Origin of the sequence: Nonomuraea sp. NPDC005650 (assembly GCF_040605375.1) — a bacterium.
Taxonomy (GTDB): Bacteria; Actinomycetota; Actinomycetes; order Streptosporangiales; family Streptosporangiaceae; genus Nonomuraea.
Map to the genome: position 1 here is coordinate 57,672 of NZ_JBEXCR010000015.1, position 107,652 is coordinate 165,323.

General features: G+C 70.5%; 103 protein-coding genes and 1 pseudogene (1 of these 104 cut by a window edge). 61 read left to right on the forward strand and 43 right to left on the reverse strand.

Going from position 1 to position 107,652, the window contains the following annotated elements; all coding sequences use genetic code 11:
* Together ABZS69_RS25780 and ABZS69_RS25785 are read right to left on the reverse strand one after the other, a co-directional pair.
* Positions 1-971 carry the 5' portion of an alpha/beta hydrolase gene (locus tag ABZS69_RS25780; RefSeq protein ID WP_355376974.1) on the reverse strand. Its footprint begins 478 nt before the window's first position, so only the first 971 of its 1,449 coding nucleotides appear in the window; the start codon lies at positions 969-971; its stop codon lies off the left edge, out of view.
* 93 nt (positions 972-1,064) lie between these two features.
* Positions 1,065-1,274 (reverse strand): DUF2530 domain-containing protein, encoded by a 210-nt coding sequence (locus ABZS69_RS25785; RefSeq protein WP_355376976.1) that lies wholly within the window; start codon positions 1,272-1,274, stop codon positions 1,065-1,067.
* An 83-nt stretch (positions 1,275-1,357) separates the two neighbouring features.
* On the opposite strand from ABZS69_RS25785, the gene ABZS69_RS25790 reads away from it, so the two are divergent.
* The 4 genes from ABZS69_RS25790 to thpR all read left to right on the forward strand — a co-directional run bounded on the left by ABZS69_RS25790 (position 1,358) and on the right by thpR (position 5,227).
* A complete protein-coding gene (locus tag ABZS69_RS25790) occupies positions 1,358-2,800 on the forward strand; it encodes an NCS2 family permease (protein ID WP_355376978.1) in 1,443 nt (480 codons plus the stop codon).
* Positions 2,801-2,918: 118 nt separating this feature from the next.
* The gene (locus ABZS69_RS25795; RefSeq protein ID WP_355376980.1) at positions 2,919-3,371 is read left to right on the forward strand and encodes a MarR family transcriptional regulator; all 453 of its coding nucleotides are present in this window, start codon (positions 2,919-2,921) and stop codon (positions 3,369-3,371) included.
* A 23-nt stretch (positions 3,372-3,394) separates the two neighbouring features.
* Entirely contained in the window at positions 3,395-4,618 is a 1,224-nt protein-coding gene (locus ABZS69_RS25800) for an MFS transporter (protein WP_355376982.1), read from the forward strand.
* Between the two features lie 51 nt (positions 4,619-4,669).
* On the forward strand, positions 4,670-5,227 hold the full coding sequence (thpR, locus tag ABZS69_RS25805; RefSeq protein WP_355376983.1) for an RNA 2',3'-cyclic phosphodiesterase: 558 nt from the start codon (positions 4,670-4,672) through the stop codon (positions 5,225-5,227).
* Between the two features lie 95 nt (positions 5,228-5,322).
* Here the strand turns inward: thpR and ABZS69_RS25810 are convergent, their stop codons facing one another.
* Positions 5,323-6,291: an aldo/keto reductase gene (locus tag ABZS69_RS25810; RefSeq protein WP_355376985.1), complete on the reverse strand. Its 969-nt coding sequence runs from the start codon at positions 6,289-6,291 to the stop codon at positions 5,323-5,325.
* 87 nt (positions 6,292-6,378) lie between these two features.
* Here ABZS69_RS25810 and ABZS69_RS25815 point away from each other — a divergent pair, with 87 nt between their 5' ends.
* Positions 6,379-7,647, forward strand: coding sequence for an MATE family efflux transporter (locus ABZS69_RS25815; RefSeq protein WP_355376986.1), 1,269 nt, complete (start codon positions 6,379-6,381; stop codon positions 7,645-7,647).
* Here ABZS69_RS25815 and ABZS69_RS25820 read toward each other — a convergent pair.
* Both ABZS69_RS25820 and ABZS69_RS25825 read right to left on the reverse strand, forming a co-directional pair.
* Positions 7,644-8,795 (reverse strand): hypothetical protein, encoded by a 1,152-nt coding sequence (locus ABZS69_RS25820; protein ID WP_355376988.1) that lies wholly within the window; start codon positions 8,793-8,795, stop codon positions 7,644-7,646. The genes ABZS69_RS25815 and ABZS69_RS25820 overlap by 4 nt on opposite strands.
* The gene (locus ABZS69_RS25825) at positions 8,792-9,316 is read right to left on the reverse strand and encodes a SigE family RNA polymerase sigma factor (RefSeq protein ID WP_355376989.1); all 525 of its coding nucleotides are present in this window, start codon (positions 9,314-9,316) and stop codon (positions 8,792-8,794) included. Before ABZS69_RS25825 ends, ABZS69_RS25820 begins: the two co-directional genes overlap by 4 nt.
* Positions 9,317-9,420: 104 nt before the next feature.
* Here ABZS69_RS25825 and ABZS69_RS25830 point away from each other — a divergent pair, with 104 nt between their 5' ends.
* The 4 genes from ABZS69_RS25830 to ABZS69_RS25845 all read left to right on the forward strand — a co-directional run bounded on the left by ABZS69_RS25830 (position 9,421) and on the right by ABZS69_RS25845 (position 15,049).
* Positions 9,421-10,443 (forward strand): hypothetical protein, encoded by a 1,023-nt coding sequence (locus ABZS69_RS25830; RefSeq protein ID WP_355376991.1) that lies wholly within the window; start codon positions 9,421-9,423, stop codon positions 10,441-10,443.
* A gap of 97 nt (positions 10,444-10,540) precedes the next feature.
* Positions 10,541-11,782, forward strand: coding sequence for an MFS transporter (locus ABZS69_RS25835; RefSeq protein ID WP_355376992.1), 1,242 nt, complete (start codon positions 10,541-10,543; stop codon positions 11,780-11,782).
* 2 nt (positions 11,783-11,784) lie between these two features.
* Complete coding sequence (locus ABZS69_RS25840) at positions 11,785-12,672, forward strand: SDR family oxidoreductase (RefSeq protein WP_355376994.1); 888 nt, start codon at positions 11,785-11,787, stop codon at positions 12,670-12,672.
* A gap of 289 nt (positions 12,673-12,961) precedes the next feature.
* Complete coding sequence (locus tag ABZS69_RS25845; RefSeq protein ID WP_355376996.1) at positions 12,962-15,049, forward strand: MMPL family transporter; 2,088 nt, start codon at positions 12,962-12,964, stop codon at positions 15,047-15,049.
* On the opposite strand, the gene ABZS69_RS25850 is transcribed toward ABZS69_RS25845, so the two are convergent.
* The 3 genes from ABZS69_RS25850 to ABZS69_RS25860 are packed head-to-tail and all read right to left on the reverse strand — an operon-like array spanning position 15,028 to position 18,337.
* Positions 15,028-15,750, reverse strand: coding sequence for a methyltransferase (locus ABZS69_RS25850; RefSeq protein WP_355376998.1), 723 nt, complete (start codon positions 15,748-15,750; stop codon positions 15,028-15,030). The genes ABZS69_RS25845 and ABZS69_RS25850 overlap by 22 nt on opposite strands.
* A 36-nt stretch (positions 15,751-15,786) precedes the next feature.
* Positions 15,787-17,076 carry a cytochrome P450 gene (locus tag ABZS69_RS25855; RefSeq protein ID WP_355376999.1) on the reverse strand — a complete coding sequence of 430 codons (1,290 nt, stop codon included), beginning with the start codon at positions 17,074-17,076 and terminating at the stop codon, positions 15,787-15,789.
* A gap of 34 nt (positions 17,077-17,110) precedes the next feature.
* Entirely contained in the window at positions 17,111-18,337 is a 1,227-nt protein-coding gene (locus ABZS69_RS25860) for an aminotransferase class I/II-fold pyridoxal phosphate-dependent enzyme (protein ID WP_355377001.1), read from the reverse strand.
* Positions 18,338-18,458: 121 nt separating this feature from the next.
* Between ABZS69_RS25860 and ABZS69_RS25865 the strand changes: the two genes are divergently transcribed.
* Genes ABZS69_RS25865 through ABZS69_RS25880 form a run of 4 tightly spaced genes read left to right on the forward strand, consistent with a single transcriptional unit; the run spans position 18,459 to position 22,045 of the window.
* Positions 18,459-18,701, forward strand: a complete 243-nt coding sequence (locus tag ABZS69_RS25865; RefSeq protein ID WP_355377002.1) for a phosphopantetheine-binding protein — start codon at positions 18,459-18,461, stop codon at positions 18,699-18,701.
* Positions 18,698-19,927, forward strand: coding sequence for a beta-ketoacyl-[acyl-carrier-protein] synthase family protein (locus tag ABZS69_RS25870; RefSeq protein WP_355377003.1), 1,230 nt, complete (start codon positions 18,698-18,700; stop codon positions 19,925-19,927). Before ABZS69_RS25865 ends, ABZS69_RS25870 begins: the two co-directional genes overlap by 4 nt.
* 4 nt (positions 19,928-19,931) lie before the next feature.
* A complete protein-coding gene (locus ABZS69_RS25875; protein WP_355377005.1) occupies positions 19,932-21,062 on the forward strand; it encodes a hypothetical protein in 1,131 nt (376 codons plus the stop codon).
* Entirely contained in the window at positions 21,059-22,045 is a 987-nt protein-coding gene (locus ABZS69_RS25880; RefSeq protein ID WP_355377007.1) for an NAD(P)-dependent oxidoreductase, read from the forward strand. Before ABZS69_RS25875 ends, ABZS69_RS25880 begins: the two co-directional genes overlap by 4 nt.
* Before the next feature lie 15 nt (positions 22,046-22,060).
* Here the strand turns inward: ABZS69_RS25880 and ABZS69_RS25885 are convergent.
* Positions 22,061-22,810, reverse strand: a pseudogene (locus tag ABZS69_RS25885) (phosphatase PAP2 family protein); the annotation flags it as partial.
* A gap of 151 nt (positions 22,811-22,961) precedes the next feature.
* On the opposite strand from ABZS69_RS25885, the gene ABZS69_RS25890 reads away from it, so the two are divergent.
* Complete coding sequence (locus ABZS69_RS25890) at positions 22,962-24,143, forward strand: wax ester/triacylglycerol synthase domain-containing protein (protein WP_355377008.1); 1,182 nt, start codon at positions 22,962-22,964, stop codon at positions 24,141-24,143.
* 22 nt (positions 24,144-24,165) lie between these two features.
* Here the strand turns inward: ABZS69_RS25890 and ABZS69_RS25895 are convergent, their stop codons facing one another.
* Positions 24,166-24,540: a hypothetical protein gene (locus ABZS69_RS25895; protein WP_355377009.1), complete on the reverse strand. Its 375-nt coding sequence runs from the start codon at positions 24,538-24,540 to the stop codon at positions 24,166-24,168.
* A 106-nt stretch (positions 24,541-24,646) separates the two neighbouring features.
* Here ABZS69_RS25895 and lhgO point away from each other — a divergent pair, with 106 nt between their 5' ends.
* From lhgO to ABZS69_RS25925, 6 genes are all read left to right on the forward strand, one after another.
* Positions 24,647-25,837 (forward strand): L-2-hydroxyglutarate oxidase, encoded by a 1,191-nt coding sequence (gene lhgO, locus ABZS69_RS25900; protein ID WP_355377011.1) that lies wholly within the window; start codon positions 24,647-24,649, stop codon positions 25,835-25,837.
* 17 nt (positions 25,838-25,854) lie between these two features.
* Positions 25,855-26,547, forward strand: a complete 693-nt coding sequence (locus ABZS69_RS25905; RefSeq protein WP_225963761.1) for a response regulator transcription factor — start codon at positions 25,855-25,857, stop codon at positions 26,545-26,547.
* The gene (locus ABZS69_RS25910; RefSeq protein WP_355377013.1) at positions 26,547-27,959 is read left to right on the forward strand and encodes a HAMP domain-containing sensor histidine kinase; all 1,413 of its coding nucleotides are present in this window, start codon (positions 26,547-26,549) and stop codon (positions 27,957-27,959) included. The genes ABZS69_RS25905 and ABZS69_RS25910 overlap by 1 nt, the downstream gene beginning before the upstream one ends.
* A gap of 65 nt (positions 27,960-28,024) precedes the next feature.
* Positions 28,025-28,681: a response regulator transcription factor gene (locus tag ABZS69_RS25915; RefSeq protein WP_355377331.1), complete on the forward strand. Its 657-nt coding sequence runs from the start codon at positions 28,025-28,027 to the stop codon at positions 28,679-28,681.
* A gap of 60 nt (positions 28,682-28,741) precedes the next feature.
* Positions 28,742-30,475, forward strand: a complete 1,734-nt coding sequence (locus ABZS69_RS25920) for an ABC transporter (RefSeq protein ID WP_355377014.1) — start codon at positions 28,742-28,744, stop codon at positions 30,473-30,475.
* Complete coding sequence (locus ABZS69_RS25925; protein ID WP_355377016.1) at positions 30,472-32,091, forward strand: YfjP family GTPase; 1,620 nt, start codon at positions 30,472-30,474, stop codon at positions 32,089-32,091. The genes ABZS69_RS25920 and ABZS69_RS25925 overlap by 4 nt, the downstream gene beginning before the upstream one ends.
* 17 nt (positions 32,092-32,108) lie before the next feature.
* Here the strand turns inward: ABZS69_RS25925 and ABZS69_RS25930 are convergent, their stop codons facing one another.
* The 5 genes from ABZS69_RS25930 to tdh form a co-directional block, all read right to left on the reverse strand.
* Positions 32,109-32,969 carry a hypothetical protein gene (locus ABZS69_RS25930; RefSeq protein ID WP_355377017.1) on the reverse strand — a complete coding sequence of 287 codons (861 nt, stop codon included), beginning with the start codon at positions 32,967-32,969 and terminating at the stop codon, positions 32,109-32,111.
* A complete protein-coding gene (locus ABZS69_RS25935; protein WP_355377019.1) occupies positions 32,966-33,505 on the reverse strand; it encodes an RNA polymerase sigma factor in 540 nt (179 codons plus the stop codon). The genes ABZS69_RS25930 and ABZS69_RS25935 overlap by 4 nt, the downstream gene beginning before the upstream one ends.
* A 61-nt stretch (positions 33,506-33,566) precedes the next feature.
* Positions 33,567-34,469, reverse strand: coding sequence for a LysR family transcriptional regulator (locus tag ABZS69_RS25940; RefSeq protein WP_355377021.1), 903 nt, complete (start codon positions 34,467-34,469; stop codon positions 33,567-33,569).
* A gap of 98 nt (positions 34,470-34,567) precedes the next feature.
* Positions 34,568-35,737, reverse strand: coding sequence for a glycine C-acetyltransferase (locus tag ABZS69_RS25945; RefSeq protein WP_355377023.1), 1,170 nt, complete (start codon positions 35,735-35,737; stop codon positions 34,568-34,570).
* Complete coding sequence (tdh, locus tag ABZS69_RS25950) at positions 35,737-36,765, reverse strand: L-threonine 3-dehydrogenase (RefSeq protein WP_355377025.1); 1,029 nt, start codon at positions 36,763-36,765, stop codon at positions 35,737-35,739. The genes ABZS69_RS25945 and tdh overlap by 1 nt, the downstream gene beginning before the upstream one ends.
* A gap of 211 nt (positions 36,766-36,976) precedes the next feature.
* Here tdh and ABZS69_RS25955 point away from each other — a divergent pair, with 211 nt between their 5' ends.
* Genes ABZS69_RS25955 through ABZS69_RS25965 form a run of 3 tightly spaced genes read left to right on the forward strand, consistent with a single transcriptional unit; the run spans position 36,977 to position 39,367 of the window.
* Positions 36,977-38,146 (forward strand): Gfo/Idh/MocA family oxidoreductase, encoded by a 1,170-nt coding sequence (locus ABZS69_RS25955; RefSeq protein ID WP_355377027.1) that lies wholly within the window; start codon positions 36,977-36,979, stop codon positions 38,144-38,146.
* A 46-nt stretch (positions 38,147-38,192) separates the two neighbouring features.
* The gene (locus ABZS69_RS25960) at positions 38,193-38,780 is read left to right on the forward strand and encodes an RNA polymerase sigma factor (RefSeq protein ID WP_355377029.1); all 588 of its coding nucleotides are present in this window, start codon (positions 38,193-38,195) and stop codon (positions 38,778-38,780) included.
* Complete coding sequence (locus ABZS69_RS25965) at positions 38,777-39,367, forward strand: hypothetical protein (RefSeq protein ID WP_355377030.1); 591 nt, start codon at positions 38,777-38,779, stop codon at positions 39,365-39,367. Before ABZS69_RS25960 ends, ABZS69_RS25965 begins: the two co-directional genes overlap by 4 nt.
* A gap of 13 nt (positions 39,368-39,380) precedes the next feature.
* On the opposite strand, the gene ABZS69_RS25970 is transcribed toward ABZS69_RS25965, so the two are convergent.
* From ABZS69_RS25970 to ABZS69_RS25980, 3 genes are all read right to left on the reverse strand, one after another.
* A complete protein-coding gene (locus ABZS69_RS25970; protein WP_355377032.1) occupies positions 39,381-40,544 on the reverse strand; it encodes a helix-turn-helix domain-containing protein in 1,164 nt (387 codons plus the stop codon).
* A gap of 63 nt (positions 40,545-40,607) precedes the next feature.
* Positions 40,608-40,808 carry an EF-hand domain-containing protein gene (locus ABZS69_RS25975; protein ID WP_355377033.1) on the reverse strand — a complete coding sequence of 67 codons (201 nt, stop codon included), beginning with the start codon at positions 40,806-40,808 and terminating at the stop codon, positions 40,608-40,610.
* A gap of 34 nt (positions 40,809-40,842) precedes the next feature.
* Positions 40,843-41,721, reverse strand: a complete 879-nt coding sequence (locus tag ABZS69_RS25980) for a LysR substrate-binding domain-containing protein (protein WP_355377034.1) — start codon at positions 41,719-41,721, stop codon at positions 40,843-40,845.
* A 62-nt stretch (positions 41,722-41,783) separates the two neighbouring features.
* Between ABZS69_RS25980 and ABZS69_RS25985 the strand changes: the two genes are divergently transcribed.
* Positions 41,784-42,764: an aldo/keto reductase gene (locus ABZS69_RS25985; protein ID WP_355377036.1), complete on the forward strand. Its 981-nt coding sequence runs from the start codon at positions 41,784-41,786 to the stop codon at positions 42,762-42,764.
* A gap of 95 nt (positions 42,765-42,859) precedes the next feature.
* Here ABZS69_RS25985 and ABZS69_RS25990 read toward each other — a convergent pair whose 3' ends face one another.
* Complete coding sequence (locus ABZS69_RS25990) at positions 42,860-44,155, reverse strand: hypothetical protein (RefSeq protein ID WP_355377038.1); 1,296 nt, start codon at positions 44,153-44,155, stop codon at positions 42,860-42,862.
* 129 nt (positions 44,156-44,284) lie between these two features.
* Positions 44,285-46,549: an MMPL family transporter gene (locus tag ABZS69_RS25995; protein WP_355377040.1), complete on the reverse strand. Its 2,265-nt coding sequence runs from the start codon at positions 46,547-46,549 to the stop codon at positions 44,285-44,287.
* Positions 46,550-46,725: 176 nt separating this feature from the next.
* On the opposite strand from ABZS69_RS25995, the gene ABZS69_RS26000 reads away from it, so the two are divergent.
* Positions 46,726-47,967: an MFS transporter gene (locus ABZS69_RS26000; protein ID WP_355377041.1), complete on the forward strand. Its 1,242-nt coding sequence runs from the start codon at positions 46,726-46,728 to the stop codon at positions 47,965-47,967.
* Here ABZS69_RS26000 and ABZS69_RS26005 read toward each other — a convergent pair.
* Both ABZS69_RS26005 and ABZS69_RS26010 read right to left on the reverse strand, forming a co-directional pair.
* Complete coding sequence (locus tag ABZS69_RS26005) at positions 47,959-48,423, reverse strand: hypothetical protein (RefSeq protein ID WP_355377042.1); 465 nt, start codon at positions 48,421-48,423, stop codon at positions 47,959-47,961. The genes ABZS69_RS26000 and ABZS69_RS26005 overlap by 9 nt on opposite strands.
* 136 nt (positions 48,424-48,559) lie before the next feature.
* Positions 48,560-49,180 carry a hypothetical protein gene (locus tag ABZS69_RS26010; protein WP_355377044.1) on the reverse strand — a complete coding sequence of 207 codons (621 nt, stop codon included), beginning with the start codon at positions 49,178-49,180 and terminating at the stop codon, positions 48,560-48,562.
* Positions 49,181-49,242: 62 nt separating this feature from the next.
* Between ABZS69_RS26010 and ABZS69_RS26015 the strand changes: the two genes are divergently transcribed.
* From ABZS69_RS26015 to ABZS69_RS26045, 7 genes are all read left to right on the forward strand, one after another.
* Complete coding sequence (locus tag ABZS69_RS26015; protein WP_355377046.1) at positions 49,243-49,872, forward strand: helix-turn-helix domain-containing protein; 630 nt, start codon at positions 49,243-49,245, stop codon at positions 49,870-49,872.
* Positions 49,873-49,951: 79 nt separating this feature from the next.
* The gene (locus tag ABZS69_RS26020) at positions 49,952-51,121 is read left to right on the forward strand and encodes a homogentisate 1,2-dioxygenase domain-containing protein (protein WP_355377048.1); all 1,170 of its coding nucleotides are present in this window, start codon (positions 49,952-49,954) and stop codon (positions 51,119-51,121) included.
* A complete protein-coding gene (locus ABZS69_RS26025) occupies positions 51,103-51,876 on the forward strand; it encodes a hypothetical protein (RefSeq protein ID WP_355377050.1) in 774 nt (257 codons plus the stop codon). The genes ABZS69_RS26020 and ABZS69_RS26025 overlap by 19 nt, the downstream gene beginning before the upstream one ends.
* Before the next feature lie 14 nt (positions 51,877-51,890).
* Positions 51,891-52,994 carry a fumarylacetoacetase gene (gene fahA, locus ABZS69_RS26030; RefSeq protein ID WP_355377051.1) on the forward strand — a complete coding sequence of 368 codons (1,104 nt, stop codon included), beginning with the start codon at positions 51,891-51,893 and terminating at the stop codon, positions 52,992-52,994.
* 73 nt (positions 52,995-53,067) lie between these two features.
* Entirely contained in the window at positions 53,068-54,222 is a 1,155-nt protein-coding gene (locus ABZS69_RS26035) for an Ig-like domain-containing protein (protein ID WP_355377052.1), read from the forward strand.
* Between the two features lie 90 nt (positions 54,223-54,312).
* Positions 54,313-54,744 carry an NfeD family protein gene (locus ABZS69_RS26040; RefSeq protein WP_355377053.1) on the forward strand — a complete coding sequence of 144 codons (432 nt, stop codon included), beginning with the start codon at positions 54,313-54,315 and terminating at the stop codon, positions 54,742-54,744.
* Positions 54,745-54,747: 3 nt separating this feature from the next.
* Complete coding sequence (locus ABZS69_RS26045; RefSeq protein ID WP_355377055.1) at positions 54,748-55,824, forward strand: SPFH domain-containing protein; 1,077 nt, start codon at positions 54,748-54,750, stop codon at positions 55,822-55,824.
* Positions 55,825-55,942: 118 nt separating this feature from the next.
* On the opposite strand, the gene ABZS69_RS26050 is transcribed toward ABZS69_RS26045, so the two are convergent.
* Entirely contained in the window at positions 55,943-56,302 is a 360-nt protein-coding gene (locus ABZS69_RS26050) for a hypothetical protein (RefSeq protein ID WP_355377056.1), read from the reverse strand.
* Positions 56,303-56,411: 109 nt separating this feature from the next.
* Positions 56,412-57,005: a TetR/AcrR family transcriptional regulator gene (locus ABZS69_RS26055; RefSeq protein ID WP_355377058.1), complete on the reverse strand. Its 594-nt coding sequence runs from the start codon at positions 57,003-57,005 to the stop codon at positions 56,412-56,414.
* Between the two features lie 69 nt (positions 57,006-57,074).
* On the opposite strand from ABZS69_RS26055, the gene ABZS69_RS26060 reads away from it, so the two are divergent.
* Genes ABZS69_RS26060 through ABZS69_RS26070 form a run of 3 tightly spaced genes read left to right on the forward strand, consistent with a single transcriptional unit; the run spans position 57,075 to position 60,353 of the window.
* Positions 57,075-57,803, forward strand: a complete 729-nt coding sequence (locus tag ABZS69_RS26060) for an SDR family oxidoreductase (RefSeq protein WP_355377060.1) — start codon at positions 57,075-57,077, stop codon at positions 57,801-57,803.
* A 9-nt stretch (positions 57,804-57,812) separates the two neighbouring features.
* A complete protein-coding gene (locus tag ABZS69_RS26065; RefSeq protein ID WP_355377062.1) occupies positions 57,813-58,580 on the forward strand; it encodes an alpha/beta hydrolase in 768 nt (255 codons plus the stop codon).
* A 24-nt stretch (positions 58,581-58,604) separates the two neighbouring features.
* Entirely contained in the window at positions 58,605-60,353 is a 1,749-nt protein-coding gene (locus tag ABZS69_RS26070; RefSeq protein WP_355377064.1) for a 5'-nucleotidase C-terminal domain-containing protein, read from the forward strand.
* 7 nt (positions 60,354-60,360) lie between these two features.
* Here ABZS69_RS26070 and ABZS69_RS26075 read toward each other — a convergent pair whose 3' ends face one another.
* Genes ABZS69_RS26075 through ABZS69_RS26090 form a run of 4 tightly spaced genes read right to left on the reverse strand, consistent with a single transcriptional unit; the run spans position 60,361 to position 64,235 of the window.
* A complete protein-coding gene (locus tag ABZS69_RS26075) occupies positions 60,361-61,098 on the reverse strand; it encodes a cytochrome d ubiquinol oxidase subunit II (RefSeq protein WP_355377065.1) in 738 nt (245 codons plus the stop codon).
* A gap of 9 nt (positions 61,099-61,107) precedes the next feature.
* On the reverse strand, positions 61,108-62,385 hold the full coding sequence (locus ABZS69_RS26080) for a cytochrome ubiquinol oxidase subunit I (RefSeq protein WP_355377067.1): 1,278 nt from the start codon (positions 62,383-62,385) through the stop codon (positions 61,108-61,110).
* A 57-nt stretch (positions 62,386-62,442) separates the two neighbouring features.
* Positions 62,443-63,111, reverse strand: coding sequence for a response regulator transcription factor (locus tag ABZS69_RS26085; RefSeq protein WP_355377333.1), 669 nt, complete (start codon positions 63,109-63,111; stop codon positions 62,443-62,445).
* Positions 63,111-64,235 (reverse strand): sensor histidine kinase, encoded by a 1,125-nt coding sequence (locus tag ABZS69_RS26090; protein ID WP_355377069.1) that lies wholly within the window; start codon positions 64,233-64,235, stop codon positions 63,111-63,113. The genes ABZS69_RS26085 and ABZS69_RS26090 overlap by 1 nt, the downstream gene beginning before the upstream one ends.
* 51 nt (positions 64,236-64,286) lie before the next feature.
* Here ABZS69_RS26090 and ABZS69_RS26095 point away from each other — a divergent pair, with 51 nt between their 5' ends.
* Positions 64,287-64,508 (forward strand): hypothetical protein, encoded by a 222-nt coding sequence (locus ABZS69_RS26095; RefSeq protein WP_355377071.1) that lies wholly within the window; start codon positions 64,287-64,289, stop codon positions 64,506-64,508.
* On the opposite strand, the gene ABZS69_RS26100 is transcribed toward ABZS69_RS26095, so the two are convergent.
* On the reverse strand, positions 64,477-65,403 hold the full coding sequence (locus tag ABZS69_RS26100) for an acyl-CoA desaturase (protein WP_355377073.1): 927 nt from the start codon (positions 65,401-65,403) through the stop codon (positions 64,477-64,479). The two genes, ABZS69_RS26095 and ABZS69_RS26100, sit on opposite strands and share 32 nt — an antisense overlap.
* A 190-nt stretch (positions 65,404-65,593) precedes the next feature.
* Between ABZS69_RS26100 and ABZS69_RS26105 the strand changes: the two genes are divergently transcribed.
* Positions 65,594-66,478 carry a phosphotransferase gene (locus ABZS69_RS26105; protein WP_355377075.1) on the forward strand — a complete coding sequence of 295 codons (885 nt, stop codon included), beginning with the start codon at positions 65,594-65,596 and terminating at the stop codon, positions 66,476-66,478.
* A gap of 69 nt (positions 66,479-66,547) precedes the next feature.
* Complete coding sequence (locus ABZS69_RS26110) at positions 66,548-67,864, forward strand: FAD-dependent monooxygenase (protein WP_355377076.1); 1,317 nt, start codon at positions 66,548-66,550, stop codon at positions 67,862-67,864.
* On the opposite strand, the gene ABZS69_RS26115 is transcribed toward ABZS69_RS26110, so the two are convergent.
* The gene (locus tag ABZS69_RS26115) at positions 67,786-70,632 is read right to left on the reverse strand and encodes a BTAD domain-containing putative transcriptional regulator (RefSeq protein WP_355377078.1); all 2,847 of its coding nucleotides are present in this window, start codon (positions 70,630-70,632) and stop codon (positions 67,786-67,788) included. The two genes, ABZS69_RS26110 and ABZS69_RS26115, sit on opposite strands and share 79 nt — an antisense overlap.
* A 161-nt stretch (positions 70,633-70,793) precedes the next feature.
* The gene (locus ABZS69_RS26120) at positions 70,794-72,047 is read right to left on the reverse strand and encodes an NAD(P)/FAD-dependent oxidoreductase (protein ID WP_355377080.1); all 1,254 of its coding nucleotides are present in this window, start codon (positions 72,045-72,047) and stop codon (positions 70,794-70,796) included.
* A 64-nt stretch (positions 72,048-72,111) separates the two neighbouring features.
* On the opposite strand from ABZS69_RS26120, the gene ABZS69_RS26125 reads away from it, so the two are divergent.
* The 5 genes from ABZS69_RS26125 (at position 72,112) to ABZS69_RS26145 (ending at position 74,989) form a co-directional block, all read left to right on the forward strand.
* Entirely contained in the window at positions 72,112-72,705 is a 594-nt protein-coding gene (locus tag ABZS69_RS26125; protein ID WP_355377082.1) for a TetR family transcriptional regulator, read from the forward strand.
* Positions 72,706-72,740: 35 nt separating this feature from the next.
* A complete protein-coding gene (locus ABZS69_RS26130; RefSeq protein ID WP_355377083.1) occupies positions 72,741-73,010 on the forward strand; it encodes a sulfurtransferase TusA family protein in 270 nt (89 codons plus the stop codon).
* 68 nt (positions 73,011-73,078) lie between these two features.
* Complete coding sequence (locus tag ABZS69_RS26135; protein ID WP_355377085.1) at positions 73,079-74,092, forward strand: LacI family DNA-binding transcriptional regulator; 1,014 nt, start codon at positions 73,079-73,081, stop codon at positions 74,090-74,092.
* Positions 74,093-74,385: 293 nt separating this feature from the next.
* Positions 74,386-74,736, forward strand: a complete 351-nt coding sequence (locus ABZS69_RS26140; RefSeq protein ID WP_355377087.1) for a nuclear transport factor 2 family protein — start codon at positions 74,386-74,388, stop codon at positions 74,734-74,736.
* Positions 74,737-74,773: 37 nt separating this feature from the next.
* Positions 74,774-74,989: a hypothetical protein gene (locus tag ABZS69_RS26145; protein WP_355377089.1), complete on the forward strand. Its 216-nt coding sequence runs from the start codon at positions 74,774-74,776 to the stop codon at positions 74,987-74,989.
* A 90-nt stretch (positions 74,990-75,079) separates the two neighbouring features.
* On the opposite strand, the gene ABZS69_RS26150 is transcribed toward ABZS69_RS26145, so the two are convergent.
* Positions 75,080-75,679, reverse strand: a complete 600-nt coding sequence (locus ABZS69_RS26150) for a TetR/AcrR family transcriptional regulator (protein ID WP_355377091.1) — start codon at positions 75,677-75,679, stop codon at positions 75,080-75,082.
* A gap of 46 nt (positions 75,680-75,725) precedes the next feature.
* Between ABZS69_RS26150 and ABZS69_RS26155 the strand changes: the two genes are divergently transcribed.
* The gene (locus ABZS69_RS26155; protein WP_355377093.1) at positions 75,726-76,664 is read left to right on the forward strand and encodes a beta-ketoacyl-ACP synthase III; all 939 of its coding nucleotides are present in this window, start codon (positions 75,726-75,728) and stop codon (positions 76,662-76,664) included.
* A gap of 10 nt (positions 76,665-76,674) precedes the next feature.
* Here the strand turns inward: ABZS69_RS26155 and ABZS69_RS26160 are convergent, their stop codons facing one another.
* Positions 76,675-77,688 carry a LacI family DNA-binding transcriptional regulator gene (locus ABZS69_RS26160; protein WP_355377095.1) on the reverse strand — a complete coding sequence of 338 codons (1,014 nt, stop codon included), beginning with the start codon at positions 77,686-77,688 and terminating at the stop codon, positions 76,675-76,677.
* Between the two features lie 110 nt (positions 77,689-77,798).
* Between ABZS69_RS26160 and ABZS69_RS26165 the strand changes: the two genes are divergently transcribed.
* From ABZS69_RS26165 to ABZS69_RS26200, 8 genes are all read left to right on the forward strand, one after another.
* On the forward strand, positions 77,799-79,076 hold the full coding sequence (locus tag ABZS69_RS26165) for a sugar ABC transporter substrate-binding protein (protein ID WP_355377097.1): 1,278 nt from the start codon (positions 77,799-77,801) through the stop codon (positions 79,074-79,076).
* An 8-nt stretch (positions 79,077-79,084) separates the two neighbouring features.
* Entirely contained in the window at positions 79,085-79,987 is a 903-nt protein-coding gene (locus ABZS69_RS26170; RefSeq protein WP_355377098.1) for a sugar ABC transporter permease, read from the forward strand.
* Positions 79,984-80,748 (forward strand): carbohydrate ABC transporter permease, encoded by a 765-nt coding sequence (locus ABZS69_RS26175; RefSeq protein ID WP_355377099.1) that lies wholly within the window; start codon positions 79,984-79,986, stop codon positions 80,746-80,748. The genes ABZS69_RS26170 and ABZS69_RS26175 overlap by 4 nt, the downstream gene beginning before the upstream one ends.
* Entirely contained in the window at positions 80,741-82,573 is a 1,833-nt protein-coding gene (locus ABZS69_RS26180) for a beta-L-arabinofuranosidase domain-containing protein (protein ID WP_355377101.1), read from the forward strand. Before ABZS69_RS26175 ends, ABZS69_RS26180 begins: the two co-directional genes overlap by 8 nt.
* 36 nt (positions 82,574-82,609) lie before the next feature.
* A complete protein-coding gene (locus ABZS69_RS26185) occupies positions 82,610-86,584 on the forward strand; it encodes an Ig-like domain-containing protein (RefSeq protein WP_355377103.1) in 3,975 nt (1,324 codons plus the stop codon).
* A gap of 193 nt (positions 86,585-86,777) precedes the next feature.
* On the forward strand, positions 86,778-88,838 hold the full coding sequence (locus ABZS69_RS26190; protein ID WP_355377105.1) for a sensor histidine kinase: 2,061 nt from the start codon (positions 86,778-86,780) through the stop codon (positions 88,836-88,838).
* A gap of 73 nt (positions 88,839-88,911) precedes the next feature.
* Positions 88,912-90,096 carry a site-2 protease family protein gene (locus ABZS69_RS26195; RefSeq protein ID WP_355377107.1) on the forward strand — a complete coding sequence of 395 codons (1,185 nt, stop codon included), beginning with the start codon at positions 88,912-88,914 and terminating at the stop codon, positions 90,094-90,096.
* A 131-nt stretch (positions 90,097-90,227) separates the two neighbouring features.
* Positions 90,228-91,520: an ArsB/NhaD family transporter gene (locus ABZS69_RS26200; protein ID WP_355377109.1), complete on the forward strand. Its 1,293-nt coding sequence runs from the start codon at positions 90,228-90,230 to the stop codon at positions 91,518-91,520.
* Here ABZS69_RS26200 and ABZS69_RS26205 read toward each other — a convergent pair.
* Genes ABZS69_RS26205 through ABZS69_RS26220 form a run of 4 tightly spaced genes read right to left on the reverse strand, consistent with a single transcriptional unit; the run spans position 91,513 to position 95,718 of the window.
* Positions 91,513-91,971, reverse strand: a complete 459-nt coding sequence (locus ABZS69_RS26205; protein WP_355377110.1) for a nuclear transport factor 2 family protein — start codon at positions 91,969-91,971, stop codon at positions 91,513-91,515. The genes ABZS69_RS26200 and ABZS69_RS26205 overlap by 8 nt on opposite strands.
* 21 nt (positions 91,972-91,992) lie before the next feature.
* Positions 91,993-94,227 carry a xanthine dehydrogenase family protein molybdopterin-binding subunit gene (locus tag ABZS69_RS26210; protein ID WP_355377112.1) on the reverse strand — a complete coding sequence of 745 codons (2,235 nt, stop codon included), beginning with the start codon at positions 94,225-94,227 and terminating at the stop codon, positions 91,993-91,995.
* 25 nt (positions 94,228-94,252) lie between these two features.
* Positions 94,253-95,224 carry a xanthine dehydrogenase family protein subunit M gene (locus tag ABZS69_RS26215; protein WP_355377114.1) on the reverse strand — a complete coding sequence of 324 codons (972 nt, stop codon included), beginning with the start codon at positions 95,222-95,224 and terminating at the stop codon, positions 94,253-94,255.
* A complete protein-coding gene (locus ABZS69_RS26220) occupies positions 95,221-95,718 on the reverse strand; it encodes a 2Fe-2S iron-sulfur cluster-binding protein (protein WP_355377335.1) in 498 nt (165 codons plus the stop codon). Before ABZS69_RS26220 ends, ABZS69_RS26215 begins: the two co-directional genes overlap by 4 nt.
* Positions 95,719-95,834: 116 nt before the next feature.
* Between ABZS69_RS26220 and ABZS69_RS26225 the strand changes: the two genes are divergently transcribed.
* Together ABZS69_RS26225 and ABZS69_RS26230 are read left to right on the forward strand one after the other, a co-directional pair.
* A complete protein-coding gene (locus ABZS69_RS26225) occupies positions 95,835-96,572 on the forward strand; it encodes a TetR family transcriptional regulator (protein WP_355377116.1) in 738 nt (245 codons plus the stop codon).
* Positions 96,573-96,580: 8 nt separating this feature from the next.
* The gene (locus ABZS69_RS26230; RefSeq protein WP_355377118.1) at positions 96,581-97,333 is read left to right on the forward strand and encodes a DUF429 domain-containing protein; all 753 of its coding nucleotides are present in this window, start codon (positions 96,581-96,583) and stop codon (positions 97,331-97,333) included.
* A 213-nt stretch (positions 97,334-97,546) separates the two neighbouring features.
* On the opposite strand, the gene ABZS69_RS26235 is transcribed toward ABZS69_RS26230, so the two are convergent.
* Genes ABZS69_RS26235 through ABZS69_RS26245 form a run of 3 tightly spaced genes read right to left on the reverse strand, consistent with a single transcriptional unit; the run spans position 97,547 to position 98,359 of the window.
* Positions 97,547-97,813, reverse strand: coding sequence for a hypothetical protein (locus tag ABZS69_RS26235; protein WP_355377120.1), 267 nt, complete (start codon positions 97,811-97,813; stop codon positions 97,547-97,549).
* A gap of 34 nt (positions 97,814-97,847) precedes the next feature.
* Complete coding sequence (locus ABZS69_RS26240) at positions 97,848-98,141, reverse strand: hypothetical protein (protein WP_355377122.1); 294 nt, start codon at positions 98,139-98,141, stop codon at positions 97,848-97,850.
* Positions 98,138-98,359, reverse strand: coding sequence for a hypothetical protein (locus ABZS69_RS26245; protein WP_355377124.1), 222 nt, complete (start codon positions 98,357-98,359; stop codon positions 98,138-98,140). Before ABZS69_RS26245 ends, ABZS69_RS26240 begins: the two co-directional genes overlap by 4 nt.
* A 97-nt stretch (positions 98,360-98,456) precedes the next feature.
* On the opposite strand from ABZS69_RS26245, the gene ABZS69_RS26250 reads away from it, so the two are divergent.
* The 5 genes from ABZS69_RS26250 (at position 98,457) to ABZS69_RS26270 (ending at position 102,403) form a co-directional block, all read left to right on the forward strand.
* On the forward strand, positions 98,457-98,723 hold the full coding sequence (locus ABZS69_RS26250; protein ID WP_355377126.1) for a GntR family transcriptional regulator: 267 nt from the start codon (positions 98,457-98,459) through the stop codon (positions 98,721-98,723).
* A gap of 177 nt (positions 98,724-98,900) precedes the next feature.
* On the forward strand, positions 98,901-99,245 hold the full coding sequence (locus tag ABZS69_RS26255) for a hypothetical protein (protein ID WP_355377128.1): 345 nt from the start codon (positions 98,901-98,903) through the stop codon (positions 99,243-99,245).
* Between the two features lie 29 nt (positions 99,246-99,274).
* Positions 99,275-100,861, forward strand: coding sequence for a YDG/SRA domain-containing protein (locus ABZS69_RS26260; protein WP_355377130.1), 1,587 nt, complete (start codon positions 99,275-99,277; stop codon positions 100,859-100,861).
* Between the two features lie 120 nt (positions 100,862-100,981).
* Positions 100,982-101,896 (forward strand): HNH endonuclease, encoded by a 915-nt coding sequence (locus ABZS69_RS26265; protein WP_355377131.1) that lies wholly within the window; start codon positions 100,982-100,984, stop codon positions 101,894-101,896.
* 360 nt (positions 101,897-102,256) lie between these two features.
* Positions 102,257-102,403, forward strand: coding sequence for a hypothetical protein (locus ABZS69_RS26270; RefSeq protein WP_355377133.1), 147 nt, complete (start codon positions 102,257-102,259; stop codon positions 102,401-102,403).
* Positions 102,404-102,628: 225 nt separating this feature from the next.
* On the opposite strand, the gene ABZS69_RS26275 is transcribed toward ABZS69_RS26270, so the two are convergent.
* From ABZS69_RS26275 to ABZS69_RS26285, 3 genes are read right to left on the reverse strand one after another with little or no spacing between them, the layout of a single operon-like run.
* Positions 102,629-104,083 carry an ASCH domain-containing protein gene (locus ABZS69_RS26275; protein ID WP_355377135.1) on the reverse strand — a complete coding sequence of 485 codons (1,455 nt, stop codon included), beginning with the start codon at positions 104,081-104,083 and terminating at the stop codon, positions 102,629-102,631.
* A gap of 14 nt (positions 104,084-104,097) precedes the next feature.
* The gene (locus ABZS69_RS26280; protein ID WP_355377137.1) at positions 104,098-104,670 is read right to left on the reverse strand and encodes an ATP-binding protein; all 573 of its coding nucleotides are present in this window, start codon (positions 104,668-104,670) and stop codon (positions 104,098-104,100) included.
* The gene (locus tag ABZS69_RS26285) at positions 104,667-105,590 is read right to left on the reverse strand and encodes a hypothetical protein (RefSeq protein ID WP_355377138.1); all 924 of its coding nucleotides are present in this window, start codon (positions 105,588-105,590) and stop codon (positions 104,667-104,669) included. The genes ABZS69_RS26280 and ABZS69_RS26285 overlap by 4 nt, the downstream gene beginning before the upstream one ends.
* Positions 105,591-105,771: 181 nt before the next feature.
* Between ABZS69_RS26285 and ABZS69_RS26290 the strand changes: the two genes are divergently transcribed.
* The gene (locus ABZS69_RS26290; protein WP_355377140.1) at positions 105,772-106,974 is read left to right on the forward strand and encodes an MFS transporter; all 1,203 of its coding nucleotides are present in this window, start codon (positions 105,772-105,774) and stop codon (positions 106,972-106,974) included.
* Between the two features lie 308 nt (positions 106,975-107,282).
* Positions 107,283-107,540 (forward strand): hypothetical protein, encoded by a 258-nt coding sequence (locus ABZS69_RS26295; protein ID WP_355377141.1) that lies wholly within the window; start codon positions 107,283-107,285, stop codon positions 107,538-107,540.
* Positions 107,541-107,652 lie beyond the last annotated feature (112 nt).

A 107,652-nucleotide genomic window follows, 5' to 3' on the forward strand; every position in this document is an offset into this window, starting at 1 on the left:
CCCTTGATCGCCGCCGCGGCGGCCTGCTCCAGCACCTGCCAGGTCGCCTTGGCGTAGAGCGGGGTGATGACGCCGAGCTGGCCCAGCCCGTACGTGAGCTCCCGGTCTCCCACCTTGAGCGGTTTGTCCCTGAGCCCGTCGAGCAGGCCCAGGACCGCCTTCTCGACGGCGGCGGGATCGGCGCCCAGCTCGCAGCTCTGCGCCACGCAGTCCTTGGCGAACGCCTGGAACGCGTGGCTGAAGCCCTCAGCCTGCGTCACCGCCCGCTGCTCCCACGTGACCGTGGGGTCGAAGGCGCTGTCCAGGACGAAGCGGCCGACGTTCCCGGGGAACCGGGTGGCGTACACGGCGCCGAGGTGCGTGCCGTACGAGAGGCCGAAGTAGTTGAGCTTCCTGTCGCCGAGCGCGGCCCTGAGCAGGTCGAGGTCCTTGGCGGTGTTCACGGTGCCGACGTGGGGCAGGAGCTTGCCGGAGTCCTGACGGCACGCCGCCGCGAACTCCCCGGCCAGCCGGTCGCCGTCGGCCTCGGTCGAGGCCGCGAGGAGCTTGGCGATCTGGCCGCCGCACTTGACGCCGGAGCTGCGCTCGACGCCGCGCGGGTCGAAGCTGACCAGGTCGTAGCGGGTGCCCAGGGTCCCGAACATCCTGGCGGCCTGTGCCAGTGTGTCCACGCCCGAGGCGCCGGGGCCGCCGAAGTTGAAGACCAGCGAGCCGAGGCGGTCGCCGGTGGCCTTGACGCGGATGAGCGCGAGGTCGATCTTCTCGCCGTCCGGCCTGGCGTGGTCGAGCGGGACCTGGAGCTTGCCGCACTCGGTGCCGGGCGCGGGGGGCGCCGGCTTGCCGTCCGGGCCTATGAGGTCGGTGCACGCGCTCCAGGCGACCGTACCCGGCTCCTGGGCGGGCCGGGCGGCCGTGCCGCAACCGGCGAGGACCACCGCGCTCAGGAGGACTGTCCCTATGGCCTTCTTCATGCTGACAAGCATGCTGAAGCCGGGATAAGCCGAGGTAGTGGGTGGAAACACCACATCCGGATGACTTCGGCGAAGTGCCGGGGATGACGAATGTCAGTTCCGGCGCGGGCGGCGGACGAACCACATGCCGAAGAGCCCGAACCCGATCCCGGTCACGCAGGTCCAGATCCACCAGGTGTTCTCGGGGGCGGGACGGAAGATCAACAGAGCGACGAGCGCGACGGCCCACACCGCGGTGCCGACGGCGACGGCGAGCGTGTCGTTGGTCTTGATCGGCTCCGGATCGGGGTGCCACTGCTTCACGTTGTCCAGCCTAGCTTGCAATAGGGTCTCGATCTCATTACCGACTCTTTTACCAGCTCACCGGGACTGTCACTGTTCGCGTCGTGAGCGACACTCGTAACGCTATCGACCGTTTCTTCCAAATCTCCCAACGAGGCTCGACCGTCTCCCGTGAGGTGCGGGGCGGGCTGGCCACGTTCTTCACCATGGCCTACATCGTGGTGCTGAACCCCATCATCATTGCCAACGGCACGGACGTGCAGGACCAGGTCATCGGTGACGGCACGACGCCCAACGTGGCGCTCGTCGCCGCCGGGACGGCCTTCGTGGCGGGCATCCTGACGATCCTCATGGGCGTCGTCGGCCGGGTGCCCTTCGCGATGGCGGCGGGCCTGGGCCTGAACGCCTTCGTCACCTTCAACATCGCCTCGGTGATGACCTGGGAAGAGGCCATGGGCCTGGTCTTCCTCGAAGGCGTCATCATCGCGATCCTGGTGCTGACCGGGCTTCGGACGGCGGTCTTCCACGCCATCCCGGCCCAGCTCAAGACCGCCATCAGCGTGGGCATCGGCCTGTTCATCGCGTTGATCGGCTTCGTGGACGCCGGCTTCGTGCGGCGCGTGCCCGCCGGGCCGCCCCTGGAGATGGGCATCGGGGGCAACCTGACCTCGTGGCCGATCTTCGTGTTCGTGGTCGGCCTGCTCGTCACGGCCGTGATGGTGGCCCGCAAGGTCAAGGGCGCCATCCTGATCGGCATCGTCGGCACCACCGTGCTGGCCATCGTCGTGGAGCTGATCACCAAGTCCGGCCAGTTCTCGGCCAAGAACCCCGGCGGCTGGCAGCTGAACGTCCCGGCGGTCCCCGACCAGATCTTCGGCTTCCACAACCCGCTCACGCTGTTCACGGAGTTCGACCCGTTCGGTGCGTTCAGCCGGATCTCGGTGCTGCTGGCCGTGCTGTTCGTCTTCACCCTGCTCATCACGGACTTCTTCGACACCATGGGCACCATCGTGGGCGTCGGCCGCCAGGCGGGCCTGGTGCAGGAGGACGGCACGCTGCCGCGTACCAGGGAGATCCTGCTCGTCGACTCGATCGGCGCGGCGGTCGGCGGCGCGGGCTCCGTCTCCTCCAACACCACCTACATCGAGTCGGCCGCGGGCGTCGGCGAGGGCGCGCGCACCGGTCTGGCCAGCGTGGTCACCGGGTTGCTGTTCCTCCTGGCGATCTTCTTCGCGCCGCTCGTCACGGTCGTCCCCTATGAGGCCGCCGCGCCCGCGCTGGTCGTGGTCGGCTTCCTGATGATGACCTCGATCCGCGACATCGACTGGGACGACTTCGAGATCGCGATCCCGGCGTTCCTCACCGTCGTGATCATGCCGTTCACGTACTCGATCTCCAACGGCATCGGCGCCGGCTTCATCAGCTACGTGCTGATCAAGGTCGTGCGGGGCAAGGCGCGCGAGATCCACCCGCTGCTGTGGGGGGTCACGATCCTGTTCGTCCTGTACTTCGCGATCGGGCCGATCCGGGTGCTCTTCGGAGTCTGAGCACGCCCCCCGAAGCCGCCCTGCGCGAGCGGGGCGGCTTCGAGGTACCAAGGAGGTACCAGATATTTACTTTCGGAAATTTCTCGACATGCCGTATAGTTAGCAAAGGTAATGACACATGCTAACCAAACCCCAGCCCAAGACGGACCTGCGCAGCGACGCAGGCCTGGCTTCAGCCCTGCGCGTCTCAATGGCAAGGCTGACCAGGCGCCTACGACGACAGGCGGCAGCCCACTCGCTGACTCCCACGCAGTTCGCGACGCTCGCCGCGGTGGAACGGCATTCCGGGATAACCCCCGGCGAATTGGCCGAGCTCGAGAAGGTTCAGCCACCCTCGATGACGCGCGTGATCGCCGCCCTAGAGGAGCGCGGCCTGGTCTCGCGCAGCCCGCATCCGACCGACCGGCGACAGGTGACCGTGACGATCACCGAGGCCGCCGAGAAGCTGCTGAAGGAGGAGCGCCGCCGCAAGGAGGCGTGGCTGACGCAGCGGCTGAAGGAGCTCTCGCCGGAGGAGCGGGCGGTGCTGCGGCAGGCGGCGCCGATTCTGGAGAAGCTCAGCAGGATATAGAGCCTGAAGAACCCAAGACCGGGATGTTCCGGTCGCTCAGGATTCCTAACTACCGCATGTTCGCGGCCGGTGGCATCGTCTCCAACGTCGGCACCTGGCTGCAGCGCACCGCCCAGGACTGGCTGGTGCTCGACCTCACCCACGGCAGCGCGGCGGCGCTCGGAACGGCGACCGCGCTGCAGTTCCTGCCGATGCTGATCTTCGGGATGTTCGGCGGCGTGCTCGCCGACCGCTACCCCAAGCGCCCCATCCTCATCGCCGCCCAGACGCTCATGGCCACGCTGGCGCTGACCATCGGCGTGCTCACCATGACGGGCTCGGCCCAGGTCTGGCACGTGTACGTGATGGCGTTCCTGCTCGGCCTGATCTCCTGCGTCGAGGTGCCCACGCGGCAGGCGTTCGTGGTCGAGATGGTCGGCCGGCAAGACCTGTCCAACGCCATCGCGCTGAACAGCTCCATCTTCAACCTCGCCCGCGTGGTCGGCCCGGCGCTCGCCGGTGTGCTGATCTACGTGCTCGGCGGCACGGGCCCCATCTTCCTGATCAACGCGACGACCTTCGGCGCGGTGATCTCCAGCCTGGTCTTCATGCGCAAGTCCGAGCTGAACCCCGCCGCGCCCGTGCCCAGGGCCAAGGGCCAGCTCCGCGAGGGGCTGCGGTACGTGATCGAGCGCGAAGAGCTGCTCATGCCGGTGCTGCTGATCGGGTTCGTGTCGATGTTCTCGCAGTCGTTCTCGATGTCGATCGCGCTCATGGCCCGCGAGGTGTTCAAGGCCGGGGCGTCCTCGTTCGGGCTGGCCTCCAGCATGTTCGCGGTGGGCGCGCTCGGCGGCGCGCTGCTCGCGGCGCGCCGGGCACGCCTGTCACGCAAGGTCCTGATGGCCGGGGCGCTCGGCTTCGGGCTCTTCCAGATCGCCAGCGGGCTGGCCCCGTTCTACCCCGTCTACCTGCTGCTGCTGATCCCGACCGGGATCGCGCTGATCACCATCAACACGGCCGCGAACGCCAGCGTCCAGATCGCCACGTCGCCGGACATGCGGGGCCGGGTCATGGGGATCTACATGCTGGTCTTCACCGGCGGGGCTCCCGTGGGCGCGCCGCTGATCGGCTGGCTGTCCGAGCTGGGCGGGCCGCGCGCGGGCGTGATCCTGTCCGGCGTGCTGGTGCTGGTCGGCACCGGGCTGGCGCTGCTGGTGACGCGCCTGATCAGCGCCCGCGTCGCGAAGCCCGCGCTCGCCGTCGCCTGAGCCCCACCCTGGGGCTCGGGGCGGCGTGCGGGCAGGGGAGAATCAAGTCGTATGAGGCTGTTCGCGGCGCTGGTGCCGCCCGACGAGGTCCTGGACGAGATCTCGCGCGCCATCGCGCCGCACGTCGGGCAGGTGCCGGGGCTGCGCTGGCCGGATCGCGCCACCTGGCACATCACGCTGGGCTTCTTCGGCGAGGTGCCCGAGCAGGTGCTGCCCGAGATGGAGGAGCGCCTGTCCCGCGCCGTACACCGCTACAGCGTCCTCGACCTCGCCTTCGCCGGCTTCGGCGCCTTCTCCTCCGCCCGCCGGGCCAGGGTCTTCTGGGTGGGCGTCACGGGCGACTCCATGACCAGGCTGGCGGACTCCGTCAAGGCGGGCGCCCGGCGCGCCGGGGCCGTACAGACCGATGAGAAACGGTTCCACCCGCATCTCACGCTCGCCCGCGCGAAGACGGAGACGGACCTGCGCCCGCTGGTCGAGTCGCTGTCCGAGTTCAGCGGCTCGCCGTGGCGGGCGGAGCAGGTCCGTCTCGTCCGCAGTCACACTGGGCCCCAGGTGAGGTACGAGTCACTCGCCGAATGGGCGCTCGCACCCTCCGGGCAGAGCTAGGCTCCAGACCGTGGATCGTCCTCGCAGTTGGCTGCTGCCCATTGTGCTCGGCCTGCTCCTGCTCATCGTCGTCATCGGCGCCCTGGTGAGCTGACCTACCAGGCGTAGTCCTCCGGGGCCGTCTTGTGGCCGGGGAAGATCTCGTCGATGCGGGCCAGCGTGGCCTCGTCGAGGTCGATCTCCAGGGTGCGCAGGCTGCCCTCGAGCTGCTCCAGGGTGCGCGGGCCGATGATCGGCGCGGCGACCGCCCGCTGCTTGAGCAGCCAGGCCAGGGCCACGTACGCCGGGTCCTCGCCCAGCTCGTCGCAGAGCTTCTCGTACTGCTCGATCTTGTCGCGGTGCTTGTCGAGCTGCTTGACCATGTGCTCGGAGGCCGAGCGGCCCTTGTCGATCTTGCGCAGCACGCCGCCGAGCAGGCCGCCGGCCAGCGGGCTCCACGGGATCACGCCGAGCCCGTAGTCCTCGCACGCGGGCAGCACTTCCAGCTCGACCGAGCGGGTGAGCAGGTTGTAGTGGGACTGCTCGCTGATGAGGCCGTTGACGTTACGCCGGGCGGCCGCCTCCTGGGCCTTGGCGATGTGCCAGCCGGCGAAGTTGGACGACCCCACGTAGATGATCTTGCCCTGCTGGCGCAGGACGTCCATCGCCTCCCAGAACTCCTCGTACGGGGTGTCCCGGTCGACGTGGTGCGCCTGGTAGATGTCGATGTAGTCGGTCTGCAGCCGCTTCAGCGAGGCGTCGCAGGCCCTGCGGATGTTCAGGGCGGACAGCTTCTGGTCGTTGGGCCAGTCGCTCATCTTGCCGTTGAGCTTCGTCGCGATGACGGTCTTCTCCCGGCGCCCGCCGCCCTGGGCGAACCACCGGCCGATGATCTGCTCGGTGATGCCCTCGCCCAGCTTCCAGCCGTACACGTTGGCCGTGTCGAAGAAGTTGATCCCCAGCTCCAGGGCCCGGTCCATGATCGCGAAGGAGTCTTCCTCCGAGGTCAGGGGGCCGAAGTTCATGGTGCCGAGGCAGAGCGGACTCACCTGGAGGCCACTGCGTCCGAGGTTGACGTAATCCATGACTCAACCCTAAAGACCTGGAGTGCACTCCAGGCCATACAGTAGGTCCATGATCTCGGATGAAGCGCCGACGGACATCCGCGCTTGATGATCGCTTTACTTCGGGCCGCCGTGCCGCTGTTCCTCGCGATGGTAGCGGGCATGGCCGGCTCCCTGGTGGTCACCTCGGTGCTCGGCAAGCATGACACGGTCACCCTGGCCGCGTTCGCGGTCGTGACCGCCGTGCTCAACCCCGCCAGCGCCGCGGTGCAGGGCGCGCTGCGCGGGCTCGGTCCGTTCGTGGCCCCGTACCGGGACGATCCGGCGGCGGCGGTGCCGATCGTGCGGGACGCGCGCTGGCTCAGCCTGGCCACCGGCCTGGTCGGCGCGTTCGCCGTGGTCTGCGTGCCGCTGATCGCGAGCGCCACCGGGGTGCCCGGCGAGGTGGTGCGCGAGATGGGCCTGCTGCCGTACCTGCTCGCGGTGTCCCTCCTGGTCTTGGCCTCCACGGGCGGTTCGAGCACCATCCTGATCGCGCTCGGGCGCACCCGCAGCGTGCTCTGGCCGACGCTGGTCTCCGGCGTGGTGCTGGGCGGGCTCACCGTCGTATTGGTGCCGCCGCTCGGGCTCACCGGCGTGGGGCTGGCCTGGGTCGTCTCGGGCACGGCGGCGGCGCTCGTGGCGACCTACGGCGTGCGGCGCGCGCTGGGGAGCCCCGTCGGGCGGGCCAGGCCGCGGATCGGCGAGATCGTCGCGCTGGCGAAGGTCAGCATCCCGCTGGCCGGGACCGTGCTCATCAAGTTCGGCGTGCTCGGGGTCGTCACTTTCGCGGCCGGCACCACCAGCACCCGCGACACCGCCGCCCACGCGGTGCTGACCACGCTCACCGGCTTCATCATGATGGCCTCGCTCTCCGTCGCCCAGGCCGCGGTGCCGGAGGTGGCCCGCGCCCCCGACCCGGCGGGCGCGCGGAAGGCCAACCGGACCGCGGCCCTGCTCGCCGTCATGGGGACGCTCACCGGGGCGGGCCTGCTGCTCGCGTTCGGGGAGCAGTTGCTGACGCTGTTCAGCGACGACGCCGCGGTGCGGGCGCGCGTGCTGGGGCTGCTGCCGCTCATGCTGCTGGCGTCGCTGCTGGACGCGGCCCAGGCGGTGCCGGGCTTCGGCCTCACCGCGCTCAAGCGGTCCGCGGCCAGCCTGTCGTACTTCGCGATCGGTTACGGGCTGCTGGTCGCGGCCGCCGTACCCGTGGCCAGGACCTGGGGGATCACCGGCCTGTGGGTGGCCATGGCGGTGGCCAACGGGCTCCTGGTGGTGCTCCAGGGCACCGGCTTCCACCGCCACAGCGCCAGGGTGGGCCGGGTCCTCGTCGGCTAGAAACCCGGGAGGGACAGGTCGCCCGCCCAGGCTTTGTACGTGTACTCGGCGAGCTTGCGGATCCGGCCGGTGTTGACGTCGATCGCGTACGTGACCTCGCCCAGGGTGGGCACGCCGCCCGGCTTGCCCCCCCAGGACCCGGCGCTCGCCGTGTCGCTGATCACCACTTCCGTGGGGCTGTGCCAGCCGCCGATGCGCGGGCTGCGGACGTTCTTCGGGACGTCGGTGAACTCGGCCCTGGAAAGGATCTTGCCAGTGGTGACGTCGAGCGTGACGATCGTGTCGACGGGGCGGGTCACGAAATGGTCCTTGATCTCCTCGCCGTCGAGGTAGGCCACCGTGCGCCCGTCCGCGGACAGCTCGCTGACCTGCCGCGACGTCTTGTTCAACGGCGTCACCTTCCCGTCGTCGAACAGCCCCAGCCGGTCCTTGTCGTCGCTGACCACGACCGGGCTCCCGCCGTTGCCGATCCGCCGCGCGTACCAGCCCTCGGGGATCTCGGTCACCTGGCCCGTCTCCATGTCCACCACGGCGCTCGTCCGGCCCAGCAGGCCGAGGAAGCGCCCGTCGGGGGAGAGCACCAGCACCATCCCGCTCTTGACCATCGTCTCCCGTGTGACGGTCTGCGGGGCCAGCAGGATCCGGCCGTCGGCCAGGTCCCGGACCGCGATCTTCTGGTCCTTCTCGCTGTAGTACGCCACCCGCTTCCCGTCCGAGGAGATCGTCAGGGGGCCGCCGGTGTTCATGTAGTTCTCGGGGGTCTGCTCGGTGTACACGCTGAGCGCCTCGGGCATCCGGAAGCTCCCGCCGGTGCTGGTCACCAGCCGCCACTGGGCGCATTCCTTGCCGAAGCTCTTGGTGTTCTTCCGGTAGTCCCATTTCCTGCCGCAGAAGTCGTAGTACGCGTACGCGGCCGGGTCCACGCCGGAGGCGGGCAGCACGTTCGCGATCTCGCCGCTGGTCATCGAGGCGCCGCCCGGGGCGGAGATCAGGACGGTGGCCGTGAGCGCCGCCGCGACCAGCGACGCCAGCGCCGAGCCGAGCGTCGCCGCCTTCCGCCTGCGCGCCCCCCGCACGACCCGCTCGGCCAGATCGACCTCGGGCGCCTGGGCGGCGATCAGCTGGAGTTCGTCACGGAACCGGGTCATCTGCAGACCTCCTCGGGGTCGACGTCGTGGAGCAGATCGGCCAGCTCGGGGGCCAGGACGCGTAAGCGGCCGAGCGCGTGGCTGGTCTGGCTCTTGACCGTGCCGGGCGAGCAGCCGAGCAGGTCGGCGGTCTCGTCGATGCTGCGGTCCTCGTAGTACCGCAGCACCAGCACGGCCCGTTGCCGCGGCGTCAGCCGCAGGAGGGCCCGCTGCAGCGCCATCCGGTGCAGGCTCTCGTCCCCGGGGGCGGGCCCGGGCTCGGTCTCCGGCGGCAGCGCGGTGAGAGTCTCCGCACGCCTGCGCCGCCGCCAGGAGATGTGCTCGTTGACGAGCGCCCTGCGTACGTACGCCTCCGGATTGCCGTCTTTCGCCAGCTTCCTCCAGTGCCTGGCCGTACGCATCAGAACGGTCTGCAGCAGGTCCTCGGCCTGCGGGGCGTCGCCGGTGAGCAGGTACGCGGTGCGCATCAGCGCGTGCTGGCGACCACGGACGAACTCCTTGAAGCCCTCATATGGGTCCATGCCACTCCTTTCACCCGCTATCAACGCGGACACGAGCGACGGCGTTGGAGGTCAGCCTTGAAGGGCGACTCGTGGGGCATGATGTCGGAGTGGGGGATGGAGTGATGAGGGCGCTGGCCGCCGCAGGGGTCGTGATGATGGCCACCTGCGCGTTGTTCGCTGTTCCCGCCCGTGCGGCGGTGGCGGACGAGGGGATGGAGAAGCTTTTCACCTTCAAGGACCCCAAGATCACGGAGTCCAGCGGGCTGGCCGTCTCGCCGATGCACCAGGGCATCTATTACACGCACAACGACAGCGCCGCCAGCCCCACCTTCTACGCCGTGGACGGCAAGGGGCGCACGCGGGCCACCTTCCAGGTGCGGGGCGCCCAGGCGAGAGACTGGGAGGCGATGGCCGCCACCAAGGACCCGGTCACGGGGCAGGCCACGCTGTGGTTCGCGGACATCGGCGACAACCTGAACGGGGCCTGGCCGGACGTCTCGATCTACCGCGTGGTGGAGCCGCAGACCCTCAAGGACGCCACCCTGCCCGCGACCCGCTACCGCTTCCGCTACGCCGACGGCGGCCGCAACGCGGAAGGCATCATGATCAACCCTCGGACGGGCCGCCTCTACGTGGTGTCCAAGGAGTTCGCGGGATCCGTCTACGCCGCGCCGAAGAAGCTCCGCACCGACAGGACGAACGTCCTGCGCAAGGTGGCCGTCGCCCCTCTCATGGCCACGGACGCCGCCTACGCCCCCGACGGCTCCTCGTACGTCGTCCGCACCTACTTCTCCGCCACCATCTACAGCCCGTCGGGCAAGATGATCACCAGGGTGTCGATGCCGGAGCTGCGGCAGGCGGAGTCGATCGCGTACACGGCGGACGGCAAGTCCCTCCTCACGGGCTCGGAGGGGGCCAAGAGCCCGGTCTACCGCGTCACGATCCCCGCGGCCGCCCGTCCTGCCACCACCCCCAGCCCGGCGTCGGCGGCGCCGCAGACACCCGCACAGGACGCGGGCACGGCCTCCCGGGCGGCCGTCGACACGGACACGACCGGCTTAACGATCAAGGACATCCTGATCTGGGTCGCCGCCGCCGCGACCGCCGTGGGCACCATCACCTTCATCGCCCGCCGCACCCGCTGACCCCATCCCGGATCAATCGTGAAACACGATCGTTCCGATGAAAAACATGCGTTGGACTCATTGATCCCCCATCCCCGAGGCTGTCGGCATGACGGCGATGAGACCTCATGCGGACGGCCGCCTGTCGCGCGGGCTGCTCCTCCTCATGTCAGTGGCGACCGGCCTGGCGGTCGCCGGTAATTACTTCGCGCAACCACTGCTCGACCTGATCGGCCGGGAGCTGGACGTCGGGCCGTCGCAGGCGGCGCTGGTGGTGACGGCCGCACAGGGCGGGTACGCACTGGGGCTGATCCTGCTGGTGCCGCTCGGCGATCTCGTGGAGCGGCGGCGGCTGGCGGTGTCGCTCTATGCGGCGACCGCAGTGTTCCTGCTGGTGTCGGCCACCGCCCCCAACGGCACGGTGCTCCTGGCCGGTGCCGCCCTGACCGCGCTGACCTCGGTGGGAGCGCAGGTCGTGGTGCCGTTCGCGGCCACGCTGGCAGACCCGGCCGAGCGCGGCCGGGTGGTCGGCACCGTGATGACCGGGCTGATGCTGGGGCTGCTGCTGGCGCGCACCGCCTCCGGCGTGCTGTCGGAGCTGGGCGGGTGGCGGACGGTCTACTGGGCGAACGCGGCCCTGATGGCGCTGATGGCCGTGCTGCTGCGCGTCTTCCTGCCCCGGCTCGGCGGGGACGGCGGACGCCTGACCTACCTCGGACTGCTGCGCTCGACCGTGGCGATGTTCCGGCACGAGCCGTTGCTGCGGTGGCGGGCGGGTATCGGCGCGTTGAGCCTGGCCTCGTTCAGCGTGCTGTGGACGGCGCTGACCTTCCTGCTGTCGCGGTCGCCGTACGACTGGCCGGAGTCGGCCATCGGCCTGTTCGGGCTGGTCGGCGTCGTGGGCGCGCTGACCGCCACGGTGGCGGGGCGGCTGGCCGACCGCGGATACGTACAGGTCGTGACCGGCGCGGGGACGGTGCTGCTGGTGGCGTCCTGGCTGGCCCTCGCGGCAGGGGCGCAGTCCCTGATCTGGCTGCTCGCCGGCGTGGTCGTGCTGGACCTGGCGCATCAGGCGGTGCTCAACAGCAGCCAGAACGTCCTCTTCGCGCTGCGGCCCGAGGCCCGCAACCGGATCAACTCCGCCTTCCTGACCGTCTTCTTCGCCGGGGGCGCGGTGGGGTCCGCGCTGGCGTCCGTGGTCTGGGTGCACGGCGGCTGGACCGGCGTGTTCGTCCTGGGCGCCGCCCTTTCTGCCGGGACCGTCGTGCTCTGGGTCCTGGAACGCGTCACCGCCGGCCGGGCGGCGGGCGAGCCCGCCGAGACCGTGCTCCCTACCCCCGTCACCACCAAAGGAGAATGAGCGTGTCACGCACCGTACTGATCACCGGGGCCACCGGGACCGTGTCCACCGCGCTGATCGACGCGCTGAACGGAGCCGAGGTTGACCTCCGTGCTCTCGTCCGCGCCGGGTCCGGAGCGGACGGCCTGGTCGAGCGGGGCGCCGAGGTCTTCGTCGGCGATCTCGACGACGCCCGGTCGCTGCCGCCCGCCTTCGAGGGCGTGCAGGACGTGTGGCTGCTGACCCCGAACGGCCCGCGTGCCCCGGAGCACAGCATGAACGCCGTATGGGCCGCCCGCCAGGCAGGTGTGGAGCGCGTCGTCCGCCTGTCCGTCGTCGGCGCGGCGCACGACGCGCCGAACCGCAGCGGCAGGCTGCACGCGCTGTCCGACCGGGAGCTCGAACGGTGGGGCCTGCGCTGGACGATCCTGCGTCCGCACTGGTTCATGCAGAACCTGCTGAACGAGGCGGGCGACATCGCCGCCACCGGCACGTTCTCGCTGAACCTGGCCTCGGCCCGGATCGGCATGATCGACGTGCGCGACCTCGCCGAGTGCGCCGCCCGCGTGCTCCTCGACGACCCGGAGCGCCACCACGGCCGGACGTACACGCTGACCGGGCCGCGCTCGCTGACGTTCGACGAGGTCGCCGACCAACTGGGGCTGGCTCTCGGCAGGCCCGTCGCGTACCTGCCGGTCGGCGACGACGCCAAGCGCAAGACGCTGCTCGGCTACGGCGTCCCGGACTGGATCGTCGACATGCTGGAGGAGTACGCGCAGGCGTACGCCTCCGGCTGGGGCGACTTCACCACCGACACGGTCGCCGGCCTGCTCGGCCGCCCCCCGCGCGGCATCGCCGACTTCGCCCGCGACCACGCCACGGCGTTCGCCCCGACCGGAGACGACAGATGACCAGATCGATCGGGGCACTTGGCGCGATCCTCGCCGCCGGCGACCGTGGCCGCCTACGGGGCCCGGCTGTATCTCCCGAACGCCCGCTTCGACACGCCGCCGACCCCGGACACGCCGTACGACGCCGTCGCAATCCCCCGCCCTGACCCACGTCAGAGATGATCGCTTTTAGTGCTCGATCGATTACTATCAGTGGTCATTCCGTTGATCGAGCAACCAGGAGGGGCGGCCGCCCGTGTGGCAGCGTGACTTCGTGCCTCAGGGCAGAGGCGGGAGACGCCGCGCCCTGATGACCCGGGCAGGTGTGGCGATCGCCGATCACGGCCGGCTGGTGACGGCGATCTGGCTGGCCGTGGCCGCGCTGTCGCTGCTCCTGCTCCCGCAGTTGCAGCAGCGGCTGAAGCCGCCCGCGTGGGAGATCGAGGGCTCCCCGTCACAGCGGGCCACGGCCATGCTGGCACGCGAATTCCCCGGCCTGGGCGCCGAGCGGCTGGTGCTGGCGTTCGACTCGCCGTGGTGGGCCGCCTCGGACCCGCGCTACCGCCACACGATCGCCGCCGCGACCAGGGCGCTGGCCGCCCGCCCTGAGATCGGCGCCGTCCAGCGGATGCGGCCCCTGCCCGGCCAGGACCCGCGCCACGCGTACGTGACGGCGGGCGTCTCCGGCGACGAGGCCGGCCGCCGTCAACGGCTGGAGGCCCAGCGGGCCGCCGTGCGCGACGCCGTACGGCAGGCGTCCGCGGGCGTCGTCACGGTCACGCCGGTCAGCACGAGCGCGACGTACGAGGAGCTCAACCGCGCCGGGATCGACGACCTGCGCACGGCCGAGATCGTCACCGTCCCCGCGGCCCTGCTGATCCTCGTGCTCGGCCTGGGCGCGGTGGGCGCCGCCGTCGTCCCGCTGCTCGTGGCCGCGGCGGCGATCCTGGCGAGCCTGGCCGTGCTGGCCGGGCTCGCGGCGCTGGCCGGGATCGACTCGACGGTGGTCACCGTCATCTGCACCCTCTGCCTCGGGCTGGGCCTCGACTACACCCTGCTGATCATGTTGCGTTACCGCCAGGCCCGCGCCGCCGGCGACGACCCCCGGACGGCCGTGGGCGGGGCCATGGCCACCGCGGGCTCGACGGTGGCCTGGTGCGCGGTCGCGATCCTGCTCGCGTGCGCGAGCCTGTTCGTCGTCCCCGCGCCCGTCGTACGGACCATAGCCGTGGCGAGCATGCTCGGCACGGCCGTCACGATGACGGCCGCGCTGACGCTCCTGCCGGCGCTGCTGCCGAAACTGGACCGCCTGCTCGGCTGGGGACGCCTGCCCCGGCGGCGCCAGGCTGGGACGACACCGAGGTGGGTGACTTGGGCACGGCACCTGATGCGCCACCCGTGGCGCTACGTGCTCGGCGTGACCTCCGTCATGCTGCTGGCCTCGGCCCCGCTCGCGGGCCTCCGGCTGGGCATGCACTACGAGAGCTCCTCCATCGCGCACTCCGACCTCGGGCGGGCGCTGGCCCGGATGGAGGGCGACGGGCTGGCGAGCACGACGACGCTCGCCCTGCCGCGCCAGGACGGGGCCGCGCCGGTCGAGACGCGCCCGCTGGTGGCCGCGCTGCGCGCGGACCCGCGCGTGGCGCAGGTCACGGTCATGGACAACGGCCGGAACCTGACCGCGCTGTCGGTCGTCGAACGCCACGCGCCCGACAGCGCCCACTCCGCCGCCCTGCAGCAGCACATGCGCGAGCTCGCCGGCCGGCATCTCCCGCCGGACCAGGAGCTGCTGGCAACGGGGGCGGCGGCGCTGCTCGCCGACCTGACGGAGGAGTTCCGCACGTGCCTGTGGCAGGTGCTCGCGCTGGTGCTGGGCAGCTCGTTCGTGCTGCTCATGCTGATGTTCCGCAGCCTGCTGATCCCGGTCAAGGCCATCTGCATGAACCTGCTGTCGATCGGCGCGGCCTTCGGGCTGCTCACCCTGCTGTTCCAGCACGTGGGCGAGGCGGGGACGGTGGACGTGGCCCTGCCGCTGCTCGCCTTCACCCTGGTGTTCGGGCTGTCGCTCGACTACGAGGTCTTCCTCACCCACCGCATCGCCGAGCACCACCGGGCCACCGGCGACAACACTGAGGCGGTGATCGAAGGCATCCGGCACACCGCCCATCCCATCACGCTGGCCGCCGCCGTCATGGCCACCACATTCTTCGGCCTGCTGCTCACCCATCGGGCGGATCACCAGCAGGCCGGGTTCGCCGTCGGCGCGGCCATCATCCTCGACGCGACGCTCGTCCGCATGGTCCTGGTGCCGGCGCTCATGCGGCTGTTCGGCGAGCGCAACTGGTGGCTGCCCCGGCTGTGGGCGCGGCGCGTGCGTCAGGTGGTGGTCGCGGAATAGACGCGCTTGATGAACGGGCGCTCGAAGAGGTAGTAGAAGGCGTAGATGCCGATCTGGTAGAGCGCCGCGCAGACCAGGCCCTCCAGCGAGCGCGACCACAGGGCGAAGCCGTAGGCGTGCAGGTTGCCGACGCTGTACATCGGGTTGCTCAGGTAGCGATAGGGGCCGGAGACGACGAACTGGCCGGGGGCGGCCGTGCCGCGGAACATGTCGTGGCAGTAGTAGGTGTCCAGCCCCGCCACGTACCCGGCCCAGGTCTTGCACGTGAGTCCGGCCGCCATGAGCGCCGCGCCCGCCAGGTAGCTGGCCCAGACCGGCACGGCCGAGGGCAGGCTGTCACCGAAGGCGTAGACGACGACGGCCTGCGCGAAGCCCTGGTTGCAGAACAGCACGCCGAGACCCGTCTCGTAGATCGGCAGGGCCCGCGCCTCGCCGAAGCGGCCGGCGAGCCGGCGCCGCCCCGGGCCGCCGAGCACCAGGCTCAGCCCGCCGTAGTACAGGATCCAGACCGCGACCGCGTACCAGCAGGCCAGGGAGGGTGTGACGGCAGGCAGGACGACGAGGTAGTACAGCAGGAGCATCCCCGCGAACAGGGCGACGCGCGCCACGCGGTGAGAGCCGTCCAGCCGCAGCCCGGACATGCCGAGGCTGACGACCACGAAACGCCGCACCGCCGAGGCGCGGTGGACTGAGACGAGCATGTGACACCCTTCGATGGATCGTCGGGAACGAGAACGTCAGCGGCGGCGCGCGACGACGAGGCAGTCATCACCGGGCGAGTTGGAGATCGCCCTCCACCGGACCGGCTCGTCGGGGGCCTTGGCGGGGGAGAGGTCGAGCGCGCGGGTGAAGACCCGCAGGAACGCCTTCATCTGCATGATGCCCAGGTGGTCTCCCAGACACGTGTGGGAGCCGCCGCCGAACGGCATCCAGCCGTAACCGCCCGGCCGCCTGCCGAGCCAGCGTTCGGGCCGGAAGGCCGTGGCATCGGGATAGAGGACGGGATCGTGATGCAACGACCGCAGATGAACGATGATCGTGGTGCCCGGCGACAGCACGCGTCCGCCCAGCTCGAACGGGCGCCTCACCCCGCGGCCGAAGAACGCCACGGGAGGCCGCACGCGCAGCGCCTCGTACGCCACCGCCCCGGCGTAGACGTCCGCCGCCGCTTCGTCGCTCTCGTCGGTCAGCCGGCGCAGCGCGTCGGGGTGGCGCACCAGGCGCTCGAACGCCCACGCCAGCCCGGTGGCCGTGGTGGTGCGGGCACCGGCGATGATGCTCATCACCTGGTCACGGACCACCCGATCGGTCAGCCGCGCGCCACGCTCGTCGCGGGCGCGCAGCAGTGCTCCCAGCAGGTCGTCGCCCTCGTCGCCGCGTCGCCGCCGCCGGTCGATCTCGTCGTAGATCAGCCGGTCGCAGGCCGCCTTCGCGCGGTGGTACGACCGCCACAGGGCGAGCCCTCCGACCTGCCGCAGGGTGTAGCGCACGGTGATCTCGTAGGAGTCGGCCCGCCGGAACAGCTCCCGCAGCGGCCCCTGCCAGGCGGGAGCGGGACCCACGGTGATCGCCAGGATGGCCTCCATCAGCGCCAGGTGCAGCAGCGGCCGCAGGGCGAACGGCGTGCCGATGGGGCACTCGTCGACGACCCGCTGGGCGAGCTGCTCCGTCGCGGCGCGCAGGCGCACTGACACCTGCTCGCGGACGGCCGGCGCCATGATCGTACGGAGCCGGCGGTGCTCCGAGCCCTCCAGCCGGGCGAGCCCCTGCGCACCGATGACCGGCTCCTGGACGCGGTTGGCCGCCGAGGAGTCGATGACGTCGGCGGGAGCCCGGCACACGTCCCTGACCAGGCCCGGATCGGCCAGCATGACGGCCTTGCCGACACCGGGGATCCAGAGGCCGAACATGCCTCCGGTGCGGCCGAACATCCGGTCGAAGACCCGATCGTCCGCGATCAGGGCAGCGAGCATGACACCGCTGCCGATCCACGGCTCCCACACCGGAACCGCTGCTCGATGGGGCACTGGCCCTCCATGACAGTCGTGGCTCGACGGGGGATCAGCGGCGCACGCCGCCCGGAACGGCATCGGCGGAGGCGGGCGAACCCAGGCCCAGCCGGTCGGAGGCGGCGGCCACGGCCTCCAGGATCCGATCCACCTGAGCGTCGGTATGGGCGGCGGTCACGCTCAGCCGCAGCACCGACCTCCCACCGGGGACGCTCGGCGGGAGCATGGCATTGGCCAGCACCCCCTGGTCGAACAGGTCCTTCCACAGGCGGCAGCACAACACGGCGTCGCCGACCTCCAGCGGAACGGTCGGGGTCGCCGCGGCGGACAAGGGAAACCCGAGCGCGGCCAGCCCGGAGCGCAGGCGCCGGGCCGCGGCCATGACCCGCAGCCGGCGTTCCGGCTCGGCGCGGATGACGTCGAGCGCGGCCAGCGCCGCCGCGGTGCACGACGGCGGCAGGGACGCGGAGAACATCGCCGCCCGGGCGCGATGGCGCAGGTAGTCGATGACCTGCGCCGGCCCCGCCACCGCGCCGCCGACGGTGCCGAAGCACTTGGAGAACGTCAGGGTCTGCACGTCGATCGCCGACTGCCGGCCGAGTAGCTCGGCGGCGCCCCGGCCGCCCGCGCCGAGCAGCCCCACGTCGTGCGCGCTGTCCAGGACGACGCGGGCGCCGTGCCGGATCGCGAGGTCGGAGATGCCGGGCAGGTCGCCCAGGTCCCCGGTGACCGAGAACATGCCCTCGGTGAGGATCAGCAGGCCGTCGGCGGGATCGGCGGCCGCCAGGAGCTCGGCGAGATGCGCCATGTCGTTGTGCCGGTAACGCTGGAGCCGGGCCTGTCCCAGCCGGATGGCCTCGATGAGGGAGGCGTGGACGTGCCGGTCGGCGAGCACCACGTCGCCGCCTCCGAACAGCGGGCTGAGCGCCAGGTTGGCCTGATAGCCGGTGGAGACCACCATCGCCGCCTCGTGCCCGAGGAAGTCCGCGAGCTCGCCTTCCAGCCTCCGGTGCGACTCCAGGGTGCCGTTGAGGACGCGGGAGCCGGAATTGCCGGTGCCCAGGCGCCGCAGGGCCTCGGCGCCGGCCGCCTTCAGGCGGGGATCGTCCGACAGGGCGAGGTAGTCGTTGGAGCCGGCCATGAGCACGCGCCGGCCGTCGATGATCACCTCACCGTCGCCCAGGCGCTCGTGAACCGGCTGGTAGAAGGGATAGATCCCCTCTGCCAGCAGCACCAGCACCTCCTGGGGCGGCCGGCATTTGGCGAAGGCGTCGGTCATGGAGAGTCTCCCGGTGAGCGTGTCCCCGCTCGTCGTCCATCAAGACTAGTAACTTATAGTAATTGAACCTCTCCGCAGAGTAATAATTGCTCGATGCGCCACTGACCGACGAGGAGCACGCATGAGTGACGAGGAAGTCTTCCAGGAGCTGCGTTCGATCTGCGCGAAGATCCTCACGGTCGATCCCGCGCGCCTCTCACGGGACGTGGACCTGCGGGAGGAGCTGGAGGCCGACAGCCTCGACATGGCCGAGATCGCCGCGGCCATGGAGGACCGCTTCAAGCTCACCGTCGACCTCGACACCGCCCAGCAGGCGCGCACGCTCGCCGACGTGGTCGCGCTCCTCCAGGCCGCCGGCGCATGACCGGCTCACGCGTCCGGGTGGCCGTGACCGGCCTGGGCGTCCGCACACCCGCCGGCAACCAGATCAAGGAGTTCTGGGAGACGGTGGTGGCGGGCCGCTCCTGCGCCCGTACGATCACCGCCCCGGGCTTCGGCGGGCTGCCCGTCGACTTCGCCTGCCAGGTCTCCGACCTGTCCACGTCCGCGTACGTGACGCCCAAGCAGGAGCGCCGGATGGACCGCGCCACGCTGCTGGCCGTGTGCGCCGCCGCCGACGCGGTCTCCGACGCCGGCCCGGCGCACGTCCCGCCCGAACGCCGCGCCGTCGTGACCGGGACCGGGCTGGCCGGCAACGAGACCGGCGAGGCCACGCTGCTGGGCCACGACGGCCGCGGCGATCCCAGCGCTCTGTACGTGCCGAAGGTGATGCACAACGCCGCCGCGGCGTTCATCAGCATGCGCCATCGCCTGCTGGGCCCCAGCCTGACGATCTCCACGGCCTGCGCCTCCGGCGGTCATGCCGTCGGAGAGGGGCTGCGCCTGCTCCGCGAGGGCTCCGCCGACATGGTGCTGGCCGGTGGCGCCGAGGCGTGCGTGTCGCCGACCATCCTGCTCGCCTTCCACCGCTGCGGCGCCCTGTCGCAGCGTAAGGCCGAGCCGGAACGCGCCTCGCGGCCGTTCGACACCGACCGCGACGGCTTCGTGCTGGCCGAGGGCGCCGCCTTCGTCGTGCTGGAACGACTGGAGGACGCGGCGCGGCGCGGCGCCCGCGTGTACGCGGAGCTGGCCGGATACGGCCGCACCTCCGACGCGTACCATCTGACGATGCCCGACCCCGACGGGGACGGCGCCGAGCGCTGCATCCGGCAGGCCCTGGCCGACGCCCGCGGTTCGGCGGGGGACGTCGTGCACGTCAACGCGCACGGCAGCGGCACCCCGCTCAACGACGCCACCGAGGCCAAGGTGATCGCCCGGCTGTTCGGGCCCGGCGGGGTGCCGGTGACCTCGACCAAGAGCGTCCTCGGCCACGCCATCGGCGCCGCCGGGGCCATCGAGGCCGTCGTGAGCGTGCTGACGCTGCACGAGCGCCTGGTGCCGCCCACGATCAACCTCGACTCGCAAGATCCCTCGTGCGAGATCGACGTGCCGCGCGAGCCGCGGCCGCTCGTCCCCGGCGCCGTGGTGTCGAACTCGTTCGCCTTCGGAGGGCACAATGCCAGCCTCGTCTTCACCCCGGCTCCTTCCTGACGACGTGAACGGCACGACGGTGACGGAGCCGGTGCGCACCCGCCGCCGGCTGCGGCAGTTCGTCGAGCTGCCCTACCGGCTGCACGGGCGCGAGGCCGCCTTCGTGCCGCCGCTGCGCGAGGACTGCCGGCGGCTGCTCGACCGGCGCCGCAACCCCTTCTTCGCCTACGGTGACGTCGAGTTGTTCACGGTCGCCGCGGCGGGGCGGGTGGTGGGCCGGATCGCCGCCGTGCACAATCCCCGCCACAACGCCGCCCATCAGACCCGTGACGGCTTCTTCGGCCAGTTCGAGTGCGTCGACGACCAGGCGGTCGCCGGGGCGCTGCTGGACGCCGCCGCGCGGTGGGCGGGCGATCGCGGCCTGACCACCCTGCTCGGCCCGGTGAACTTCACCATGAACGACGAGTGCGGCCTGCTGGTGGACGGTTTCGACACCCCGCCGAGCGTGATGATGCCCTACAACCCGCCCTACTACCGGGAGCTGCTGGAGGGCTGCGGCCTGAACAAGGCCAAGGATTTGTGGGCGTGGCATCGCGGCTCCCATCCGCTCGACGATCGGCTCCGCCGCCTGGCCGAGCACGTCCAGCGGCGTCACCGGCTCTCCGTGCGCCCGTTGGACCTGGGCGACTTCGCCGCCGAACTGGGCCGGATCAGGGGTGTCTACAACGAGGTGTGGGAGCACAACTGGGGCTTCACCCCGATGACCGACGCGGAGTTCACCGCCCTGGGGGGCCGATTGCGCCAGGTCATCGATCCGAGTCTCGTCCTGCTCGCCGAGGTCGACGGGAAGGCGGTCGGGGTCGCCGTGGTGCTGCCTGACGTCAACCAGGCGCTGCCGGCCGCCCGCGGGCGGCTGACCCGCTGCGGGCTGCCGATCGGGTTGGCCCGCCTGGCGTGGGCGGCCCGCCGCATCGACCGTACCCGTGCGGTGCTGTTCGGCGTCGTGGAACGGCTGCGCGGACAGGGTGTCGAAGCCCTGCTCTACGCCCGCGCCTTCGAGGCGCTGCGGGCACGCGGGCCCATCGACTGCGAGCTGGGCTGGACGCTGGAGGACAACCGGGCCGTCAACCGGTATCTGATGGCCGACGGCTGCGTGCGGTCCAAGACGTACCGCATCTACCGGCGCGAGCTGTGACCCGCTACCTGCTGACCGGCGCGACCGGCTTCGTCGGCGGCCACCTGACCCGTGCGATCCTGGCCCGCGGTGACGCGGTCACGGCGCTGGCCCGCCCTTCGCCGCGTGCCCTGGCACTGCGCGAGCTGGGCGTGGACGTCGTCGAGGGCGACCTGGTGAGCGGCGACGGCGTCCACGAGGCGCTGCGCGGCGCCGACCGGGTGATCCATCTGGCCGCCGCGGTCAGGGCGCGCACCGCCGCGGAGTTCTGGGCGGCCAACCGGGACGGCACCGCGAACCTCGTCCGGGCCATGGCCGCCCTGCCCCGCCCTCCGCGGCTGGTGGTGTGCTCCTCGCTGGCCGCGGCCGGCCCCTCGCCCCTGTCGCTGTACGGCCGCAGCAAGCGCGCGGGGGAGGACGTGGTGCGCGAGCACGCCCATCGGGTCGAGGCGGTCGTGCTGCGTCCCTGCATCGTCTACGGCCCGGGCGAGCCCGCCCTGGTGCCCGCGCTCCTGCCCCTGATCCGGCTCGGCCTGGTGCCCAAGGCCGGATTCGGCCCTCGCCGGTACGGCCTGATCTACGTCGACGACCTGTGCGCGGCCCTGCTCGCCGCCGCCGAACGCGGCCGGACCCTGAGCCCGGCCGATCCCGTCGCCGGTGTCTACCCCCTGAGCGACGGCATCGGCCACCACTGGCGCGACATCTGCGCCGCCGTCGCCGAGGCCGCGGGCCGCCGCGCCCCCGCCGTCCTACCCGTCCCCGTGTCCCTCCTGGCCGCCGTCGCCGCGCTCGCCGAGGCCGCCGGGCGCCTGCGCAGGGGAGCGGTGCCCGCTCTCAACCTGGACAAGGTACGGGAGATGCGCCGCGCCGACTGGACCTGTGTCCCCGACGACGCCGTACGCGACCTCGGCCTCGCGCCCGCCACGCCGCTCCGTGACGGCCTCAAGGCCACGATTGACGGCATGAGCGGCCAGGGCCACCAGGAATCCGGCCAGCGCGTCTGAGACGTAGTGATACCAGTCGTACACCACGGCGATCGTCAATCCGATCGTCAGCGTCCACAGGACGCGCCGGGCGAGCGTGGAGACGTGCCGCCGCAGGGTCAGCAGGGTGATCCAGGCGCCGGCCACGTGAGGAGAGGGGAAACACGTGCCGGGCGGGTCGAACGCGGCCATGATCGCGTTCTGCAGGTCCGTGATCAGGTATCCCTCGGGGCGGCCGGACAGGAACTCCGCCGGCAACGACACCGCCGGCCCGGCCAGCGGGACGAACATGAAGCCCAGGTAGCACGTCAGCAGTGCCAGCAGCGCGCCGAACAGATAGCGCTCGGCGAGCAGCTCGCGCCCGCGGGCGTACAGGAACAGGGGAATGAGGAAGCCGCCATAAAAGGAGAAATAGCAGAATGTCAGAATCTCGGTGAGCAGCGGGGAGTGGATCGCACCGAGAGAGACATTGGGATGGGCGCCGAAGAATGACTTCTCCCACCCGTTGAGGGTTTCGTCGACGTATCGTCCATGAATGAAGAGCACCGTCTGGGCGGCGGCGGAGTACATGAAGGGAAGCGTGAGCAGCGGACCGGCGAACCGCAGCGCCGGCAGGTGGAACCTGTCGCTGAGACGGGACTCGCCCCAGGCCAGAGCCAGGATCAGGGCACCGAGAAGGCAGCACCCCGCGATCATCTCCGGCCGATCGCCCCGCCCGATGAAAAGAATCCCGGTAATTCCGAAATAACCTAGGACGAGTATCTCGACCGGTCGCAGTCTCGGCATTCTCGTACGCCCCCCAGCAGTAACATGAACGGCCGTGGACAGTAGTACTTCAGGTGCGGCGGCTTGTCCAACTGGGGCGGTGCCGCTGACTTTCGGCGACCATTACCTGTTGTGTCTGGGTGGGATCGCGAAAGATGATTCGCGCCTTCACATGGCGCTCGGCGCGCACCTGCCGGGCCCGCCGCCCGCGCCGGAGGACCTGCACAGGCTCATCGCGGACAAGGTGCGGCAGGCGCCCGTCCTGCGCTACCGCCTGACGGGCTCGGGGCGGCGGGCGTGCTGGGCTCCCGACCCTCGCTTCGACCCCGCCCGGCACGTCGAACACCACCGCCTGCGGTCAGGGCAGGACCTCCACCAGGCGGTCGCCGACGTCCTGGGCGGCCGGCCGTTGTCCCGCGAGCGGCCGCTGTGGAGGCTCGCGGTGCTGCACGGCCATGCCGCCGGCGAGCACGTCCTCCTCTACTACGTCCATCACGCCTTCCAGGACGCTCTGGGGCTCCTCAGCGTCGTCCGCGCCCTGAGCGGCGACGAGACGCTGCCGCTCCCGGCACCCGCGCCCCGCGCGGAGATCTCGATGGCCTCGACGATCCGCAGGGCGCTGCCCGACCTGCTGCGGATGGCCGGCGCACCGCCGCGCTGGCACCCCACGCGGACGGCGAGCGGCACGAACCGCCGGCTGCTCGTCGTCCCCCTCGACATGCAGGCGCTGCACGACATCGCCCGCCGCACGGACGCCACCATCACGCAGATCGGCCTGGCCCTCGTGGCCGGCGCCCTGCGCGCCTGGCGGCCAGAGCTGCGGAGGTCCTCCGTGCGGCGGCGCGGAGCGATCGCGATCAACCTGGCGGTCAGCCTGCGCGGCCGGCGCGATCACGCGGCGCTGGGCAACCGCGTGTGCTTCCTGCCCATCACCCTGCCCTGCGCGGAGCCCTCTCCGCGCGAACGACTGCGGCTGATAGCGGAGCAGAGCACTCTCGCGAAGATCGTCCACCAGCGCCGGACCGCACATGGGCTCTACGAGATCCCGGCTGCGGTGGCCCGGCCGATGTTCAGGATCGTCCTGCCCCTGGCCACCCGGGGCCAGCCCAACCGGCTCGACGTCGGCGTGATCCAGGCCTCCCGGGTGTTCCCCGGCGCCCTGGGCCTGTTCGTCTGTCCTCCGCTGGCCCCGGGGGTCGCCGGGATGCTGACGGTCCTGCACTCCGGCGACACCGCGTCGATCTCGGGCGTCTTCGACACCCACGTGGCCCGCCCGGAGCAGCTGCTCGACCTGGTGCGCGCGGCCGTCGAGGAACTGCGCGCCGATGTCGTCGCCGATCCCGAGGGCCCATGAGGCGGGTGCGCCGCCGCCCGGCTCAGCGGAAGTTGCGCATGGTCGCGGTGAACAGGTCGCCGCGCAGGGCCTGCTCGACGACGGCGACGGCGCGTGCCAGCCGGACCAGCCGCGGCCCCTCCTCGCGATATACGTCGAGCACCGCCTCGACCGCATGAGGAGGCAGCTGGCCTTTGAGATCCACCGCGGCGCTCCGGTAGCCCGCCCTGGCGGCTTCGACCTCCGCGTTCACGTGGTGAACGGCCATCCTGGCCAGGGCGATCGGATGGCGCCGCAAGATCTCGTAGGCGCGGTAGTCGGGGGGCACGGCGTCGAGCAGCCAGGTCACGGCCGAGGTCTCCCAGTCAGGGACGCTGGGTGGCCTGACCTCGGGTGGCCACTCCGGCGGAAGGTACATGCCGCCATCGTACTCATGTTCGACTGGATGTCTTCGGAAGGACCCACCTCAAGTACCGGATCGCCCGGATATGGCGGGGACGGCCGGATAGCCGGAAAATCGTCATGTGACGGAGAAGATCGGAGTCGTGGGAGCGGGCATAGTCGGCCTGGCCGTGGCGCGGGAACTGGCGCGGGCCAGGGGCGCCGAGGTGACCGTGCTGGAGAAGGAGTCGCATGTCGGCGCCCACCAGACCGGCCACAACAGCGGCGTCGTCCACGCGGGCATCTATTACCCGCCGGGCTCGCTCAAGGCCAGGCTGTGCCGCGAGGGCGTGGCGCTGCTCAAGGAGTACTGCACCGCGAACGCGCTGCCGTACGACGAGGTCGGCAAGCTGGTCGTGGCGAGCACCCGGGCGGAGCGGCCGCTGCTGAGCGCGCTGGCCGAGCGGGCGCGCGCCAACGGCGTGCCCGGCATCGCCGAGCTCGACGGGCTGGCGCTGCGCGAGATCGAGCCGCACGCGGTCGGCGTCGGCGCGATCCACTCGCCGCACACCGCGATCTGCGACTTTCCCGCCGTCGCCCGCCGCCTCGCGCTCGACGTGGAGGAGACGGGCGGGTCCGTACGGCTCTCGCATCCGGTCAGGGCGATCAGGGAGCGGTCCGGGGGCGTGGAGGTCATCGCGGCCAAGCGGAAGTTCACCTTCGACCGGCTGGTGGTCTGCGGCGGCCTGGGCACCGACACGGTGGCCGGGCTGGCGGGGCATCCGGGGGACGTTCGGATCGTCCCGTTCAGAGGGGAGTTCTATGCGCTCCAGGGCGAGGCCAAGGACCTCGTCCGCGGGCTGATCTATCCGGTGCCGGATCCGCGCTATCCGTTCCTGGGGGTGCATCTGACGCGCCAGACGGACGGCGGGGTGCTCGTGGGGCCGAACGCGGTGCTCGCCCTGGCCTACGAAGGCTACACCTGGCGAAATATCCGAAATTTCGGTCAAATCCTTGGCTGGCCGGGGACGCTGCGCATGGCCAGAACCCACTGGCGCACGGGGATCAAGGAAGTCTACGGATCCCTCGTCAAAGGCGCGTTCCTCCGGGCCGCCCGCCGCTACGTCCCCGCGCTCACCGCCGCCGACCTCGTACGGGCTCCCGGCGGCGTACGCGCCCAGGCGGTCTCCAGGGACGGCCGCCTGGTCGACGACTTCGTGGTGGACGTGCACGGCAACATCGTCCTGGTACGCAACGCGCCCTCGCCCGCCGCCACCTCCAGCCTGGCAATTGCCCGGCACATTGCCGGAATTGTCCCAGCACTCGTCCGATGAGGGCATCCTTGAACGTGATGGAATCACGCCTGCTGATAGTCGAGGACGACCCCAACATCCTCGAACTCCTCGCCGCGAGCCTGAGGTTCGCGGGTTTCGACGTGACCACCGCGAAGAGCGGCCACGACGCCGTCGCCGCCGTGCAACGGCACCGGCCCGACCTCGTCGTGCTCGACGTCATGCTGCCCGACCTGGATGGATTCGAGATCGTCCGGCGGCTGCGCGGCGGCGGGCTGCACACGCCCGTGGTGTTCCTGACCGCCCGTGACGAGACCGAGGACAAGATCCGCGGGCTCACGATCGGTGGCGACGACTACGTGACCAAGCCGTTCAGCCTGGAGGAGGTGGTCGCCAGGATCCACGCGGTCCTTCGCCGTACGAACGGCGACCTCCCCGCGGCCCCGCCGCGGCTGACGTTCGCCGACATCGAGCTGGACGAGGAGAGCCACGAGGTGTGGCGCGGGGGCAACGCGGTGGCGCTGTCGCCGACCGAGTTCAAGCTGCTGCGCTACTTCATGACGAACGCCGGCCGGGTCCTGTCCAAGCCGCAGATCCTCGACCACGTGTGGGACTACGACTTCAGGGGCGAGGTGGGCATCGTCGAGTCGTACGTGTCCGTGCTCCGCCGGAAGATCGACAACCGCAGCCCCCGGCTCATCCACACCCTGCGCGGTGTCGGATACGTCCTACGCCTGCCACCGAGCCCCTGATGCGCGGCCTGCCGCTCCGGATCAAGCTCATCGCGTCGATGCTGGCCCTGCTGGGGTTCGGCATGACCTTCATCGGCCTGGTGAGCGTCTCGGTGCTGCACGGCTACCTCATCGACCGCGTGGACAGCCAGCTCAGCCTGCTCAACGCCCGCATGCACAAGAAGGTCGTGAGCGACTGGAAGAAGGACCGGGACACCTCGGAGCGGCCGATCATCATCGAGTCCGACGCGGTCGTCCTGGTCAAGGAGCCGGGCGGCAAGTTCGTGCCGATGCTCACCGACCGTGACGTGGACATGAAGCCGATGCCGGTGCTGTCGCCATCGCCGGGCCCGGACCCGTACACGACGCCGGCGCTCAGCGGGGACGGCGAGTGGCGGGTGCTGGAGCGCGTGGTCCAGCGGCAGACGCTCGTGGTCGCGGTGGACCTGGAGGAGGTCGACGCGATCACCCGGCGGCTCGTGCTCATCGAGCTGCTGGGCGGCGGCGGCATCCTGCTCCTCCTGACCGTCGCGGGCATCACGATCGTGCGGCGGAGCATGCGCCCGCTGGGCCAGATCGAGCGCACGGCCGAGGCCATCGCCGGTGGCGAGCTGGGCCGCCGGGTGCCGGACGCCGACCCGCGTACCGAGGTCGGGAGCCTGGCCAATTCGCTGAACGGGATGCTCGCCCAGATCGAGAGCGCCTTCGCGGCGCGCTCGGCGTCGGAGGCGGCGGCCCGCCGCTCCGAGGACCGCATGCGCCAGTTCGTCGGCGACGCCTCCCACGAGCTGCGCACCCCGCTGACCTCCATCCGCGGCTTCGCCGAGTACGCCAGGCAGAACCCCGGCGCCGACCCCGCCGAGCTGATGCAGCGCGTGGAGAAGGCCGCGGGCCGGATGAGCCTGCTGGTGGACGACCTGCTTTTACTGGCCAGGGTGGACCAGCAGCGGCCGCTGAAGATGCGCCCGGTGGACATGCTGGCGCTGGCCGCGGACGCCGTGCAGGACGCCAGGATCCTCGCGCCCGACCGGATCATCAAGCTGGACGTGGTCGGCGGCGCGGCCCTGATCGTCTCGGGCGACGAGGTACGCCTGCGCCAGGTCATCAGCAACCTCGTCACCAACGCGATCATCCACACCGAGCCCGGCTCGCCGATCATCGTGCGCATCGGGGCGGGCTCGGAGACGCTGTTCCTGGAGGTCGTCGACAACGGCCCCGGGCTCACGCCCGAGCAGGTCGAGCACGTCTTCGAACGCTTCTACCGCGCCGACTCCGCCAGGTCGCGCCGCCGTTCGGGCGAGGACCGCGGCAGCGGGCTCGGCCTGGCCATCGTGCAGGCGCTCGTCAAGGCCCACGGCGGCACGGTCACGCTGGACAGCGCGCCGGAGGCCGGCTCCACCTTCCGGGTCGAACTCCCACTCGCCTTGGAGTGAGCCTTCAGCTAACCCTCAGGTCGCTGGGTCACTCTAAGTAGGTGACAAAACCCGAGGCGCTGATCATGGTGGTGGACGACGAGCCCAGCATTCGGGATCTCCTGTCCGCCAGCCTGCGCTTCTCCGGGTTCGAGGTGCTGACCGCCGCCGACGGGCACGAAGCCGTGGAGGTGGCCGACCGGGCCTCGCCCGACCTCGTGGTGCTGGACGTGATGCTGCCCGACCTGGACGGGTTCGAGGTGGCCAAGCGGATCGACGCCCCCGTGCTGTTCCTGACCGCCCGCGGCGACACCGAGGACAAGATCGCGGGGCTCCGCGTGGGCGACGACTACGTGACCAAGCCGTTCAGCCTGGAAGAGGTGCAGGCCAGGATCCGGGCGGTGCTGCGGCGTACGCGCGGGGAGGGCGCGCCGGCGAGCAGGCTCAAGGTGGCCGACCTGGAGCTGGACGAGGACGCCCGCGAGGTGTGGCGGGGCGGCCGGCAGGTGCGGCTGTCGCCGACGGAGTTCAAGCTGCTGCACTACTTCATGGTCAACGCGGGGCGCGTCCTGTCGAAGGCGCAGATCCTCGACCACGTCTGGAACTACGACTTCGGCGGCGACGCCGGTGTCGTCGAGTCGTACGTGTCCTACCTCAGGCGCAAGGTGGACGACGTCGAGCCGCGGCTCATCCACACTCTCCGCAGCGTGGGCTACGTGCTGCGGGAGCCGCCGCCGGGTTAGGACGCGACACCCGCCACCTGCGGTGGACCGCCGAACGCGGATCACCGTAGCGTGGGTGGTATGGATCTGCTGGCCGCGTTGGAGGCGTTGCGCCGGCCGCTGGATCGCGACCTGTTCCCGTTGGCGGTCGGCGAGGCGGCGCAGGATCGGCGTGCCCTGCGCGAGCTGGCCGGGCAGCTCGACGACTACCTGCTGCCCCGGCTGCGCGCGCTCGACGCGCCGCTGCTGGCCGTCGTCGGCGGGTCCACGGGCGCGGGCAAGTCCACGCTGGTCAACTCGCTGGTCGGGGCCGACGTGACCGAGCCGGGCGTGCTGCGGCCCACCACGCTCGTTCCCACGCTGGTGGTCAGCCCCGCCGACCACGCCTGGTTCATGGGCCAGAACGTGCTGCCCGGCCTGTCCCGCGCCACGGGCACCGGTCCCGGCGCGCTGCGGGTGGTCGCCTCCGACGCACTGGGCGCCGGCCTCGCCCTGCTCGACGCGCCCGACATCGACTCGGTGGTGGTCGCGAACCGGGAGCTCGCCGCCCAGTTGCTGGCCGCCGCCGACCTGTGGCTGTTCGTCACGACCGCCGCCCGTTACGCCGACGAGGTGCCGTGGAGCTTCCTGCGCTCCGCCCGCGAACGCAGCACCGCCCTGGCCCTCGTGCTCGACCGGGTGCCCGCCGACGCGGTCGAGCCCGTCTCGCGCGACCTGACCCGACTCCTCGCCGAGAACGGCCTCGACGGCACCCGGCTGTTCACCGTCCCCGAGTCGGCGCTCCCCTCCGAGCGGGCTCGGCTGCCGGAGGAGACGGTACGGCCCATCACCGCCTGGCTCACGGGGCTGGCCGCCGACGCGGCGGAGAGATCCCGCGTCGTACGCCAGACGCTGTCGGGAGCGCTCGACAGCCTGGCCACCCGGGTGCCCGCGCTGGCCGAGGCCGTCGAACGCCAGCGGTCCGCCTTCGACACCCTGCACGCCGTCGTGGCGGGCGCCTACGCGGGCGGCATCGCCGACTTCGACGCGGGCATGCGTGACGGGTCGCTGCTGCGGGGCGAGGTGCTGGCCCGCTGGCAGGACTTCATCGGCACCGGCGACCTCATGCGCACGCTGGAGAGCCGGGTGGGGTGGCTGCGCGACAGGATCGTCGGCTTCTTCACCGGCCGGATGCCGGAGGTCCAGCTCAGGGACGCCCTGGAGAGCGGGGTGGGGGCGCTCATCAGGGGTGCCGCCGACGGGTCCGCCGAGCGCGCCCTGGAAGGCTGGGCGGCCGCGCCCGGCGGTGCCGGCCTGCTGGAGCGGCTCGGCCCCATGGAGTCCGCCCGTCTCGGCCGCGCCTCTCCCGACGTGGGCAAGCGGGCGGAGGCGACGGTGCGGGGGTGGCAGGAGTTCGTCCTGGACCTCGTACGCGAGGAAGGGCGTGAGCGGCGCACGGCCGCCCGCGTGGCCTCGTTCGGGGTGAACGGGGCGGGGCTGCTGCTCATGCTGGGCGTGTTCGCCTCCACGGGAGGGCTGACCGGCATCGAGGTGGGCATCGCGGGCGGCACGAGCCTGCTGTCGCAGAAGCTGCTGGAGGCCGTCTTCGGCGACCAGGCCGTGCGGACGCTGACCGTGCGGGCGCGGGACGACCTGCGGGATCGGGTGCGGCTGCTGCTGGAGGAGGAGTCGTACCGGTTCACGGCCCAGCTGGAGGCCGTGGAACCGCCCACGGGGACGGCCAACGCGCTGCGCGCCGCGGCCGAGCGCATCCAGGCCCACCGCGCGGAGCTCCCGGGCCATCCGGCACCACCAGCCCTGGAGGAGGGGCCGTGAAGCTGCTGCGTCGCAAGGAGGGGCCGTCCCTCGACTCCCGGCTGGCCGCCCTGCTGGAGGCCGCTGCGCTGGCCGAGGGGCGGCTGCCGGAGGAGGCGGTGTCCGGCGCGCGTACGGTCGCCGAACGGACCGGCGTGCGCCGCAGCCTCTCGATCGAGCACACCGTGGCCGCGCTGGCGGGCGCGACGGGCAGCGGCAAGTCCTCCCTCTACAACGCGCTCGCCGGCGCGGACCTGGCGGCGGTGGGCGTCGTCCGGCCCACCACCTCGGCCGCCCAGGCGGCGCTGTGGGACGGAGAGGGCTCGGGCCCCCTGCTGGACTGGCTGGACATCCCCCGGCGCCACCCCGCCGCCCCCGCCTCCGATCTGTCCGGGCTTGTCCTGCTGGACCTTCCCGACCACGACTCCATCCAGGTGTCCCACCGCCTGGAGGTGGACCGGCTGGTGGAGCTGGTGGACCTCCTGGTCTGGGTGGTGGACCCGCAGAAGTACGCCGACGCCGCCCTCCACGACCGCTACCTGCGCCCGCTGGCCGCCCACCGGGCCGTCATGCTGGTCGTGCTCAACCAGGTCGACCGCCTGCCGGAGGCCGCCGTCGACCGCTGCCTCCGAGACCTGCGGCGCCTGCTGGACGAGGACGGCCTGGAAGGCGTACCGGTCCTGGCCGTCTCAGCCCGCACCGGCGCGGGGCTCGCGGAGCTGCGCGCGCTGCTGAACGACCGCGTCGCGGAACGCAGATCCTGGTCCACCCGCCTGGCCGCGGACATCACCACCGCCGCCGCCCGCCTCGGCGCGCCGGAGCAGGCCCCTGGGGGTCAGGTGAGGGATCGGGCGCTCACGGCCGCGCTCTGCGCGGCGGCGGGGGTGCCGCTGGTCGTGGAGGCGGTGGCCAAGGGGCACCGGCACCGCGCCGTCGTCGCCACCGGCTGGCCCGTCACCCGCTGGATCCGCAGGCTCAGGCCCGACCCGCTGCGCAGGTTCCGCATCGGCACCATGGAGCTGCCCGGCGGGTCTTCGGGGCAGCGCCCCGGGGACGAGGTCGTCGGCCGTACCTCCGTCCCGGCGGCCTCGGGCGTGCAGCGGGCCAGGGTCGAGACGGCGATCAGGGACGTCGGCGAGGCGGCGGCGTCGGACCTGCCCGGCCCGTGGGCGGCGGCGGTGCGGCAGGCGGCGCGGTCCCGCTCCGAGGAGCTGGCCGACGCCGTGGACCGGGTGGTGGCCACGACGTCCGCCTTCGCGACGAGACGGCCCAGGTGGTGGCGGGCCGTGAACGTGCTGCAGTGGCTGGTGTTCGCGGCCATGCTGTCCGGCGCCCTGTGGCTGGGCGGGCTGTTCGGGCTGGACTACCTGCGCCTGCCCAGGCCGCCGCTCCCGACCGTGGGCGCGGTGCCGTGGCCGACGGCGCTGCTGGTGGGCGGGGCGCTGGCGGGCGTGCTGATCGCGGCGCTGGCACGGCTGGCCGCCTGGGCGGGCGGCAGGCGAAGGGCCAGGCGCACGGCCAGGGCCCTGCGCACGGCCGTCGGCGGGGTCGGCGACGAGCTCGTCCTGGCCCCCGTACGGGCGGAGCTCGACCAGTACACCCGCTTCACCGACGCGCTCACCCGGGCCCGCGCGTGAGCCTGTGATCCCGCAGGTCAGGACGCCGCGCAGCTTTCGACCTTGTTCCGCCTGTCGATGATCTCCTGCGACAGCGGGGTCGTCTGCGCCATCACGGTGGCCACCCCGGGCTCGCTGAGGAACCCGCCGCGCACCAGCCAGGTGTCCGGCACGGAGGCCCGCTCGCTGACGCCGCCGCTCTTCTCCGCGGTGGGGTCGGGAACGGCGAAGCCGCCGATGCGCACGCCGCGTTCGGTCAGCATGGCCCGCACTTCGGCGACCGTCTTGTTGGCGTAGGGGACGCAGTGCATGGGCTCGCCCTTGGCGTCCCACGCGGTGGTGATGTCGTACTTCTCGCCGGGCCTGGCCTTCCTGCTGACCTCGACCAGGGCCGTGCCCTTGAAACCGACGGGGATCTTGAGCCCGATCGCGCAGGAGTCCGCCACCATGTCGCACGGGCCCGGCGGGTTGATGCCCTGGATCTCGTTCACGACTCTGTTGTCCGGGGTGGTGGGGAACACCTGGCGCTCGAACGCGGCCGTGGCGGGACGTACGACGAGCGAGACGTCGAGCCCGTAGTCGCGCAGCTGCTCCTCGTACATCTTCGGGTTGGCGTAGAGATCCTTGATCTCGATGACGTAGTAGCCGCCCTCCTGCCTGATGTTCAGGGCCGAGGCGGAGGTGCCCGGCTGCAGCCAGGTCAGCGCCACGGCGGCGGCGGTCAGCAGCCCGCCCGCGGGGATCGCCACGCGCGGGCTCAGCCACCTGCGCCTCCTGGCCGGCGCGGCGGCGGGCGATCCGGCCGTGATCTCGCGCATCAGCTCGCGGGCGCCCTCGCTGACCTCCGTCACCGGCGGGGCGGCGAATTGGGCGACGACCTGGTCGATGTTCCGGGTCATGATCGGCCTTTCGCCGGGGCGATTTGTTGGTGGAGGGGATAGCCGGCGTCGAGGTGTGCCAGCTCTCTGGACAGGCGCTTGCGGGCGCGGTGCAGCCGGAGCCGGGCGGCCCCGAGCGAGCAGCCGAGCACTTTCGCGATCTCGGCGCCGCTGAGCCCCTCCCACGCGACCAGTGCGAGCAACTCCCGGTCGTCGTCCGAGAGCCGCTTGAACGCCTCGTACGCGGATTCGGCGCCGACGACGGAGTCCGCCCAGGTCGTGATCTCCTCGCGCAGCCGTACGGCCAGGGCGGCCCGGCGTTCCTCGCCGCGGAAGTGGTTCGCGAGCGTGCGCCTGGCGACGCCGTACAGCCAGAGCCTGGCCCCGTCGCCCTCGGGGACGTCGTTGAGGCGGCGCCAGGCGGTCGTGAACGTCTCGGCGATCACGTCCGCGATGTCGTCGGGCGAGCCGGCGCGCCGCCTGACATATGTGGCGATGGCGGGATAGTGCGCCATGTAGAGCTCCTCAAAGCGTTGTTCGGGCTCGGGTGGCCCCATGTGGTGGTCCTTCCAATCGGCGAACACACCTGAGGAGATGTCCGGATAAAACGGGGTTGTTTCACCCCGAGTCGAGAGAGCGGCCGATCGTGCGCAGCGCCGTCAGGAGCGGGCGCAGGAGAGGGTGGGCGTCGGAGCCCCGGCGTACGGCGGCGAAGACGCGGCGCTCGGGCCCCGGCGTGTGGCGGACCGCCACCCCGGTCAGCGCCATGTCGCGCAGGGCCAGCCGCGGCACCAGGGCCACCCCCGCCCCCGCCCCGACCAGAGCGACGACGGCGCGGAAGTCGTCGGAGCAGTGGGCGAGGTTCGGCGTGAAACCTGCCTGCCGGCAGGCGAACGTGATCACGTCGTGCACCGGGTTGCCCGGATAGGGCCCGATCCAGGTCTCCGAGGCGAGCGAGGTGAGGGTCGCCTCCGCGGCCAAGGGGTGGTCGTGGGGGAGCACCAGGTCGAACGGCTCGGCGTAGAGGGGCAGCCGGGACAGGCGCCGGTCGGCGGCGTCGGGGGCGCCCCGGTACTCGACCGTGATGGCCAGATCGGCCTCGCCGTCCAGCAGCATGGCCAGACTGTGGTCGCCCTCGGCGTCCAGCACGCGTACGTGCAGGCCGGGGGAGGTGGCGCGCAGGGCGGCGATGGCGGGGGAGAGCACGGCGCCGATCGCGGTCGCGAAGCAGGCCACGGTGACCTCGCCCGCCTCGCCCGTGGCGTACGCCGCCACCTCGGCCTTGGCGCGTTCGAGCTGGGCGAGGACCTCGTTCGCGTGGCCCAGCATGATCTTGCCGACGGCGGTGAGCTGGACGCCGCGGCCGTCGCGGGTGAACAGCTTGTGGCCCACCTCGTGCTCCAGCGCGACGAGTTGCTGGGACACCGCGGACGGCGTGAGGTGCAGCGCGGCCGCCGCGGCGGTGACCGTGCCGTGGTCGGCCACCGCCCGCAGCGTGCGCAACCGCCGCGTGTCTATCACCCGTGCTCCTTGGCCTCACTCCCGGAGGCGCGCCTGATCGCCGGCTCTCTGGCAGCGAGAATACTCGCCCGCCGCGACGGCGGAGCCCCGGGCGGCCGTCAGCCGCGGGCCTGGATGAACGCCTGAACCGCGCGGTCGACGTCCTCAGGCGAGTGGGCGGCGGAGAGCTGGACGCGGATCCTGGCCTGGCCGTGCGGCACGACCGGGTACGAGAAGCCGATGACGTAGATGCCCAGGTCGAGCAGGCGATCGGCCATGGCCGCGGCCTCGGCGGCGTCGCCGATCATCACGGGCACGATCGGGTGCTCGCCGGGCAGGATGTCGAACCCGGCTTTGGTCATCTCCCCGCGGAAGCGCGCGGTGTTGGCGTGGAGCCGCTCGCGGGCCTCGTTCGAGGTCTCCAGCAGGTCGAGGATGCGCAGCGACGCGGAGGCGATGACGGGGGCCAGCGAGTTGGAGAACAGGTACGGGCGCGAGCGCTGGCGCAGCAGCTCGCAGATCTCCTTGCGGGCCGAGACGTAGCCGCCGCTGGCGCCGCCGAGGGCCTTGCCCAGGGTGCCGGTGATGATGTCGATCCGGTCGGTGACGCCGTGCAGCTCCGGCGTGCCCCTGCCGGTCGGCCCGACGAAGCCGACGGCGTGGGAGTCGTCGACCATCACCATGGCGTCGTACCGCTCGGCCAGGTCGCAGATCTCCCGCAACGGCGCGAAATATCCGTCCATGGAGAACACGCCGTCGGTCACGATCAGCCGCCGCCGCGCCTCCGACGCCTCCTTCAGCCGCGCCTCCAGCTCGGCCATGTCGCGGTTGGCGTAACGGAGGCGCTGGGCCTTGGAGAGCCTGATGCCGTCGATGATGCTGGCGTGGTTGAGCGCATCGGAGATCACCGCGTCCTGGGCGTCGAGCAGGGTCTCGAACACGCCACCGTTCGCGTCGAAGCACGAGCTGTAGAGGACGGTGTCCTCCATGCCGAGGAAGTCCGACAGGCGTGCTTCGAGCTCCTTGTGCACCTCCTGGGTGCCGCAGATGAACCGTACGGACGCCATGCCGAACCCCCACCGGTCCAGCGCCTCCTTGGCGGCCTCGATCACGGTGGGGTCGTCGGCCAGGCCGAGGTAGTTGTTGGCGCAGAAGTTCAGGACCTCGCGCCCGCCGACGCTCACCGCCGAGCTCTGCGGGGAGCCGATCACGCGCTCGGGCTTGAGCAGCCCGGCCTCGGTGATCTCGTCGAGCGTCGTACGCAGCTGCTGGCGCACGTTCGTGAACATCAAGCGCTCCAATCCAAAATGACCTTGCCCGTGCGGCCACTCGCCGCCGTGTCGAAGGCGGCGTCGAAGTCCTGGTACGAGAACCGGTCGGTGATGACGGGGGTGAGATCGAGGCCCTTCTCCAGCAGGACCGACATGTTGTACCAGGTCTCGAACATCTCCCGCCCGTACACGCCCTTGATCGTGATCATGGAGGTGACGACGGTCGCCCAGTCGACGGCGAACTCCTCGGCGGGCAGCCCGAGCATGGCGATCTTCCCGCCGTGGGTCATGTTCGCGATCATGTCGCGCATGGCCCGCGGGTTGCCGGACATCTCCAGCCCCACGTCGAAGCCCTCGCGCATGTGGAGCTGGCGCATGCCGTCGGTGATCGAGGACCTGGAGACGTTCAGGGCGAGGGAGACGCCGAGCTTGCCGGCCAGGGCCAGCCGCTCGTCGCTGACGTCGGTGATCATCACGTTGCGGGCGCCGACGTGCGTGGCCACGGCCGCCGCCATCAGCCCGATGGGGCCCGCGCCGGTGATCAGCACATCCTCCCCGACCAGGGGGAAGGACAGCGCGGTGTGCACGGCGTTCCCGAACGGGTCGAAGATGGCCGCCACGTCGGGGTGGACGGGGGCCCGGTGCACCCAGACGTTGGACGCGGGCAGCGTGACGTATTCGGCGAAGGCACCGTCCCTGTTGACGCCGAGGCCCACCGTGTTGCGGCACAGGTGCCGGCGGCCCGCCATGCAGTTGCGGCACTTGCCGCACACGAGGTGGCCCTCGCCGCTGACGAGGTCGCCGACGGCGACGTCCTCGACGCCCGGCGCCACCTCGACCACGTGGCCGGAGAACTCGTGCCCGACGATCAGCGGGAGCCGCAGGGTGTGCCGCGCCCAATCATCAAATTTCCGGATATGCAGGTCGGTGCCGCAGATGCCGGTCCGCAGGACCCGGATCTTCACCTCGCCGGGTCCCACCTCGGGCTCGGGCACGTCCACAAGCCAGAGGCCGGCCTCGGCCTTCTCTTTGACCAGCGCTTTCATGGCACCATTTCCCCCCAGTCCGAACCTAACGCACTGTGCCCTCCAACCTCCGTGGATGTCCATCGAGGGATTCTTAAGCGCCCCCACAGCTCCGCTTCACGCCCCAGCAAAGGCGGGGACCGTTGCTTAGATCTGCGTGGTTGGCGCTATTTATTTGCATAAATGAGTACTAGCCTGACGTCTGCTGCGGCTGATTCGGAAAGGGACACCAGTGGAAGACCTGCGTATCGGAGTCATCGGCCTCGGCCTGCGGACGAGCCTCTCCCTGCACGCGCACCGGCCGGGCAGGGGTTCGACCGTGGCCGCGCTGTGCGACTCCGACCCGGCGGTGCTCAAGAGGCAGGCGGGGCGGTTCGAGGCGGAGTTCCTGACCGGAGACTACCGGGAGCTGCTCGACCGGCCCGACCTCGACGCGGTCATCGTCAACACCCCCGACGACACGCACGAGCGCATCGCCATTGACTGCCTCCAGGCCGGCAAGGCCGTCTACCTGGAGAAGCCGATGGCGATCACCGTCGAGGGCTGCGACAACGTCCTGCGCGCCGCCCGCGACACCGGCACCCGCCTGTACGTGGGGCACAACATGCGGCACATGGGCGTGGTCCGGCTCATGCGCGACATCATCCGCAAGGGCGTCATCGGCGAGCCGAAGACCGTCTGGGTGCGCCACTTCGTCTCCTACGGCGGCGACTACTACTTCAAGGACTGGCACGCCGACCGCGCCCGCACCACGGGCCTGCTGCTGCAGAAAGCGGCCCACGACCTGGACGTCATCCACTGGCTCGCGGGCGGCTACACGACCAGGGTGAACGCGTTCGGCGACCTCATGGTTTACGGCGACCTGCCGCGCCGCGCGCCCGGCACGCCGCGCCCGGACGGGTGGCTCCAGGAGTACGAGTGGCCGCCCACCTCGCGCACCGGCCTGCACCACGTCGTGGACGTCGAGGACGTGTCGGTGATGAACATGCGGCTCGACAACGGCGTCATCGCCGCCTACCAGCAGTGCCACTTCACGCCCGACTACGTGCGCAACTACACGGTCATCGGCACCGAGGGCCGCCTGGAGAACTTCGGCGACGGGCCCGGGGACACGGTCAAGGTGTGGAACCGGGGGCCGACGGACTACCGGGACGACTGCGACATCTCGTACCGGGTGCCGCCGGCGGAGGGCACGCACGGGGGCGCGGACGCGCAGATCATGGCGGAGTTCTGCCGGTTCGTCCGGGACGGCGGCGCGACGGACACCTCGCCGGTGGCGGCCAGGATGAGCGTGGCCGCGGGCTACATGGCCACGATGTCGCTGCGGAACGGGGGCATGCCGTACGACGTGCCGCCCCTCGACGCGGAGCTGGCCGCGTACTTCGACGCCGGCCAGCGCTGATCCCGCGGAACCCGGCGCGTCGCGCGGACAGTAGACGGGTGTGGATATGTCGATACGTGCCCGCATACGCGACGGGGACCAGGCGGCGTTCGGCGAGCTCTTCGACGGCTGCGCGAAGTCCGTCTACAACCATGCCTTCCGCCTGACCGCGAACTGGTCCACGGCCGAGGACGTGATGGCGCTGACGTTCCTCGAAGCCTGGCGGTTACGGGGCCGGATCGATCCCGAGGGCGGCTCGCTGCGCCCCTGGCTGCTCGGCATCGCCACCAACGTGGCCCGCAACGTGCGCCGGGCCGCCCGCCGGCACGACGACGCGCTGGCCCGGCTGCCCAGGGGCGAGCAGGTGCCCGACTTCGCCGACGAGGTCGTGGGTCGTATCGACGACGCCGAGCGGCTGTCGGCGGTGCGGCAGGCGTACGGGCGGCTGCGCCGCCAGGAACAGGACGTGTTCGCGTTGTGCGTCTGGGCGGGGCTCGACTACGCGCAGGCGGCCGAGGCGCTCGGCATCCCCGTGGGCACCGTGCGTTCCCGGCTGTCGCGGGCCAGGAAGAAACTCGCCGCCGCCGGGGAACCGCCGCCGGCGACCCGACAGGTAGTAGGTGAACCCGGCCCCGAGAAGGAGGAGATCCGATGAGCCGGACGACCGAACGCGATCTTCCCGAGGGCCGTCACCGACTGCTCAAGGAGTTCGTGATGACCGAGATCGACCGCAGGCCCGCCCGCGGGCGGTTCCCGCGCCCGGCCCTCCTGGCCCCCGTCGCGGGGCTGGCGGCCGCCGCCGCGGTGGCGGTCCCGCTGCTGCTCGGCGGCGCCCCGGCGTACGCCGTGACCAGGGGGCCCGACGGCTTCATCCGCATCACCATCAACGAGGCCAAGGACCCGAAGAAGCTCCAGGAGGACCTGCGGGCCATGGGGGCGAACGTGGTGGTGGACTACATCCCCCGTGGCAAGAAGTGCAGCCCGCAGCCGCGCAGCAGCCACTTCCTCAGCACGCCGCTGTCGGTGTTCCCGGCTCCTGCGGGCTGGGAGCCGAGGGAGGGCATGGAACCGGGTTTCGTCATCGACCCGAAGGTCATCGGGCCCGGCCAGACGGGGGTGCTGGAGTTCAGCGTCGGGGAGGTTCGGGGCGGCGTCGTGGCGGGCATCTGGGCCAAGGTCGGCGAGAGCCCCATCGCGGACTGCGAGCTGGTGGACACCACGGACGCCCCGCTCTCGCATTGACGGAGATCCCCGCTCAGGCGCGGGTGCTCGCCTGGACGGCCTGCCTGGCCCGCAGCGCGATCTCCAGCTCGAAGCGGATGTCCGGGTCGGCCAGCTGGTCGCCGTACAGCTCTTCGAGCTGCCGCAGCCGGTAGCGCACGGTCTGCGGGTGCACATGCAGCCGGGCGGCCACCTCGCCCGCGCCCCGGCCGTGCCGCAGCCAGGCCAGCAGCGTCTCCGCCAGCCGGTCCTGCTGGGCGGGCCGCAGGTCGGCCAGGGGCGCCAGCCGCGCCTCCGCCAGGGCGCTGACCAGCTCCTCGTCCTTGAACACCACCAGCGTCGCCATGTGGTCGGCGCACCGCAGCGGCCCGCGGGGCAGGATGCCGCGCCGCGACAGCTCCAGGGCCTCCCTGGCCCAGCGCAGCGACGTCGCGGCGGCCGGGAGGGGCACGGCGGGGCCGATCGCGGCCTGGCGGCCGCGCAGGGCCTGGTCGAGCAGCTGGGCCTGGCCGGGCCCGGTGGGGTCGGGCGCAAGCATGCAGGGCACGGGCCTGTCCAGCCCGGTGAGCACGTCGGGCGGCAGGGCGGGGGCGCGGTAGGCGGCGTGCCGGTCGTCGAACGCCACGCAGGCGACGGTCCTGGGCTGCCGCCACCCGGCGGACCTGGCCAGCTCGGCGATGGCCTCGGCGCTGGCGGGCGGGCGGCTGAGCAGCAGGTCGAGCAGGCGCCCGCGGCGGCGCTCCGTCTCGCCCGCGGCGTACGCCCTGGCCTCCTCGAAGCCCTCGGCCGCCGCGCCGGCGAGCTGGTCGAGGTAGACGAAGATGGCCTCGCCCAGGTCGTACAGGCTCTGCGGGGACAGGCGCAGCGGCTCGGCGAGCTCGGTCAGCCGTCGCCAGCAGACCCGGGCGCCGAGCCGCATCGCGGCCTGGAGCGCCTCGAGATTGCGGCCCTCGGCCGCCTCGCCCTTGCCGATCATGCGGAACGGCTCGGGGTCCCAGGGGGCGCCCGGGTGCTCGACGCGGTCGAGAAAGCCCTCGATGGCCTGCTCGACCGCCATCTTGACGACCTTGAGGTAGAGCTCGTCCGATGGCCTGGCGTACTCGGGGATCCGGGTCTGGATCTCCTCGATCACCTCTGCCGAGACCCTGCCGACGCCCGCCCTGAGCGCCTGCACGGGGATTTCACTCGTGATGACCATCGTCCCTCCCGTCGCCATTGTGACCCAGGCAACAGGAGAATGTGTAGCAAGAGCTTGTTTTTGTCACTTCTGGAGGAAGGCGGCGAACTCCTCCAGGTCGATCAGGCCATCGCCGTCCTTGTCGAGCTTCTGCACGCCCTCCTGCGCGGCGTCCAGCGTCACCGGCTGGCCGAGCACCTCCATCAGCTTCACGAGCTCGACGGCGGAGATGCGGCCGTCCTTGTCGGCGTCGATGAGGTCGAAGGTGACGGCGTAATCGCTCATGGGGGATCGCCCTTCTACGTGAATCGATGTCGCGTCAGACCTTAGTCGTGACCAGTCTCAGCGCGTCGATGAATGCCATGACTTGTGGACTCACATCCCCTTCCCGCCAGGCGATGGCGAGTTGCCCGGGAGGCAGCCCGGTCACCGGGCGGTAGGCCATCCCGGGCCGGCTGTAGAGCTCGGCGTTCCCCTCGGCCACGAGGACCACCCCGAGTCCGCTGGTCACGGCCTCGAACACCTCCTCCGGCGTGTTCGCGGTGAACCCGACGACCGGCTCGTCGTCCCGGGCGTCCCGCGCGAGCCAGAAGTCCCGCAGCGGCCCGGCCTCCGGCGGCAGGGCGATGAACGGCTCGTCGCGCAGCGCCTCGAACGGGATCTCCGCCAGCCGCGCGAGCGGGTGGCCGTCCGGCATGGCCACCCCTCTGCCCTCGGTGGCCAGCACGTACGTCCTCAGCCCCCGCGGCACCGGCAGCCAGATGAACGCCACGTCGGAGGACCCGTCGGCCAGCCCGCCACTGGGATCGTCCCAGCCCACCAGCCGCAGCGACACCTCCCATCCCGGCATCGCCGTCCGGAACCGCCGCAGCGCCTCCTGCTGCAGCCCCCTGCCCACGGCCGTCTGCATCCCGATCACCAGCGTCCCGGCGGGCGCCGCCGCCCGCGCGGACTCGACCCCGCTCACCCACTGTTCGAGCAGGTCGCGGACGATCGGCAGGAGCGCCTCGCCCTGCCTGGTCAGCGCCATGCCGGTGTGCACCCGCTCGAACAGCCGGAACCCGAGCTGCCGCTCCAGCACCCTGAGCTGCTTGGACAGCGCCGGCTGGGACACGAACAGCCGCTCCGAGGCCCGCGTCACGTTCAGCTCCTCGGCCACCGCCACGAAGTACCGCAGCTCACGCAGATGCACATCCATAACCAACGGTTATACCAAAGGGTCTTGGACCCGCCCGAGGCTCGCGCAGCAGGATCGAAGGCATGAAGACACGTACTCTCGGCAACTTGCGGGTCCCCGCCATCGGCTTCGGCGCCATGGTCCTGTCGCCGGGCGTCTACGGGGACGTCGACGACGGCCGCGCCGAGGTGGCGCTCAAGGCCGCGCTCGACGGGGGAGCGACCCATGTGGACACCAGCGATGCGTACGGCGCGGACGGGCACAACGAGCGCCTCGTAGGCCGTGCGATCAAGGGCCGCAGGGACGAGGTGGTGGTCGCGACCAAGTTCGGGTTGGCGATCCCGGAGGGGGAGCCGAGCAGGTCGCACCCGGTCGGCTACGCGTTCGACGAGCTACGCGTGAACGCCGACCCCCGCCTGATCAGGGGTTACGCGGAGCGCAGCCTGCGCAACCTGGACACGGACGTGATCGATCTCTATTACTCGCACTATCCCGACCCCGGCGTGCCGATCGAGGACATGACCGGCGCACTGGCGGAGCTGGTGCGGGACGGCCTGGTCAAGCACATCGGCCTGTCCAACGTGACGGCCGCCCAGCTCAGGGCCGCGCACGCGGTCCACCCGGTGACGGCCGTGCAGAACGAGTGGTCGATGTGGCGCCCCCTGGATCCCGGTCTGCTGGCCGCCGCGAGGGAGCTCGGCGTGGGGATCGTGGCGTGGAGCCCGCTCGGCACCGGCTTCCTGACGGGCACGGTGCGGTCACTCGCCGAGGGCGACTTCCGGCACAACGCGCCGCGCTTCTCGGCGGAGAACCTGGCGGGCAACAACGACCGCTACGCCCCGATCAGGGCCCTGGCCGCGCAGCTCGGCATCACGCCCGCCCAGCTCGCCCTGGCCTGGCTGCTGCACCAGGACGAGCACGTGGTGACCATCCCCGGCAGCCGCACCCCGGCCCACATCGAGGAGAACCTGGCGGCGGCCGAGCTCACCCTGCACCCCGACACGCTGGCCAGGCTCGACGCGGCCCTCGCCAAGTTCGAGGTGACGGGCGCGACCCTCCTGTGAGACCCCGGACATGCCGCCGGCCAGGGCGCGTCGCACAATCGCGCTCCTGGCCGGCCGCATACCTCTGACGGTACGCCTCGGGGGTCCTTCCGGCCTCAGGCCGCGTGCAGGTAGACCTGGCCGAAGACCTCCGACAGGTTCTTCAGGTCGGTGGCCACGTCCACCTCGGGCTTGGCCGGGTCGTAGATGGTCGCCAGGCGGGGGCGGACCGCGTCGAGCTTCTTGAGCTGGTCCCACGTGGCGTTGGCGGCCCACTTCTCGCCGTACACCCGGTTGACCTGGCCCTGGTCGTTCTGCCAGCGGGTCCACAGGGTGACCGTCTCCGCGGCGTCGTCCTGGAGCGGGGAGGCGATGCGCTCGGTGATCGCCTTGGTGATCTGCTCCTCGGTGAGGTTGGAGGTCCCGGCGGCGGCGAAGGAGGCGTCCTCACCGGCGATCTGCGCGTAGGCGTCCCAGGCGCGGGCGCGGACCTGGATCCACTGGTTGCGCTGGGCCTCGGCGGCGTCGATCTTCCAGGTGGCGTACTCGGTGGCCAGGTGGCCGTCGTCCAGGGCGAGCTGGTCGATCAGGCCCTTGGAGAGCCAGACGCCGATGCGCTCGGGGTCGAGCAGCGGGTACTTCTTGGTCATCTCGGCCTTGCAGGCGTCGTTCGCGCCGCAGCCGAACAGCGGCACCACCGTGTGCGCGGCCAGCTTCTTGCCCGGCACCGCGGTCCGCAGCGCGGCCGTGGCCTCGTTGACGAACTTGTCCAGCTCGTCAGCCGTCGCGAACGTCTGGTTGTAGCCGAGCTGCGAGGTGAACCTGACGCCCACCACCCCGGGCTGCGCGGCGACCAGCGCGGCGATCTTCTTGACGCCCTCGGCCAGCTTGCCGGCCTTGTAGTCGTCGGCCAGCTCGGTCTCGATCCAGAGGCGCATGGTGGTCTGGACGGCGGCCTGCGCGGCCTTGCCGGCCGGGGTCTCCTGTGCGGACTCCTTCTCGGCGGCGGTGACGCCGGTGGGGTCGACGTAGCCGCACTGGTCGCCGTTCGAGCATTCAGGCGTGCCGCCGTCCTCGGCGCCCGGGACGTCCGGGGAGTCGCCGTCGTGCATCTCGCCGTCGCCCTCGGAGTCGGTCGGGCAGACGTTGCCCTCTTCCGTGCAGTCCACCGTGATGGGGTTCGCGGGACCGGCTTCCTTCATGTGCTCGCCGTCGTTGTCCAGCCAGAACCGCGCGATGTCCGCGGCCTCTTCGGGGGTGGCCAGCCAGCGGCAGACCACGTACGCCGGGGTGTCGCCGGACATCAGGTCATTGCAGCTTCTGTCGTCGTCCGCCGACCAGGCCGGAACGCCGACCCCCAGAAGCGAGAGGGCTAATCCGATGACGAAGACCTGCCGCAGCCGCTTTCGCATGGCACCTTTACTTCCAGGGGATGATCGTGGGCATATCGCACACTATCCGGACGATCAATAACGTTCAATGAGATCCATGGCTTCTTCACGCAGTATTCGACCTGAAGTAGTCGCCCTAGTTACGAAGGCTCACTCGTCCACCTCGACCCAGGTCCAGCCGGTGCCGCCGGGGTCGGCGCGTACCGCCCGGGTGCGCCCCTTCGCCACCTTCACCCATTGCGGCTGCGCCGGCTCGGCGGGCACCGGCACCGGATCGGTGTCCGCGCCGAAGGCGGCCGGCCGCCCCTTGACGGTGATCGCGGGCCGCCCGGACGTCAACGGGCGCCGATCGCTCCGGGGAGCGGGCGCGAGGGCGGGCGTCTCCCGGGGCGGCATGACCTCGTAGTCGCCCGGGGGCGCGGCGGGGGAGGCCGCGCGGGCGCGCAGCGGCCACCAGTTCGCCGGGCCCAGCAGCCCCATGGCCGCGGGCACCAGCAGCAGCCGCACCAGCGCGGCGTCCACCGCGACCGCCACGCACAGGCCCGCGCCGAGCAGCCGCACCGCCGCGATCCCGGCCGTCGCGAACGCCCCGCCGACCGCCGTCACCAGCAGCGCGGCCCCCATGATCACCCCGGCGGCCTCCCTCGGGGAATCCCCGGTACGCGCCTCCGAGACCAGGAACACCTGGTGGACGACCGACAGCCCGAACGCCACGACCCCGATCAGCATCGCGACGGAGACGTCCAGGGGCCCCGAGAAGCCCAGGAGGCCGCCCTGGACCGCCCACCCGATCACCCCGAACGAGGCCCCCGCGGACAGCACGCTCGCGACCACCGCGGGGACGGGCACCACCAGCGACCCGAAGGCGAGCGACAGCGCCACCGCCATCGCCGCGCAGACCACCACCGCCAGCCACGGCAACGTGCCGGAGAGGCCGGCCAGGAGGTCCAGCCGCGCCGCGACGGGCCCGCCGACCGAGACCTGCCGGACGTCCGGCCCCGGAGCCATGGACCTGATCGAGGTCACCAGGTCCCCGGCCGCCGCCGACATGGGGTCGAGGTCGTGGCGGACGGCGAGCCGCACGGCGCTGTTCGGCCGCGAGATCCCCGCCATCTCGACCCCTGTGACGTGCGGCAGCCGCTGCAGCCGCTCCATGAGGGGGCGCACGTCGAGCGCGGTGACGGCGGTGCCGTCCAGCGGCTCCACCACGACGTGCACGTCGATCGGCGACAGGGCGTTCCTGGCGAAGTCGCGCTCGACGGTCTCGGCCACCCGGCGGCCCTCGGAGGGAGCGGGCAGCGCCCGGTGGTCCGCGTTCCCGAACTCGACGTGCAGGAGCGGCGCCGCCAGCGCGACCAGCACGGCCGTCACCGCCACCAGGTACACGACCGGCCGGCGGGCCACGTCGTCCCCTATCCCGCCGTCCCGCCGCGCGTACGCGGGCCTGACCCGCAGCGCGTCCACCCGCCGCCCGAGCACGCCCAGCAGGGCGGGCGCCACGAGCAGCGCGACCACGGTCGCGACCAGCGCCACGGCCGCCGCCGCCAGCCCGAGCGAGCCCAGGAACGGCTGCGGGAACAGCAGCAACCCCAGCAGCGGCGCGGCCACGCTCACCCCGGCCACGGCCACGGCCCGCCCGGCGGTGGCCACCGCGCCCGCCACGGCCCGCTCGTTCGAGGCCCCGGCCCCGATCTCCCTCCTGAACGCCTTGAGCAGGAGGAGCGAGAACTCGGCCGCCAGCCCGAGCCCGAGGAGCACGACGGCGTAGAACGAGTAGACCGACACCTCGGGCAGCAGCGCCAGCGTGCCGAGCACCGCGAGCAGCCCCACGACCAGCGGCAGCAGGGCCGCCACCAGGCTCCCGAACACCACCGCGAGCAGCACCAGCAGCACCGGCGCCGCGACGGCCGCCACGCGGGCCAGGTCGCCCGCAGCCTCCCCGTCGAGCTCCGCCTGCGCCGGCACCGGCCCGCCGACCGCGACGTACAGGTTCTCGGCGCTCTTGAGCCGCGCCGCGACGGCGGCGTAGCTCGCCCGCTTGGCCCCCTTCAGCGTGACGATCGCGTACGTCGAGCGCCCGTCCCTGGACACCATCTCCTTCGACCCGGTCGTCCAGTACGTGACCATCCCGCGCACGTACTCGGCAGGCAGCCCGCGCAGCGAGTCGTGCACCGCCTTCCGGTAGCGCGGGTCGCGCACCTTGACCGTCGGGTGCCGGTAGAGGACGACCACGTCGGGGCTCTGGCCGCCGTACCACTCCGCGCTCCACCGCGCGGCGGTCGCGGAGTCGGCGCGCGGGTCCTCGAAGCCGCCGCCCACCGCCCGCCCGGACAGGGCCAGCGGCGCGACGAGCAGGGCCGCCACCACGCTCAGCGCCAGCAGCGTCCACCTACCGCGATAGACCAGCCGCCCCAATGAAGTCCCCTCGCCGACAGCAGGGTCCTAGCAAATTACGGGAGAACGAGGCCGGATTCTTGCCAAACGCGCGCATATTCCGCTTCCGGCGTTGTCAGCGGACCAATATTCAGGCGACATCGGCGAGGGGACCCGGCAGAATGGCGGGGTTTGGCTGTTTTCAGGGGGGCAGGCCGGTGCACAGTTATCTCAGCGATCTCGGGCTGCTCCGGGACCGCCGGTTCGCCCTGCTGTTGTCGGCGCGGACCCTCTCGGTCCTCGGCAGCGCGTTCGCGCCGGTGGCCCTGGCGTTCGGCGTCCTCGGCCTGCCCGGCGCCACCGCCTCGACCCTGTCCGTGGTGCTCACCGCCGAGGCGGTGCCCATGATCGTGTTCATCCTGTTCGGCGGGGTGCTCGCGGACCGGCTGCCGCGCAAGTGGGTGATGATGGCCGGGGAGTCCCTGATGGCGGTGGGGTTCTTCGCGCTGGCCGCGATGCTGCTCGCCGGCTGGACCCCGCTGCCGGCGCTGTCCGCGGCGGCGGCGCTGACCGGGGTGGGCACGGCGATCATGTTCCCGGCGCTGACCGGGATCATCCCCGAGGTCGTGCCGACCGACCGGCTGCAGGCCGGCAACGCCCTGCTCGGCCTGGGCCAGAACGCCTCCCGGGTGGCGGGCGCGGTGCTGGGCGGCGGCACGGTGGTGCTGTTCGGCGGGGGCTGGGCGCTGGTGGTGAGCGGCGCGATGTTCGCGGTGGCGGGCGCGCTGCTGGCCCTGCTGCGGATGGATCCGGTCGCGAGCCCGCGGGAGCGGCACTCGGTGCTGGCCGACCTGCGGGACGGCTGGCGGGAGTTCAGCTCGCGGCAGTGGATCTGGGTGGTGGTCGCGCAGTTCTCGCTGATGGTCATGGCCATCCAGGCCGGTCACGGGGTGCTCGGGCCGCTGATCGCGAAGGAGACCCTGGGCGGCCCCGCCGCCTGGTCGGCGTTCCTGGCGGGCGAGGCCGTCGGGACGATCGTCGGCGTGCTGGTCGCCATGCGGTTGCGGCCCCGGCGGCCGATCCTGGTGGCCGTGCTGCTCTGCCTGCCGCCCGCGCTGCCGTACGTGCTGCTCGGGCTGGACGCGCCGCTCTGGGCGATCGTGATCGGGGCGTTCGTGCTGGGCGTGTGCTTCGACGTGTTCGGCGTCCTGTGGCAGACCACGATGCAGCGCGAGGTTCCGGCCGAGTCGCTGTCGCGGGTGAGCTCGTACGACGTGCTCGGGTCGATGATGTTCGGGCCGATCGGGCTGCTGCTGGCGGGGCAGGCGGCCGACCTGTTCGGCACCGAGGAGACGCTGCTCGCCTGTGCCGTCATCATCGTGCTGTCCACCCTCGCCGCCCTGCTGGCTCCCGGGGTGCGCAACCTGCGCGCCCCCGAGCGGGAGCCGGTCTCAAGCTGATCTGAAGTAGGCGTTGGCCCTGGGCTGGAACATCAGCGTCACCGCCCCGAGCACGGCCACCACGTGCAGGATCCGGCTGCCCGCGAAGAGCAGCCCCATCGCGTCCGCCCCAGCGACGGCCTCGCCGATCGAGCCGCCGGCCAGCAGCCACTGGACGGGGCCGATCACGAGCGAGAGCGTGCCGAAGACGCCGAGCGTCACGGCGAGGGTCAGGCGCGCCCAGTTCTGCCCGGCCTTGAGCCGCAGCGCCATGAAGACGGCCGCGGCGAACACCGCCAGCCGGATCCCGACCTGCGGCAGCAGGCCGGCGACCGTGGCGCTGCCCGTGAACAGCTGCTCGGAGACCACGAGCACGGTCTCCAGCACGCCGAAGGCGACGGCCGTCAGCCAGAGCATGGCGGCGGTGTGGACGACGGGCGGCGGGTCGGTTCTGCGTGAGTCCAGGACGGTGGTCATGGCATTGCCTCCGTGGATTGCTCCGTGGATTGAAGGGGCTATGCCTGAAGTGTCCGCTCCTGAGCTGGGTCGCAGCATGCCCGCTGCCCGCCGAGTTCAGGTGAGGCGGGCCCTACCACGGGCGCGCCGGGAGGCTTCAGGCGATGATGAGCTGTACGACGACGCCCGCGCAGTTCCCCGCCACGCAGATCCGGACCGGCACCTCGGAGATGCCCGGGGCCGCGGGCACCCCGCCCACGTGGCCGTCGGGCCCGACGGTCACGCCGCGGGGCAGCTTGGCGTGGTCGGTCACGGTGAACGTCGGGATCACGCCCTCCGGGCCGCCGTTGATGCCGATCTCCCCGCTCAGCGGGGTGCCGGCCCGGCCGGGGAAGGTCAGCGCGCGCGGCTCCCACGGCACGTTGGCGAGCACGACGAGGGTGAGCCGCTGGTCGCGGCACGTCTGCGCCGCGCACATCCGGACGGCGGCGAGGTAGGTGCCGGAGCGCTGCGGCGTGCCGTACAGCCGGCCGCCCTGGTCGACCTTGATCCCGACGGCGAGGTAGGCGGGGCGGAACGTGACGCCCTTCGCGGTGGGCAGCAGCCGCTGGCGGACCTCGATGCCCTGGGTGACGTAGAAAGTGTCCTCGACCAGGCTCCCGCCCACGGGGTGGAACGGGACCTGCCGGGACACCAGGGTCATGGTGAGCGAGGGTACGGCGGCGGACAATCCGCACATGGCAAGGCCGGCGAGCAGGAACACCCACCAATGCCGCATCGTCACCCCCCCACGGGCTTATGTACCCGCGCCGCACGGAGAGTCACCGGATAATCGTTCGCATGGCCGCTGAATCCGCTCAGACCCTGGAACGCGGGCTTCGCCTGCTGAGACTGCTCGCCGACGGGAAGGGCGGCCGGACGCCCACCGAGCTGAGCGCCGAGCTGTCGCTGAGCCGTCCCGTGGTCTACCGGCTGCTGACGACGCTGATGAACGAGGGGTTCGTGCGGAGGGACGCCGAGGGGCGGGTGCACCTCGGGTTCGGGGTGCTGGTGCTGGCCCAGGCCGTTCAGCCGCTGTTGCGGGCCGCGGCGGTGCCGACGTTGCGGCGGCTGGCCGAGGACGTGGGCGCGACCGCGCACCTGACCGTGGCCGAGGGCGACGACGGGCTGGCCGTGGCGGTGGTGGAGCCGTCCTGGACCGACATGCACGTGGCCTACCGCGAGGGCTCGCGCCATCCGCTGGTCAAAGGCGCGGCGGGGCGGGCGATCCTGGCGCTGCGCGAGGGGCGTCACGACTACTTCGCGACGGAGGGGCAGTTGCAGGAAGGGGCGCGGGGCGTCGCCGCGCCTGTCACCGGGCTGCCCTGGTTGGAGGCGTCGGTGGGGGTGGTGACGTTCGGGCCGCTTGAGGAGTCCACGGGTCCTCGGGTGGTCGCCGCCGCCGCCGAGCTGGCCGCCGCGCTGGGTTGACATCTCCAGGCCGATGGCGGACGGTTGTTGCATATAGAGGACATATTCGTCCGATAAGCGGACACTATGGAGGCAGCGGATGCCGTACTACCGCGTCGTTGGGGAGGTGCCGCGCAAACGGCACGTGCAGTTCAGGCGGCCGGACGGCGGTCTCTACGCGGAGGAGTTGATGGGCGAGGAAGGGTTCTCGTCCGACTCCTCACTGCTGTACCACCGCTACCTGCCGACCGCGATCGTCAAGGCGGAGGCCGTCACGCCGACGGTGGAGACCCGGCTGGAGCCCAACCTGCCGCTCTCGCCGCGCCATTTCCGCACGCAGGAGCTGTCCGGCGCGGGTGACCTGGTCACGGGGCGCCTGCTGCTGGCGGGCAACGGCGACGTCCGATTGTCGTACGCCACCAGCGACCGGCCGAGCGAGCTCTACCGCAACTCGATGGGCGACGAGTGCGTCTACGTACAGCGTGGCCGGGTCCGCTTCGAGTCCACGTACGGCGTGATCGAGGCCGGCGAGGGCGACTATGTCGTCATCCCGACCGGAACGATCCACCGCTGGGTGCCGGACGGCCAGGTCAGCGTGCTGGCCATCGAGGCGGCCGGGCACATCAGGCCGCCCAAGCGCTACCTGTCGCAGTACGGGCAGTTCCTGGAGCACGCCCCCTACTGCGAGCGCGACCTGCGCAGCCCCGCCGAGCCGTTCACGGTCGAGGGCGAGGAGGTGCCGGTGCTGGTCCGCACGCGGGGCGGGCTGAGCAGGCTGGTCTACCGCAACCACCCGTTCGACGTGGTGGGCTGGGACGGCTACCTCTACCCGTTCGCGTTCAACATCGACGACTTCGAACCGATCGTGAAGAAGACGCACGCGCCGCCGCCCGTCCACCAGACGTTCGAGGGGCCGGGGTTCGTGGTGTGCTCGTTCTGCCCGCGGCCGCTCGACTTCCACCCGGAGTCCGTGCCGATCCCGTACAACCACCACAACGTGGACTCCGACGAGTTCATGTTCTACGTGGGCGGCGACTACTCCGCGCGCAAGGGCTCGGGCATCGACGTCGGCTCGATCTCGCTGCATCCCGCCGGGTTCACGCACGGGCCGCAGCCCGGCGCGGTCGAGGCGGTGATCGACGCGGTCTCCCGGGGCATCACGACGACGAGCGAGAAGGCCGTCATGGTGGACACGTTCCGCCCGCTCGACCTCGGGCAGGGGGCGCTGTCCTGCGAGGACACCGGCTACGCGTGGACCTGGTCACGATGAGCGTGTACACGGCACTCGTGGACGACGCGGGCCTGTTCCCGCCGACGTCCCTGCACATGGACGAGGCGCTGGCCCGCAACCGGCGCGATCTGGAGCACGGCAGCTCCGTGCTCACGCACCGGTTCCTGTGCCCGGCCAGCCGGCTCCACCGGCTGCGCGACATGGAATACCGGCCGCGGCGGATCGGGCTGATCGTGGACCAGGAGGAGGTGCCCGCCTTCGACGACCTGCCCGTGGACTTCGTCGAGATCCGGCTGCCGCCGGGCACGACGATCGAGGCCCTGGCCGGCCGGCTCCGGCTGCCGGCGGGCGTGCGGCTCTTCGTGGAGGTGGCGGCGGGGAAGGTGGGCGTCGAGGTGCCCGGCGGGGTGGGGCTGAAGGTGCGCTGCGGCGGCCTGACTGCCGACACGTTCCCGCCGGCGGAGCATCTCGCGGCCTTCCTCGGGTTCTGCGTCGAGCGCGACGTCCCGTTCAAGGCCACGGCCGGGCTGCACCACGCCGTACGCCACTTCGACCCCGCGCTGGGCGTCGACCGGCACGGCTTCCTGAACCTGGTGCTCGCCGTCTGCGAGGCCGTCGACGGGCGCGACCCGGTGCCCGTGCTGCGGACCACCGACGTCGGGCATCTCGTACGTCTCGCGCAGGGCGTATCGGAAGACACCGCGAAACGGGCGCGGCGGCTGCTGGTGAGCTACGGCTCGTGCAGCACCAGCACCCCCGTCGAGGACCTGCGCACACTGGGGCTGATCGCGTGACGGAGGGAAATTTCGTGAGCTGGGGAGTGGACAACCTGCCCTACGGGGTGTTCTCGCGTCCGGGCCAGGCGCCCCGCGTGGGCGTGCGCTACGGCGACAAGGTGCTCGACCTGGCGCCCGCCCTGCACGACGAGGTCTTCGACGCGCCCTCGCTCAACCCGTTCATGGCCCGCGGGCGGACGGCCTGGCGCGACACCAGGACGCTGATCCGGAACAAGCTCACCGGCGACCTCGCCGTGACCGAGCGGCATCTGGTCCCGCTGGAGCAGGTGCGACTGCACCTGCCGTTCGAGGTGGCCGACTACGTCGACTTCTACTGCTCGATCGACCACGCGAGCAACATCGGCCAGATCTTCCGGCCCGGCACCGAGCCGCTGCAGCCCAACTGGCGCCACCTGCCCGTCGGCTACCACGGCAGGGCCGGCACGGTCGTGGTGTCCGGCACCCCGGTCAGGCGCCCGCACGGGCAGCTCGGGCGCGGGGCGTTCGGGCCGTGCGCGAAGCTGGACATCGAGGCGGAGCTGGGGTTCGTGGTGGGCGTGCCGACCGAGCTCGGCTCGCCCGCGGGGGCCTTCGAGGACCACGTGTTCGGGGTGACGCTGGTCAACGACTGGAGCGCGCGCGACATCCAGTCGTGGGAGTACGTGCCGCTGGGGCCGTTCCTGGCCAAGTCGTTCGCCACCTCGATCTCGCCGTGGATCACGCCGTTGGAGGCGCTGCCCCGCGTCCCCGGCCGCGCCCAGGACCCCGCGCCGGCCGGCTACCTGCGCAGGCAGGCGGACTGGGGGCTGGACATCTCCCTGGAGGTCCTGCTCAACGGGGAGGTCGTGTCGCGGCCCCCGTACGCGAGCATGTACTGGACGCCCGACCAGATGCTCGCCCACATGACGGTGAACGGGGCCTCCCTGCGGACCGGCGACCTGTTCGCCAGCGGCACGATCTCGGGGCCCGCGCGCGGCGAGCGCGGCTCGTTCATCGAGCTGACCTGGAACGGGACCGACCCGCTCAAGCTCGCGAGCGGAGAGACGCGCTCGTTCCTGGAGGACGGGGACACGGTGACGATCCGGGCCACCGCCGGCGCCCTGACATTGGGGGAGGTTTCCGGAACTATCACATAAGTGACTCAACGTGCTTGACCGCTGACTCGCCGCTACCCTGGGACCACCCCTTCCCTCGGACAGCAGGAGTGACATGCGGCGGGCCGCGATGACTTGTGTCGCCTTCCTCCTCATGGTCTGCGGCTGCTCCTCGGTGGCGGCCAAGACCCCGTCACCGCCCCCGGTCGTGCGGGTCTCTCCGGCGCTCGACTCCAAGCGGGCCCGCACCGACCGCGGCCTGGTGGTCAGGGCCCGCGGCGGCACGCTCAGCCGGGTGCTGGTCTCGGAGGGCGGGCAGCAGGTGCCCGGCCGGCTCGACGACACCCGCACGACGTGGCGCTCCGCCTGGACGCTCAGGCCCGCGGCCGAATACACGGTGTCCGTCACGGCCGCCGGCGCCCGCGGCCCGGCCACGGTCGCCGTCGGCCGCTTCCACACCCGGTCCGCGGGAAGGCCGTTCCAGGTGGCCGCGACGGCGCCGCTGCCGGGCGAGACGGTCGGCGCCGGCATGCCGGTCATCATCGACTTCGACACCCCGGTGGCCGACAAGGCGGCCGTCGAGCGGGCGCTGGAGGTCAGGGCGCAGACCCCGGTCGAGGGCGCGTGGCGGTGGATCAGCGACACCCAGGTGATCTACCGCACCCGCCGGTTCTGGGCGCCCCACCAGCAGGTCACCGTCACCGCGCACCTGGCCGGCGTCCGCGCGGGCGCCGGCGTCTACGGCACCACCGACTCCACCTTCGCCTTCACCGTCGGGCGCAGGCAGACCAGCACGATCGACACCCGGTCCCACCAGATGATCGTCCGCCGTGACGGCGAGATCGCGCAGCGGATGGCCATCAGCGCGGGCATGGCCACCACCCCCGAATACACCACGACCAGCGGCATCCACCTGACCATGGACAAGGGCAACCCGGTCCGCATGATCTCCCCGGGCCGGGTCAAGGGCGACCCCGGCTACTACGACCTGCTGATCGACCATGCCGTGCGCATCTCCAACAGCGGCGAATACGTGCACGCCAAGGACAACGTGTGGGCGCAGGGCCGGGCCAACGTCAGCCACGGCTGCGTCAACGCCCGGCCCGACCAGGCGGCCTGGTTCTACGACGGCTCGCTGCGCGGCGATCCGGTCACGATCGTCGGCACCGGCCGGCAGCTCGAATGGAACAACGGATGGGGCTTCTGGCAGCTCCCGTGGGAGAAGTGGCGGGAGGGGAGCGCCCTGTTCACGGCCGCTCCCGCGGGCTGACGGGTGCCGCCGGGTTGATTCCAGGATTACGGTAGAGAGGGGGGAACCAGTCACGAACTCAGGCCCGTTGTCCCATCAGGAGGGCCGGACATGGATGAATGGATCATCTGGGTAATCCTCGCGGTAGTGCTCGGCGTGGCCGAAATATTCACCCTCACGGCCTCGCTCGGGCTACTGGGTGCGGCGGCGCTGCTGACCGCCCTCACCGCCGTCATCGGATTGCCCGTGCCCCTGCAGTTGTTGTGTTTCGCCCTGTCGTCCGCGGCCGGACTGCTGGTGCTCAGGCCGATCGCGATGCGTCACATCACGCAGCCCCCGCTGCAGCGATTCGGCGTGGAAGCACTCGTCGGCAAGCCCGCCTACGTGGTCGCGGAGGTGACGGGCCGCGACGGCCGCGTACGCATCGGGGGCGAGGAGTGGTCGGCGCGCGCCTACGACGAGACGCTGGTGATCCCCACAGGGGCGACCGTCGACATCATCGAGATCGAAGGGGCGACAGCCCTCGTATATCCCCGGGAGTGACTCATGGATCCGCTGTTGCTGGTCGGACTGCTCGTCATACTCTTCGCGGTGTTCACCGTGCTCAAGGCGGTGCGGATCGTCCCGCAGGCGCGGGCCCGCAACGTCGAGCGCCTCGGCCGCTACCACCGCACCCTCAAGCCGGGTCTCAACTTCGTCATCCCCTACGTCGACCGCGTCTACCCCATGATCGACCTGCGCGAACAGGTCGTCTCCTTCCGGCCGCAGCCCGTCATCACCGAGGACAACCTGGTCGTCGAGATCGACACCGTCCTCTACTTCCAGGTCACCGACCCGCGGGCGGCGGCGTACGAGATCGCCAACTACATCCAGGCCGTCGAGCAGCTGACCGTCACCACGCTGCGTAACGTCGTCGGCTCCATGGACCTGGAAAAGACCCTCACCTCGCGCGACACCATCAACAGCCAGCTCCGGGGCGTGCTCGACGAGGCCACCGGCAAGTGGGGCATCCGCGTCAACCGCGTCGAGATCAAGGCCATCGACCCGCCCAAGACCATCAAGGACGCGATGGAGAAGCAGATGCGGGCCGAGCGCGACAAGCGGGCCGCGATCCTCAACGCCGAGGGTCAGCGGCAGTCGCAGATCCTCACGGCCGAGGGTGACAAGCAGAGCCGCATCCTGCGCGCCGAGGGCCAGCGCACCGCCGCGATCCTGGAGGCCGAGGGCCAGTCGCGCGCCATCGACCAGGTCTTCCAGGCCGTCCACCGCAACGACCCCGACCCGAAGCTGCTGGCCTACCAGTACCTCCAGGTGCTGCCGCAGCTCGCGCAGGGCGAGGGCAACACGTTCTGGGTGATCCCGAGCGAGGTCACCTCGGCGCTGCAGGGGGTCTCGAAGGCGTTCACCGAGGCCCTGCCCCGGTCGGCGGCGACGCGGGAGGAGGCGCCGCAGTCGGCGGAGTTCGACGAGGAGGTGGCCAAGGCCACGGAGGCGGCGGCCGAGGCGGTCGCGGACGCCCAGGATTCCGAGAGCCCCGACGGGCCGCGCCAGCTCACCCAGGGCGTCGAGGAGCCGTCCCCGTTCCCGGACCTGGACCGCAAGCACACCGAGGCCGAGCGCTGACACCCCACGGAGGCGCCCGCCGGCGGGCGCCTCCGGTTGAAGGTCGAGGAGTGGGGCTTTCGCGCTCGGGAGTGAGGTCGAGGGGCGAGGTTTTGAGGTCGACGGGTGCGGCGCGGGGTCAGGCGATGGCTTCGAACAGGTGGCGAAGCCCGTCTTCCCGATGCGCGGCTCGGGCCCGGCAGTTGAGCCTCACCAGCGCGTCCGCCAGGGCGACATCCGGGTTTTCCGGCGGGATGTCATCCCCCATCCGTGTGCGCAGCCACTCGGAGATCTCGGCCCACGAGTAGAGGCGGATGTTGTCGGCCTCGATGAGTGGGGCGGGGAACCCGCCGGGGCCCCGCTGGCCTGCGGCGAGCTGGCGCAGGCTGGCCTGCGTGCGCCCACCGTGCCGACGGGCGGCGTCTCCCAGCGTCACGCCGTCGTCTTCCCCGACGGCGATGGGCCAGAGCCCGGGGACCGTCTTGATCTGGGCGATCACGGAGGCGATCGCATCCAGCTCTTCACCGGCAGGCGCCCGATTCAGGGCGACGTGGAAATTCCAAGTAATCATGGCCCCTCAACCTAGCAACGACCTCTACGTTCTGTAGTCACTCGAATGCAATGGGCCAGGCGGACATGGCGAGGGTGGCGATGTTGAGGAGGTCGGTCTGGGTGGCGCCGTCGCGGGACTGGGTGGACATGCCCTGGATGACGGCGGCGTAGAACGTCGCCAGGCCCGCCGTGTCCGTGCCGGCCGGGAGGCGGCCGGCGGCCAGGTCGCCGTCGATGCGGGCCTTGAGTGCCGCCTTGCTGCCCTCTCTGAAGTCGCGTAGCAGCTCCTCGACCTCGGCCGACTCCGGCCCGCAGTTCACCGCCGCCGTGATGATCAGGCACCCCGTCGGGTGTGAGCGGCTCGAATACTCGATGGCGGCCTCCCGTAGCACGCGCTCGATGGCCTGGCGGCCGGTCGGCTCCTCGGCGAGGGCGCGCGTCGTGAAGGCCCCGTACGTCTCCTGGTAGCGCCGCACCGCCTCCTCGAACAGCCGCCGCTTGTCGCCGAAGGCCGCGTACAGGCTGGGGGGACGGATCCCCATCGCGGCGGTCAGCTCGGCGACCGAGGTCGCCTCGTAGCCGTGCCGCCAGAACGCGAGCAGCGCCGTTTCCAGTGCCGCTTCCCTGTCGAACGCCCGCTGTCTGGCCATGCCGCCATTCTATAGCGATCGCTATGTTATGTTTTCTGTATCGATCGCTAAAGAAAGAGGGATCCCAGGATGAAGACCGCGCTCGTGACGGGAGCCAGCAGAGGCATCGGCCGCGCCATCGCGTTGCGCCTGGCCAGGGACGGCTTCCGGGTGGCCGTCAACTACGCGGAAGACGGGACGGCGGCCGAGGAGGTCGTCCGCCTGATCGAGAAGGACGGCGGCAGCGCGTTCGCCGTCCGGGCCGACCTGGGCCGGCCGAGCCACGTGCTCGTGGAGCGGCTGAGGGCCGAGACGGCCGTCCTCGACGTGCTGGTCAACAACGCCGGCATCGGCACCTCCCAGCCCATCGCCGAGGAGACCCCGGCGGCGTACGACCGGTTGTTCGACGTCAACGTCAAAGGGCTGTTCTTCCTGACCCAGCAGCTGCTGCCGCTGATCCCCGACGGCGGGCGGATCGTCAACATCACCTCGGGCGTGACCCGCATCGCCTTCCCCGAGGGGATCGCGTACGCGATGACGAAGGGCGCGGTGCAGGTGTTCACGCTGGCCCTGGCCAAGGAGCTGGGCCCGCGCGGCATCACGGTCAACAACGTCGCCCCCGGCATCATCGACACCGACACCAACGCGTCCTGGCTGCGCGGCAACCCGGACGGGGAGGCGTACGCGGCGAGCAGGCACGCCCTCAACCGGGTCGGCCACGTGGACGAGATCGCGAACGCGGTGGCCTTCGTCGCCTCGCCGGAGGCGAGCTTCATCACCGGCAGCACCATCGACGCCACCGGCGGCGGGAACCTCTAGGAGCCTGGAATGCCCACAGTCACCCACAGCTCGGGCGCCGTCCACTTCCAGCGGGCGGGCAGCGGCCCCGGCCTCGTCATGGTGCACGGCTCCGGCGGCGACGCCGCCACCAACTACGCCCACCTCGTGCCGGGGTTCGCCGACCTGCGCACCGTCATCGTCCCCGACTACGCGGGCAGCGGCCAGACCGCCGATCCGGGCGGCGACCTCACGCTCGACCTGCTCGCCGGCCAGGTCGCGGCCACGTTCGAGGGCCCGTCCGACCTCGTCGGCTTCTCGCTGGGCGCGGCCGTGGCCGTGGCGGTCGCCGCCGAGCACCCGGAGCTGGTCAGGCGGCTGGTGCTGATCGCCGGCTGGACGCACGTGGAGGACTCCCGGCTGAAGCTCGGCCTGCGCACGTGGGCCAGGCTGGCGGAGACGGACCCGGAGAGCTTCGCCGCGTACGGGCCGCTGGTGGGGTTCGCCCCCGAGTACGTGAGCGCGGTCGGCGCGGAGGCCCTCATGGCCGGCGAGCCACCGCACGGCGTCCGCCGCCAGATCGAGCTGGACCTGCGCCTCGACATCAGGGACCTGCTACCGAAGATCACCGCGCCCACGCTGGTCGTCGGCAACACCCGGGACTACCTGATCCCGGTCGGGCACCACCGCGCGCTGCACGCCGCTCTGCCCGGCAGCGAGTACGCCGAGCTGGACAGCGGCCACGTCGTCCTGCACGAGCGACCGGCCGAAGTGACGGCCCTTATCCGAGAGTTCATCACCCGCGTGACCGTTGATTGATTGCCCTGGTTACGCTCCAGCCTCATGCAGACCAAGAATCTCGTCCTCACCGGGGCCGCCGCGCTGTGCGCGCTGGCCCTGGTGGCGCCCCCCGCGCAGGCCGGCACCGCCTCGGTCACCGTCACGGTCATGGGCACGTCCGACCTCCACAGCAACGTCCTCAACTGGGACTACTTCAAGGACGCCGCGTACGCCGACAGCGCGGGCAACAGCATCGGCCTGGCCAAGGTCTCCTCGCTGGTCAACCAGATCAGGGCCGAGCGCGGGGCGGACCGCACGCTGCTGTTCGACTCGGGTGACACCATCCAGGGCACCCCGCTGGCGTACTACTACGCCAAGGTCGAGCCGATCACCCAGACCGGACAGATCCACCCGATGGCCAAGGCCATGAACGCCATCGGATACGACGCCGTGACGCTGGGCAACCACGAGTTCAACTACGGTCTGCCGCTGCTGGCCACCTGGATCAAGCAGATGCGGGCACCGGTGCTCGGCGCGAACGCGGTCTACGACAGGACGGGGCTGCCCGCCTACAAGCCGTTCGTGATCAAGACCATGAAGGTCAAGGGCGAGAAGCCGGTCAAGGTCGGCGTGCTCGGGCTGACCAACCCCGGCGTGGCCATCTGGGACAAGGCGAACGTCGAGGGCAAGCTCCGCTTCACCGACCTGGTCGAGTCGGCGAAGAAGTGGGTGCCGGTCATCCGCGGGCTGGGCGCGGACGTGGTCGTGGTGACCGCGCACGCGGGCGACAGCGGCCTGTCGTCCTACGGCGGCGACCTGCCGGTCGAGAACGCCTCCGCGATGGTGGCCGAGCAGGTGCCGGGCATCGACGCGGTGCTGTTCGGGCACGCGCACAACGACGTGCCGCAGCGGTTCGTCACGAACAAGGAAACGGGCCGGCAGGTGCTGCTGACCGAGCCGGGCAGGTGGGGCCAGCGCCTGTCGAGGCTGGACTTCCAGCTCACCAAGCAGCACGGAAGGTGGGTGGTCACCGGCAAGTCCGCCGCCACGATCAACACCAACACGGTCCAGGAGGACCCCAAGATCGTCCGGCTGCTCAAGCCGCAGCACGACACGACCGTCGGCTACGTGAACAAGGTCGTGGCCAAGTCGGCTCAGGCGCTGTCGGCCGCGGAGTCGCCGTACAAGGACACGCCGATCCTCGACTACATCCAGCAGGTGCAGGTGGAGACGGTCAAGCAGGCGCTGCCGGACAACACGCTGCCGGTGCTGTCGATCGCGGCGCCGTTCAGCCGCACCGCCGTCTTCCCCGCCGGCGACATCCGCGTCAGGGACGTGGCCGGTCTGTACGTCTACGACAACACGCTGCTGGCGGTGAAGCTGACCGGCGCGCAGATCAAGGACTACCTGGAGTACTCCGCCAAGTACTTCAACCAGCTCGCCCCCGGCGACCCGGTGGACGTGACCAAGCTGACGAACGCCGGCAACACCCCCGACTACAACTACGACCAGCTCTCCGGGGTCTCGTACGACATCGACATCTCGAAGCCGGTGGGCCAGCGGATCGCCAACCTGTCCTATGACGGCGCCCCGGTCCCGGCCGGCAAGGAGTTCGTGGTTGCGATCAACAACTACCGGCAGTCGGGTGGCGGCGGATTCCCGCACGTCACAGGTGCCCCCGTGCTCTACAACGCGCAGGTGGAGATCCGCCAGGCGCTGATCGAGTACGCCACCGCGAAGGGCACCATCGACCCGAGCGGGTTCGCCGTCCAGAACTGGAAGCTGACCAGGGACGGGGTTCCCGTCTTCTGAACCGCCGTCACAGGTAGGACGGCCCCGTGACCCGGTGCCGGAACGTCCACCACACCCAGCCCTGGGCGGACACCAGCAGCGGGATCAGCGTCAGGATCACCGGCACCAGCACGGAGCCGGAGGTGCCGGGCTCCAGCGGCAGCCGGAGCCCGGCCAGCACCCCCACCGCCACCAGCGCGGCGGCCGTCACCAGGTAGGTGCGGGCCTCGCCCGCCCCGCCCGACAGCACGGCCGCCCGCTCCCGCAGCGGGCCGCGCAGCCGCAGGGCCGCGAACGCCAGCCCGTGCGTGGCGAACAGCACGGCCACCACCAGCACGGCCACCACCAGGGCGGGCGGCCTGCCGATCAGCACGTGGCTCAGCAGCATCCCCCAGCTCAGCGCCAGCCCCCAGCTCCCGGCCACGATCGCGCCGTCCCAGAACGCCTGCCACCGCAGCCCCGGCATCCGCCCGCGCAGCCACAATCCCATGTCACGCACGACCCACGCCAGGACCAGCGTCACGACGAGCGTGTAGTTGCCGCTCAGCAGCTCGCCCTCCAGTTCGGGGAACAGCCCGGCCAGCACGCCCGCCGTGGCCACCAGCCACACCTCGTTCCCCAGGAAGAACGGCGCGATGGCGGCGATCACCTCGCGCCGCTCGGCCGCCGACCTGCCCAGGTACGGCAGCACCATGCCGACCCCGATGTCGGCCCCGGCCAGCACGAGGTAGCCGAGCGCGAAGAAGGCCAAGACGAAGATCTCCATGACGGCTCCTCAGAAGCTCAGGGCAGGGGTGGCAGGGGCGCCCAGCGACTCCGTGCCGGGTCCGCGGCGGGCGTGTCTGGCCAGCAGCCAGTAGTTGATCGCGATCAGCACCGCGAACACCGAGGCGAAGGCGATGATCGAGAAGCGCATCTGCGCCGCGGTCACCGGTGACATCGCGTCGGCCGTCCGCAGCAGCCCGAACACGGCCCACGGCTGGCGCCCCAGCTCCCGGAAGACCCAGCCCGCCAGCATGGTCACGAACGGGACCGGGATCATCAGGGTCAGCAGCCAGTGCCACAGCCGGAACCCGCGTACGACGGGCCGGATGAGCATCAGCACGAAGCTCAGCGCCGCGACCACGGTCATCACGAGCCAGAGCGTGATCATCGTGATGCCCGCCGCCTGCACGGGACCGACGGGCGGCAGGTAGTCGCCGGGGCCGTGCGCCGCTACCATCTCGGCCTGCGCCTCGGCCAGCCGCTCCGGCTCGGCCGCCCACGCCGCCGTCTTGGTCGGCTGCAGGGTCTGGAACGAGAGCCCGCCGAAGGTCACGGTGAAGAACAGCGCGGGGAGCGCCACGCCGACCCCGATGCGCAGCGACTTGCGGAAGAAGTCCTGCTCGGCGGTGCGTTTACGCAGGTGGTACGCGCTCACCCCGGCCATGAAGAACCCGCCGGTGATCATCGCCCCGCCCATCACGTGCCCGAACCCGATCAGTGCGGACGGATTGCCCACCATGGCCCCGAGGTCCGCCAGCCGCAGCACGCCGCCGTCCAGCACGTGCCCGGCAGGGTGCTGCAGGAACCCGTTCGCGACCATGATCCAGAAGGCCGACGCGTACGCCGTCAGCGTCACGACCCAGATCAGCGCCAGGTGCGCCCACCGGTTCAGCTTGTCCCAGCCGAAGATCCACAGTCCCAGGAACGTGGACTCGACGAAGAACGCCACCAGCGTCTCGATGGCCAGCGCCGACCCGAAGACGTTGCCCGCGTACTCCGTGAGCCCGCTCCACGACAGCCCGAGCTGGAACTCCATGACCAGCCCGGTGACGATGCCCATGGCGTAGTTGATGATGTAGAGCTGGCCCCAGAACCGCGTCATCCGCAGGTGCACGGGGTCGCGGCTGAAGGTGGCCCGGGTCTGGACGACGGCGACCAGCGTCGCCAGTCCGAGCGTCAGGGCCACGAAGAGGAAGTGCGCGCCCGCCGTGAGGGCGAACTGCAGGCGGGCCAGGTCCACGGTGTCCATGCCCAGAGCGTCCCGGTACGGCTCCGCCCGCCGCGTCATGCCCGCGCGGCAACCTGGCGTACATCCCGGGTCGCACGAGGGCTCCCGGGCTACGACTCAGGGAGTAACCCAGCCCGGGACGATCATGCCGGCCTCGTACGCGATGACCACGAGCTGGGCCCTGTCGCGTACCGACAGCTTGGTCATGATGCGGCTGACGTGCGTCTTCGCGGTGGCGGGGCTGAGCACGAGCCGGGCCGCGATCTCGTCGTTCGACAGGCCGCCGGCCACCAGCGTCATGACCTCGCGCTCGCGTTCGGTGAGCGCGTTCAGCTCGGGGCCGGGCTCGGGGCGCTTGACCCGGCCGGCGAACTCGGCGATCAGCCGGCGCGTGATCGACGGCGCGATCAACGCGTCGCCCCTGGCCACGACCCGGATCGCGTGGATCAGCTCGGCCGGCTCGGTGTCCTTGACCAGGAAGCCGCTCGCGCCGGCGCGCAGCGCGGCGTACACGTAGTCGTCCAGGTCGAACGTGGTCAGGATGATCACCTTGACGTCCGCCAGCCGGGGGTCGCCGGTGATCTGGCGGGTGGCCTCCAGGCCGTCGAGCTCCGGCATGCGGATGTCCATGAGCACCACGTCGGGGCGGTGCTCGCGGGCTCCGGCCACGGCCGCCACGCCGTTGGCGGCCTCGGCGACGACCTCGAAGTCGTCCTCGTCGCTGAGTATGGACCGGAACCCGGCCCGTACCAGGGTCTGGTCGTCGGCGAGCAGTACGCGGATCATCACGCCCCATTCCTGAGCGGCAGCCGGGCGACGACGCGGAAGCCGCCCTCGGGACGCGGGCCCGCCTCCAGGGTGCCCCCGAGCGCGGTGGCGCGCTCGCGCATGCCCTGCAGGCCGAAGCCACTGCCCCCGTCGTACGTGGCGCCCGGCCCATCATCATCCACGCGAATCATGATATTTCCGGACGTGTTGTTGATTATGAGGGTGGCCTGCTTCGTACCGGAGTGGCGGGAGACGTTGGTCAGCGCCTCCCGTACGATCCGGGCGGCGGCCAGGTCCACCTCGGTCGGCACGGCGTCGAGCCGGCCCGACAGATCCGTGCGCACCTCCAGCCCCGACGCCTCGACCAGCGCCTCCACCCGGGCCAGGCTGTCGGCGGGCGCGGTCGGCGCGTCCTCGTCCACCTGGCGCAGCACGCCCAGAGTGGTCCGCAGCTCGCGCAGCGTCTCCTTGCTGGTGTCCTTGATCGTCCGCAGCGCCGTCTCGGCGTCCTCCGGCCGTTTCTTGAGCCCGTGCAGGGCCGCCGCGGCCTGAACGTTGATCATGGAGATGTTGTGCCCGAGCACGTCGTGCAGCTCTCGCGCGATGCGCAGCCGCTCCTCGCTCGCCCGCCGCCTGGCCTCCTCCTCCTTGCTGCGCTCGGCTTCGAGCGCGCGCTGCTCGACCGCCCGCAGGTAGAGGCGGCGGCTGCGGGTCACGCTGCCGAACGCGATCGCCGCCACCTCCCAGCCGGCGATCATGATGAAGAGGCTGTTCTCGACGTGCCGGACGCCGCCGCTCTCGCCGAGCCCCATGCCCAGCAGCGACGCGGCCCCGACGGCGATGGCCGGGGTGAGGTGGCCCTTCTCGGCCGTGGTGTAGAGGTTGACGAACGGCAGGATGACGAGGGGCCCGTCGAGCCTCGCGTACGGGTAGTAGACGGCGACGCAGACCATCACCAGGATCAGCGCCGCGACGGGATAGCGCTCCCGCAGCAGCAGCCCGCAGCAGGCGATGATCGGCAGCGTCACGTCGAGGACGTTGGGCTGCGCCTGGCCTCTGGTCGCGTAGGTGAGGGCCATGCCGGTCAGCAGGCCCGCGATCACGACGAGTGACACGATCGTGCTGGTCGACGGCTTGCGCATGCTCCCATTCTGGGGGGTAATCGCCGGGGCGCATCTGGGTAGAGCAGGTAAATGAGCACAAACGACGACCTGCGGGAGGTCGAGGAGGACCTGGTCCGGTTGAGAGCCGAGAACCAGGACCTCCGCAACCATATCCGCGACGTGGGCGCGACCGACCAGGTGGAGATCTCGGCGATGATCAGCCAGGCGGACGAGCAGGAGGAGCTGATCGCTCAGCTCGAAGGCCGCCGCGACTCGCTGCTCAAACGCCTTGCGGCGGAAGGGGGCGCCTGAGCGCGGCGCCGACCTCGTGCAGGTGGCGCAGCGCCTGCCCGTACGACTCGATCAGCCCGGTCTGGAGATAGTCGACGCCGATCTCCGCGCAGTACCGCTCGACGATCGGCTGCGCCCTGCGCAGGTTGGGGGCCGGCATGTTGGGGAACAGGTGGTGCTCGATCTGGTAGTTGAGCTGACCGAGCGCCACGTCCGCGAACAGGCCGCCCCGCACGTTCCTGGAGGTGAGCACCTGCTTGCGGAGGAAGTCCAGATTGTCCTCCGCGGTCAGGATCGGCATGCCCTTGTGGTTGGGCGCGAACGTGCACCCCAGGTAGATCCCGAACACCCCCTGGTGGATGACCAGGAACAGCAGCGCCTTGCCGACCGGCAGGACGGCGAAGACCAGGCCGAAGTAGAGCACGAAGTGCGTGAGGAGCAGCGTCAGCTCCGTCCCGCGGCGCTTGGCCTCCGGCTTGAACAGGGCCTTCACGCTGGCGATGTGCAGGTGCCAGGCCTCCAGCGTCAGCAGCGGGAAGAACCAGAAGGCCTGATATTTCGCGACAAATCGCGGTAGGCCGATGCTCTTGGCGACCTGCTCCTCCGACCAGACGATCACGGCGGGGGAGACGTCGGGGTCGTGGTCCTCGTGGTTGGGGTTGGCGTGGTGACGGTTGTGCTTGGTGGTCCACCAGCCCCAGCCGAGCCCGACGGCGAGGTTGCCGATGATCAGGCCGGCGACGTCGCTCGGCCGCCGGGTCCTGAAGACCTGCCGATGGCCGAGATCATGGGCGAGGAACCCCAGTTGCGCGAAGACGACGGCCAGCGCGACGGCCAGGAGGAGCTGCAGCCACGAGTCGCCGAGCCAGAGGAACAGACCCCAGCCGCCGAAGTAGACGGCGGCCATGATCGTCATTCTGATCGCGTAATAAAAGGGACGCCGGTCAAGAAGGCCGGCGTCCGTGATCATGCGGGCTAGTCGGGCGAAATCACTGCCTCTGGTGTCGAGCCTGCCGGGACTGGCCACGGGTCTCCTTACAAGTGCGAGGTAGGTGACCCTAACCTTTGCGCATCGGGGCCGGATCCGGAAGCATAGGCTTTCCGGAGTGATCTACGCTGACACCCCGCTTACCCCCGAAATCCGTGCAGTCGCGGCCCTGACGTGGGGCGTCACCGGAAACGGCGAACGATTGCACGGTGGCGAGGAGTCCGCCGCGTACCAGCTTGACGGCCATGTTATCCGCGTCGGCCCGGTAGGTCGGCCCATCGCCGAAACCGAGTGGTGTCACGCGGTCGCCCGCCACGCCGCCGCCACGCTTCCGGAGGCCGTCGCACCCGTGCCCACGCCCGACGGAGCGACGGTCGTCATGGTGGCGGGCCGCCCGATCTCGTGCTGGCCGTACGTCGAGGGCGGCTGGCCGGACTCCGACGTCCCCGCCCAGCGCGCGGCGGGCGCCCGCCTGCTGGCCCGGCTGCACACGTCGCTGGCCACGTTCCGCCCGCCGCCGCGCCCGGTGCCCGCCTTCCAGGAGTCCGGCCTGTACGGCGACCCGCCCCAGGACGCCCTCGAACTCGGCGATCCCGCCCTCGACCGCTGGCTGGCGGAGTTCCACGCCCGGCACCCGCTGCGCCACCCCCTCCATGGCGACTACTACACCGGCAACACCCTCGCCAGGGACGGCGGCATCGTGGCGGTGCTCGACTGGGACGAGACCTTCGTCGGCGCGCCGGAGGTGGAGCTGGCCGCCGCGTCGCTCGAATGGGGGGATGACGAGGTGGGGCCGAGCAGGGAGTTCGTGGCGGCCTACCACGAGGCCGGGGGCACCGCAGGGGAGCTGGACGAGGAGGCGCTGGCCCAGCTCGTCCGGCACAAGCTGCGCAGGGAGTACGCGTACTTCCGGAAGGCGGCGCGCGCGGGGGTGCGGCACGACGAGGAGGACCTCGAATACCACCGCGCCCGCGTGGCGCTCTTTCACAAGCTGCGCCCATGAGAGGGCCCGTGAAAGGGCCCGACAGCGGCTGACAGAGATCTGGCAGTGGCCCGGAGCATCGTTCAAGGCATGACACACGTGCTGATCGTCGGCTCCGGGCCGACCGGACTGACCCTGGCCATCGAGCTGGCGCGCAGAGGCGTCGGCCTCCGCATCGTGGAGAAGTCGCCGGAGCCGCCCACGGGCGTGCGGGGCAAGGGCCTGCAGCCCCGAACGCTGGAGGTCTTCGACGACCTCGGCGTGGTGGACGAGATCCTCGCCACCGGCCGCGAGTACCCGAGCCTGCGCAGCTACCAGGGCGACCAGGTGGTCTGGGAGGGGCGGATGGACGAGATCCGGGAGCCGTCCGCCGACGTGCCGTACCCCAACCTGATCATGCAGCCGCAGTGGCGCACCGAGCAGATCCTGCGCGACCGGCTGGCCGAGCTGGGGCACGAGGTCGAGTTCGGCGCCGAGGTGACCGGCTTCGAGCAGGACGAGGACGGCGTGACCGTCACCCTGGGCACCGGCGAGCAGGTTCGCTGCGCGTACCTGGTGGGCGCGGACGGCGGTCGCAGCGTCGTACGCAAGCAGCTCGGCGTCGGCTTCGTCGGCGACACGTTCGAGAGCGAGCGCATGCTGCTGGCCGACATCACGACCGACGACCTGGACCGCGAGCACTGGCACGTGTGGGGCTCACTGGCCGAGCAGAAGATCCACTTCACGATCTGCCCGCTGCCGAACACCGACGTCTTCCAGCTCGTCGCCCCGTACACCGGTGACGACGACCTGATCGCGCTCGTCGCCGAGCACGCGCCGCACGTGCGGATCGAGGAGATCCTGTGGCGGTCCGAGTACCGCGTCAACATCCGCATGGCCGATCAATTCAGGGACGGCCGGGTGTTCCTGGCGGGCGACGCCGCCCACGTGCACACGCCGGCGGGCGGCCAGGGGCTCAACACCGGCGTTCAGGACGCCTACAACCTGGGCTGGAAGCTGGCCGTCGGCACGGAGGCGCTGCTGGAGACGTACGAGTACGAGCGCATGGCCGTGGCCGAGCACGTGCTGGGCCTCAGCACCCGCCTGTACCGGGAGCAGGACAACCAGCGCGGCGACGACACCAACCAGCTCGGCCTGGCCTACCTCGGCAGCCCGCTGTCCGTCGGCGAGCGCGGCGGCGAACGGCTCGGCGCGCTCTTCGCCGAGCAGCGCGGCACCGGCTTCCTGCTGCTGGCCGACACGGGGACGGAATATCCGTTCACGGTGCTCCCGCCGCTCGACGAACAGGAGGGCGTCATCCTCGTCCGCCCCGACGGCTACATCGGCTATCACGGGGACGAGAGCGGCCTCAGCGCGTACCTCTCCGGGTTCGGCATCGCCGCGCCCCTGGCCGACGCCGAACGGTAGCCGTGCTCGCCGAGCGCGGCCCGGCACCTGGCGGCCAGCTCGTTGACGTGGGGATCGGCGGACTCGTCGATCCCGCGCAGCGCCCGCGCCGCGCCGAGCAGCTCGGCCGCCGCCTCCGGCTCCAGATGCTCGGCCACCCCTTCCAGCACGGTCGCCCGCGCGGTCCTGTCGGAGCACGTGGCCATCAGCTCCAGCGCCCTGCGCAGCGGCTCGCGGGGCTCGCGAACCCGGGCCAGCTCGACGTTCATGTACGCCCTGAGCTGGGCCGACACCTCGACGTCGAGCGCCAGCGCCGCCTCCAGCAGCCGGGCCGCCTCGTCCGGGTCGCCGGTGCGCCTGGCCAGCTCGGCCCTGGCGTGCATGACCCTGGCGAGGATCGCCCGGTCCTCGGACCGCACGGCCGACTCCCAGGCGCGTTCGAGTGCGCGGGCCGCTCCGGTGTGATCGCCCGCGCGCCCCTTGAGCTGGCCGACCCGGATCAGGAACGTCATCGGCCCGAGCGGCGTGTCGAGCCCGGAGAGCTCGGCGGCCAGCCGCTCCGGCTCCTCGGCCAGGGCGACCGCCGTGGCGAAGTCCCCGCGGTTCTCCGCGACCAGCGACAGCCAGAAGAACCCGGCCCACTGCCCCCACCGGTCCCCGACGGCCCTGAACCCCTCGACCGCCGGCTCCAGCAGGTCCTCGGCCCCGGCCACCGCCCCGTACTCGAACCGCACGATGCCCGTGCCCAGCAGCGCCGCCGACCTCGTCCACAGGTCGGGATGGTCGCGCAGCCGAGCCGACTGCCGCTCGGTGAGGGACACCACATCGGCGGGCGTGCCGACCCCGGCCAGCGCCCAGGAGTTCAGGGCGGCGGGGTGGTCGGACTCCAGCACAGCGTCGGTCGGCGCGAACCCCGACAACACCCGGCAGATCCCGTGCGCCAGCTCCCGCCCCGGCGGCGGCGTGTCCCCCACCCGCCGCAGCGCCGACGCGGCCTGCTCGGTGATCTCGCGATGCCGCCCGCGGATGATCCACGGCCAGAGCCGCGGCAGGATCACCCTGAGCGGGTCGTCGGAATGGCGCAGCGCCGCGTCCAGGTTGCCCTGCTCGGCGTCCAGCATCGCCAGCCACTTGAGCTGGTCGCCGGTCCGCAGGTGGGGATGGGCGGTCTCGGCCAGCTCGGTGTAGTAGCGGGCGTGGGCCTGGCGCAGCTCGGGGAGGTCGGCGGCGGCGTACTGCCTGATGGTCTCCAGCATCGTGTAGCGGTCGCCGGCGACCGCGATGAGCGACTTGTCCACCAGCGAGGAGAGCAGGTCGAGACCGCCGCCGCAGACCTGGGAGATCGCCTCGTACGTGGCGCCGCCCGAGAACACCGTCAGGCCCCGCAGCAGCTCGCGCTCGCGGTCGGAGAGCAGGTTCCAGCTCCAGTCGATGACCGCGCGCATGGTGCGGTGGCGCGGCTCCGACGTGCGCCCGCCGCGGAAGGCGAGCCGGTCGCCGAGCTGTTCCACCAGCACGGACAGCGGCATCGTACGCAGGCGCGCGGCGGCCAGCTCGATGGCCAGCGGGATGCCGTCCAGCTCGCGGCAGATCCGCGCCGCCGCCTCCCGCTCCACCCGCAGGTCGGGCCGGGCGGCCGCGGCCCGGTCGGCGAACAGCTCGGTCGCCCTCCCCACGGGCAGCGGCAGCACGTGGTGCAGGGTCTCGCCGGGGATGTCGAGCGGCTCGCGGCTGGTGGCCAGGATCCGCAGGCCCGCCACCTCGGACAGCAGCGAGCGGGCCGTGGTGGCGGCCTCCTCGATCACGTGCTCGCAGTTGTCGAGCACGAGCAGGGGCGCGGTGCCGCGCAGGGCCCGGACCGCGTCGGTCGTCTTGAGCGTGCCCTCCAGAGCCGCTCGTACGTCGGTGGCGGTGGCGAGCTCGACCAGCCAGACGCCGTCGGGCACGCGCAGGCTCGCGGCCACCTCGACGGCCAGCCGGGTCTTCCCCGCACCGCCCGGCCCGACGAGGGTCACCAGCCTGGCCTTGCCGAGCTGCCCCTTCAGCCGTGACATGTCCTCCGACCGGCCCACGAAGCTCGTGAGGCGGGCGGGCAGGTTGCTCTTGGGCTCGGCGTCCCGCAGCGCCTCCAGGTGGGCTTCCCGCAGCTCGGGGCCGGGGTCGACGCCCAGCTCGTCGGCCAGGGCCTCCTTGATCCGCTCGAAGAGCGCGAGCGCCTCGGCCCGTCGGCCCCGGGCGGTGAGGGCGCGCATGAGCAGGGCGTGGAACGGCTCCCGTAAGGGGTGGGCGGCGACCAACCCCTCCAACTCCGCCACCAGACCGGCGAGGTGGTCAGGGTCTTCGGCCGCGAGATCGGCGGCGATCCTCGTGGCCAGGGCGGTCAGGCGCAGCTCCTCCAGGCGGGCCGCCGGGGCCGTGGCGAAGGGCAGATCGGCCGCGTCCGCCAGCGCCGGGCCCCGCCACAGCGCCAGTGCCCGGTGCGCGTCACCAGCCCGTACGAGCCGCTCGAACGCCCACGCGTCCACCTCGGCCGGCGGGACGTCCAGCGTGTATCCGGCGGGATGGGACGAGATCACGCCCGGCGCCTCCCTGCGCGCCCTGGACACCAGCGACTGCAGCGCCGCCATCGGATGCGCCGGCGCCTCGTCCGGCCACAGGTCGTCGATCAGCCTGTCCGTGGTCACGACCCTGCCGGGGTCGAGCGCCAGCCGCACCAGCAGCGCGCGCACCCGGGCGCCACCGATCTCGCACCCCGCCACCTGAAGCGGCCCCAGAATCCCGACCCGCATCCACCCTCCCGGCCCGACTCCACAGTACGCACCCCACACGCTCCCACCGCACGCCCGTCGCCATCCGTACTTCGGCTCCGGCCGGCCGCCCGTTGCCGTCGGTACTTCGGCTGAGGTCCCCTGGGGAAGGGCGAGGGGTTGGCCGGGGGAGGTTGGGCCGGTCAGGCGAATGCCTTGGCCTTCAGTGCGGGGAAGCGCTCGACCACCCGGAGGAAGGTCTTGAACCCCATCCGCCCCACCCGGCTGCCGCCGACGAACTGCTCGGCCGCGCGCAGCGAGTCGCGCACGGCGGCGAAGCCGTACTCGCGCATCTGAGCCTCGTAGCCCGCGATGGCCTTGATGGGGTCGCCGCCGCCCGTGAGGGCGGCGCAGAGCAGGCGTGCGTCGCGCAGCGCGGTGTTCGCGCCGATGCCGCGCATCGGCGTCATGCTGTGGATGGCGTCGCCGAGCAGGGTGATGTTCGTGGCGGGCCAGGCGTCGATCGGGATCGAGGTACGGATCGGCAGCAGCGTGACCGTGTCGGGGTCGGACATGTCGACCACCCTGCGCAGGTCCGGATGCCACGACTCGATCCTGTGCGCCACCGTGGTCTTGAGTTGCTCGCCCGACATTTCGGAAATGTTGGCGGGGAAGTGGGCGCCGGACGCGCCGAACGCCCACAGGATGTAGCTGCTGCTGTTGTCCATCAGCGCGCCCTCCTGCTCCGTCACCCCGAACCCGCCGTGCGCCACTCCGTCGCCCAGGTCGTGCGGCGCGGTGAAGAACCCCATGCCGCTGGGCGGGATGACGCTGTTCGGCCCGTCGAGCAGCCGCCGCGCCACGAGCTTCCTGGTCTCGCCGGTGATCGGGAACTTGCCGGCCACCGTCGTGATCCCGGTGTCCACCCGCTCGGCGTGCGGCAGGTACTGCTTGCGCACCCGGGAGTTCCCGCCGTCGGCGGCGACCACGATGTCCGCGGTCGCGCTCGTGCCGTCCGCGAAGAACAGCTTGACCCGCCCGTCGGGGAGCCGCTCGTACCTCTCGTACGTCTTCCCGAACCGTACGACGTCGTCGAGCCCCGACAGCAGCACCTGCCTGAGCGTGATGCGGCTGGCCGAGTGATGGTCGTCGGCCGGGCCGGCCGCCTCGGGCGCCTCGATCACCGCGAGGCGGCCCAGCTGCTCGGTGAGGAAGCCGAAGTCCTGCCCGCTGTGCCGCCCGGTCGTGTCGAGGAACGCCTGCCACAGGGACGCGGGCAGGCAGTCGTGCAGCGCGCGGGCGCCGTTGGGGTCGATGTGCACGCGGTAGCCCTGCAGCCGGTCGGCCGGGGTCCTGTCCCGCTCGTAGACGGTCACGTCGAGCCCTGCCTTGCGCAGCCCCTGGGCCAGGCAGAGCCCGCCGATGCCGCCACCGATGATCGCGATGTTCCGTGTCATGACTCGACTATCATCCATATGGATGACTCTGTCAACCATCCGGATGGATGATAAACTGCGGATCGTGAGACGAGCACCAGAGGAGAAGCAGCGCGATCCCGAGCGCACGAAGGCCCGCATCCTGCAGGCGGCGCTGGAGGAGTTCGCGGCGAAGGGGTTCGCGGGGGCGCGGGTCAGCGAGATCGCCACGAGGGCCGGGGTCAACAAGCAGCTGATCTCGTACTATTTCGGCGGAAAGGAGGGCCTCTACCAGGCCCTCACCGCGCGCTGGCAGGCCGAGGAGAGCGGGTTCGCCGACCGCTCGGCCTCGCTGGGCGCGCTCGCCGCCGAATACGTGCGGGCCAACGCCTCGCGCCGCGACTACGGGCGGCTGATGCTCTGGCGGAGCCTCACCGACGACGGGCCGCCCGACCCGGCGTTCGTCGAGGACGTACGCCGGGATCTGGAGCTCCTGCGCGAGCGCCAGCGGGACGGGGAGCTCCCCGCGGACCTCGACCCGGCGGCGGTGCTGGTGGCGCTGTTCTCGATGGCGGCGGCCGGCATCGCGTTCCCGCAGCTCGTCCGGGCGGTCTGGGATCAGGATCCGGCGTCGCCGGAGTTCGCCGAGCACTACGCGCGGGAGGTCGCCAAGCTCATGGGCCATCTGCGGGGTTCGTGACGATCAAGGGTCCGGGCGGTGGTTTCCTTGTTCGTATGCCTGATCTCGTGGTGGACGGCGGCGACAAGCTCTGCGTTCAACTGCTCATCGAACTGCGCGGTCACGTGCGCGAAGCCGGTCCTGGAGCGGTGATCCACCTCATCGCCACCGATCCCGCCGCGCCCGTCGACCTGCCCGCCTGGTGCCACCTGACCGGGCACGCGTATCTGGGGCCGGTGCCGGGGGCGGAGCGGCCGACGTACGCGCTGCGTGTGGCCGGCGCCGCCAAGGAGACCGAGGACGCCAAGCCCTGGCACGTGGCTTAAGCGGTTAATTCCCTTACCGAATGGGGTGGCCTAGAGTATGAGGGTTATCCGGTTCAGAGAGGGAGCCCGTGAAGCGACCCACGATCGCCGACATCGCCGGCCGGGCGGGAGTGTCCAAAGTGGCGGTCTCCTACGCGCTCAACGGGCAGCCGGGCGTGTCGGACGCGACGCGGGCCAGGATCGTCGCCATCGCCGAGGAGATCGGCTGGCGGCCCAACAGCGCGGCGCGGGCGCTCAACGGCGCCAGGGCCAACTGCGTGGGCCTCGCGCTCTGCCGCCCCGCGCGCATCCTGGGCGTCGAGCCGTTCTTCATGGAGCTGATCAGCGGCATCGAGGGCGTGCTCGCCGACCGCTCGTACGCGCTGCTGCTCCAGGTCGTCACCAGCCATGAGCAGGAGACCGAGGTCTACCGGCGCTGGTGGGGCGAGAGCCGCATCGACGGCGTGTTCCTCGTGGACCTGCACTATTCGGACTCCAGGGTGGTCGAGCTGGAGCGGCTGGGGATGCCGGTCGTCGTCATCGGCCATCCCGCCGAGTCGGGCTCGCTGTCGGCCGTCTGGTCCGACGACGGCGAGGCCGTGCGCGAGACCGTCGGCTACCTGGTGGCGCTGGGCCACCGGCGGGTCGCACGGGTGGCGGGGCTGCCGGAGCTGGTCCACACGACCGTCCGCGACCAGGCGTTCGCGCAGGCGTGCGAGGGCGTGGCCGAGCACGTCACCGTGCACACCGACTACACCGGTGAAGAGGGCGCCAGGGCCACCAGACGGCTGCTCAGCTCGCCCAACCGGCCCACGGCGATCATCTACGACAACGACATCATGGCCGTGGCGGGCATGTCGGCGGCCCAGGAGATGCGGGTCGAGGTGCCGCGCGACCTGTCCGTCGTGGCCTGGGACGACTCGCCGCTGTCGCAGGTCGTCCGGCCGCCGCTGACCGCGCTCACCCGCGACATCCCCGCGTACGGGGCGCACGCCGCCCAGCGGCTGCTCGCGCTGATCGCGGGCGAGACCGTGCCCCCGTACGAGGACCAGGCGGCCGTGCTCACGCCGCGCGGCAGCACCGGCCCCGCTCACACCCCGTAGCGGCGCTCTCGGCGCGTGCCGCGGGCAGGGGCGGGCGGCTGGCAGACCGCGCGTCCCGACCCGCGGCACGTGCCGTCCCCTCCTTCGCGGCACGTCCCAGAGTCGTCTTCGCGTCCCCCCGCTGGGACGGCTCCATCATGAAGGAGTCAGGAGAAGGGCGCCTGAGTACCCCTATACCTAAACGAGACGAGAAATCAGACGAACCGTGACCAGCCGCGGTCGGGGGGTCCTGCGACCGCCGCGCGGGCGTAATGAGTGGTCGGACGGGTAGGCGACCCGCTGAGGGGGTAAATATGGTCGAGCCGGGCCCATGGATCGAGGGGTACGTACGAGCCTGGAACTCCAACGATCCCGACGACATCTCCGCGCTGTTCACGGACGACGCCGTCTACTACACCGAGCCCTACAGCTCGCCTTGGCACGGGCGTGACGACATCGTCGCGCAGTGGCTCGGGCGGCAGGACAAGCCTGGTGAGGCCACGTTCGAGTGGCATCCGGTGAGCGTGGCCGACGACGTGAGCGTTATCCAGGGGGTCACGACATATCCCGACAAAACGTACAGTAATCTGTGGGTGATCAGGTTTGTGCCCGACGGCCGGTGTCGTGAATTCACCGAATGGTGGATGCGACATGATGCCAAATGATGCAATGGGCCGAGCCGTCTTCATCCGAGGAGATCCGTTGAGAGACAACCTCGACCTCGCCGCAAGCGCCCAGGAACTGGCGGACGCCGCACCGACGGGATCGATCGACCACGCCGCAGCCTCGTCCGTGGCGATCACGCTCGCCACGACGCGCGACATCACCGACGCCAGGAAGACGCTGGACGGGGTGGCGCCGCAGGAGGTCCGCGACGCGGCCGTGGCCCTCTTCGAGCGGCTGTCGACCGGCAACTGACGCCTGGACCTCGGGCTCGGGCGCCGCACCGCCGCGCCCGAGCTTTCGCATGCCCTGAGCGGCCCGAGCCGGGTCAGGGGTCGAGCCGGGTCAGGCGTCGAGGCGGGTCCGGACGGCGTGGCGGGCTCTGGACGGGGCCTCGGGGTCGCGATGGAGCTGGAGGGCGTGGTTCAGCGCCATGACCGCGCCGAGCAGCTCGAACGCGAGCTGGTCCGGATCGGCCCCCGAGGGCAGCTCGCCGGCGTCCACCGCGCGCCGGGCCTCCTTGCGCAGCCGTCCGCGCCAGGCGTCGAACCTGGCCTCGACCACGTCCCGCACCGGCCCCGGCCGTCCGTCGAACTCGTGTGCCGCGGCGACGAAGAAGCACCCGCCGGGGAAGACACCGCGCTCCAGGTACGAGATCCACGTCTCGCACAGCGCCCGCAGGCGGGTCAGACCGGGGGCAGCGGGCCGGGCGGGCTCCCAGACCTCGGCGCGGAAGATCTCGCCGGCCCGGTCGAGGACGGCGAGCTGCAGCGCCTCCTTGCAGCCGAAGTGCCCGAGCACGCCTGACTTGCTCATGCCCAGCTCAAGGGCGAGACGGCCGATGGTCAGCCCTTCGAGCCCCTCCGCGGAGGAGATGGCGACCGAGCGCTCCAGGATGGCCGCACGCGTGCCGAGGGCTTCGGCGGCGGATCTGCGGGGACTCATGCGGATACTTTAGCGTCCGAACGTTCGGTTGCTATAGTCCGTCCTCATGACAGGATCACGACTTGTCGCCACAGGTCACTATCAACCGGCAAAAATCCTGACTAATGATGAGCTGGCGACCATGGTGGACACCAGCGACGAGTGGATTACCAAGCGGGTCGGCATCCGTACCCGGCACGTCGCCGAGCCCGGCGAGAGCGTGGCCGACCTGGCCCGGCACGCCGCCGCGAAGGCCCTGGCGGCGAGCGGTCTGGACGCCGCCGACATCGACCTCCTCCTGATCGCCACCTGCACGCAGACCGAGCGCGCCCCGAACATCGCCTCCCGCGTCGCCGCCCGGCTCGGCGTGCCGAGCGCGGCCCTGATGGACGTCGGCGTGTCGTGCTCGGGCTTCACCCACGCCCTGGCCCTGGCCGACCACGCCATCCGCGCGGGCGCGGCCACGAACGCCCTGGTCGTCGGGGCGGACATGATGACGGCCGTCACCGACTGGACCGACCGGACCACGTGCGTGCTGACCGGCGACGGGGCGGGCGCGGCCGTGATCAGCGCGGCGCCGGAGGCGGAGATCGGCCCGGTGGTGTGGGGCTCCGCCCCGGAGCTGGGCACCGCCGTGCGCATCGAGGGCACCCCGACCCGCTTCTCCCAGGACGGCCAGACCGTCTACCGCTGGGCCACCACCCAGCTCCCCGACATCGCCAGGAAGGCGTGCGAGCGCGGCGGCGTACGTCCTGAGGACCTGGCGGCGGTGGTCTTCCACCAGGCGAACCTGCGCATCATCGAACCTCTCGCGGCCAAGCTCGGCGCGGTCGACGCGATCGTGGCGCGTGACGTGGTCGAGTCGGGGAACACCTCGGCCGCGAGCGTGCCGCTGGCGCTGTCCAAGCTGCTGGAGCGGGGCGAGGTCCGGCGGGGGGCGCCGATGCTGCTGTTCGGGTTCGGGGGGAACCTGTCGTACGCGGGCATGATCGTGCGCTGCCCCTGACGCGCCCGGCTCAGGACAGGCCCGGCGGGGAGGTGGAGTCGCGGATCACGAGCTGGCAGGGCATCTTGTGCACCCCCGGCGTCGCCTTCCCGTCGATGGCCGCGAACAGGTGCTGGGCGGCGGTGCGCCCCAGCAGCTCCAGGTTCATGTCCACGGTGGTCAGGGTGGGGCGGGTCTCCGTGGACAGCACCTCCCAGTTGTCGTAGCCGACCACCGCGATGTCCTCGGGCACCCGCCGCCCGCGCTCCCTGGCCGTCTCCATGAAACCGGCCGCGATCTGGTCGCTGCCGCAGAACACCGCGTCGATCTCCGGCTCGGACATCAGCAGCATCTCGGCCGCGTGCCGCCCCCACCGCTGCGACCACGGGCCTGACAGCGTCTGCCCGGCCTGCGGCAGCCCCGCCTCCTCAAGCGCCTGGCGCAGGCCCTCCTCGCGGTCGCGCGACGCCTTGTAGTGCGTGGGCCCCGTGATGTGCGCGATCCTGCGCCGGCCCAGCGCCAGCAGGTGCTTGACGGCCATGGCGGCGGCGCCGACGTCGTCCGGCACGAACGACACGTCCGACGGGTCCTCCGAGGGGCCGTAGGCGTACACGACCGGCACCGGCAGGTCCTTGCTCACCGACGGCCGCGGGCTCGTGCTCTCGCCCACCACAATCAGCCCGTCCACCCGGCGCGACAGCAGCGCCCGTACGTGGTGCTGCTCCCTGATCGCGTCGCCGCGCGCGTCGCAGAGCAGCACGGCCATCTCGCCGGCCCCGAACGCGTCCTCCGCCCCGAGCAGCACCGGGATGCCGAACCGGCCGACGCTGTCGGAGGTCAGCAGGCCGACCGTGCGCGTCTGTCCTGAGATCAGCCCCCTGGCCAGGGCGTTCGGCTGGAAGGAGAGCTCCGCCGCGGCGGCGAGCACGCGCTCGCGCGTCGCCGCCCGCACGTCCTGGCGCCCGTTGAGTGCTTTGGACGCCGTGGCGATCGAGACCCCCGCCAGCGAGGCCACATCGGAGATGGTCGCCCGCTTACTCGCCATGTTTCGAAACCCTTTTCGTCACCTGTGAACTGCATAGAACCCTAGCACCCATTGACATGGACTCTTGTTTCTTCTACGTTTCCGAAAACCTTTAAGTCCAGGAGCACAACATGAGACGAAGGCTGGCCGGGATCTCCCTCCTCGGTGTGTTAGCGCTCACAGCGGCGGCCTGCGGCAGCGGCGGCGGTGGTGGCGGGGGCAGCACGCCGTCGGCGGAGAGCCCCGTGACGATCACCATGTGGACCCGTGCGGCCACCCAGACGCAGAGCGAGCGGCTGGTCAAGGCCTACAACGACAGTCACAAGAACATCCAGGTCAAGCTCACCGTCATCCCGACCGACAACTACCAGCCGCGCATCGCCGCGGCGGCGGGCGCCAAGCAGCTGCCCGACGTTTTCGCGGCCGACGTCATCTTCGTCCCGAACTACACCTCCCAGGGCCTGTTCATGGACATCACGGACAGGGTCGCGAAGCTGCCGTTCAAGGACGGCCTGGCCCCCTCGCACATGAAGCTCGGCACGCTCGACGGGAAGATGTACACACTCCCGCACACGCTCGACCTGTCGGTCTGGTTCTGGAACAAGGATCTCTACCAGAAGGCCGGGCTCGACCCGGAGAAGGGGCCGAAGTCGCTGAAGGAGCTCGCCCAGCAGGCGACCACGATCCAGGAGAAGCTCGGCAAGGACGGCAAGGTCCACGGCACCTTCTTCGGCGGCAACTGCGGCGGCTGCTACGTCTTCACGTTCTGGCCCTCCGTCTGGGCCGCCGGCGGACAGGTCATGAACGCCGAGGGCACCCAGTCGCTCAACGACCAGCCCGCCATGACCGACGTGTTCAAGATCTGGCGCGAGCTGTACGAGAAGAAGGCCACCGGGCCGACCGCCAAGGAGGAGCAGGGCCCGACCTGGACCGGCTTCTTCCCCAAGGGTGAGATCGGCGTCATGCCGATGCCCTCCACCACGCTCGGCCTCATGCCCAAGGACATGAAGATCGGCGTCACCCCGATCGCCGGCCCCGACGGCGGCGAGTCGACGTTCGTGGGCGGCGACTCCGTCGGCATCTCCGCCACCTCCAAGAACCCCGACGCGGCCTGGGACTTCCTGTCCTGGACGGTCGGCGACGAGGCCCAGGTCGAGATCATGGCCAAGAACAAGGACGTGCTCGCGCGTACCGACCTGGCCAGCAACAAGTACTCCTCGGAGGACCCGCGCGTGGTGCTGATCAACTCGCTGGTGGCCAAGGGCCAGACGCCGTACGCGCTGCGCTTCGGCCAGACCTTCAACGACCCGCAGGGGCCGTGGCTGCGCCTGGCGCGCGAGGCCGTGTTCGGTGACGCCGCGAAGGTCCCCCAGCTCAACGCCGAGATCACGAAGTCACTGCAGCAATGACCTTGACGATGACGCGATCCGGGCGGAAGGCGGCCCACTCGGCGCCGTCCGCCCGGTGGCGGAGCAGGAAGGTCCAGGGCTGGCTCTACACGGCTCCGACGGCCGTCATCGTGGGCGTGCTCTTCATCGCGCCCCTCGTGCTGGTCGTCTGGATGTCGCTGAACCGCTGGCCCCTGCTGGGCCAGGCCACGTTCAACGCCCCCGACAACTACCTCAAGATCGCCGACAATCCGCTCTTCGTCGACGCGGTCCTCTTCACGCTGAAGTACACGGCCATCACGACCGTCCTGCTGTCGGCGGTGGCGCTCGGTCTCGCCCTGCTGGTGCAGGACCGCAAACCGGGCATCGCCTTCTTCAGGACCGCGTTCTTCCTGCCCGGCGCCGTGGGCTTCGCCGCCGCGGGCCTGCTGTTCTACGGGATGCTGAACAACGACTTCGGCCCCGTCGACCCGTTGCTCAGGGCGCTGCACATCACCAGCGAGCCGGTCAAGTGGATCGGCACGCCGAACATGGCGCTGTTCTCCACGATCACGCTGGTGCTGTGGCGCTTCGCCGGGTTCAACATGCTCATCCTGCTGACCGGCCTGCAGGCCATCCCGACCGAGGTGTACGAGGCCGCCAGGAGCGACGGCGCGAACCGCTGGCAGATCTTCACCAAGATCACCCTCCCGCTGCTGCGCCCGACGCTGGCGCTCATGCTGATCCTCAGCGTCACGGGTTCGCTGCTGGCCTTCGACCAGTTCTTCGTCTTCACCAACGGCGGCCCCGACAACAGCACGGTCTCGATGGTCATGGTCGTCTACCGTGACGCGTTCTTCCGCTTCGACCTCGGCGGCGCGGCGGCGCTCTCGGTCGTCCTGCTGGTCGCCCTCGTCGGGCTCAACACGCTGATGATGCGGAGGCTGCGATGAGCCGTTACCTCACGCTGTCCGCCCTGGCGGTGCTGTTCCTGTTCCCCCTGGTGTGGAGCGGCTACGCCTCCCTGGAGGAGCCGTCGAACTACCTGGAGATGGCCCGCTTCGGCGAGGGGCTCGGCACGTACGCGACCAACAGCGTGCTGGTGTCGGTGATGACGGTGGCGGGCACGCTGGTCGTCTCCGCGCTCGGCGGCTACGGCTTCGCCCGTTTCGACTTCCCCGGCAAGAACCTGCTGTTCCTGGCCACGCTGGCGATCCTCATGGTGCCGTACGCGACGATCCTGATCCCGCTCTACGTGCTGCTCGGCTACCTCGGCCTGCAGAACTCCCTGGTCGGGCTCTCGCTGGTGTTCGTCATGTTCCAGCTGCCGTTCGCGCTGTTCATGATGCGCAACGCGTTCGAGGCGCTGCCGCGCGAGTTGGAGGAGGCCGCGCTGGTGGACGGCTGCGGCACGTTCAGGGCGTTCGCCAGGATCCTGCTGCACGCCGTGCGGCCCGCGCTGATCACGGTGGGCCTGTTCGCGTTCCTCGCCTCGTGGAACGACTTCTTCGCCCCGCTCATCCTGCTCAACGACGGGTCCTCGTTCACCCTGCCGGTGGCCGTGGTCAGCATGACGCAGCAGACGTTCGGCGCGATCGACTACGGCATGCTCCAGTCCGGCGTCATGGTCATGGCCTTCCCCTGTCTCATCCTCTTCATCGTGCTGCAGCGCCACTACGTGCGCGGATTCATGTCAGGAGCTCTGCGTGGCTAACCCTGTCCTGCCCTCATCGGGCGCCCTGTCCCCCCTCGGCCTCGACGCGGTACGGCTGCTCCCCGGCTTCTGGGGCGACCGGGCCGCGCTCAACCGCGAGGTCACGATCGCCCACTGCCAGGAGTGGGAAGAGCGAGAAGGCTGGATCGGCAACTTCCGGGGCGAGCGCCCCCGCCGGGGGCGGGAGTTCAGCGACTCCGAGATCTACAAGTTGCTGGAGGCCATGGCCTGGGCCGACCACCCGGCGCTGCCCGAGCTGGCCGAGACCGTGGCGCAGGCCCAGGAGGGCGACGGCTACCTCAACACCCGCTGGTCCGGCAGCCGCTACAGCGACTTCGAGTGGGGCCACGAGCTCTACTGCTACGGGCACCTGATCCAGGCCGGGGTGGCCCGGCTGCGCATGCACGGCGAGGACCAGCTCACGCAGGTGGCCGTCAGGGCCGCCGACCACGTGTGCCGCCGGTTCATGGAGGGCACCCAGACCTGCGGCCACCCGGTGATCGAGATGGCCCTCGTCGAGCTCTACCGCGTGACCGGCACCGAGCGCTACCTGGAGATGGCCCGCCGCTTCGTCGAGCGCCGCGGCCTGCCCGCGCTCGCCGACATCCCCTTCGGCCGCGTCTACTACCAGGACGACATCCCGGTCAGGCAGGCCCAGGTGTTCCGCGGGCACGCGGTGCGCGCGCTCTATCTCGCCTCCGGCGTGGTGGACGTGGCGATCGAGACCGGCGACCAGGAGCTGCTGAAGGCGATCGAGTCCCAGTGGGAGCGCACGGTGGCCCGGCGTACCCACCTGACCGGCGGCATGGGCTCGAGGCATGCCGACGAGTCGTACGGCGAGGACTACGAGCTGCCGCCGGACCGGGCCTACAACGAGACCTGCGCGAGCATCGCCTCCGTCATGCTGGCGCACCGGCTGCTGCTGGCCACCGGTGACGCCCGCTACGCCGACCTCGCCGAGCGCACCCTGTACAACATGCTCGCCACGGGGGTGGCGCTGGACGGCAAGTCGTTCTTCTACGCCAACCCGCTGCAGGTCCGGGTGCCGGCGGTGCCGCTGGACGGGGTCAACCACGCGGCGGAGGGCGGGCTGCGCTCGCCCTGGTTCGACGTGTCCTGCTGCCCGAACAACATCGCCCGCACGCTGGCCTCGCTGCCCGCGTACGTGGCCACGACCACCGCGGACGGGATCCAGATCCACCACCACACGCCGTCGGAGCTCCGGCACGACGGCCTGGCGGTACGCGTGGAGACCGGCTACCCGTGGACCGGCTCGGTGAGCGTGCGGGTGCTGGAGGACGGCGAGGGCCGGATCGGGCTGCGCGTCCCCGCCTGGGCCAGGGAGGCCACGCTCGCCCGCGTCCCGGTGTCCTCGCCGGAGGCGCCGCTGGCGGAGAGCCCGGCGGTGCGCCCGGTCGACCCCGGCTACGCCTACGTCGAGGGGCCGTGGCGGGCCGGTGACGAGATCCGGCTGGAGCTGCCGATGGCGCCCAGGTGGACGTTCCCCGACCGGCGGATCGACGCGCTGCGGGGGAGCGCGGCGGTGGAGCGGGGGCCGCTCGTCTACTGCGCCGAGTCGGTGGCCGAGGAGCCGCCGCTGGGCGACGTGACCGCGCGGGTCCGGCCGCCCGTGGAGCACGAGGCGGACGGCGTGGTGGAGCTGGAGGTGGAGGCGTCGCTGGGGTCCGGCGAGGGCGGCGGCTGGCCGTACGCGCCCGCCTCCGACGGGCAGCAGGGCGGCGCGGACGTCAGGCTCCGGCTCGTGCCCTACCACCGGTGGGGCAATCGCGGCCCCGCGACCATGCGTGTCTGGCTACCGATCTAGGAGAGGCAAGTGCGTAAACCGTTGGTGTGCTTAGCTGTGTTAGCGCTCACAGCTTCGCTTGCCGCGTCACCCTCGTACGCCGCCCAGGACGACCTGGGGATGCCGGTGTTCACGGGCGCCGATCCGGTGCCCGCCGAGCCCGTGGCGTACCACCCCCGCAAGATGATGGAAGAGATCTACAAGAAGGAGAAGGGCGGCGACTCGTACTGGATCGACCGCATGCTGGCCCGCCCCGGCGACGATCCGGCGGGCCCGTGGTTGATGACGCGCGGGCGGGCGCTGTTCATGAAGGAGCACGATCCCTCGGTCATCGGCTTCGGTGGGTTCGTGGCGTATTGGGAGAGCATCGACAACCGCGGCGCGTACGAGGTCTCGCTGGGCTCCGAGCTCACCGAGGACGTCTCCAAGCGCCTGCAGATGCCCAGCCACTGGACCGGGCAGTACGGCGGGGACGGCCTGTCGGTCGGGGTCAAGAAGTTCATCACCCACGAGAACGTGGCCGTGACGACGCTGGAGATCACCAACACGGGCTCCGCGGCGCGCACCGTGCCGATCACCGTCACCTCGCCCTACACCAGGACGCCCGACGGCGACCGGGAGCTGACCGGGACCGTCTGGGCCAAGAACAAGCTGACCACGATCTTCCCCCGGCTCAGCGGTGACGGCCTGAAGGTCTCCGACGGCACGCTCAAGGGCTCGGTGACGGTCGCGCCGGGCAGGACCGTGCGGACCAAGGTGCAGCTGGGCTTCGTCACCGACGAGCTGCCCGGGTCGCGCGCCGAGTACGACGGCTACAAGGGCCGCTCGCCCGAGCAGGCGCTGCGGCGCCAGCTCCAGGACTACAACGCCTGGTGGGCCGAGAACCTGCCCTACATCGACGTGCCCGACGAGAACATCAAGAAGTTCGTGTACTACCGCTGGTGGCTCATGCGCTTCAACTTCCTCGACGCCGACATCCCCGGGAACGACTTCCAGTTCCCCACGTCGGTCGAGGGGGCGCTGGGCTACAACAACGCGATCGTGCTGACCGTGCCGATGTTCGTGCAGGACCTGAAGTACCTGCGGGACCCGATCTACTCGTACGGGCCGTGGGTGTCGGCGGGCGAGGTCTCGCGCAACTCCAAGTACACCGACAACCCGGGCGACCCCGAGAACTGGTCGAACAGCTACACGCAGTACATCTCGGCCGCGGCCCTGGAGAGCTACCAGCTCCACGGCGGCCAGCCGTCGATCCTGCGCAACCTCGCCCGCTACGCCGAGAAGGACGTGTACGGGCAGCTCGACGCCTACGACTCCAACAAGAACGGCGTCATCGAGTACGACTGGGAGGCCATGACCGGCAACGACGCCGACGCGGTGTCGTTCCACTACTACGACCGCGCCAACGAGCGGCTCGAAGGCGCGTACGTGTACGCCAACGCCATGGCGGCGGCGCAGGCGTACGAGCTGGCGGGCGACGCGACCAAGGCGGCCGAGATGCGCGGCGTGGCCGACAAGGTCAAGAACGGCATCCTCACGCTGCTCTGGGACGAGCAGAACAAGCTGTTCAAGCACCGCGACCTCCAGACGGGCAACCTGATCCCGTGGAAGGAGTCGAACAACTACATCCCGTACGCCACCGGGCTCGTGCCGACGGACGACCCGAAGTACCGGGAGGCGCTGCGCCTGTGGACCGACCCGGCGGAATATCCGATCTTCCCGGCGTACACCGCCAACCAGAAGGACAAGGCGGAGGCCGCGGAGGCGGGGAACCCCGGCTCCAACAACTTCTCGCAGATCAACTCCACCAGGAACTTCGCGCTGTTCTCCAAGGCGCTGCGGCAGTACAGCTCGCCGTACATCACCGCCGACCAGTACAAGCAGCTCCTGTACTGGAACGCCTGGTCGCAGTACGTCGGCGGCGACACCCGCTACCCCGACGCCAACGAGTTCTGGGCCGACTGGAACCCCTCGACCAAGACCATCGGCTACCGCTCCTGGATCCACCACACGATCCTGGGCAGCAGCAACTGGACCGTCATCGAGGACGCCATGGGCCTGCGCCCGCGCTCGGACGGCAAGGTCGAGCTCTGGCCGGTGGACATCGGCTGGGACCACTTCAGCGTCAACGGCGTCAACTACCGGGGCAGTGACCTGACCATCGTCTGGGACAAGCCGGGCGACGGCACCAGGCACTACGCCGGGGTGCCCGAGGGGTACTCGATCCTGATCGACGGCAAGCGCAAGGTCACCCTGTCGGGGCTGGCGCACGCCGTCTGGGACCCGGCGACGGGCAAGGTCGAGGGCGGTCAGGTGGTGTACGCCGAGAAGGCCGCCTCGATGAAGGCCCCCGCCCAGGTCGAGCTCAAGGGCGACCGCGTCGAGGACCTGTTCCAGAAGGCCGGCGTGGACCTGCGCTCCACCCGCCCGAACCTGGTCAAGTCGGCCACCGCCTCCCACGGCGACCCGGCCGGGGCGGTGGACGGCTTCACGATCAACGAGCCGTACTGGGGCAGCAAGGGCTCCGCCGAGCCCCAGGACTGGCTGGCGGTCGACCTCGGCTCGGCCCAGAAGGTCGACCAGGTCAAGCTGTACTTCTACAACGACCGCAAGGCGGGCGGCTACCGGGAGCCCGCCATGTACACCCTGCAGTACCAGGACGGAGACGCCTGGAAGGACGTGCCGGGCCTGGTCAGGAAGCCGGCCCACCCGCGGGCGAACCTCAACGTGGTCCGCTTCCCGACTGTCACGGCGCAGAAGCTGCGGGTCCTGGTGACCCACCAGCCCGGCTACGCGACGGGCCTGAAGGAGGTGCAGGCGTATCGGACGGGCGCCGACGCCGGATCGGTGGTCAACAAGGCGCCGTCCGTGGTGGTCGTGCCCGATCCCACGTTCAGCCGTCCGGGCCAGGCCAGGTTCGACGCGGTGGTCAAGGACGACGCGCTGCCGTCGGGCCGGCTCACGACCCAGTGGGCCAAGGTCGACGGGCCCGGCGAGACGTTCTTCACCAACCCGACCGGCACCGACACGGTCGTCTCGTTCTCCGAGCCGGGCGCGTACCGGCTGAGGCTCACCGCCACGGACGGCGCCAAGAGCGGCTCCACAACCGTCAACGTCACCGCGACGCCGCAGGCGGCGCAGGCGAACGTGGCGCCCAAGGCCACGCCCACGGCCTCCTACACCTCGCCGTGGGAGAAGGTCACCGCGGTCAACGACGGCATCGACCCGCCGCGCTCCAACGACGGCGCCAACCCGCGCTGGGGCACCTGGCCGCAGCAGGGCACGCAGTGGGTGCAGCTCGACTGGCCGGCGCCGGTGCGGGTGAACAAGAGCGACGTGTACTTCTTCGACGACGGCGGCGGCGTGCGCGTCCCCGCCTCGTGGAAGATCCAGTACTGGGACGGCGACTCGTTCGAGGACGTCACCGGCGTCGCCTCCTACCCGAAGGCGGTGGACGCCTACAACACGGTCGCGTTCGACACCGTGACGACCTCGAAGCTGCGCGTCCAGCTGGAGGCCGGCGGGGCGTCCGTCGGCCTGCTGGAGGCCAAGGTGTACGAGGTCCCGCCGGACTCCGTGCGCCCCGTGCACGTCCCCACCCTGGCCGGCGCGCTGCCGAAGCTGCCCGCCACCGTGGAGACCCTCTACGCGGACGGCACCCGCAGCTCGGCCGCCGTCACCTGGCAGCAGGTGACGGCCGACCAGGTCAAGACCGGCGGCACCAGCTTCACGGTCGCCGGCCTGGCCGAGGGCGTGCGCCAGCCCGCCCAGGCCACCGTGTACGTCCGTACGAGCTCGGCGGTGACGATCACCTCGATCGCCGAGGAGGCCGTCGCCACCCGGGCCGGGGTCGCTCCCTCGCTGCCCAGGACCGTCGTGGCGACGTACAACGACGGGTCGAAGGACAGCTCGGCCGAGGTCACCTGGGAGGCGATCAGCCCTGACAAGTACGCCCAGCCGGGCACGTTCACGGTGAGCGGGCAGGTGGCGGGCACGACCGTCGCCGCCAAGGCCACGGTCACCGTCGGATAGCACGCAAGCTCCCTGCCCTGGCTCAGCGGCATCGCGGGTCAGGGCAGGGCTCCGCTCTCGGCCGGGCCCCGCTCAGGGCAGGGCAGGGCTCCGCGATAACGTCCCGGAAACGCCGGACGGATTCATCCCGATTAAGGGGTCATAATCCTCTTCTACGGGAGGCGTGCCGGGGATCGGAGAGGCGGAGCGCGGGATGGCTGGGGGATTCGCCGAGGTCGCCGATGACGAGAAGCCGGCACGGGGGGTGAGAGTCGCCGCCGTGACCATGGCGGTGGCGTCGCCGGTGCTCACCGTGGTCGCGCTGCTGATCTGGGCCGGGCTGCCCGACGCGTGGACGCCTGAGCGGACCGTGTCCCCGCAGACGGCCGCCGCGCTGACGTTCCCCGCGGTCGGCGCGTTCCTCATCTTCCACCGCCCCCGCCTCAACCTGGCGTGGCTGATGTGCGCGGGCGGCCTCGCCGCCGCGATCAGCGACCTCGCGCAGGCGATGATGTTCCGCGCCGCCTCCGAGGGCGACCTCCTCCTCGCGGGCTACCTGCGCCTGCCGGGCCAGCTCGGCTGGGCGGTGTGCGGCGTGACGCTCACGATGGTGCTGCCGCTGTACTCGCCCGACGGCCGCCTGCCCGCGCCGCGCTGGCGGCTGGCCCTGGCGCTGGGCGTGGCCTCCATCACGGCCGACTTCCTGCGCGCCGTGTTCCGCGTGCCGCCGCCCCCGGAGGGCTACCCGTACCCCCAGGTCATCCCGAACCCGCTGCAGATCCCCGCGCTGGCCCCGTACACGGAGACGGTCTCGGCGATCGCCTGGACGGGCATCTACGTCTCCATGGCGCTGTCGGCGCTGTCGCTGGCGATGCGGCTGCGGCACGCGGACTCCGTCACCAGGCGGCAGATCGGCTGGCCGCTGCTGGCGTTCTCCGGCTACATCGTGTTCCTGGTCGTGGCCGCGTTCGTGCCCGGGTTCACGTGGATCGCGTTCGGCTGGGCGGCGCTCATCCCGGTCGCGATGGCGTTCTCGGTGATGCGCTACCGGCTCTACGGGATCGACACGGTGATCAGCCGGGCGTTCGTGGCCGCCGGGGTGGTGGCCGTGGTCAGCGCCGTCTACTTCGGCGCCGGCGCGCTGTCCGGCCTGCTGGTCTCCGGCTACGGCCAGGTGGCCGGGATCGCCGCCGCGCTGTTCGCGGGCGCGTTCTTCCAGCCGCTGCGGGGGGCGCTGCAGCGGGCCGTGGACCGGCTCCTGTACGGCGCCGTCGGCGACCCCGGCGTGCTGGCCGGGCGGCTGACCCAGGCGGTCCTGCGCGGCGACCCGGCCAAGGCGCTGACCTCGGTGGTGAGCGTGCTGCGCGACGGCCTGGCGGTCGAGGGCGTGGCCGTGGAGGTGGCCGACGGCGAGCCCCGCTACGTGGAGAACGGCCGGGTGGGCCCGGACGCCCGCGAGGTGCCGCTGGTCTGGCACGGGGAGCGGGTCGGCCGCCTGCTCGTCGGCCCGCCGGGCGCGCGCCGCTTCCCCGCCGCGCACAACGAGCGGGTGCTGGCCACGCTCACCCCGTACGCCGCGGACGTGGCCCACGCGGTGCGGATGGCGGCGGACCTGCAACGTTCCAGGGAACGCATCCTGACGACCAGGGAGGAGGAGCGCCGCCGCCTGCGCCGCGACCTGCACGACGGGCTCGGCCAGACGCTCTCCTCGATGGCGATGACCATCAACATGGCCAGGCTCAGCCTGAAGAACTCCCCGGAGGCCGCCGACGAGCTGCTGCGCGAGCTGCACACCGGCATGGGCGCGGTCACCGGGGACATCCGCGAGCTCGTGTACGGCCTGCGCCCGCCCGCGCTCGACGACCTCGGCCTGGTCCGCGCCATCCGTGACCTGGCCGGGCAGTCGTCGCCGCCGGCCGAGGTCGAGGTGCAGGGCGATCTCGGCGAGCTGCCCGCGGCCGTCGAGGTGGCGGTCTACCGGATCGTCCAGGAGGCGCTCACCAACGTCCGGCGGCACGCCCAGGCGTCCACCTGCCGGATCGTCCTGCAGCGGGAGCGGCCGGTGCTGCGCGTGCTGATCGCCGACGACGGCAAGGGGCTGCCCGAGAAGCACCGCGCGGGCGTGGGGCTGGGGTCGATGCGCGAGCGGGCGGCCGAACTGGGCGGGATCTGCGTGGTCGGCGGCGAACCCGGGGCCGGGACGCGGGTGGAGGTCATGCTGCCCCTCCTGACCGCGCCCCCGGACGAGCTGGAGGGCGTGCTCAGCCCTTCCTGAACGGCGCTTGAGCTGCGCTTTTGCGGGCAGGTTGCGCTTGAGTGGACAAATCTAGCCGCAGGGGAGGCGCGAGATGCGTTCATCCATCCCATTGGGCCGCATCGGGGGCGTGCGGGTGGGGCTCAACATCAGCGTGCTGGTGATCGTCGCGATCCTGGTGTTCGGGCTGGCCTTCGGACGTTTCCCCGTGGTCTTCCCCGGCTACCCGCGGGCCGCGTACCTGCTGGCCGGGCTGGTGGCGGCGGTGCTGTTCATGGCCTCGCTGCTCGCGCACGAGCTGGCGCACGCGATCATGGCCCGGCACGAGGGCGTCGAGGTGTCGCGGATCACGCTCTGGCTGCTGGGCGGGGTGGCCGAGCTGCGCGGCGAGCCGCGCTCGCCCGGCGCGGATCTGAAGATCGCCGTGGTGGGGCCCGCGACGAGCCTGCTCTGCGGAGTGGTGTTCGGCGCGCTGGCCCTGCTCGTGTCCGGAGCGACGCTGGTCGGAGGCATGTTCGCGTACCTGTCCGGGGTGAACGTGCTTCTCGCCGTGTTCAACCTGATCCCGGCCGCCCCGCTGGACGGCGGGCGGGTGCTGCGGGCGATCCTGTGGGCGCGGTGGCGTGACCGGTCGCGTGCGGCGATCGCCGCCGCCCGGGCCGGGCGCTGGTTCGGCTACGTGCTCATCGCGGTGGGCTTCCTGCAGGTGGTCGTCGGGCGCGGCTTCGACGGGCTGTGGCTGGCGCTGATCGGCCTCTTCCTGGTGAACGCCGCCAGCGCCGAGGAGCAGCAGACCCGGCTCGGCACCGCCCTGCACGGGGTCCGGGTCGCGGACGCGATGTCGGGGAACCCCGTGGTCGCCGCGCCGGACGAGACCGTGTCCGGGCTCGTCGACCGGGTCGTGATGCGGCACCGGCTGTCCACGTACCCGCTGGTCGCGCCGGACGGGACCTTCGCCGGCCTGGTGACGCTCAACCGGATCCGCCGGGTCGAGCCGGACCGGCGGGCGACGACCAGGCTCGCCGACATCGCCTGCCCGCCGGACGAGGTGCCGCAGGCTCAGCCTGAGGAGCCGCTGACCGAGCTGCTGGCCAGGATGGAGGGGGCCGCCGACGGGCGGGCGGTGGTGCTCGACCCGGCCGGGCGGCTGATCGGCCTGCTGACGCCCACCGACATCAGCCGGACGGTCCAGATGGCGGACCTGCGCTCGACCCTGTCGGGGCCTCGCGGCGCCGACCTCGCCCCGCCGTACCACGGCCACCATCGCGACGCTGCTTAGGGGGCTTTCGGGCGGCGGCTTGATGCGGCCTTTGACGGGTTTTGATACTTTCTTGATGGGTGTGCCGGGAAGTCTGGTCGGCGGTCCTGCCGTCGTTCCCGGAGTCGCCCTCTCATGCTCATCGAGGCCCCATGACCGTCACCGCCTGGGTGGCGGTGGCCGCCTTCCTCTTCGCTTACACGCTGATCGCCACCGAGAAGGTGCACCGGGTCGCGGCGGCGCTCGGCGGGGCTGGGGTCATGCTGCTGATCCACGCCACCGACGGGGGCGCGGCGTTCTTCGACGAGCACACCGGGATCGACTGGAACGTGATCTTCCTGCTGCTCGGCATGATGATCATCGTCGGCGTCCTGAAGCAGACCGGCATATTCGAATATCTGGCGATCTGGTCAGCCAAGCGGGCGCAGGGGCAGCCGTTCCGGCTCATGGCGCTGCTGATCGTGATCACCGCCTCCGCCTCCGCGCTGCTGGACAACGTCACCACCGTGCTGCTGATCGCCCCCGTGACGTTCCTGGTCTGCGAGCGGCTGGCGCTTCCCGTGGCGCCGTACCTGATCGCCGAGGCCATGGCGTCGAACATCGGCGGCGCGTCCACACTGGTCGGCGACCCGCCGAACATCATCATCGCCAGCCGCGGCGGCCTGACGTTCAACGACTTCCTCGTGCACATGGCGCCCCTGATCGTCGTGCTGGTGGTGGTGTTCGTCGGGCTGTGCCGGTGGTTGTTCAGGGCGTCGTTCAGCTACGATCCCGAGCGGGTCGCGGAGATCATGTCGTTGGACGAGCGGGAGGCCATCGCCGACCGGCGGCTGCTGTGGCAGTCGCTCGCCGTGCTGGCCCTGGTGATGGCCGCGTTCGTGCTGCATCCCGTGCTGCACTACGAGCCGTCGGTCGTGGCGCTGCTGGGCGCCGGGGTGCTGGTGGCGGCCACCAGGGTGACGACCGAGGAGGCCATCCGCGAGGTCGAGTGGCCGACGCTGGTGTTCTTCGCGGGGCTGTTCGTGATGGTGGGGGCCCTGGTGGAGACCGGGGTCATCGGCCAGATCTCGAAGGCCGCCTCCGAGGTCACCGACGGCCGGATCGGCCTGACCACGATGCTGCTGCTGTGGGTCTCGACCGGGCTGTCCGCCGTCGTGGACAACATCCCGTACGTCGCCACCATGAGCCCCATCGTGGCCGACCTCGTCCAGGCCAACGGGGGGAACGGGCCCGCCCAGGTGCTGTGGTGGGCGCTGGCCGTCGGGGCCGACCTGGGCGGCAACGCCACGGCCGTGGGGGCGGCGGCCAACGTCGTCGTCATCGGCATCGCCGCCCGCAACGGCACCCCGATCAGCTTCTGGCAGTTCACCAAGTACGGGCTGGTCGTGACGCTCGTGACCGTCGCGCTCTCGGTGCCCTACCTGTGGCTGCGCTACCTCACCTGACCGGCAGCACGTCCACGCCGCGCTCGTCGTCGCCGCGCGGCCCGAAGATGCGGCGCTCGCCCTCCTCGATGCGCACGTCGTTGATGCTCGCCTCCCGGCGCCGCATCAGCCCCGACTCGTCGAACTCCCACTGCTCGTTGCCGTAGCTGCGCCACCACTGCCCGGAGGCGTCGCGGCACTCGTACTGGAACCGGACCGCGATGCGGTCGCCCAGCACGCCCCACAGCTCCTTGCGCAGGGAGTAGTCCAGCTCCCGTTCCCATTTGCGGCGCAGGAAATCCCTGATCTCGTCGCGGCCGGTCACGAACTCGTCGCGGTTGCGCCACACCGAGTCCTCCGTGTACGCGAGCGCGACCCGGTCGGGGTCGCACGTGTTCCACGCGTCCTCGGCGGCCTGGACTTTGACGCGCGCGGTCTCCTCGGTGAACGGCGGGACGGGCGGGCGTGACATGGTCGCCTCCTCGGTACTGTCTCAGAGAGGCAGCAGCTTATCGAGCGTGATCGGCAGGTCCGTGACGCGCTTGCCCGTGGCGTGGCGCACCGCGTTCGCCACGGCCGCGCCCACGCCCGTGATGCTGACCTCGCCCACCCCGATCAGGCCCAGCGGCATCGTCGGGTCCGGCTCGTCCAGGCAGTGCACGTCGATGCGCGGGACGTCGGCGTGCACGGGCACGTGGTAGTCGGCCAGGCTCGCGTTGACGATCCGCCCGGTGCGCGGGTCGACCAGGGTCTCCTCCGACAGCGCCAGGCCGATGCCCATCACGATGCCCCCGCGCAGCTGGCTGGCCACCGTCTTCGCGTTGATCACGGTGCCGACGTCGAACACGCCCACCCAGCGCGAGACCCGTACCTCACCCGTGTCCCGATCCACCCGCACCTCGCAGAACTGCGCCCCCGACGCGGCCTTCACCCATCGGCTGCGCTCGCGCACGGTCTTCGCCATGAACCTCAGCATGCCGCCCCCGGCCGTGACCTCCAGGTGGTCGCGGCCCGCCCGGGTGAGGATCGCCGCATATGTCTCGCCGCTGGCACCCTGGAAGAGCCCGCCGTCGCGGGCCTCAGGAGCGCTCACACCGCGCAGCGGGGAGTCCGGCGACTTCCGCGCCAGGTCGAGCGCAGCCCGCCGCAGCTTGCGGCAGGCCTCCATCACACTCGCCGCCGCGCTCGCCGTCTGCCCGGAACCGCCCGCCATCGGGCCTTCGGGCAGCTCGGAGTCGCCGACCTCGACGCGTACCGACTCCAGCGGCACCCCCAGCTCGTCCGCGGCGATCTGCGCCTGCACGGTCGCCGCGCCCACGCCGATCTCGTGCAGGCCGCACCGCACCACGACCCCGCCGTCCGCGCCCAGCCGCACGGTGACGTTCGCCGGGAGCTGGAACGCCGGGTGGTACGCCGACGCCACCCCCATGCCGACCAGCCACCGCCCGTCGCGCATCGAGCCGGGCCGCGGATCGCGCTCGCGCCACCCGAACCGCTCCGCCCCCACCTCGTACGCCTCCCGCAACATGCGGTGCGTGAACCGCTTGCGGTCCATCGGGTTACGCGCCGGCTCGTTGCGCATCCGCAGCTCGACCGGGTCCATGCCCAGCTCGCAGGCCAGCTCGTCCACGGCCGATTCCAGGGCGAAGGTGCCGATGGACTCGCCCGGGGCCCGCATGAACGTGTTCGAGAGCAGGTCGAGCTGGACGAGGCTCTGGCGCAGGCGGATGTTCGGGGAGTCGTACAGGTGCCGGGAGGCCGAGGTGATCTGCTCGCCCCCGCCGCCGACCCGGCCCGTCCTGGCGACGCTGGTGTGGATCAGCGCGGTCAGCCGTCCGTCGGACTCCGCGCCCAGCGCGACCCGCTGGGTGCTCGGGGTCCGGCCGCCGACCGTGTGGTAGACGCCCGCCCGGGTGAGCACCAGCCGTACCGGGCGCTTGGTGGCCCGGGCGGCCAGCACGGCGAGCAGCGTGCCCGCCCACACCGAGCCCTTGCCCCCGAACCCGCCGCCCACGTAAGGGGACAGCACGCGGATGTTCCGCGGGGGAACGCCGAACCGCTGCGCGAGATGGCTGCGCAGCCACGTGATGCTCTGCGTGCCCTCGTGCAGGGTCAGGCGGTCGCCGTCCCACACGGCGGTCGTCGCGTGCGGCTCGATCGCGTTGTGGTTGTGCGGCGGCGTGGTGAAGCGCAGGTCCACCGAGACCGGCGCGGCCGCCAGCGCCGCCTCCGCGTCCCCCTTGTCCGCCGCCGCCGGCATCAGCGCGTTGCCCTTCTGCGGGGTGGCGTTCGGCACCTCGGCCGCGAAGTCCACCACGGCGGGCAGCTCCTCGTACGTGACCCGCACCAGGCCCGCCGCGTGCCGCGCCGCCTCGGGCGACTCGGCCACCACCACCGCCACGGGCTGGCCGTTCCAGTGCACCTCGTCCGTGGCCAGGTAGTTGACCGACGTCCCGATGACCATCGTGCTGAGGTTCAGCAGGCTCCGGGCGGGCGGGGGCTTCATGGCGGGGGCGTTCTCGTGGGTGAGGACCTCGATCACGCCCTTCGCCGCGCGTGCCGCGTCCGCGTCGATGGCGGTGATGCGGCCCCGGGCGATCGTGGAGTGGACGAGCGCGGCGTGGGCGAGGTCCGGGTACGGGTGCTCGGCCGCGAAACGGGCCTGGCCGGTGGTCTTGGCCCGGCCGTCGAGCCGGTCGACGGGACGGCCGACGTACTTGATGCTCATGCCGGCTCCCTCAGCGTCTGGATGCTCATGCCAGCTCCCTCAGCGTCGCCATGATCGTGGCCCTGGCCAGGTCCACCTTGAACGCGTTGCCCGGCTGGACGGTCGCGGGCGCCAGCTCGGCCTCGGCCGCGCGGCCGAACGCCTCCTCGGTCGCCGGGCCGCCGACCAGGAGCCGCTCCGCCTCATGCGCCCGCCACGGCTTGGTCGCGACGCCGCCCAGCGCCAGGCGGGCCGCCGTCACGGCGCCGTCCCGCACCTCGAGTGCCGCCGCCACCGAGACCAGGGCGAACGCGTACGACGCCCGGTCCCGCACCTTGCGGTACCGGGAGTTGGCCGCGACCGGCGCGGGCGGCAGCTCGACCGCCGTGACCAGCTCGTCGCCGGCCAACGCGGTCTCGACCTGCGGCGTGTCGCCCGGCAGCAGGTGGAAGTCCCCCAGGGGGATCCGCCGCGTGCCGCGCACGCTCCGCACCTCGACCGTGGCGTCCAGGGCGGCCAGCGCCACGCACATGTCGGACGGATGCGTGGCGATGCAGCTCTCGCTCACGCCCAGGACCGCATGCCCGCGGGTGAACCCGCCGAGCGCGTCGCAGCCGCTGCCCGGCTCGCGCTTGTTGCAGGCGTTCGCCTGGTCGTAGAAGTACGGGCAGCGGGTGCGCTGCAGCAGGTTGCCGCCGACGGTGGCCATGTTGCGCAGCTGGGGCGAGGCGCCGGCGAGCACGGCCTGCGACAGGACCGGGTAGCGGGCGCGCACGCGGCGGTCGGCGGCCAGCGCGCTGTTGCGCACCAGCGCACCGATCCGCAGGCCGCCGTCCGGCAGCTCGTCCACCTCGTCCAGCGGCAGGCCGGTGAGGTCGACCACTTTTTCCGGACGTTCGATGCCCTCGCGCATGAGGTCGACCAGATTCGTCCCCCCGCCCAGGAACTTCGCGGCGGGGCCGGCGGCCTCCAGGGCCTCGGCGACGTCGAGCGGCTTCACGTACGCGAACGGTCTCATGGCGCCTCCTGGGCGGCGACGTCCCTGATGGCGTCGAGGATGCCGTTGTAGGCGCCGCACCGGCACAGGTTTCCGCTCATGCGCTCCCTGATCTCGTCGTCGGTCAGCTCGATGCGCTCCGTCGTGGGGGTGACGACACTGGGCATGCCGGCCGCGTGCTCGGTCAACATCGCGACAGCCGAGCAGATCTGGCCCGAGGTGCAGTAACCACACTGGAACCCGTCATGGCGCACGAACGCCTCCTGCAACGGGTGCGTGCCCTCCTCGCCCTTCGCGATCCCCTCGATCGTGGTGATCTCCTTGTCCGCGTACTGCACGGCCAGGGCCAGGCACGCGTTGATCCGCACGCCGTCCGCGAGAACCGTGCACGCGCCGCACGCGCCCTGGTCGCAGCCCTTTTTCGGGCCGGTCAGCCCGAGGTGGTCGCGTAGTGCGTCGAGCAGGCTGACCCACGGCTCGATGTCGAGGGACCGGGCGACGCCGTTCACCCGCATTCGTAGCACTGTCACACGTTTCTCCCCTCCGTAGGATGCCGACGCTAACAGAACGGTGTTTCCTTAACAAGAGAACGTCGTCCTCTAAAGTCTGGTCACCTATGCTGGAGCGCGACATGAAGCGGGCATTCGTCCGGGCCAGGCGGCCGGAGCACAAGCAGCAGCGGCGCGAGGAGATCCTCGCGGCCGCCCGAGATCTCGCCATCGCCTCCGGTGTCCGGAATGTCAGCCTGGGCGCGGTCGCGGAGGCCGTCGGGCTGGCGAAGTCCAACATCATGCGCTATTTCGGGACTCGCGAGGAGATCTACCTCATCCTGGCCGCCGACGAGTGGCACCAGTGGGCGGCGGCCGTCACCACCCGCCTCGAAGCCGTGTCGGGTGGGGTCGCGCCGGATGAGGTCGTGTCGGGCAGGGTCGCGCCGGATGGGGTTGCGTCGGGCAGGGCCACGTCGGGTGGGGTCGCGTCGGGCGGGGTCGCAGCGGTGCTCGCGGAGACGCTCGCGGACCGGCCGCTCCTGTGCGACCTTCTCAGCCAGACCGCGACGACCCTGGAGCACAACGTCTCCGTCGAGGCGGCCCGCACGTTCAAACGCGCCATCCATGCCGTCATCGCCGACCTGGGCGAGCAGGTCGCCCGAGTGACCGGCTTGACGGCCGACGAGGGAGTGGAGTTGGTCGCGGCCGCCACCGCCCTGGCCGGGATCCTCTATCCCATCGCGAACCCCTCACCGACGCTCGCCGAACTGTACGCCCAGGACCCCGACATCGCCGCGACCTGCCCCGACTTCATCCCCACCCTCACCCGCGCCCTCAAGGCGCTCCTCGCCGGCCTCCCCACGCTCAGAGAGGACTGAGCCCGCGGATGCTGACGGTCGGCGTCGATCTCGCCGCGGAGGCGGTGCGAACCGCGGTGGCCTGGCTCGACTGGCCGGCCGGGCGTGCGCGGCTGGTCAGGGTGGTGACCGGGGCGGACGACGAGGTGATCGTCGAGGCGATCATGGCCGCGGACAAGGCGGGGATCGACTGCCCGCTCGGCTGGCCCTACCGGTTCATCGACTTCGTAACCGCCCACCGTACCGGTCACGTCCAGGTGCCGGCGGGCCTCCCGGGCCGGGCCTGGCGCCGCGATCTGGCACTACGGGTCACCGACCAGGTCGTACACGAGCAGACCGGCCTGACCCCGCTGAGCGTGTCAGCCGACCGCATCGCCCACGCCACCATGCGCTGCGCCGCCCTGCTGGCTGAACTGGCCCGCCGCGACCACCCGGTCGACCGCCGCGGCACCGGGGCCGTCGTGGAGGTCTATCCGGCGGCCTGCCTGAAGGGGTGGGGCCTGCCGCACCGCGGCTACAAGCGCACCGCCAACCTCGCCGAACTCGGCCACCTCGTGGACCGACTCCAGGAGGCGGCGCCGTGGCTGGACCTGGGCGACTACGAGCCACTCTGCCGGTCCTCGGACCACGCCACCGACGCCGTCGTCTCGGCCCTCGCCGCCCGCGCCTCCGCCCTCGGCCTGGTCACCGTACCAACGGCGGAACAGGCAGGCGCGGCAGCGACAGAGGGCTGGATCGCCCTGCCCACCGCACCCCTGGACGGCCTTGTCACAGACAGATGAGGAACGCCTTACGGCCGGCGGTGACCAGGTTGAAGTAGCGGCGGTAGAGGTTCATCTCCCGAGCGCACACGCCTGGGCTGCTTACGGGGCGAGCGGTCATGATGCGCTCCAATTCCTGAGTTGAGGCGCACACCGCGCAGATCGCGTGAGCGCGGCCTGGCTTTGGCAGGCATCAGGCCACGGCTCAACGAGTGGCCGGCGAAGGGTCTCTCCTCAAACTCGTCCATCAACGTCGTTGGCTTCGAGAGCAGCAGGCCGCAGGTCGTTCCAGTTGTATCCGCAGTTCTCAGGCGGAAGACCCTCGAACGTGTGAAGAGGATCAATTTCCAGGTCACATATCCGCTGATCCTGTGACAGCGCGTGGTAGGCCATGGCCTTGTTCATGGCGCTCCTCACGTCAGATGCCTCCACAATCCAGGTGTAGGGCGCCTCTCCGTCGAACCGCTCAATACCGGCAACGGTCACCGTGAAGGTCTTCACCTCCGGTGGCTCCCTTCTATGGCGAAGATCGATGTCACCACGCCTGACCGGTCACGATCTGCACCCATAGATCCCGAGCTGCGCTTGCGGACATCCAGGAACTCTCCATGATGAGCTCGGGAGCTTTGTCGGCGATGCGCCGGACGAACCACAGTCCGGCCGCCGTGCACAGCTCGAACATCGGATACGTGCAGACGCACGTGTGCTCGCGAATCCGCAACCGATCGGCACGCGGCAGGCTTCGTGTCCAGTCCACTCGTACGGCTTGCGCCTGCCTGGCCGCGACGTGCAGGCCGTGATAGTCGAAGTGCGACATCGGATCGCTCACGATCTCACCGCCATTTGGGTCTGGTCTTCGAGCAGTGACACGAACGTCGTCACATCCTCCGCACTCACCGTCTGCCGCAGGCCCTTGTCGATGTCGGTGTTACGGAGGTGGACACCGCGCCGGGTCGCGTAGAACACGCCCGCATCGCTCCGGAAGAACGACCAGGCAGGGAACGCGGTCCGCAATTCATCCAGGTCGCAGCCGGCTGTCTGTTGCATAGTTGCAGGCTACGCCAACCTTCCCCCTCCTGCCTAGGGGTACCCATAGGTACCCCGGGGAAGGAAATGGAACCTATGGGTTCCTACCGTTACCTACATGGAATTCAAGCCCGATGAGCTGCGCTGGCAAGCGGTGGTGAACGAGATCCGACGCCGGATCGCTGACGGGGTGTATCAAACAGGCATGCCTGTCCCGGGTGAGCCGCGACTGGCAGTCGAGCTGGGCGTGTCCAAGGGGACAGCCCGTAGGGCACTGAACGCCCTGCTTGAGGACGGAACGCTCTATTCGGTCCTGGGCAAGGGCACCTTCGTTAGCCCATCTAATGACACCAGCACCTCCGAGGAGCGGAAACCCAGCAGCTAGGTTCGAAGCGCCTACAAACGCCCAGTTCTGCCCCATCCTCCACATATCGCGCGGATTTGATCACGATAGACAGGAATTGGTCGAATTTCGTCGCTTACGGGGCATCTAGGAAGGTTGCTCCTGTACTCTGGTTGCGTTGTACGTGATCGAGAGGAACACGTAGGAGGCAGGCGACCTTTGAGTATCAACATCCGGATCGACGGAGAGTACGCCGAGCGAGAGTTGCGGTCGTTATACGACTGGTTGCGTGACGAGCCAAATGTTCGACAACACGCGGAAATCTGCCTGGTCTCGAAAGAATTAAATCCTAACGAGATGGGCGACACGCTCGACCTCATCAGCTTGATAATTACCAGTAGTCTCCAGATCCCAACCCTTGCTGATGTTGTCCTTGGATGGATGGCTACACAACGACGGCAGCCGAAGGTAACAATCGAGCGTGGTGGGGTGCGAGTGGAAGTATCTGGGGCCAGCATAGATGAAGTTGTGAAAATTCTAAACGCCATGGAGCCTCACGATTGACGTCGCCTAGTGTAACTAAGTCACGTGCAGTGCTCCTCGGCACAAGCAGATATACGTGTATGCACGAACTGCCAGCCGTTGAGAATAATCTGCAAGCGTTGCAAGAGTTGCTTCAAGATGAGACGCTCTGGGGACTTCCGCCGGAGAATTGCACAGTCATATCAAATCCGCAATCGTCCATCGAAATGCTTGATCCTGTCCGAGAGGCCGTTGCTGCAGCGAGAGACACGCTACTGGTTTATTTTGCCGGCCACGGGTTGTTCGATTCGGCGGCAAGTGAATTATACTTGACACTGCCTGGATCAGATAAGACCCGCTTATACACTGCCGTGCGATACGAGCATTTAAGGAACGAATTACTCGATAGCCAGGCTCGGCATAGAATTGTCATTCTTGACTGCTGTCATAGTGGTCGCGCCCTCAATGTTATGGGCGATGAAGATAACACCGAGCTTGTGGCAGACAGTGCCGCAACAAGTGGCGCCTATGTAATGGCTGCCGCAATGAAGAATGCCATGGTGGTGGGGGAACACAGCGCGTTTACCGGCGAATTGATCGACCTGATTCGAAACGGCGACCCTGACAAACCAGAATTCCTTACGGTTGGCATGCTTTTTAAGCATGCGCGAGCGGCGCTAAGGGAAAAAGGTTTGCCTATTCCTCAAAATCGGGAGAGGGACTTCGGCGCCGACCTGCCGATCTTCCGAAATAAAGGATACGACAAGCCGACAAAATCGCATTACGGTCCTGTTGAGAATCCAAAGTCGGTTGTTCTCTTTGCGAGCCGTCGCGAGCTGCATGATGCTGGAATCCATAGACCGCTACAGGCTGGTATCTGCGGCACTGCGGAACGTGGTGGGGCTGAATCGATCGTAGTCTCGGGCGGCTATAAGGATGACAGTGACTATGGAAGTGTGATCATCTATACGGGCCACGGTGGACGTGATCCCAACAGCGGCAAGCAGATTGAGGACCAATCACCTAAGCATTCCGGTAACGCTGCTCTAATTAGGAACGTCATGACGGGGCTGCCCGTCCGCGTTGTTCGAGGCGCGGCCGGCAATCCGGAGCATTCTCCAGACTACGGCTATAGGTATGACGGCCTATTCAAGGTAACCGACTATTGGACAAAGCGAAGCGTCGACGGTCCCACTGTACTGCAGTTTCGACTCGAAAAAGGCTCTGACGGCGTAGATTGGGCAGGAAATACAGCTGTTCACCGGCCAGACATTGACCGCTGGGAGAAAATTTCGGCAGGCGTATATGCAGATATAGTCCTGTCGGATAAGCTAAAACAGCTTTATGGCTACTCTTGTCAGATTTGCGATGTCGTTCTGGAGGCCCCGGGCGCACTCTGTCTTGCATATACTGTGCACGTCAAAGGATTGGGGCTGCCTCACGAAGGCCCCGACACTATCGATAACATGCTGTGTCTTTGTTCAAACCATCGCGACCTTTTTAAATACGGTGCGATCATTATCGATGACAATTTTCAAGTTATCAACCAGGTTGATGGCGAGCCGTTTGGAGAGTTGACCGTGAAGCATGATATCAATAAGATGTACCTGCGCTACCATCGCGAGCACCATGTGAGCCTCTATCCCCGCACTAGGTAAGCTTGCGGCGTCCATGTGTATTTTGGTTCGCTGTGAATTTGGTCACGGATCATTTGGCCTTGTAGGGCCTGTCTTCTGCCTCTAGCGGCCACATGTGACCTAGGTGTAGAAATACAAGCTATGATCGTTCCTCTTGGAGACGACTTCGACGGCCGGGTGCGAGCGGCCGCCATGACATGGCTTCGTCAACGATGCACGGCCGAAGACCCTGTTGTCCGGCGTGACGAACTGCTCCGCTTCCAGTTTGAGGGGCGAACGATCCCGCTGATCGACAACCGGTTGGGCATTAGGAAACCGGAAGGTATGAGCGGTGCACTGTCAATCCTGACTACCTACACCTCCGACGGTGCACGCGCGCCCTACGAGGACGCCGTGGGAGATGACGGCCTACTGCGGTACAAGTTCCAGGGCAATCCACAGCATTACACCAATGTTGGGCTACGGGTCGCCTTCGAGCAACGGGTGCCGCTGATGTGGTTCTTCGGCGTCAAGCAGGGGCTATACTTGCCGTTCTTCCCCGTTTGGATCATTACTGTCGAGGTTGAGCAGTCTCAGGTAGCGGTTGCGCTTGATGAGGCCCAGCGGCATCTATCGATCGGCAGCGTGACAAGCGAGATTGAGCGCCGCTACTCCCAGAGGCTTACCCAGCAGCGGCTGCACCAACCAGTGTTTCGACAGCGGGTGATCCAAGCGTACGAGACTGCCTGCGCTATGTGTCACCTGCGGCATCGATCACTCCTCGATGCCGCCCACATCATCCCTGACCGTGATACTCGTGGTGTCCCTGCCGTGTCCAACGGCGTTTCCCTGTGCAAGATCCACCATGCGGCGTACGACGAGAACATCCTCGGCGTCCGGCCCGACTACGTCATCGAGGTACGCGCTGACATCCTTGAGGAGACCGACGGGCCGATGCTGAAGCATGGGCTCCAGGAGATGCAAAATCTCAGGCTCACACTGCCTCGGCGACGCGCTGATCATCCGGACCCTGAGCTCCTCGAAGAGCGCTACGAACGTTTCCGCACTGCGATGTGAGGTGTAGGTGCTCCAGTCCGTTACATCTCGCTGCCGAACTCCGACGATGTCGCTCGTTGAGATCCAGCGCCGGGGGAGGACGGTCACGTTTGACCGCCGTTGCCTGTCGACCTTCCTTGATCAGTGACTCAAAGTGATGAGACTCGACGAGCTTTTCGAAGTCTGCGAATTCCTTGATCCTTCTAAGCTTCGCCGGGATCGCTGTACGGTATCCGCCGAGCCGACCAGGTGGGCCTGACGCGAAGTGGAGCCAGAGCCAGAGCTCGAAGTGCGGGTGGGAGAAGGCGACGTTGATCTCGTTCTGGCGGGCAAGGCGAGAGGCCTCGTAGCTCAGTCACGCCTAGTAGCGAAGTCTTGCAAATGGTCACTCCTAAGCCCGAGGGCGCCGATGACCTGGCCGACGATTTCCTCGTCGAGGTACACGTCATCCGAGGCGGTAGCTTGAAGGGAATCGGTCGTATCGCCATTCGGGACGGCCGGCCGGAACTGTCGTTCGACGAGTACTGATCCGGTCGGGGTTATTGGCCGCTGTTGGCCGACGCGGAGTTTGCAGGTGATATGAGCCTGTGTGCCCTTCCCCGCCGTCTGGTGCAGGGTGGGGAACTAGCCTCCCCTATACATCCTCAAGTTGGGTGGCGCGGGACAGGGCTTGAGCAACAACGAGACGGCCAGTGGCGATAGTGGGCTGGAGACCGCTGAGTTACCGCCACTGGTCGTTCCGATGCAGGTGGGTCAGGGCGTGGGTTCGGCGACGAGTTCGATCTCGATGGCCAGGACACCGAGGGCTTCTTTCTCGGGCCCGTAGATGCGGCGGATGTTGGCGAGTTGCTGGTCGCGGGGGCTGGTCGGGTTGACCTTTTCAGGGCCCTCGGTATCGAGCATCTCCTCGAAGCTGGTGTAGCGGGTGACGCGCTTGACGCGGGTGAGGGCGTCGTCGCGGCCGCAGACGAACCGGATGTGGTCGCCGGCCTTGAGGTTGCGGAGGTTGGGGTATTGGACGCGGACCTCGATGGTCTTGGAGCCGTCGGCGACGAGGTCGAAGTAGCGGCGGTAGAGGTTCATCTCACGGGCGCGCACGCCCGTCCTGGTGGTCGGGCGTGCGGTCATGATCCTGTCGACTTCGGCGGTGGTGTAGGAGCGGTAGAAGTGCTTGGGGTCGGCAAGCATCCGGTCGACGAGCCAGACCATGGCGTCGACGAAGGAATCTGTGTCGCCGTCCCATTCGGTGATGTCGAGCATCCATGGGTGGGTGCCGGGCGGCGGCGGGACGCGGCCTTCGCGGATGAGGGACTTGGACAGCTTGGCGCCGGTGTCGGTGAGCACCATCGGCGTGAACACCCGGGGCGGCGGCGCCAGGCCGGGCAGTTGAGCGAAGGCCTCGTCGACCAGCTGGCAGCCGTAGGCCCAGTCGCCGCCCTTCACCATGACCGAGAGAGTGACGTGGTCGCGGACGGTCAGGCGCTCCTTGACCAGGTTCCGGTAGAGGGTGGCCAGGTCGAGGTAGGCGCTGGTGTCGGAGGTGATCGCGACCTCGTAGTCGCCGTGATCGGTGCAGACGGCGGCGAAGTCCGCGCCACCGGACCCGGTGCGCAGCAGCCGGGTGCGTTCGGCGCGTTTTTCGGCCCATCCGCAGGCCGGGCAGGGCAGGCGGATGTGTACCTGGCCGTGCGAGGGGGCGAGTGGCCAGCGGATCTGGTCCAGGCGGCCGAGGGTGGCCAGGAACTCGTGCCGGAACGCGGGTTCGGCCTGCCGGGCGGAGTAGGTCTCGATCTCGTAGTCGACGCCGGTGGCGTCGGCTAGCGAGTCGAATATGGCCCGGTAGTACTTGTCGATCAAGTCGTCGACCGCGTCGGCGCCGAGGGCGTGGAAGTAGGTCTGCTGGTAGGCGTGGTGGGTTTCGGGGTCCAACTGGATGTCGTACGGCGCGTTGTCGAGTGCCCCGAACCGGACGATCGTGTCGACGCCGAAGGCTCGCTTGGTCTGCTTGGCCAGCAGGAACGCCGCGGTCTGCACCAGGGAGGTGCCCAGGTGCGGGGCGCCGTTGATCTGGGTGCCGACGCAGAATGCGACCCTGTCGGGATTGGCGGCCTGCAGCCGTGGCCGGACCATGTCCACGGCGCGCAGCATCGCGTTGGCCAGCACGTTGTTCGGGCTGATGATCTCCACACTGTCGATACGGCCGTTCATCACGCCTCTTTCGGTCAGGTCGTCGGCACGGGCAGCTGGGCGAGCATGAAGTCGACGCGACGGCCGGGTTCGTCGGCGGGGACGAAGATCGGTCGGTAGCCGGCGTCGTAGTAGCCCTGGATGATCAGTTCGTGGACGCGGCGGATCTCGCGCTCCTTTGCCCACACCAAGTCGTCTTCGGAGGCGAAGTCGTCCAGCGGGTCGAGCACGAAGACGGCGTCGTACCGGTAGATCCGGGTGGCCTCTTCGAGTTCGGGGTAGGGGCCGAGGCCGAAGAAGGCGTCCCACCCGTACCCGTCGGGGATGCCGCGGTTGTAGAAGCGCAGCCCGAACTTGTGGTCGCAGTACTCGGCGACGAACGCCTCCAGCACGTCGCGGGAGTAGGCGCGGCGGTCGCCGACCTGCAGATGCCGACCGAGTCTGTCGCGGTGCTTGCGGTAGATCTCCCGAGCCGGCTCGCCCTCGGTGGCAGGGATGCCGCGGGCGTGCAGTTCGGCCAGGGCGGCTTCCTTGCCGGCTGATGGACCTCCGGTCACGACGTACCGGCGGGGCGGAGTATCGGGGTTGAGCAGAGCATCCAGGCTCATGAAGTGATCGCTTCCTGGTCGGGGCCGCCATCGCGGCCGGACAGCTTCCGCCGCCAGGTGGCGGCGAGCTCGGGACCGCCTGCGGCTGCGTCCAGCCGCGCGGTGAAGTCGGACAGCCCCTGGGCCGGGTCGGCGAGCTCGGTGAGCAGCAGCTCCTGTGCCGGGGTGAGGCTCGGGGTCCATCCGGCGTACCGGGCGATCTGCTCCGGGCCCCGGGTCGCCTCATGCAACAGCACCGCCCCGTAGGCGGCGCGGTAGCGGGCGCTCGTGGCCAGAACCTGGCCGTGCCGCCACAACGCGACCAGCGCGGCCTGGTCGACCTCATCCGCCGAGGCATCCATGCTGATCAGGCGGGCGACCGTCAGCAGTTCGGCGCGCAGTAGGTACACCGCCCCCCACAACGCTGCCATGGCGTGCTGATGCTCGGCGGCCTCCCACGCGAACACATCAGCCGGAAGCGCCAGCGGCCGGGAGGCGACATGCAGATCGGGCGGGGTGGCATGCCGTTCGGTGAACTCCTCGCTGTCGCGGCGCAGCTGCCAGGCGATCAGCTCGGTCAGCTTGGGTTCGATGCGCTTGCGGAAGTGGTGCACCTCGTACTTCGACGCCCTCGCAGCTGCTTCCCGTCGCGCCGTCAAGGTCGCCCCGGAGGTCGTAACCTCGGCACCGAACAGCAAGCGGGCCGCCGGAGCCAGCTCCACGTTTTCGAACCGATCGAGCTGCTCCCGCAGCAGACCGTCCAGCGCACGCGCCCGGCTCGCAGGGTCTTCCGGATGCAGCGCCCGCGCCTTCACCCCATGCAACCCCAGTAGCGTCGGCCCGCACCGGTCCGCCCGCACCGGCAGCCCGCCGCGCAACAGCACGCGGACTTCGTCAGGCAACGCGTCGGCTGCCGCGCCAGCGACTCCTTCATCCAGCATGAAACCAGTATCGCGCATCATACCCATAAAATGCCCAGAACCATGCCCAGAAAATGCCCAATGAGTCATCCTGAAAACGAGCGAATACGGGACGGGTGCGATCGCATCTCCACTGACATTTGATGTCAGTGATGATGCGGAGACTGTGCGCATGCCCGTTGAGATCCCCCATCGCACGACCATGCGGCTGCTGATCGCGGCGGCCTTCACCACCGCGCTCGGCAACAATGTCCAACTCATCACCGGGGCGCTGCTGCTGGCCCGCGAACAGCAGACCATGATGGCCGTGGGCTGGTTGTTCATCGCCGTCGCGCTGCCGCAGGCCGTCCTGTCCCCGTACCTGGGGCGGCTGGCGGACCGCCTGGACCGGCGCGTCCTGTGGGTCGCCTGCGACACGGTGAGCGCCGTTGTCGCCCTCGGCCTGCCGCTGTGGCTGGCCGCAGGTGGTGCGGCCGAAGTCGGCATCTACGCCGCGAACTTCGCGCTCGCCCTGGTCAGTGCGATCTTCGTGCCGGCGAGTGCGGCGCTGATCAAGGAGCGGGTGCCCGGCGGTGATGTCCTGCGCCGTTTCAACGGCCGCTACGAGATGGCCACCCAGGCCGGCATGCTGCTGTCCGCCACTGTCGGCGGCCTCGCCGTCCAGGTCTTCGGCGCCGTCCCCTTGCTCGTCTTCAACGCGGGTACGTTCGCCGTCTCGGCCCTTTGCGTGGCCGCCGTCGGGCGTGCCGGAGCCGTCGCCGACCGTGCCTCCGAGCCGGTGGAGGTCACGGGTCCGCGTCGTCCGCCGCTTCCTGTGGGCAGCCTGATCCTTCTGTACGCGCAGGGCAGTGTCGTGGTCACCGTCTTCAACGCCCTCTTGCCCATGTACGTCTTGGTCGAGCTCGGTCGCGGCGCGGGCACCTTCGGGGCCATCGACGCCCTGGGCAGCCTCGGCTTCCTGGCCGCCGCTGCGGGGTACCGGCTGTTCGCCCAGCGGTACTCCGATCTGGGCATCGCCATGGTGGGCTTCCTCGCGTGCAGCCTGCTCATCGTCGCTCAGGGACAACTGGGCATCACCGGACTGGCCGTGCTGGTCCCCATCGGTGCGTTCGTTTTCGGCCAGGCGAGGATCTCCTCGCGAAATTTGCTGATGGCCCGGGCCGGTCGTGCGGATATCGGACGGGTCTTTGGTCTCGCCAACGGCGGCGGGCTCGCCGCGACCATCACCGTCATGCTGCTCGTGGCCATCGTCACGGACCACACCAACGTGGGGACCGGTTTCGCCACTCTCGGCGCATTCGCTCTCCTGTCCACGATCTGGGCACTGGTGCTCCAGCGACGTGTCGTCAGGATTGCCGAAGCACCTGCATCACCAGCCGTGCAGACCGAAGATGAGCGCGTTTGATGGTCTTCTTGGTCGTTGATTCGCCTACCGGAGACCTTGTATCGATCGTCGACCCGGTGCCCGGCCTTTTGAGATCCGTCGCTTTGACCACGTTTTCGCTGGCCGGGGCTGTTCGGCGGTCTGCACCCCGGGAGTTCGATTCTCCTTCTGGGGAGAAGGAATCTAGGCACCGGTATGAAAGAACCACTGCCTGATCACGAGCACCCATCGGCACGTTCACCAACTGTCCGTCACCGAACACTCACGCAGTGGGACCATGGGCGAAGTTTAGTTCGGGGATTCCCCCTCTGCCGTAAAGGTAGGAACACATGGACGTGGAAGCATGCCTTCTCGACCTGACGTCGCGGGTGCGGGCACTCGAAGTGGGCGCGCCCATCAGTGACGCGATCAAGACCACGATGGCCGGCATCGCCGAACAGGTGAAGGCCGACATCACCGAGTTCCGGGCCGAGCTCAGACAAGATCTCGCAGCTCTCGGCGACGAGGTGGCAGGGCTTCGGCGGCACCTGAACGAGCATCTCAGCACCGCCCGATCCGAGACCCTGCCTCAGCCCGGCTCCCTCTAGCCTTCGCGGGTGCCGGGGTGCCGGGGTGCCGGGGTGCCGGGGTGCCGGGGTGCCGGGGTGCCGGGGTGCCGGGGTGCCGGGGTGCCGGGGTGCCGGGGTGCCGGGGTGCCGG

Excerpts from the sequence above, each read along its gene's own strand:
- ABZS69_RS25965 (WP_355377030.1), top strand. The coding sequence starts at position 38,777 with ATGAGCCGGACGACCGAACGCGATCTTCCCGAGGGCCGTCACCGACTG.
- ABZS69_RS25845 (WP_355376996.1), top strand. The coding sequence starts at position 12,962 with ATGACCCGGGCAGGTGTGGCGATCGCCGATCACGGCCGGCTGGTGACG.
- ABZS69_RS26075 (WP_355377065.1), bottom strand. The coding sequence starts at position 61,098 with ATGGAGATCTTCGTCTTGGCCTTCTTCGCGCTCGGCTACCTCGTGCTG.
- ABZS69_RS26290 (WP_355377140.1), top strand. The coding sequence starts at position 105,772 with ATGCGGCTGCTGATCGCGGCGGCCTTCACCACCGCGCTCGGCAACAAT.
- ABZS69_RS26250 (WP_355377126.1), top strand. The coding sequence starts at position 98,457 with ATGGAATTCAAGCCCGATGAGCTGCGCTGGCAAGCGGTGGTGAACGAG.
- ABZS69_RS26160 (WP_355377095.1), bottom strand. The coding sequence starts at position 77,688 with ATGGCGAGTAAGCGGGCGACCATCTCCGATGTGGCCTCGCTGGCGGGG.
- ABZS69_RS25975 (WP_355377033.1), bottom strand. The coding sequence starts at position 40,808 with ATGAGCGATTACGCCGTCACCTTCGACCTCATCGACGCCGACAAGGAC.
- ABZS69_RS25865 (WP_355377002.1), top strand. The coding sequence starts at position 18,459 with ATGAGTGACGAGGAAGTCTTCCAGGAGCTGCGTTCGATCTGCGCGAAG.
- ABZS69_RS26275 (WP_355377135.1), bottom strand. The coding sequence starts at position 104,083 with ATGAACGGCCGTATCGACAGTGTGGAGATCATCAGCCCGAACAACGTG.
- ABZS69_RS26270 (WP_355377133.1), top strand. The coding sequence starts at position 102,257 with ATGGTCACTCCTAAGCCCGAGGGCGCCGATGACCTGGCCGACGATTTC.
- ABZS69_RS25990 (WP_355377038.1), bottom strand. The coding sequence starts at position 44,155 with ATGCGAAAGCGGCTGCGGCAGGTCTTCGTCATCGGATTAGCCCTCTCG.
- ABZS69_RS25920 (WP_355377014.1), top strand. The coding sequence starts at position 28,742 with ATGGATCTGCTGGCCGCGTTGGAGGCGTTGCGCCGGCCGCTGGATCGC.
- ABZS69_RS26225 (WP_355377116.1), top strand. The coding sequence starts at position 95,835 with ATGAAGCGGGCATTCGTCCGGGCCAGGCGGCCGGAGCACAAGCAGCAG.
- ABZS69_RS26120 (WP_355377080.1), bottom strand. The coding sequence starts at position 72,047 with ATGACACGGAACATCGCGATCATCGGTGGCGGCATCGGCGGGCTCTGC.
- ABZS69_RS25890 (WP_355377008.1), top strand. The coding sequence starts at position 22,962 with ATGGCGCTCGGCGCGCACCTGCCGGGCCCGCCGCCCGCGCCGGAGGAC.
- ABZS69_RS26015 (WP_355377046.1), top strand. The coding sequence starts at position 49,243 with ATGGCCGCTGAATCCGCTCAGACCCTGGAACGCGGGCTTCGCCTGCTG.
- tdh (WP_355377025.1), bottom strand. The coding sequence starts at position 36,765 with ATGAAAGCGCTGGTCAAAGAGAAGGCCGAGGCCGGCCTCTGGCTTGTG.
- ABZS69_RS26005 (WP_355377042.1), bottom strand. The coding sequence starts at position 48,423 with ATGACCACCGTCCTGGACTCACGCAGAACCGACCCGCCGCCCGTCGTC.
- ABZS69_RS26020 (WP_355377048.1), top strand. The coding sequence starts at position 49,952 with ATGCCGTACTACCGCGTCGTTGGGGAGGTGCCGCGCAAACGGCACGTG.
- ABZS69_RS26285 (WP_355377138.1), bottom strand. The coding sequence starts at position 105,590 with ATGCTGGATGAAGGAGTCGCTGGCGCGGCAGCCGACGCGTTGCCTGAC.
- ABZS69_RS26095 (WP_355377071.1), top strand. The coding sequence starts at position 64,287 with ATGAGCACAAACGACGACCTGCGGGAGGTCGAGGAGGACCTGGTCCGG.
- ABZS69_RS26215 (WP_355377114.1), bottom strand. The coding sequence starts at position 95,224 with ATGAGACCGTTCGCGTACGTGAAGCCGCTCGACGTCGCCGAGGCCCTG.
- ABZS69_RS26265 (WP_355377131.1), top strand. The coding sequence starts at position 100,982 with ATGATCGTTCCTCTTGGAGACGACTTCGACGGCCGGGTGCGAGCGGCC.
- ABZS69_RS25930 (WP_355377017.1), bottom strand. The coding sequence starts at position 32,969 with ATGACCCGGAACATCGACCAGGTCGTCGCCCAATTCGCCGCCCCGCCG.
- ABZS69_RS25980 (WP_355377034.1), bottom strand. The coding sequence starts at position 41,721 with ATGGATGTGCATCTGCGTGAGCTGCGGTACTTCGTGGCGGTGGCCGAG.
- ABZS69_RS25915 (WP_355377331.1), top strand. The coding sequence starts at position 28,025 with ATGGTGGTGGACGACGAGCCCAGCATTCGGGATCTCCTGTCCGCCAGC.
- ABZS69_RS26230 (WP_355377118.1), top strand. The coding sequence starts at position 96,581 with ATGCTGACGGTCGGCGTCGATCTCGCCGCGGAGGCGGTGCGAACCGCG.
- ABZS69_RS25825 (WP_355376989.1), bottom strand. The coding sequence starts at position 9,316 with ATGGACCCATATGAGGGCTTCAAGGAGTTCGTCCGTGGTCGCCAGCAC.
- ABZS69_RS26165 (WP_355377097.1), top strand. The coding sequence starts at position 77,799 with ATGAGACGAAGGCTGGCCGGGATCTCCCTCCTCGGTGTGTTAGCGCTC.
- ABZS69_RS25960 (WP_355377029.1), top strand. The coding sequence starts at position 38,193 with ATGTCGATACGTGCCCGCATACGCGACGGGGACCAGGCGGCGTTCGGC.
- ABZS69_RS26040 (WP_355377053.1), top strand. The coding sequence starts at position 54,313 with ATGGATGAATGGATCATCTGGGTAATCCTCGCGGTAGTGCTCGGCGTG.
- ABZS69_RS26055 (WP_355377058.1), bottom strand. The coding sequence starts at position 57,005 with ATGGCCAGACAGCGGGCGTTCGACAGGGAAGCGGCACTGGAAACGGCG.
- ABZS69_RS25870 (WP_355377003.1), top strand. The coding sequence starts at position 18,698 with ATGACCGGCTCACGCGTCCGGGTGGCCGTGACCGGCCTGGGCGTCCGC.
- ABZS69_RS26295 (WP_355377141.1), top strand. The coding sequence starts at position 107,283 with ATGGACGTGGAAGCATGCCTTCTCGACCTGACGTCGCGGGTGCGGGCA.
- ABZS69_RS25800 (WP_355376982.1), top strand. The coding sequence starts at position 3,395 with ATGTTCCGGTCGCTCAGGATTCCTAACTACCGCATGTTCGCGGCCGGT.
- ABZS69_RS26010 (WP_355377044.1), bottom strand. The coding sequence starts at position 49,180 with ATGCGGCATTGGTGGGTGTTCCTGCTCGCCGGCCTTGCCATGTGCGGA.
- ABZS69_RS25895 (WP_355377009.1), bottom strand. The coding sequence starts at position 24,540 with ATGTACCTTCCGCCGGAGTGGCCACCCGAGGTCAGGCCACCCAGCGTC.
- ABZS69_RS26170 (WP_355377098.1), top strand. The coding sequence starts at position 79,085 with ATGACGCGATCCGGGCGGAAGGCGGCCCACTCGGCGCCGTCCGCCCGG.
- ABZS69_RS26210 (WP_355377112.1), bottom strand. The coding sequence starts at position 94,227 with ATGAGCATCAAGTACGTCGGCCGTCCCGTCGACCGGCTCGACGGCCGG.
- ABZS69_RS26280 (WP_355377137.1), bottom strand. The coding sequence starts at position 104,670 with ATGAGCCTGGATGCTCTGCTCAACCCCGATACTCCGCCCCGCCGGTAC.
- ABZS69_RS26090 (WP_355377069.1), bottom strand. The coding sequence starts at position 64,235 with ATGCGCAAGCCGTCGACCAGCACGATCGTGTCACTCGTCGTGATCGCG.
- ABZS69_RS26100 (WP_355377073.1), bottom strand. The coding sequence starts at position 65,403 with ATGACGATCATGGCCGCCGTCTACTTCGGCGGCTGGGGTCTGTTCCTC.
- ABZS69_RS25835 (WP_355376992.1), top strand. The coding sequence starts at position 10,541 with ATGAGACCTCATGCGGACGGCCGCCTGTCGCGCGGGCTGCTCCTCCTC.
- ABZS69_RS26190 (WP_355377105.1), top strand. The coding sequence starts at position 86,778 with ATGGCTGGGGGATTCGCCGAGGTCGCCGATGACGAGAAGCCGGCACGG.
- ABZS69_RS26115 (WP_355377078.1), bottom strand. The coding sequence starts at position 70,632 with ATGCGGGTCGGGATTCTGGGGCCGCTTCAGGTGGCGGGGTGCGAGATC.
- ABZS69_RS25815 (WP_355376986.1), top strand. The coding sequence starts at position 6,379 with ATGATCGCTTTACTTCGGGCCGCCGTGCCGCTGTTCCTCGCGATGGTA.
- ABZS69_RS25820 (WP_355376988.1), bottom strand. The coding sequence starts at position 8,795 with ATGACCCGGTTCCGTGACGAACTCCAGCTGATCGCCGCCCAGGCGCCC.
- ABZS69_RS26070 (WP_355377064.1), top strand. The coding sequence starts at position 58,605 with ATGCAGACCAAGAATCTCGTCCTCACCGGGGCCGCCGCGCTGTGCGCG.
- ABZS69_RS25905 (WP_225963761.1), top strand. The coding sequence starts at position 25,855 with ATGGAATCACGCCTGCTGATAGTCGAGGACGACCCCAACATCCTCGAA.
- ABZS69_RS26175 (WP_355377099.1), top strand. The coding sequence starts at position 79,984 with ATGAGCCGTTACCTCACGCTGTCCGCCCTGGCGGTGCTGTTCCTGTTC.
- ABZS69_RS26060 (WP_355377060.1), top strand. The coding sequence starts at position 57,075 with ATGAAGACCGCGCTCGTGACGGGAGCCAGCAGAGGCATCGGCCGCGCC.
- ABZS69_RS25970 (WP_355377032.1), bottom strand. The coding sequence starts at position 40,544 with ATGGTCATCACGAGTGAAATCCCCGTGCAGGCGCTCAGGGCGGGCGTC.
- ABZS69_RS26220 (WP_355377335.1), bottom strand. The coding sequence starts at position 95,718 with ATGCGGGTGAACGGCGTCGCCCGGTCCCTCGACATCGAGCCGTGGGTC.
- ABZS69_RS26045 (WP_355377055.1), top strand. The coding sequence starts at position 54,748 with ATGGATCCGCTGTTGCTGGTCGGACTGCTCGTCATACTCTTCGCGGTG.
- ABZS69_RS26200 (WP_355377109.1), top strand. The coding sequence starts at position 90,228 with ATGACCGTCACCGCCTGGGTGGCGGTGGCCGCCTTCCTCTTCGCTTAC.
- thpR (WP_355376983.1), top strand. The coding sequence starts at position 4,670 with ATGAGGCTGTTCGCGGCGCTGGTGCCGCCCGACGAGGTCCTGGACGAG.
- ABZS69_RS26245 (WP_355377124.1), bottom strand. The coding sequence starts at position 98,359 with ATGCAACAGACAGCCGGCTGCGACCTGGATGAATTGCGGACCGCGTTC.
- ABZS69_RS26035 (WP_355377052.1), top strand. The coding sequence starts at position 53,068 with ATGCGGCGGGCCGCGATGACTTGTGTCGCCTTCCTCCTCATGGTCTGC.
- ABZS69_RS25910 (WP_355377013.1), top strand. The coding sequence starts at position 26,547 with ATGCGCGGCCTGCCGCTCCGGATCAAGCTCATCGCGTCGATGCTGGCC.
- ABZS69_RS25935 (WP_355377019.1), bottom strand. The coding sequence starts at position 33,505 with ATGGGGCCACCCGAGCCCGAACAACGCTTTGAGGAGCTCTACATGGCG.
- ABZS69_RS26150 (WP_355377091.1), bottom strand. The coding sequence starts at position 75,679 with ATGAGTCCCCGCAGATCCGCCGCCGAAGCCCTCGGCACGCGTGCGGCC.
- ABZS69_RS26155 (WP_355377093.1), top strand. The coding sequence starts at position 75,726 with ATGACAGGATCACGACTTGTCGCCACAGGTCACTATCAACCGGCAAAA.
- ABZS69_RS26065 (WP_355377062.1), top strand. The coding sequence starts at position 57,813 with ATGCCCACAGTCACCCACAGCTCGGGCGCCGTCCACTTCCAGCGGGCG.
- ABZS69_RS26080 (WP_355377067.1), bottom strand. The coding sequence starts at position 62,385 with ATGACGCGGCGGGCGGAGCCGTACCGGGACGCTCTGGGCATGGACACC.
- ABZS69_RS26205 (WP_355377110.1), bottom strand. The coding sequence starts at position 91,971 with ATGTCACGCCCGCCCGTCCCGCCGTTCACCGAGGAGACCGCGCGCGTC.
- ABZS69_RS26140 (WP_355377087.1), top strand. The coding sequence starts at position 74,386 with ATGGTCGAGCCGGGCCCATGGATCGAGGGGTACGTACGAGCCTGGAAC.
- ABZS69_RS26085 (WP_355377333.1), bottom strand. The coding sequence starts at position 63,111 with ATGATCCGCGTACTGCTCGCCGACGACCAGACCCTGGTACGGGCCGGG.
- ABZS69_RS25850 (WP_355376998.1), bottom strand. The coding sequence starts at position 15,750 with ATGCTCGTCTCAGTCCACCGCGCCTCGGCGGTGCGGCGTTTCGTGGTC.
- ABZS69_RS25985 (WP_355377036.1), top strand. The coding sequence starts at position 41,784 with ATGAAGACACGTACTCTCGGCAACTTGCGGGTCCCCGCCATCGGCTTC.
- ABZS69_RS25830 (WP_355376991.1), top strand. The coding sequence starts at position 9,421 with ATGAGGGCGCTGGCCGCCGCAGGGGTCGTGATGATGGCCACCTGCGCG.
- ABZS69_RS26110 (WP_355377076.1), top strand. The coding sequence starts at position 66,548 with ATGACACACGTGCTGATCGTCGGCTCCGGGCCGACCGGACTGACCCTG.
- ABZS69_RS25795 (WP_355376980.1), top strand. The coding sequence starts at position 2,919 with ATGCTAACCAAACCCCAGCCCAAGACGGACCTGCGCAGCGACGCAGGC.
- ABZS69_RS25860 (WP_355377001.1), bottom strand. The coding sequence starts at position 18,337 with ATGACCGACGCCTTCGCCAAATGCCGGCCGCCCCAGGAGGTGCTGGTG.
- ABZS69_RS25810 (WP_355376985.1), bottom strand. The coding sequence starts at position 6,291 with ATGGATTACGTCAACCTCGGACGCAGTGGCCTCCAGGTGAGTCCGCTC.
- ABZS69_RS25945 (WP_355377023.1), bottom strand. The coding sequence starts at position 35,737 with ATGTTCACGAACGTGCGCCAGCAGCTGCGTACGACGCTCGACGAGATC.
- ABZS69_RS26130 (WP_355377083.1), top strand. The coding sequence starts at position 72,741 with ATGCCTGATCTCGTGGTGGACGGCGGCGACAAGCTCTGCGTTCAACTG.
- ABZS69_RS26195 (WP_355377107.1), top strand. The coding sequence starts at position 88,912 with ATGCGTTCATCCATCCCATTGGGCCGCATCGGGGGCGTGCGGGTGGGG.